Raw genomic sequence first — 114598 nt, 5'->3', positions numbered from 1 at the left:
GATTTTCGATACCAGCGGCACTCGGGAAGTCAGCTGCTTCTTGATGATGCCGTCGACGGCGCTAAAATCGTCCGCCACCGCGCGGTAGAAAGCTTGGGGTTGCATCAGCGACAGTTGCTCCAGAAGGGTTGCGCGGCATGCTAGGACCCACGTCGGCGGGTGTCAAGGCACGATGGACGGCCTCTTGCATCGCCCCGGCAGCTTGCGTACAATCGCGCACCCTGAACTTCCTGGGCAGCACCTGCCTTACGCAATTGCAAACAGGCCTTCCAGCCTTATGCAGCCATGCCAGCCAATACCTCTTCTTATAAAGAGCTGGGTGAGCAGGATTATCGGAGAAATACCATGTCGTACGCAGTAATTGTTACTGGTGGCAAGCAATACAAGGTCGCCCCAGGTGAATACCTGAAGATCGAAAAACTGGAAATCGCTACCGGCGAATCCGTTACTTTTGATCGCGTTCTGTTGGTCGCCAATGGCGATGACGTGAACATCGGCGCTCCAGTTGTTGCCGGCGCTACCGTTGTGGCTGAAGTGATCTCCCAAGGTCGTCACGATAAAGTCCGCATCATCAAGTTCCGTCGTCGTAAGCACCACATGAAGCGTATGGGCCACCGCCAGTGGTACACCGAGATCAAAATCACCGGTATTCAGGCTTAATTTCAGCCTAATTCCTCACTAGGAGAATTGACTCATGGCACACAAAAAAGCTGGTGGTAGTACCCGTAACGGTCGCGACTCAGAAGCCAAACGCCTTGGCGTGAAGATGTATGGCGGCCAGGTTATCATTCCGGGCAACATCATCGTGCGTCAGCGCGGCACCCAATTCCACGCCGGTTACGGTGTTGGCATGGGTAAAGATCACACTCTGTTCGCTAAAATCGACGGCGTGATCAAGTTCGAAGTAAAAGGCGCTTTCAACCGCCGTTACGTGAGCATTGTCCCGAAGACTGAAGTCGTCGCGGCATAATTACGTAGTTGCTGGAAAAGCCCTGTCTCGCGACGGGGCTTTTTCGTTTGTGGGGTGAGTCTCTTGCAAAGCTGTTTGTGATGGGCTCCAGCGCTGGATTTTCGGTCGTTGATTGAGGTCGCTGCGCTCATTTTTGCAAGAGTCTTATGTCTGGATTTTTTCGGCTCGTCCGTATGACGAGAGGCGTTTTGTTATGAAGTTTGTTGATGAAGTATCGATTCGAGTAAAGGCCGGCGACGGCGGCAACGGTTGCATGAGCTTCCGTCGCGAGAAATTCATTGAAAACGGCGGCCCGAACGGCGGTGATGGTGGTGATGGCGGCTCGGTCTACATGATCGCCGACGAAAACCTCAACACCCTGGTCGACTACCGTTACACCCGGCACTTCGATGCCGAGCGCGGTTCCAACGGCGGCAGCACCGACTGCACCGGCAAGAAAGGTGAAGAGCTGGTGCTGCGTGTTCCGGTGGGCACCACTGTCATCGATTCTGCCACTCAGGAAATCATCGGCGACCTGACCAAGGCCGGTCAGAAGCTGTTGGTTGCACATGGCGGCTGGCACGGTCTGGGTAATACCCGTTTCAAATCCAGTACCAACCGTGCTCCGCGTCAGACCACTCCGGGTAAGCCGGGTGAGGCGCGTGACCTGAAACTGGAAATGAAAGTGCTGGCCGACGTGGGTCTGCTGGGCTTGCCGAACGCCGGTAAAAGTACCTTCATTCGCTCGGTATCGGCCGCCAAGCCGAAAGTCGCCGACTACCCGTTCACCACGCTGGTGCCGAACCTGGGCGTGGTCAGCGTCGATCGTTGGAAGAGCTTCGTGGTCGCGGACATTCCGGGTCTGATCGAAGGCGCTTCCGATGGCGCGGGCCTGGGGATTCGCTTCCTCAAGCACTTGTCGCGTACCCGTTTGCTGCTACACCTCGTCGACATGGCGCCGTTGGATGACGCCAGCGCCCCGGATGCCGCTGAAGTGATCGTCAGCGAGCTGACCAAGTTCAGCCCGTCCCTGGCTGAGCGTGATCGCTGGTTGGTGCTGAACAAGTGCGACCAGATCCTTGAAGAAGAGCATGACGCTCGCGTCAAGGAGATCGTTGATCGCCTGGAATGGACCGGTCCGGTTTACGTGATCTCGGCCATTTCCAAGCTCGGTACCGAGCGTCTGTGCCACGACATCATGCGTTACATGGAAGATCGTGCTGACCGTCTGGCTAACGATCCGGCCTACAAAGAAGAGTTGGCCGAACTCGATCAGCGCATCGAAGACGAAGCTCGTGCCCAGTTGCAGGCCTTGGATGACCAGCGTGCCCTGCGTCGCAGCGGCGTGAAGTCGGTCCATGACATCGGCGACGATGATTGGGACGAAGAAGATGTGGATGACGAAGACGGTCCGGAAATCATTTACGTGCGTGACTGATCCGTTGCGATAAACTTGAACGCCGCTCAATCGAGCGGCGTTTTAGTATCTGGAAATCGATCGTTGGTCAGTAATAGCCACGATTAACGTCACGGGCAGCGCTGGGTCGCGCTGTCCTCAAGCTAAGGTTGAAGATGATGCGGAGCAAGGTGACAGGTGCGCAGCGTTGGGTCGTGAAGATCGGCAGCGCTTTGCTGACGGCGGACGGCAAGGGCCTGGATCGCGCGGCAATGGGTGTCTGGGTCGAGCAGATGGTGGCTTTGCATGAAGCTGGCGTCGAACTGGTGCTGGTGTCCTCCGGGGCGGTGGCGGCGGGGATGAGCCGTTTGGGCTGGACCGTACGACCCAGTGCGATGCACGAGCTGCAGGCTGCTGCCGCCATCGGTCAAATGGGTTTGGTGCAGGCCTGGGAGTCGAGCTTTGCCGAGCATGGCCGGCATACCGCGCAGATTCTCCTGACTCACGACGACTTGTCTGATCGCAAGCGCTACCTGAACGCCCGTAGCACCTTGCGTGCGCTGGTCGAGCTGAAAGTGATCCCGGTGATCAACGAAAACGACACCGTGGTCACCGACGAGATCCGTTTCGGCGACAACGACACCCTGGCGGCGCTGGTGGCCAACCTGGTCGAGGCGGATTTGCTGGTGATCCTCACCGATCGCGACGGCATGTTCGACGCTGATCCGCGCAACAACCCCAACGCAAACCTGATTTACGAAGCGCGCGCGGATGATCCGGCGCTGGATGCTGTTGCTGGCGGTACCGGTGGCGCATTGGGTCGTGGCGGTATGCAGACCAAATTGCGTGCTGCGCGCCTGGCGGCGCGCTCCGGTGCGCATACCATCATCGTCGGCGGGCGCATTGAGCGCGTGCTGGATCGTCTGAAGGCCGGTGAGCGCATCGGCACCCTGTTGTCGCCTGAGCGCGGCATGCTGGCGGCGCGCAAGCAATGGCTCGCCGGTCACCTGCAAACCCGTGGCACGCTGGTGTTGGACGCGGGCGCAGTGACGGCGCTGTCCCAGGGCAACAAAAGTTTGTTGCCGGTTGGCGTCAAGCTGGTCCAGGGCAGCTTCCGTCGCGGCGAAATGGTGGTGTGCGTGGCGCCGGACGGTCGTGAGATCGCCCGGGGCCTGGCCAACTACAGCGCGCTGGAAGCACAAAAAATCATCGGTCAGTCGTCTGAGGCGATTGTCGGTCTGTTGGGTTACATGGCGGAGCCGGAACTGGTTCACCGCGATAACCTGATTCTGGTCTGAAGGAATATTTGAATGCGTGTGGCAAAAGGATTGTTGGGTCTGCTGTTGGCAATGCCGCTGCTGGCCTCGGCCGAAGAGATTGGCCAGGTGTCGACGGTGTTTAAATTCGTCGGCCCGAACGACCGAATCGTCGTCGAGGCGTTTGATGACCCGAAGGTCGAGGGTGTGACTTGTTACCTGTCGCGAGCCAAGACGGGCGGTGTGAAAGGGGGGTTGGGATTGGCGGAAGATCGCGCAGAAGCGTCTATCGCATGCCGCCAGGTTGGTCCGATCAGCTTCAAGGGCGAGCTGAAGGATGGTGACGAGGTGTTCAAGGAGCGCACGTCGCTGGTGTTCAAGACCATGCAGGTGGTGCGCTTCCTCGACAAGAAGCGCAATACGCTGGTGTACCTGGTCTATAGCGATCGCTTGATCGAAGGCAGCCCGCAGAATGCGGTAACGGCGATTCCGATTTTGCCGTGGACACACGCTCAATAAGTTAACAAAGATCAAAACTGTGGGAGTGAGCCTGCTCGCGATAGCGGTATAACAGTCGACATTAGTGTTGAATGTTAAACAGCTATCGCGAGCAGGCTCACTCCCACATTTTTTTGTGTGTGTCTGCCAAATCACAGGCAATAAAAAACCGACCCTGGGGTCGGTTTTTTAACAAGCTTATCGCTTATGCGGCAACAGCAAGGTTCAGAGCCTTGACGTGACCGTTCAGGCGGCTCTTATGACGAGCTGCCTTGTTCTTGTGGATGATGCCTTTATCGGCCATACGGTCGATAACTGGCACAGCCAGAACGTAAGCTGCTTGAGCTTTTTCAGCGTCTTTTGCGTCGATGGCCTTAACTACATTCTTGATGTAGGTACGAACCATGGAACGCAGGCTGGCGTTGTGGCTGCGACGCTTCTCAGCCTGTTTTGCACGTTTTTTGGCGGAAGGTGTGTTGGCCACCGTCGAGCTCCTCGAAAGACTTTTTAGGAAATAGCAAACAAAATAGGCCGCGAATCATGCCGATGAGTTGATGTCTTGTCAAGGGCGGTTGAGACGTTCCGCTAAGTGGTAGGTATAAAGAGGCGGGATATTTATTTCCGGCGCTTGACCTGTAAACTCGCGAGCTTTGGCTCTGTGCTGCTGCGGCGCGGAGTATCGCATAAGTAGGCGCTTTGTTCGCCTGCTGTTTATCGACAGGCACAAACTCTTTCAATGAATCTGCTCAAATCGTTGGCCGCCGTCAGCTCTATCACGATGCTTTCCCGGGTTCTGGGGTTCGTTCGTGACACCCTTATCGCGCGCACATTTGGCGCCGGGATGGCGACTGACGCCTTCTTCATCGCCTTCAAACTGCCCAATCTGTTGCGACGAATCTTCGCCGAAGGGGCTTTTTCCCAGGCGTTCGTGCCGATTCTTGCCGAATATAAAAGCCAAAAGGGCGAAGAGGCGACGCGAACCTTCATTGCTTACGTTTCCGGCCTGCTGACGCTGGTGCTGGCCCTGGTCACCGCGCTGGGCATGCTCGCCGCGCCGTGGGTCATCTGGGCGACAGCGCCGGGTTTCACCGATACCCCGGAAAAATTTGAGCTGACCTCGAACCTGTTGCGGGTGACCTTCCCCTATATATTGCTGATCTCCCTGTCTTCGTTGGCCGGTGCGATCCTCAATACGTACAACCGCTTTTCGGTGCCGGCCTTCGTGCCGACCTTGCTCAACGTCAGCATGATCATCTTTTCGGTGTTCCTGACACCGTACTTCGATCCTCCCGTCATGGCCTTGGGCTGGGCGGTGCTGGTGGGTGGTCTGGCGCAATTGCTCTATCAGCTGCCGCACCTGAAAAAGATCGGCATGCTGGTGCTGCCACGACTTAACCTGCGTGACAGCGGCGTCTGGCGGGTCCTGAAGCAGATGTTGCCAGCGATTCTCGGCGTGTCCGTAAGCCAGATTTCCCTGATCATCAACACCATTTTCGCCTCGTTCCTGGTCGCCGGCTCTGTGTCGTGGATGTATTACGCCGACCGCCTGATGGAGTTGCCATCCGGGGTGCTGGGCGTGGCATTGGGCACGATTCTGCTGCCAACCTTGGCCAAGACCTACGCCAGCAAGGATCGCCAAGAGTACTCGCGCATCCTCGATTGGGGCCTGCGCCTGTGCTTCGTGCTGGTGTTGCCGTGTTCGCTGGCGTTGGGGATTCTCGCCGAGCCGTTGACCGTTTCACTGTTTCAGTACGGCCAGTTCAGCGCGTTTGACGCCTCCATGACTCAACGGGCGCTAATCGCTTATTCGGTCGGTTTGCTCGGGATTATCGTGATCAAAGTGCTGGCGCCAGGCTTTTATGCGCAACAAAACATCCGCACGCCGGTAAAAATCGCGATTTTCACCCTGATCGTTACCCAATTGTTCAACCTGGTATTGATCGGCCCGCTGGCCCACGCCGGTCTGGCCTTGGCCATCAGTGTCGGTGCCTGCATCAACGCCGGGCTATTGTTCTATCAACTGCGCAAGCAGCAGATGTATCAGCCGCAACCGGGTTGGGCGAAATTCGGCCTGAAGCTTGTGATTGCGGTGTTGGTGATGTCTGCTGTACTGCTGGCCGGCATGCATTTCATGCCGGCCTGGGATCAGGGGCATATGCTGGAGCGATTCCTGCGTCTGGGCGCATTGGTCGCTGCCGGTGTGGTCACTTATTTCGGCATGCTGCTGTTGATGGGCTTCCGTTTGCGCGACTTCAATCGCAAGGCGTTGAGCTGAGGCTTTGGCTTCGATAAACATGGGCGAACCGGCGGTTTTGTCGGCTCGATTACTTTGGGTTACGGTGTTGCCTGTCGTCGGCCGCCGGGTGTGGTTATAATCGACCACTTTATGAGCAAGAAGCGCGTTATGCAGCTGGTTCGAGGCCTCCACAACCTGCGCCCCCAGCATCGGGGCTGTGTCGCCACTATTGGCAACTTTGACGGTGTTCACCGTGGTCACCAGGCTATCCTGGCGAGGCTGCGTGAGCGCGCTATCGAGTTGGGCGTGCCCAGCTGCGTGGTGATTTTCGAGCCGCAGCCGCGAGAATTCTTCGCCCCGGACACGGCCCCGGCCCGTCTGGCCCGGCTGCGGGACAAACTGCAGCTGCTGGCCGACGAAGGTGTCGATCGGGTCTTGTGCCTGGCCTTCAACCAGCGTCTGAGCAAGCTCAGCGCCAGTGAGTTCGTCGATACCATCCTGGTCGACGGCCTCGGCGTCCAGCACCTGGAGGTTGGTGATGACTTCCGGTTCGGCTGTGACCGGGTAGGGGATTTCGATTTCCTGCAACAGGCCGGCATCGTTCAGGGCTTTACCGTTGAAGCGGCGCAAACCGTCGAGCTGGACGGCATTCGTGTCAGCAGCACCCAGGTCCGCAACGCCTTGGCCGCTGCCGATTTTGCCTTGGCCGAGCGGCTGCTCGGGCGTCCGTTCCAGATCACCGGGCGGGTCCTGCATGGCCAGAAGCTGGCGCGCCAACTGGGTACGCCAACCGCCAACATTCAACTCAAGCGTCGTCGCGTGCCACTGACCGGGGTTTACCTGGTCGACGTCGACATCGACGGCAAGACCTGGCCGGGCGTCGCCAACATTGGCGTGCGGCCCACGGTACAAGGTGATGGCAAAGCCCACCTCGAAGTACACCTTTTAGATTTTGCCGGCGATCTGTATGACCGGCGTTTGACGGTGGTTTTCCACCACAAGCTGCGTGAAGAGCAGCGTTTCGCCTCTCTGGAGGCGCTTAAGACGGCGATCAATGCGGATGTTGCCTCCGCCCGTGCCCTGTCGCACCTAGCGCCAATCGCTAATGAAGAGCCTTAAATGACCGACTATAAAGCCACGCTAAACCTTCCGGACACCGCCTTCCCAATGAAGGCCGGCCTGCCTCAGCGCGAACCGCAGATTCTGCAGCGCTGGGACAGCATTGGCCTGTACGGTAAGTTGCGCGAGATTGGCAAGGATCGTCCGAAGTTCGTACTTCACGACGGTCCTCCGTACGCCAACGGCACGATTCACATCGGTCATGCGCTGAACAAGATTCTCAAGGACATGATCATCCGCTCGAAAACCCTGTCGGGTTTCGACGCGCCTTATGTTCCGGGCTGGGACTGCCACGGTCTGCCGATCGAGCACAAAGTCGAAGTGACCCACGGTAAAAACCTGGGCGCGGACAAAACCCGCGAACTGTGCCGTGCCTACGCCACCGAGCAGATTGAAGGTCAGAAATCCGAATTCATCCGTCTGGGCGTGTTGGGCGACTTCGCCAACCCGTACAAGACCATGGACTTCAAGAACGAGGCCGGTGAAATCCGCGCCCTCGCCGAAATCGTCAAAAGCGGTTTCGTGTTCAAAGGCCTGAAGCCTGTGAACTGGTGCTTTGACTGCGGTTCGGCCCTGGCTGAAGCGGAAGTCGAGTACGAAAACAAAAAGTCCTCGACCATCGACGTGGCCTTCCCGATTGCCGACGAAGCCAAGCTGGCTGCCGCTTTCGGTCTGCCGTCGCTGGGCAAACCTGCTTCGATCGTGATCTGGACCACCACCCCGTGGACCATCCCGGCCAACCAGGCGCTGAACGTTCACCCGGAATTCAACTACGCCCTGGTCGACGTCGGCGACAAACTGCTGGTGCTGGCTGAAGAGCTGGTCGAGTCGTGCCTGGTCCGTTACAGCCTGGAAGGCTCGGTCATCGCGACCACCACCGGTAAAGAGCTGGAGCTGATCAACTTCCGCCACCCGTTCTACGATCGCCTGTCGCCGGTTTACCTGGCCGATTACGTTGAACTGGGCGCTGGCACCGGCGTGGTTCACTCCGCTCCGGCCTACGGCGTGGACGACTTCGTGACCTGCAAGAAATACGGCATGGTCAACGACGACATCCTCAATCCGGTACAGAGCAACGGCGTTTACGTGACGTCGCTGGAGTTCTTCGGCGGCCAGTTCATCTGGAAAGCCAACCCGGCCATCGTCGACAAGCTGACCGAAGTTGGCGCACTGCTGCACACCACCATCATCGAACACAGCTACATGCACTGCTGGCGCCACAAGACCCCGCTGATCTACCGCGCCACCGCGCAGTGGTTCATCGGCATGGACAAAGAGCCTGTCAGCGGCGACACCCTGCGCAAGCGCGCGCTCAAAGCCATCGAAGAAACTCAGTTCGTCCCGGCCTGGGGCCAGGCGCGCCTGCACTCGATGATCGCCAACCGTCCGGACTGGTGCATCTCCCGTCAGCGCAACTGGGGCGTGCCGATCCCGTTCTTCCTGAACAAGGAAAGCGGCGAGCTGCACCCGCGTACCGCCGAACTGATGGAAGAAGTCGCCAAGCGCGTCGAAGTCGAAGGTATCGAAGCCTGGTTCAAGATGGACGCCGCCGAGCTGCTCGGTGACGAAGCGCCGCTGTACGACAAGATCAGCGACACCCTGGACGTCTGGTTCGATTCGGGGACCACGCACTGGCATGTCCTGCGCGGTTCGCACGCGATGGGCCACGAGACCGGCCCGCGTGCCGACCTGTACCTGGAAGGCTCGGACCAACACCGTGGCTGGTTCCACTCGTCGCTGCTGACCGGTTGCGCCATCGACAATCACGCGCCGTACCGCGAGCTGCTGACTCACGGCTTCACCGTCGACGAGTCCGGTCGCAAGATGTCCAAATCCCTGGGCAACGTGATCGCGCCGCAAAAAGTCAACGACACCCTGGGCGCCGACATCATGCGTCTGTGGGTGGCTTCCACCGATTACTCGGGTGAAATGGCGGTTTCCGAGCAGATCCTGCAACGCAGTGCGGACGCCTACCGGCGTATCCGTAACACTGCGCGCTTCCTGCTCTCCAACCTGACCGGTTTCAACCCGGCCACCGACATCCTGCCGGCAGAAGAAATGCTCGCGCTGGACCGTTGGGCCGTGGACCGCACCCTGCTGCTGCAACGCGAGTTGCAAGAGCACTACGGCGAATACCGCTTCTGGAACGTTTACTCCAAGATCCACAACTTCTGCGTGCAGGAGCTGGGCGGTTTCTACCTCGACATCATCAAGGACCGTCAGTACACCACTGGCGCCAACAGCAAGGCCCGCCGTTCGGCGCAAACCGCGCTGTACCACATCTCCGAGGCGCTGGTGCGCTGGATCGCGCCGATCCTCGCGTTCACCGCCGACGAACTGTGGGAATACCTGCCGGGTGAGCGTAACGAATCGGTGATGCTCAACACCTGGTACGAAGGCCTGACCGAACTGCCGGACAACGTCGAACTGGGCCGCGCCTACTGGGAGCGGATCATGGCGGTGAAGGTCGCTGTGAACAAGGAAATGGAAATCCAGCGCGCGGCCAAGGCCGTCGGTGGCAACCTGCAAGCCGAAGTGACGCTGTTCGCCGAAGACGCGCTGAGCGCCGACCTGGCCAAGCTGAGCAACGAATTGCGCTTCGTTCTGATCACCTCGACAGCCAGCGTTGCGCCTTTTGTTCAGGCACCAGCGGACGCGGTAGTGACCGAAGTCAGCGGCCTGAAGCTGAAAATCGTCAAGTCGGCCTTCGCCAAGTGCGCCCGTTGCTGGCACTGCCGTGAAGACGTCGGTGTGAACCCGGAGCATCCGGAAATCTGCGGTCGTTGCGTCGACAACATCAGCGGCGCGGGCGAGGTTCGTCATTATGCCTAATGCTGCTGGCCGTTTCGGACGGCTGAGCTGGCTCTGGTTGAGCTTGCTGGTCCTGGTCATCGACCAGGCCAGCAAGTTTTACTTCGAAGGCTCGCTGAAGATGTACCAGCAAATCGTGGTGATCCCCGATTACTTCAGCTGGACCCTGGCCTACAACACCGGCGCGGCGTTCAGCTTCCTGGCCGACAGCTCCGGCTGGCAGCGCTGGTTGTTTGCCCTGATCGCTGTGGTGGTCAGTGCCGTGCTGGTGGTCTGGCTCAAGCGCCTGGGGCGCAATGAAACCTGGCTGGCCGTTGCGCTGGCCCTGGTGCTCGGCGGCGCGCTAGGCAATCTGTATGACCGCATTGCCTATGGCCATGTGATCGATTTCATTCTGGTGCATTGGCAGAACCGCTGGTATTTCCCGGCGTTCAACTTTGCTGACAGCGCAATTACTGTCGGTGCCGTGATGCTTGCGCTGGATATGTTCAAAAGTAAAAAAACCGGAGAAGCCGTTCATGACTGAACAGGTATTGGCTGAGCAACGCATCCGCCAGAACACGGAAGTCACCTTGCACTTTGCATTGCGCCTGGAGAACGGCGACACCGTCGACAGCACCTTCGACAAAGCCCCGGCGACCTTCAAGGTCGGCGACGGCAACCTGTTGCCAGGTTTCGAAGCAGCGCTGTTCGGCTTCAAGGCGGGCGACAAGCGCACGCTGACGATTCAGCCGGAAAACGCATTCGGTCAGCCGAACCCGCAGAACGTACAGATCATCCCGCGTTCGCAGTTCAAGGACATGGACCTGTCGCCGGGTTTGCTGGTGATCTTCAACGATGCGGCCAATACTGAGCTGCCTGGCGTTGTGAAGGAATTCGATGACGAGCAAGTGACCATCGACTTCAACCACCCGCTGGCCGGCAAGACATTGACCTTTGACGTCGAGATCATCAGCGTCGTGGGTCTTTAACTTGTAGGAGCGAAGCTTGCTCGCGAAGGCGTCATCACATTCAACGTTGATGTCGAATGAGATACCGCCTTCGCGAGCAAGCTTCGCTCCTACAGGGATGTAATGTTCTAACTTCTTGCGCGCAAGACACGAGGCACAGCATGCAAATCAAACTCGCCAACCCCCGTGGCTTCTGCGCCGGTGTGGACCGGGCGATCGAAATCGTCAACCGCGCCCTGGAAGTCTTCGGGCCGCCGATCTATGTGCGCCACGAAGTGGTTCACAACAAATTCGTCGTCGAAGACCTGCGTGCTCGCGGGGCGATCTTCGTCGAAGAACTGGATCAGGTGCCGGACGACGTCATCGTGATCTTCAGTGCCCACGGCGTTTCCCAGGCTGTGCGTACCGAAGCCGCTGGCCGTGGCCTGAAAGTGTTCGACGCGACCTGCCCGCTGGTGACCAAGGTGCACATCGAAGTCGCGCGCTACAGCCGCGACGGTCGTGAATGCATCCTCATTGGCCACGCCGGTCACCCGGAAGTCGAAGGCACCATGGGCCAGTACGACGGCAGCAATGGTGGCGCGATCTATCTGGTTGAAGACGAGAAAGACGTTGCCTCGTTGCAGGTGGTCAATCCAGACAAACTGGCGTTCGTGACCCAGACCACCCTGTCCATGGACGACACCAGCCGCGTGATCGACGCCCTGCGTGCACGTTTCCCGGCGATCGGTGGTCCGCGCAAGGACGACATCTGCTACGCCACGCAAAACCGTCAGGACGCCGTGAAGCAACTGGCCGACGAATGCGACGTGGTACTGGTGGTCGGCAGCCCGAACAGCTCCAACTCCAACCGCTTGCGTGAACTCGCCGAACGCATGGCCACCCCGGCTTACCTGATCGACGGCGCCGAAGACCTGCAAAAGAGCTGGTTCGACGGTGTCGAGCGTATCGGTATCACCGCTGGCGCCTCTGCTCCGGAAGTGCTGGTGCGGGGTGTGATCCAGCAGTTGCAGGCCTGGGGTGCTACCGGAGCCGATGAATTGGCCGGTCGCGAGGAGAACATCACATTCTCCATGCCTAAAGAGTTGCGCGTGCGCTCCCTGCTTTAACTTTTTTCCCTCCCGGGCACAGCGCCTGCTCAGCCTTCTCGCTGCGCAGGCTGACGCGACCGGTCGCGGCCAGCACCACCTGGAGCTGGCTGACCGGTTCGTGGGCTGCGCAAATGTGCAGCGTCCCCGCTTGAAAGGCCCGGCCAGGCATCTGTGGTTCGCCGATACGGCTGAAACGAACGTATTGCCTGACCGGCCAATTGCCGACAACGGGCACCCCGGCGCTACTCGCGTGTTCAACAAGCAGCGGATTGCTGCTGTCCTCCGGCCCTTTGCCGCTGATATCCAGAATGATTCGCCAGCCCTGACCCCAGTCGTCGTTGATGCCATGAATGACGACGGTCTGATTACGCGCGAGTGCCTCGCTTCTGGCACTGCGAATACCACTGGCAAGCGACTTCGCCGCCTCCTCGCGATGATTCGATTCTGTCAGTGATGCGAACGCCGGACTGACCAACAGCAGAACAATCCCCGCAATTGTCAGTCCCATGAGCAGTTCGATCAGGCTGAAGCCTCGCTGATGCATGTCATCTCCCTCCATGGAGTGGTGCGGCCCGCGCAATCCGTGCGCGAGTAATGGCAAATCAACCGTACGCCGCTCGGTCGAATGTTCTAGCGTGTAGAAGCAGGTATAGCCGACGGCAACGGAGGGCAACGATGGATCATCGTACAAAAGGTTTCACGCTGATCGAGCTGCTGGTCTCGCTCGCGGTATTTTTGATCCTGATCACCCTGGCCGTGCCTGCGTTTACCCGGTCGGTGCAAGGCACCAAGGCCGACACCGAAATCGGCGACCTGCAACGTGGGCTCAATTTCGCACGACTTGAGGCCATCGACCGGGGCGTCGCCACTCGGGTTCGTCCGACGGCGGGTGGCAGCGTCTGGACCGGTGAATTGGCGGTTTATGACGGTACTGGCAATCTGGCCAATGTATTGCGGGTTGTTCCAGCGATGAGCAGCGGTGCGACTCTGACGCTAACCTCAGGAGTGACCGCCATCGATTTCAACAATCTCGGCGGTTTATCGGCGCCGTCCACACCCGTGGTGATCAGCTACGTGCTGGGGGCGCAAAGCAGGACGCTGAATGTGTGTTTGAACGGACGAATTCTATTGGGTGGAAGTTGCGGATGAGGGAACGGAGTAAACATGCACAGGAGGGCATGACGCTGATCGAAGTCCTGGTCGCGTTGGTGATTCTGACCGTAGGGCTGTTGGGGGCGGCGGCGATTCAGCTCAATGCGCTGAAGTACACGGACAGCTCGCGGATGACCAGCCAGGCGAGTTTTATCGCCTACGACATGATGGACCGCATCCGCGCCAACTCCGGCGCTGACTACACCGTGACGCCACCGACGTCCGGCAATCTGAACGTCGCTCGCGATCAGGACCTCTACGATTTCACCACCAACATCGTCAATTTCGGCGGCGCGACGGCCACCGGCACCGTTACGCTGAGCCAGCGGGTTTACACCATCACCATCACCTGGGATGACTCGCGCGCCGCCAATACCGCCAATTCACGCCGCAGCTTTGTCATGACCAGCCGTGCCGCCGTCGACCCGGTGGCAACGCCATGAGGCGGTCCAACAGCGGTTTCGGGCTGATCGAATTGTTGATCGCCCTCGCGTTGAGCCTGGTTGTCGTGCTGGGCGTGGCGCAGATTTTCATCGCCGCCAAGAACACCTACGTCAGTCAGAACACCGCCGCCGCCATGCAGGAAGATGCTCGATTCGTGCTGAGCAAGATGATTCAGGAAATCCGTATGGTCGGCATGTTTGGCTGCCTGGGGACGATCACCGACTCAAGCACTGCCGGCGATTTCAACGCCAGCCAGATAACGCCCGTCAGTTGGGATAACGCCAACCTCAAATTGACGCTGGTAACCGCCGATGTCGGAGGCAGTGGCGGGGTGCCGGCCTGGACGGTGATTTCCGACTGTAGAAACACGGCGACGGCCTACACTGGCGCGCGAGTACCGGCCTCGGGCTTTTTGGCGTTTCCAATCCGGCGGCTGATCTACAGCTTCAGCAATAACAAAATCATGATGGGCTCCGGTGCCGGTACGCCGGCCCAGTTCGTACTGGTCGATAACGTCAGTGCCTTCAGCGTGAGCTTCGGCCTCGCCAGCTCCGCCACCGATGTAGCCGCTACCAGTTACAGCCCTAATCCGTCCGACCCCGCACGAATTCGCAGCGTACGCCTGAGCCTGACCCTCACCGACCCTAACAACCGGGTGCGCAATCAAACCTTCAACGTGGTTGCCGCCTTGCGCAACAGGTTGCCATGAGGAAGGCCTCCCTGACTGTTCACACCCAGCGGGGCATGGCGCTGCTGGTCAGCCTGGTGTTCCTGCTGTTGCTGACCTTGATCGGCCTTTCATCGATGCAGAACGCCACCCTGCAGGAAAAAATGGCCGGCAGCGTAAGTTTGCGCAACCAGTCGTTCCAGGGCGCCGAAGCGGCTTTGCGTGTGGGAGAAAGCGCGGTGCAGCTGGACAGCTATTCATTGCCGGTCTGCAGCCAGTGCGCACCACCGGCCGACGCGTCGACGATCACCGCCGCCGGCGCCGGCGCCAGTTCCACCTCCGGGGTGACCTGGATCGCCTCTGGCAGGGGTTTTTACGGGGTGCAGAACATCGGCACCACGGTCAATGCCGTGAATGTGCCGAGCAACACCTCGGCGACGCTTTACCGGGTGACCGCTGTCGGCATCGCGGGCAACTCACGCAGCGTCGTGGAGAGTATTTATGCGAAATACTGAAAGGCGTGTTGGCGTGTGGCAGCTGATTTGCGGCGTGATACTGGGGCTTTACCTGACGGCTCCGACCTACGCCTTCACGCCCTCCGACTCTCCGCTGTTGAGCGCCGCGGCCGTCGCCCCGAACGTTATGTTGCTGATCGATGACTCGGGGAGCATGAACAACATCATCTGGGCGCCGGATTTCGATCCGACTGTCAGCCGCGAGCAAATTGCGAACTGCAATTCAAATGGCTCATGTTTGAACGGACAGAACCTGGACATGGAAGATAACAATATCGCCTTATCGAGCCTTAAACGCGGCAACTGCTCCAACAACGGCAACTGGTACGGTTTTTATCGGGGTTTTTTGGGATTGTCATCGATATGCCTGAAGCTACCCGACCCTGTGGGTAATGAAAATACGCGTTATACGGCTAACTATCTGTCTTATCTGGTGAGCCTGGCCAATGGTTCGAACAGGGATTTCACCACGGGCACCGATGCCATCCCAAACGATTACCGCATGAGCGTAGCAAAGGATGTTTCTACGAATCTGGTCACCAGTAATCGCGAGCTGCGTATCGGGCTTGCGACATTCAACCCGCCCGCGGGCAATAATTCCGGCCCCGGCGGGTTTATCCCTCGCGCTGTCAGTGATCTATCTGCTGGCGGGAGCATCACCCAGGGTCAGGCGCAAACCAACTTCAACAACCTGATTTCATCGATCAATGGTTTGAGTGCAATCGCCAATACCCCGTTGGCGGAAACCTATTACGAGATCACGCGGTACATGCGCGGCATGGCGCCGTACTACAACTCGACGCCAACCACTTACACCAGCCCGATCCAGTATCGCTGCCAGAAAAACTATGGCGTCGTGATCACCGATGGCCTGCCGACCTATGACCGGACGTTTCCGACTACCGATCCCCTGGGCGGTACTCGCTTGCCCAACTGGGATGGCGTGAATAACGATGGTGACAACCTGAACGGTGACGGAGAAGGCGACACGCTGTATCTGGACGATATCGCCAAGTTTTCCTTCGACATCGACATGCGCTCCACAGGTAACGATCTGGCCGGAAAAAGCTGGAATGCGGCGGATTTTCCCAAGCAGAACATGAACACCTACACCGTGGGTTTTACCGCCGCGAACCAGATGTTGTCGGATGCGGCCGGCTACGGACAGGGCAAGTACTATCAGGCGACCGATAGCGCTGGACTCAACAGTGCTCTGTCCTCGGCGCTAAGCGACATCACCTCGAAGGCCGGTTCCGGTGGTAGCGGCGTCACCAGCGGCACCACCCTGGCCAGCAACTCAAGTTACTTCCAGACCAGTTATGACCCGAAGGACTGGCGCGGCACGATCAAGTCCTTTGGCTTCACCTCGGCGGGCATCGTGAACACCGCCGCAGCGCTGTGGACCACCGACACCACCATCGTTCCCGGTGCTACAGCGCCGACTTACCAGTCCTGGAACACTTTGACCAACGCCGCCGTCACTTTGGCGTATGCCAGTTTCTCCCCGGCGCAGCAGACCTCACTCAGCCAAAGCCTGCCCACCGGCATCACCGGCAGCGATCTGGTGGAGTGGAGCAAGGGCACCAACAAAACCGGGCTCAAGGTGCGCAGCGTGCTGCTTGGCGACATCATCAACTCGCCCCTCGTACTGGCTTCGCCCACGGATAAAACCGCGTCCGACTTGGTGGGTGACACCACCTACAGCACCTACCTGACCACCAAATCCACCACCATGAGTCCCAGCCTGGTGGTGAATGCCAACGACGGGTTCGTGAATGTCATCAACTCGGCCAATGGCGTCCGGCGTTATGCCTACATGCCTTCCAGCGTGTTGCCATCGCTGCGCTACATCGCCGACCCGACCTACATCAACGGTGTGAGCCACAAGTTTCTGGTCGACGGTCAGGTCGGGGTGTTCGACGCCCAGTTCAGTGGTGCCTGGAAAACCCTGGCCATTGGCGGAACCGGGGCGGGCGGCAGGACTTTTTATGCATTGCAGTTGTTCGATACGTCAGCGGGTAACGTGTTCAAGGCACTGTGGGAGATCAGCGCGCCGGCCACGGCCAGTACCGCGAACGTTTTCAATGATCTGGGTAATGCCTATGCACGACCTGAAGTGGCACGCTTGGCCGACGGTCGATGGGCCGCGTTCATTTCCAACGGTTATGGCAGCAACTCCGGGGTGGCTGCGTTGTACGTGGTAGACATTCGTGACGGCTCGTTGATCAAGAAAATCGTGGTCGACAGCACCGACACCACCAATGGCCTGTCGTCGGTGAAGCTCAGGGTCAACTCGCAGAATGTGGTGCAGGCCGCCTATGGTGGCGACTTGAAAGGGCGGTTATGGAAGTTCGATTTAAGCGCTACCGCGCCCGAAACCTGGGGCGTGGCATTTTCCGGCAAGCCGCTGTTTACCACCGCGGGTGGCGCCACCCAGCCCATTACCGTGCAGCCATTGCTGGCGGACAATTCACTGGGCGGCAAGGAAGTATTTTTCGGCACCGGCAAATTCAACGAGACTGCCGACAAGACCAACAAGGATTTGCAGGCGTTCTACGCCGTGTGGGATGCGGAAGGCGGAGCCGGTCAGATCACCGTGTCCAGTTTGCAGGCGCAAGCGGTGACCGGTGTGTTCTCGGGCAGCACCGGGCAATTCATCACCACCAGCCAGAACGACGTGAACTATCCGGCGGAGAAGGGCTGGTATTTGCCACTGGTGTACAACAACGTGCTCACGGGGGAGCGGGTGATCAATCAGGCCAATCTGGTGCTGGGGCGGATCGTCTTTACCACGGCGAGTGTGGACACCACCGACCCGTGTGCCAGCTTCGGTACCGGCAAACTGGTCGAACTGGATGCGTTCAGCGGTAAGATGCTCAACTACGCGGTGCTCGACACCAACAACGATGGGACGGTCGACAGCACGGACACGGTGTCCAGCGGAGTGATTTTCACCGGTGGCATCCCGACCCTGAACGCCATCGTCAACGGCGCGAGCCGCAAGATCGTAAACGATTCCAGTGGCGGCATCAGCACCCTGGTGGAAAAATCCGGCGGCGGCAGCCGTCGCATCATGTGGCGACAAATACAGTAAGTGAGAGTTAAGGAATGCACAGATCCAACCGAGGTTTCACCCTGATCGAAATCATGATCGTGATTGCGATCATCGGGATCGTCATGACTATTGCCGCCCCGAGCCTCACCGAGTACGTGAAAAAGGGCCGCCGCACCGAAGTGGCCGGGCTGCTTTCCGAGCAAGCGCAGATTCTTGAGCGGTTCTACTCGAAGAACAATGTCTACACCGCAGCCGCCGGACTGAGCGCCGGCAATGACTTTTACACCATCACCCCGACCCTGACCGACCAGACCTTCCTGCTGACGGCCGCGCGCAAGACCGGCGCAGCGATGGCGACCGACAAGTGCGGGGATTTCACCCTCACCAACACCGGCGTCAGAAGCATGGTCAATGCGACGTCCGGGCTTGCCACTAAAGATTGCTGGGGTCGCTGAGTTCCTTTTTCGGGCGCCTTTTTGCGCCCTCTGTCTATTTATCGGTTGGATCAGAACATGAGCAGGCAACAGCAAGTGGTGATTGTCGGCGGCGGCGTGATTGGGCTGCTGACGGCATTCAATCTCGCGTCCGAAGTGCAAAGTGTTGTGTTGCTGGATCGTTCGAGCGTCGGTCAGGAATCGTCATGGGCCGGTGGCGGGATTGTTTCGCCGCTCTATCCGTGGCGCTACAGCCCGGCAGTCACCGCGCTGGCGCATTGGTCCCAGGATTTTTATCCACAGCTTGGTGAGCGACTGTTCGCCGCGACCGGGGTTGATCCTGAAGTGCACACCACTGGCCTGTATTGGCTGGATCTGGATGACGAGGCCGAGGCGCTGGCCTGGGCCGAACGGGAACACCGTCCACTGCGGGCTGTGGATATCTCGGCGGCACACGACGCCGTCCCCGTGCTGGGTGCCGGGTTTTCTCGGGCGATCTACATGGCCGACGTGGCTAACGTGCGCAATCCGCGGCTGGTGAAGTCCCTCAAGGCTGCGTTGCTGGCGCTGCCGAACGTGACGATTCATGAGCAGTGCGAAGTCAGCGGGTTCATTCGTGAAGGCGATACGGTCGTCGGCGTGCAGACCTCGGCGGGCCCCGTTCACGCTGATCAGGTAGTCCTGACGGCTGGCGCCTGGAGTGGTGACTTGCTGAAGAGTCTGGATCTGGAACTGCCGGTTGAGCCGGTCAAAGGGCAGATGATTTTGTACAAGTGCGCGGCGGACTTCCTGCCGAGTATGGTGCTGGCCAAGGGGCGCTATGCGATTCCCCGGCGCGACGGGCACATTCTGATTGGCAGCACGCTGGAGCATGAAGGCTACGACAAGACGCCGACCGACTCGGCGCTGGAGAGTCTGAAAGCATCAGCGGTGGAGTTGATTCCTGCGCTGGCGGATGCCGAGGTGGTGGGGCATTGGGCCGGATTACGCCCGGGTTCGCCGGAGGGGATTCCCTATATTGGCCGAGTGCCGGGGTTCGACGGGCTTTGGCTCAATTGCGGGCATTACCGTAATGGGCTGGTGCTGGCGCCGGCGTCGTGTCAGTTGTTTGTGGATGTGATGCTGGGGAGGGCGCCGATTATTGATCCTGCGCCGTATGCTCCGACCGGGCGGATCTGACAGCACGATTTTTATCGCCTCCCAGATCGCCTTCGCGGGCAAGTCGGAGCGAGCGGTGCGGCGATCCGACTTGCCCGCGAAGGGGCCCTCAATCCAACCCCAATTTCTTCAGTCGATAACGCATCGACCTGAACGACAAATTCAACCGCTGAGCCGCCGCCGTGCGGTTCCATCGGGTTTCCTCCAGCGCCTGGAGGATTAGTTTGCGTTCGACGTTTTCCAGATAGTCTTCCAGATTGTCGATCTGTGTCAGGTCCGCCACGCCGTTCTCTACCGTGCAGTTACTTTCGGCCAGCCGCAGGTCGCTGGCTTCGATCTGTTTGTTCTCGCACAGGGTGTAGGCCCGTTCCAGCACGTTCTCCAGTTCCCGCACGTTGCCCGGAAAGCGGTAGCTTTTGAGCGTATCAAGGGCGAGTGGGTGGAGTTTTGCGGCGGGTTGTCCGCTACCGGCTGCCAGACGCTTGAGTACATGACTGGCCAGCGGTTCGATGTCGTCGCGCCGCTCGCGCAAAGGGGGAACGCGTAGCTCGATCACGTTCAACCGGTAGTACAAATCCTGACGAAAGCGTTCGGCGGTGACTTCGGCGTCGAGGTCTTTGTGGGTGGCGCAAAGGATGCGGACGTCGACCACCATTTCTTGCTGCCCGCCGACGCTGCGAACGGCTTTTTCCTGAATGGCCCGGAGCAGTTTGACCTGCATCGCCAAGGGTAAATCGGCCACTTCGTCGAGAAACAATGTGCCGCCATGGGCGGCCTGGAACAGCCCGGGTTTGTCTTCGATGGCGCCGCTGAAACTGCCTTTGCGATGACCGAAGAACTCGCTTTCCATCAACTCCGACGGAATCGCCCCGCAGTTGACCGGCACGAACGACTGATTGGCCCGCGGGCCCTGCTCGTGAATCAGCCGGGCGACCAATTCCTTGCCGCTACCGGATTCGCCGCTGATGTACACCGGGGCCTGGCTGCGAGCGAGTTTGTCGATTTGTTTGCGCAGGTTGCGCATGGGCAGTGAGTCGCCCAGCAACCGGCGATCAATGGCGGTACTGGCGCCGCCCGGTGCCGGCAAGCGCAGGGCGCTGGTGACCAGTTCGCGCAGGCGTGTCAGGTCGACCGGTTTGGTCAGGAAGTCGAAGGCGCCTGCCTTGAGGGCGTTGATGGCCGTTTCGAGGTTGCCGTAAGCGGTGATCATCGCCACCGGCACTTGTGGGTAACGCTGCTGGATGTACTGCACCAGCTCAAGGCCGGTGCCGTCGGGCAGGCGCATGTCGGTCAGGCACAGGTCGAATGTCTCCCGCGTCAACAAGGCCTGGGCTTCGCCGAGGTTGCGGGCACTGAAGGTATCGAGTTTCATCCGTCCCAGGGTGATTTCCAGGAGTTCGCGGATATCCGGTTCGTCGTCGACGATCAGGACTTTGGGCCGTAGGCTCGTGTTCAACTTTGTTTCCGTCCGTGAGCAAAAGTGATGCGAAAGCAGCCGCCGCCTTGGCGTGGTTTGAAGTCTAGGCGGGCCTGGTTGCTTTCGCACAGCTCACGGGACAGATAAAGCCCCAGGCCTGTGCCCTGGCTACAGGTGGTGAAGAAGGGTTCGAATAGATGCGTCTGTTGGTCAAGCGCCACGCCGGGGCCGTTGTCCAGAACTTCGAGCGTCGGCAACTGGCTGTCGGGGTCGACAAACAACTCGAGCCAGACCTGCGCCAAGTCGTGATTCAGGGCGCTATGGTGCCAGGCATTGCGCAGCAGGTTGTCGAGAATCTGGGTCAGCTGATTCGGATCCATCAGGGTTTTGAAGTCGCCCAAGCCGATGCGCAGGTGAATCAGTTGGCGCTCGGTTGCCCCTTCACGGGCTTCGGCGACGAAGTGCTCCAGCCACGGCTTCAGATCGAGCCTTTGCGGCACGGTTTGCTGACGGCGGGACAGTTGCAGGACGTTTTCGATAACCCGATTCATTCGCTGAGAGTGGTCTTGGATAATCTGGGTCAGACGCCGATCCGCGCCGTTCAGTTCCTCGGATTCCTGTAATAGCTGCGCGGCATGACTAATGGCGCCCAGTGGATTGCGGATTTCATGGGCGATACCGGCCGTCAGGCGACCGAGTGCGGCGAGTTTCAGTTGCTGCGCTTGTTGAGCGATCTGGGCCAGGTCTTCGAGAAACACCAGGGTCTGATGATTCGGGCTTTGGTCCAGCGCAATGAAGCTGGGTTGCAGTTCCAGGCCACTGCTGGCGATTTTCAGGCTTTGCGGGCGCAACGACGGATTGTTGAACCACAGTTGAAGGCGTTCGACCAATGTCGGCGAATAATCGTCGATCAACCGACCGTCGAGGTTTTTCTGCCCCAGCAAAATCAAGGCGCTGTGGTTGGCCAGTTGCACCCGCCGCTGATCGTCCAACACCAGAATGCCCGTGCGCATGCGATGCAGGATCAACGCGTTGAGCGCTTCCAGGCCAACCACTTCACTGGCCCGCAGTTCGGCGAGGCTTTCGCTGTCTTCCAGGCGCCTGATCAGCCCTTGCACCAGTAACGCCGCGGCAAAACACAGCGCGCCGAGGGTGCCGACTTGCAGGTATTCGCTGGGACTGATCGGGTGACTGAAGCTCAGGAGAAAACTGAAGCCGACGATACCAAGGGCGGCGACTGCCGCTATCAGCAGGCCGATACGCCCGCGCAATAAGGTATTAGTGATGGCCACCGACACGATCAGCAGGTTGCCGATGGCGCTGGCCAATCCGCCAGCGGCGTAGAACAGGCCGCACAGCAGCAGGACGTCGATCAATGCTAGGCTGAAAAGCTGTGCCGGCCGTCGGGTGTTCTCCCAAAAGACCACCAGCAAGATATTCAGCACCAGGTACAACCAACTGCCGCTGCGCAGCAGGTCGTCCTTGGCGAAGGCCAGCAACTGATTGTCCATGTTGCTGGAAATCAACAGCACCAGGGTGATGCCGACGCTCAAACGGTAGAGATGATAAAGGCGCAGCAGACGCAGGGCCTGTTTGCCGCCGGGACTGGACGTCTCAGCGATCACTTGAGCCTGGGCCTTGCTCAAGGTGAGCCTGGCTGCAATACCACTGTTGTTGAAGGCTCAGCGCGCGGTCGCGGGGCAGGTGAACGCCGCAATGAGCGCAGCGGACCATGGGCGCCGCATCCAGCTCGGCGGAGGATTTTGGAGCGGAAGTCGAAGCCTTGTACTTGCGCCAGAACCATACCGCAGCGGCAATCAGGGCAATCCAGAACAATAAACGAAGCATGGCGAGCGGCTTTATCAGCTAATGATCAGGCAGTTTAGCCAAGGACATGACCCGCGCACAGCGTTATAGCGCTGCGTAACCTTGTAGGAGCGAGGCTCGCCCGCGAAGAACGATTACGCGGTGATTCAGGAACACCGCATTGGCTTCTTCGCGGGCAAGCCTCGCTCCTACAGAGTCTCCGTTTATCAGTCGAACACGCCGAAGGTCATGTAGCTGAACCACGAACGGTCTTCGTTGTTAGCTTCGGATTCGTGTTCCTCTTCTTCGATCACGTCGCCATCTGCATCTTTAGGCTTGAGATCGCTTGGAATCGCGTCCTTGGCATCCTGGAACTGCTTTTGGACGTCCTGGTTGGCGCGGGTTTCGCCCGGCGGCAGCGGCGGACGGGATTCGATCAGGCCCAAAGTAGCCTTGCTCAGCCACGAACGGTTGTCGGCTTCGTCGACCGAAGGCTTGAACTGACCGTCCACCAGGGTTGGGTGGGTCGGGTAGTTGAGCTTCAGGGTTTCGAGGCTGGTGGCTGCCAGGTCGTCCAGGTGCAGACGCTGGTAGGCTTCGGTCATCACCGCCAGGCCGTCACCGACCGAAGGGGTTTCCTGGAAGTTTTCCACCACATAACGGCCACGGTTCGCGGCGGCGACATAGGCCTGACGGGTCAGGTAATAGTCGGCAACGTGAATCTCGTAGGCCGCCAGCAGGTTGCGCAGATAAATCATGCGCTGCTTGGCGTCCGGCGAGTAGCGGCTGTTCGGGAAGCGGCTGGTCAGCTGGGCGAACTCGTTATAGGAGTCGCGGGCAGCGCCCGGGTCACGCTTGGTCATGTCCAGCGGCAGGAAACGCGACAACAGGCCGACGTCCTGGTCAAAGGAAGTCAGACCTTTGAGGTAATACGCGTAATCCACGTTCGGATGCTGTGGGTGCAAACGAATGAAACGCTCTGCGGCAGACTTGGCAGCCTCAGGCTCGGCGTTCTTGTAGTTGGCGTAGATCAACTCGAGTTGAGCCTGATCGGCGTAGCGCCCGAACGGATAACGCGACTCCAGCGCCTTCAGCTTGGCTGTGGCGGCGGTGTAGCTATTGTTGTCCAGGTCGGTCTGAGCCTGCTGGTACAGCTCGACTTCGCTAAGGTTTTCGTCTACGACTTCCTTCGATGAGCAAGCAGCGGTCAATGCGAGGATGGCGATCAGCAGCAGGTGTTTCACTTGCATGGCGGCTTGCGTCCCTATGACGGCCGCTGTCTTGGGCGGGGCCGTCCTGTTATGATGAGCGCCCCGTTGAATAGCCTCGGGGCAAAAGACGCCGTATTTAACCACAAGCGCGCAGCCGAAACCAAAGGCTGTGCCGACGCCTAGTCTGAGCATGTCCGATAAAATTGAACTTCGCGCAGAGGTGCCGTCCGAATTGGGCGGCCAACGCCTCGATCAAGTCGCCGCACAATTATTCGCTGAGCACTCGCGCTCGCGCCTTTCCGCCTGGATCAAAGACGGCCGCTTGACTGTGGATGGGGCGGTTATCCGCCCGCGAGACATCGTTCATGGTGGCGCCATTCTTGAGTTGACTGCCGAGCAGGAAGCTCAGGGCGAATGGATCGCTCAAGACATCGAGCTGGACATCGTCTATGAAGACGACGACATCCTGGTGATCAACAAACCTGCGGGCCTGGTGGTGCATCCTGCCGCCGGTCACGCGGATGGCACCTTGCTCAACGCCTTGCTGCACCACGTGCCGGACATTATCAATGTGCCCCGCGCCGGTATCGTGCATCGCCTGGACAAGGACACCACCGGTCTGATGGTGGTGGCCAAGACCATTCAGGCGCAGACACAGCTTGTCACGCAATTGCAGAGCCGCAGCGTAAGCCGGATCTACGAATGCATAGTGATCGGTGTGGTGACGGCCGGCGGCAAGATCAACGCGCCGATCGGTCGTCACGGCCAGCAACGCCAGCGTATGGCTGTGATGGAAGGTGGCAAGCAAGCCGTCAGCCATTACCGCGTGCTCGAGCGTTTCCGCTCCCACACTCACGTGCGGGTGAAGCTGGAAACCGGTCGTACGCACCAGATTCGTGTGCACATGGCTCACATCAACTACCCGCTGGTCGGAGATCCTGCCTACGGCGGTCGTTTCCGCATTCCGCCGGCAGCCAGTGTGACCATGGTCGAATCGTTGAAGGCGTTCCCGCGTCAGGCGCTGCATGCGCGGTTCCTGGAGCTGGATCACCCGACCACTGGTAAGCGGATGAGCTGGGAATCGCCACTGCCGGACGATTTCGTCTGGTTGCTGACGCTGCTCAAGCAAGACCGCGAGGCGTTCATCGGATGAGTGACTGGCTGATTCCCGACTGGCCTGCGCCTGCCGGAGTGAAAGCCTGCGTGACCACCCGTGCGGGCGGCGTCAGTCTGGCGCCGTTCGACAGCCTCAACCTCGGCGATCACGTCGACGACAGCCCCGAAGCTGTTGCCGAAAACCGCCGCCGCCTCACCGATCACTTCTCTATTCAACCGGCCTGGTTAAAGCAGGTTCACGGCATTGCCGTGGCTCATGCCGACCCAAGTCTGGTCGCTACCGCTGACGCCAGCTGGACTGCAACGCCCGGGATTGCCTGCGCGGCAATGACTGCCGATTGCCTGCCTGCCTTGTTTTGCGATCGCGCCGGCACACGCGTTGCGGCGGCCCATGCCGGATGGCGCGGATTGGCGGCAGGTGTGCTGGAAGCCACCCTCGATAGTCTCGATGTGCCACCAGAAGAAGTGCTGGTATGGCTCGGCCCGGCCATTGGCCCGCAAGCCTTTGAAGTCGGCCCCGAAGTGCGCGAGACCTTCGTCCAGCAACTGCCCGAAGCGGCCAAAGCCTTCGTGCCCAGCCAAAACGCTGGCAAGTTCATGGCCGACATTTACGAGCTGGCGCGTTTGCGTCTGGCAGTTCGTGGTGTCACCGCTGTCTATGGTGGCGGTTTCTGCACCGTAACCGATCCTCGCTTCTTTTCTTACCGCCGCAGTCCACAAACGGGTCGGTTTGCCTCCCTGATCTGGCTGTAGTGCCCTGTCTCACGAATACTGTTCCTTTTTGACGGTGTCTGTTGCCGTCATGCTGCGTTGCCGCTCCTCGCCATAGCGCGCTATGACTCGTCGCGGCGCCTTGCCTGACGTCAACAGCCACTCTTCAAAAGAGGAACGTATCCGTGAGACAGGGCACGAACGCTAGACTTGCCTGACCTGCATCAACGTCACGACGCTTGAAACTCCCAGAATCGACCACATCTAATGAGGTATCTGGCAGGTTTCTTCATTCAGGATGTTTTATAGGTCCGGCCTGCTCAAAAGGAAGGTGACCCATGCGTATAGATCGTTTAACCAGCAAATTGCAGTTAGCTCTATCCGACGCCCAATCTCTGGCCGTCGGCCTTGACCACCCCGGCATTGAGCCGGCGCATTTGATGCAGGCCATGCTTGAACAGCAGGGTGGTTCGATCAAACCCCTGCTGATGCAGGTCGGTTTCGACGTCAACAGCTTGCGTAAAGAGCTGACCAAAGAGCTCGACCAACTACCGAAAATCCAGAACCCGACCGGCGACGTGAACATGTCGCAGGACTTGGCGCGCCTGCTCAACCAGGCCGATCGCCTGGCCCAGCAAAAGGGTGATCAGTTCATCTCCAGCGAATTGGTGCTGCTCGCCGCGATGGACGAGAACAGCAAACTCGGCAAGTTGCTGCTCGGCCAGGGCGTCAGCAAAAAAGCTTTGGAAAATGCGATCAACAACCTGCGCGGCGGTGAGGCTGTCAACGATGCCAACCACGAAGAATCGCGCCAGGCGCTGGATAAGTACACCGTCGACCTGACCAAGCGTGCCGAAGAAGGCAAGCTCGATCCGGTGATCGGCCGTGACGACGAAATTCGCCGGACCATTCAGGTCCTGCAACGGCGCACCAAGAACAACCCGGTGCTGATCGGCGAACCTGGCGTGGGTAAAACCGCCATCGCCGAAGGCCTGGCCCAGCGCATCATCAACGGTGAAGTGCCGGATGGTCTCAAGGGCAAGCGCCTGTTGTCCCTGGACATGGGGTCGCTGATTGCCGGCGCCAAGTACCGCGGCGAGTTCGAAGAGCGCCTCAAATCTCTGCTCAATGAGCTGTCGAAGCAGGAAGGGCAGATCATTCTGTTCATCGACGAACTGCACACCATGGTTGGCGCCGGTAAAGGCGAAGGCTCGATGGACGCGGGCAACATGCTCAAGCCTGCGTTGGCTCGCGGCGAACTGCACTGCGTCGGCGCGACCACGCTCAACGAGTACCGCCAATATATAGAGAAGGATGCGGCCCTTGAGCGGCGCTTCCAGAAAGTCTTGGTGGACGAGCCGAGCGAAGAGGACACCATCGCGATTCTGCGTGGCCTCAAAGAACGTTATGAGGTCCACCACAAAGTGGCGATCACCGACGGCGCCATCATCGCCGCGGCCAAACTCAGCCATCGCTACATCACGGACCGTCAATTGCCGGACAAGGCCATCGACCTGATCGACGAAGCCGCCAGCCGTATCCGCATGGAGATCGATTCCAAGCCTGAAGTACTGGATCGTCTGGAGCGCCGTCTGATTCAGCTGAAGGTGGAATCCCAGGCGCTGAAAAAAGAAAGTGACGAAGCGGCGATCAAGCGCCTGGAAAAACTCCAGGAGGAAATCGTTCGTCTTGAGCGTGAATATTCGGACCTCGAAGAAATCTGGAACTCGGAAAAAGCCGAAGTTCAGGGTTCTGCGCAGATCCAGCAAAAAATCGAACAGTCCCGTCAGGAACTGGAAGCCGCACGCCGTAAAGGCGACCTGAACCGCATGGCCGAGTTGCAATACGGGGTCATCCCGGACCTGGAGCGCAGCCTGCAAATGGTCGATCAGCATGGCAAAAGCGAAAACCAGTTACTGCGCAGCAAGGTGACTGAGGAAGAAATCGCAGAAGTCGTCTCGAAGTGGACCGGCATACCGGTGTCGAAAATGCTCGAAGGCGAGCGCGACAAACTGATGAAGATGGAAAGCCTGTTGCACCAGCGCGTGATCGGTCAGGACGAAGCGGTGATCGCGGTTTCCAACGCGGTGCGGCGCTCGCGAGCCGGGTTGTCCGACCCGAATCGCCCGAGCGGTTCGTTCATGTTCCTCGGCCCGACCGGGGTGGGTAAAACCGAGCTGTGCAAGGCGCTGGCCGAATTCCTCTTTGATACTGAAGAGGCGATGGTACGGATCGACATGTCCGAGTTCATGGAGAAACATTCCGTGGCCCGACTGATCGGCGCGCCACCGGGCTACGTGGGCTATGAAGAGGGCGGTTACCTGACCGAGGCGGTGCGTCGCAAGCCTTACTCGGTGATCCTCCTGGACGAGGTCGAGAAGGCCCACCCGGATGTCTTCAACATCTTGCTGCAAGTGCTCGAAGATGGCCGCCTGACCGACAGCCATGGCCGCACGGTGGATTTCAAAAACACCGTGATCGTCATGACGTCCAACCTGGGCTCGGTGCAGATTCAGGAGTTGGTCGGTGATCGCGAAGCGCAGCGTGCGGCGGTAATGGATGCGATTTCCACGCACTTCCGGCCGGAGTTCATCAACCGGGTTGACGAAGTGGTGATCTTCGAGCCATTGGCGCGGGATCAGATCGCGGGCATTACCGAGATCCAGTTGGGTCGTCTGCGCAGTCGCCTGACTGAGCGCGAGCTGAAACTGGAGCTGAGTCCAGAGGCCATGGACAAGCTGATCGCGGTGGGTTACGACCCGGTGTACGGCGCACGGCCGCTCAAGCGAGCGATTCAGCGCTGGATCGAGAACCCGTTGGCGCAGCTGATTCTGTCCGGTCGTTTCATGCCCGGCGATACAGCTATCGGTACGGTGGAAAACGACGAAATCGTATTTGCCTGACCCGCAACAGCAGTGAAATAAACAAGGCCTCGCATCGCGAGGCCTTTTTTTCGTCAGGTTGTTGAACTGAAAGGAAAAGGCTTGTAAAGTGCGCCCCGCAGTAAGTCACCCGGAAGGGTTTCTGCTCCCCAAGCAGGAATCTGAAATAAGTTGCAAATCATTAACTTGAATGCAATTTAAGGGGTTGACAGAGGTGCTTAAGATTGTAGAATAGCGCGCCTCAGACACACGAACGCAGCGATGCGAGCGGGTCGAAGAGGTGAAGCAAGCTTCACAGTTGTAAATTGAAATGTGTAGTTCCGTGATAGCTCAGTCGGTAGAGCAAATGACTGTTAATCATTGGGTCCCAGGTTCGAGTCCTGGTCACGGAGCCAATTTCAAACCGGGGTATAGCGCAGTCCGGTAGCGCGCCTGCTTTGGGAGCAGGATGTCAGGAGTTCGAATCCCCTTACCCCGACCATTTTTGGGTCGTTAGCTCAGTTGGTAGAGCAGTTGGCTTTTAACCAATTGGTCGTAGGTTCGAATCCCACACGACCCACCATTTTTGAAACCAGTTAACGCTGGGATCAGATCTTAAGATCAGAGGCCAAAAGCCCTGATCGAAGAAGGCGACTTGTGAAGGTCGCCTTTTTTTTACCGGGGTATAGCGCAGTCCGGTAGCGCGCCTGCTTTGGGAGCAGGATGTCAGGAGTTCGAATCCCCTTACCCCGACCATATTAAAAATCCTCGTATCGAAAGATACGGGGATTTTTTTTGGTGCGCCAGGCATGGCGCGTTGCGCGAAGCGCAACCAGCTTGGCTGTGGTGGCCACGCTGGTGACTTGGAGGTGAAAGTCCTCTACACACCCGGCAAGGGGAAGTGTTAGCCAGAGGCAAGGGTGTCGCGGGTGACTGCGAATCTGAAGGAAGCCCGAGGCAAAATGCTGGCCTGACGAACAGGAAGCGGATTAGGCGGTGCAGCGGGGTAAGGTAGCCAAAATTGCCAAAGCCCAATACTTGCACGCAACGCTGTGACGTAGATCCGACAGGCATAAGCAGGAAGGTCGCGCGAATTACCCTGGGAGATCTGCACGTTTGCCTGAGTGCTACCGAGCGCCGCGAGGCGACGGGATGAACGCGCAGAAGTCAGCCGAGGCCGTAGTAAGTAACGAGTAACTCCGTCACCAAGGGCCGAACAGGTTATGCCGCCAGTAGGCGTCAGAGTCTCGTTGAATACCGAAATGCAGAAATTTCTCCCAGAGAAGACTGTCACTCCGAGTCCCGGACAGAATCCGAGGATGACGGCTGACAGCGCAGAGGTATCGGCGGCATCTGTGACGTGGACGAACGCGGAGCCGGACACGCTGATGGCGCGGGTGCTCGCACCGGCCAACCTCAAGCGTGCGTATCAACGCGTGGTCAGCAACAAGGGCGCACCGGGTGCCGATGGCATGACGGTCGACGACTTGGCGGGCTACGTGAAACAGTATTGGCCGATCCTCAAGGCTCGGTTGCTGGCCGGCGAGTATCATCCGCAAGGTGTACGCGCCGTCGACATTCCCAAGCCCCAAGGTGGAACACGACAGCTGGGCATTCCCTGCGTCGTGGATCGCCTGATCCAGCAGGCTTTGCTGCAACAGCTCACGCCAATCTTCGACCCTCTGTTCTCGGACTACAGCTACGGTTTTCGTCCGAATAGAAGCGCTCATCAAGCCATCGAAACAGCCCGAGCCCATGTGGCGGCGGGCCACCGCTGGTGTGTGGCGCTCGATCTGGAGAAGTTCTTTGATCGAGTCAACCACGATGTCCTGATGGCTCACGTGGCGCGTCAAGTCGAAGATAAGCGGGTGCTCGCGCTGATCCGTCGTTATCTCGAAGCGGGAACGATGTCAGGTGGTCTTGTCAGTCGACGACAGGAAGGGGCGCCGCAAGGCGGCCCACTCTCGCCGTTGCTGTCGAATATCCTGCTCAACGAACTCGATCGCGAATTGGAACGGCGGGGCCATCGTTTCGTGCGCTATGCCGATGATGCGAACATTTATGTACGCAGCCGTCGTGCTGGCGAACGAGTGATGAACAGCGTCGAATGCTTCCTGAGCCAGCGTCTGAAACTGACGCTGAATCGGGAAAAGAGCCGCGTGGCGCGACCGTGGGCCTGTGATTATCTGGGTTATGGGATGAGCTGGCATCAACAGCCAAGACTAAAAGTGGCGAGGATGAGTCTGGGGCGTCTACGCGACCGACTCAGAGACCTGCTGCGCGGAGCGCGGGGCTGCAAGATGGCGAGCGTCATCGAGCGGATAAACCCCGTACTGCGCGGATGGGCTGGCTACTTCAAGCTCAGTCAGAGCAAGGGGCCCCTCGAGGAACTGGACGGCTGGGTGCGTCGAAAACTTCGCTGCATCCTCTGGCGCCAATGGAAGCAGTCCTCAACGAGGGCGCGTAACCTGATGGGCTTGGGGATCAACGAAGGACGTGCTCGTAGATCAGCGTCCAATGGGCAGGGCCCATGGTGGAACTCGGGAGCGTCACATATGAATCAGGCGCTGCCGAAGAAACTGTGGGATCGACTCGGTTTGGTCTCGATACTGGATACGATAAACGGCTTAATCGCATAACCTGAACCGCCGTATACGGAACCGTACGTACGGTGGTGTGAGAGGACGGCGGATGTAAATCCGCCTCCTACTCGATTCTGCCGAAAACGTGATTTTCTTCAAGTCATGAGCATCACAGCTGGCCAAAGCCTTGCATGGCATGGTGCGACGCTTTCAGCTTTAGATTTTCCAGATGCAAAAAAGCCGCGCTTTCTGAATGGAGAAGCGCGGCAGGTTCTCGGGTGCTTAGGCGCCGTCTTGATCTTTCAAGTGCTCGAACAGACCTTTTGGCATTTTCTTGCCATTGGCTTCGAAGTTGGCTTTCACGTTATCGAAAGCCTCTTGCTCGTCGATGAAGCCGTCATGGTTGGTGTCGATCTTGTCGAAATTGGATTTCGGCGCGACTTTCTGGAATTCGGCACGGGAAACTTTGCGGTCGCCATCCGTGTCGGTTTTCGCCATCGACGCATCGCCACACTTGCCTTCGCCACATTTGCCCTCCGGGGTTTTCACCACCTGTTCAGCCGAGGCCAGTAGGTAGCCCTGGGTCAAAGGCTGCGAAGCGAATACGGAACCGGACAACATCATGCCACCCGCCAGAACAGCGCCGAGCAGACCAATAGTGTTCTTAGTAGTACGGGACATTTCAATACTCCTGAGTTGCACGACACAACCGTTCGATAAAGGACGCCACGTGAGTGCGGCGATAACCGTAGCGGGCGAGTTGCCTTGCTCGGATGTGGCCATTTAACGGTCGGGGTGTATCGCTACTGTGTCGCGCAAAGGGGGAGTTTGTAAGCGAAGAGGGGAAATCGCGGGGGGAGATACAGTGAGACACAGATCTCCAAAGTCAATGGGGACCAAATGTAGGAGCGAGCCTGCTCGCGATGGCGGCTTAACAGTCAGCATAAATGTTGAATGTAATGGCCTCTTCGCGAGCAGGCTCGCTCCTCCTCCCAACGTTACCGTAGAGTCGGAACGTGTCTTGTTAATTGCACGTGATTATCTTTGTGGAAGGAAGTACCGCATTTCGGCAATTTCTTCTCCGGTTTTCGGCGCGGCTCTGCTGAATCGACCTATACGCCTGTCTTGAGTAATAACATTCCCCATCCATTCAACACCGACACCGTCCCAAACTTCTCTAAAGCCCTGTGGCCCGAATGTATTTATACGGTGAGTGGGAGCAATTACTGTTCGATTTAGGGTATTTGCGACCTCTTGTGCTGCGCCTGAAACCCCAGACTCGCAAGATAGTAACCACAGTGGAGCGTTGGCGTATTCATCTCCCAAGGCGTCCAGTCGAGGGGCTATGTCGTAGAGTGCAACCTCTGCGGCCGGACGCATTCTTCCTGTTGAACTCATCATTTTTCCGGAAGGTACTCCGTGAGCCTGATAAGCAAGTATTTTTTGACCATAAAGATCCGTGGAGAAAAATACAGGCGCTCCTTTAGATGGCTTGTAAATGATTTCTACTCCAAATTTAAAGTTTGTGGCAGGTTGTGGAGGTGCTCGAAACAAGCGGTACTTCCAGCCCCCAGGGCGCGAAAGTTTCGATATTGCTTTAACAGTTCCAGGCCCGATGCCTACTACCGCCGACGCCAATCCTGTTCCCAGTGATACCCAACCCAGCACTGAAGCGGCTTGATTGTTACCGGTAATCTCCAGTATAGGGGCGGCCAGCCCGGTACCTACCGACACCGTTTCTAGTACCAGTCCGACCACTGCTGCGACACCCGCTGCCGACGTCGCAACAGCGACCATAGCTCCAATCACAAGCCCTGAGATGACTGCTGCGGAGACTGTGCCACCGGCCACGGCAGCGCCGAGAGCGACCACAGCAACCACTCCCGCCAGTGCACCGAATGTGACAATGGTTCCTGCAACAAAAGCTGCAATGCCTAACCCTATGCCGATCCCAGTCAAAAACCACTTCCAGAAACTATGCCCGTCCGGATCGACCCGATTCACCGGATCCCCGCCACAATAGGCATAGCGGTTCAGCCCGCCATCACCCAGTGGACTGGCGCTATCGGGCGCCAGGAACAACATCAGCTCAGGATCGTAAGGGCGATAGCTGCCTGGATGGTAAAGGCCGGTTACCGTGTCGCGTAACTCCCCGGCAAACCCCACTCGACTTTGCGCGTTTTCATCGTCGGCGCCGTGGGCGGTGTAACTCACCAGGCGGTTTTCGCTGTCGCTCTCCAAACGGACGGAGCCTTGACCATCGGTGCCGGTCAACAGCACGGTGCGTATCGATTGGCTCAGCCGACTTTCGGCAAACACCGCGTCGGCGGATCGTACCAGCGTCAACATGGCGCCATCGGTTGTGCGTTCGTTCACGACCTGATTGCCTGCATAAAAACGGCGGGCGATACCGGCGCTTGTTTCTTGTTCACCCAATTGTCCGAAGGGGTCGTAGCGATAAAGACTGCTTGCGCCGTTTTCGATGATTTGGCGTAGGCGGCCATTGGTCCCCCATTCGAGTTTGCGATACAGCGCGCCGTTGCGGCGCTCTTCCACCAGCCGGCCGGCACGGTCCCAGACCAGTTCGATATCGGTGTCTTGAACACCACGATGCGTGATGGAAACGGGACGATCCGGTGCGATAGCGTCATAGCTGAACGTCATGGCGTTGTGGGTGGAGTCTGCGTAGGTAGTGTCGATCCGCTGATAACCGTCCAGTGCATTCAGGGTGAAGACCTGTTGGCTGATTTGCTTGCCCGTCCGTTTGTCCCGCGGTGCATTGGGACCTGTGGCCGTGGTTTGCAACAAGCGGCCACGGCAGTCGTAGGTATATCGCTCATCACTGAGAAGGCGGCCGGCCAGTTCCCAGCGGCGGGACAACACTTTGTCACGCCCGCTGAACGACAGCCTCTGCACGGTTTTCTGCCGGGGACCATTGCCGGTGTTTTCCCAGGTGCGGCTCAGCTCGCGGCCGAAGGCATCGTAGGCCAGCTTCTGCTGGAGGCTGCTGCCTTTGGCGGGGTCGGTGGTGGTGATTTGATCAACCCGGCCAAAGGCGTCATAGGTGGACTTCACCGTGATGGAGCCTGCCTGTTGCGCATTCGGGCGTCCGAACTCGTCATATTCAACCCGGTGCTCCGTTCCCCCCACATCGGTAAAACTCAGGGCTCGCCCTTGTAGCGATTGACTCGATGTATTGGAGTGCGTTTCGTTTCCCACCGTCCAGTGTTCTGCGAAGAGTCTTCCGGCAGCGGAATACTCTTGCTTGATCATCCCCAGCCCGCCCTTTATTTCGGTGAGGTAACCCTCAGGTGGCCGATAGGTATAGGACGTGCCGCTGCTGCCCTCCGGTATTGCTGCAATGAGCTCGTAATTGAGTGCCTGCTCATAATGCACATTGACCCGGGTGCCGTCGGCGTGAGTGGCGGAGGCGGGCGGGAGCTGGCCTTTAAGGTAGCTGAGGCTTTCGGTCTGGCCGCCTGCCCGGCGTTCGATCGGCCGGCCGAGGCCATCAAAGGATTGCTCGGCCAGCACCTGTTCGGTGTCGCCGGGTGTAGTAAGGGTGACCTTGACGGGATGGTCGCCGTCGCTGTGAGGCGCATAGATCCAGCGTACAACGCTGCCATCTTCGCGAGTGAGGCAGGTCGTTCGGCCAAACACATCACGCTCTGTTTGAGTCGAGGTTGTCAGGCCATCGGCTTCAACCCAATGGCTGATTGGCCGGTACAGACCGTCGAATGTCCAGCTTTCAACACGCAACACGGCGCCAGGACTTCCGTTGTCAGTCCGTGGTCCCCGCAGGGTGACTTTTTCGACTTCTCCTGCCAGATTGCGCGCCACCTCTGTTTCGCCACTGCGCTCGCCGCTCCGACTTTGCTGCCAGTGACGACTGATCAACGTGATGGGGTCCAAAACGGTGTGACTGCTGGTGCCATCGGCCTGGTGCTGCACGCTGACTTGCCCCCAACCGTCTAACTCGTTGGTGCTTGTCAGGCGGATGGGATCGGTTTGCCCGGGCAGCCAGTCGTGAACGGTTTCAGTACTCAAGTTGCCGTCATGGTCGTAAACGCCGGACCACACTTCGCGAAACGCCAGGCCGGTGATGTCGGCGTCCAGGCGCTCTGCACGCACCATACGACCGCTGCCGTCCAGAAACTGGCGACGTTTCTGCCCGGCAATATCGATTTCCTCCACCACCACCGTGCGTTTGTGATCACTGCCTGCGGTGGTATAGCTGCAGGTGGTGGTCACGGCATAAGGCGTTCCTGCCGACGCAGTACGGCGCACGACTCGGCCAAGACTGTCATAGGCAAACGTGGTCAACACAGCGTTTTCATTGCGCTCGGACAGCGTCAGGCCCGTCAAGGAATTGCGCATTGTGCTGGTATTGATGACCAGACCGTCATGCCCGGTCTGGGTCTGCGTTTCGGTCAGTCCCTCGGCGTCGATCGTGCGTGCGTAGTCTGTGATTGTGGCGAAACCGTTCAGGGTATTGATGCTTTGACGCGGCTGACCAAAGAACGCGCTGTGAATGTCGGTATCCCAGATCTGCTCGGTTTTCCCGATTACCTGTTCTTCAGTGTCGGTGAGTGCTAAGGCTATCTCCTGATCGGCTGTCAGATTCTGAATATCGTCGGTTTTTCGCTTGGGCAGCAGTGAGTATCGATAGCGTGTCTCGGTGGTCGGCGCGCCCCCGGTCAGTTTTGCGGGCGTCAGGGTTTTGCTCTTTACCCAGCGTATGAACTGGCTGCCATCATCCGGGCAGCCATCCCCCCCACCCAATGGGTACCAGGCCGAGGTTTCGACGCGACCATCCGGGTAGCGTTTTTGCAGCACGTTGCCGTAGTCGTCGTAGTCGATTTCTTCGCGAACTTCCCGAGGTGTTTGTTCACCGTCTTCATAGCGAGTCACTGTCGCCACGGGGAGCTGGCACCAGGCCGGTTGATCTTCCCAGCTCTTGTTCGAATCGTCGCCGTAGACAGTCTGCCGGGTAATGATTTTCTGCTGAGGAACAGCCACGCCGTTTTGCTGGCGGGTGCTGTGGCGAATCATCTGCTCATCGGTTTGCAGGTGAAAGCGATTCCACGTACGCCGGGCCGTAGCCAGGGTTTCACCTTTGGCATTCAGAACCGTTTCGATGCCGGTGTAGCCATAGCTGCTCATGCGGTAGAGGTTGTCGGTGCCGTCTTGCCAGCCGCCCGGTGGCGCGACATCACCGCCGAGGAAATTGGAGGTGCCGACATACGTGTAGTGGCGGTAGATTTCCGGTTGCCCGGCACCAGGGACATGACGGTGGCTGATGATCCTGGGCAGCCACGCCAATGGGGCGCCCGGCGGCAAGATATGACCCTGATTGCCGGTGGCGTATTGCACCGTGTCTTCGCTGCCCAGCGGTCCCAGCACCTTGTTGGGAAACAACAGGCCACTGTGCGGATCCGGCAGGTATTCAAAGGTCCAGCGGCTGTCGCCGTCAGGCAAAATCAAATGGGTCAATTGACCGTTAACCAGTTTAAGGGTGATAGTCGATTCACTGTCACTGCCGGGGAACATAGTGAAGACTACGGATTCACTGTTCATTGCGACCTGCAGAAGTGGGTGAGCCGGGCCACGCTCATCCCACACGCTTTGCAGACCAAACTGATTATTGCCCCGGGGTACCCACTTCAAGAACGCCTGCCGTCCTTTCGGCGAGCGCATTTGCACCACCATCGCCAGTCCACTGCGCTCCTGGACTTCCAGCCATTCGGTGTCACCGCTTTTGTGTTCAACGCGAAACAACCTGCCATCCATGCCAATCTGACGTATCACGAAACTGCGCAACTTCTGATCATGAAAGGCCAGTAAACCACCGTCAGAGAATTCGGATTTATGCCGGTCAAGACGAAATTGCTCGCCGGTACTGAGGCTGATGCGGTTGGCATTGAGGTCCAGGGTGGATACTCCCAATTGCCAGCCACGACCGAATCCGGCATCAGAGTGAGAGGCCAGAGGACTGAAGTGCAGTGCCGGTGAGATGACCGGGCCGGCGAGGGCGTTGGCCTGTAATCCGGGCAGTTTGGCTGCGAGGGTGAATTGGCCGGTACGGGGGTCGACACCGGTGCTGACATGACTGAGAAAATTGCCAGCCTGGGAATACAGGCCTCCGGCCGTCAAACGATCAAGTACGGTAGTTTGCATCGGTTTACTTCCTTGTGTCCGGGGCTCGTTTCTTCCCGTACGTCGCCTAACGAACTTCAACAGAAATGCAGCGATTTCTTCCAGAAACAGGTGGCAGGCTGGTCGGAGCATTTACGACTCGAACACCTACCACCACCTCTGTTCCCGGCGGGGAATTTCGCCCTATATCTATCGATGTCATTTCCGTTGGCTTGCCTGGGATCGGATCAAATATTTCATACTTTATAAATCCTTTATCACCTTGATCCTCGGCGTTCGGGTTGCAATTTTCCTGGGCGAAAAAAGTGAAGGTTATTCCTTCTCTAGGGTTTTCAATGACAAAGTTATGGTTAAAGTTTTTTTTGCAAACGTTGGTTTTTTCGAAGGGGTGAATTCCGGCGGTTAGTGGCAGTTTGCAATTAAGTTCGATTAGACCATTTTTTCCGTATGAGGAAATAGTGGGTAGATTCACGGTGTTGTTTCGGGTGGAGTTGCAGCCATATAAGAGTAATGAGATCAAGGCGCTACACGTATAAATTGTGAATTTTTTCATGCCGGTTTCTCCAGGCTGTGACTTTTTTAAGTGCGGTGGCGTGGTGCATGTGAATGTAAGGAGGCTTCTTTTTTTGAGAGGTTAGTGCCGTATTGGTGGCTGTCAAGAAACATGTTGATCGTTAGTGTTTGCCGTTCGTCGGAACTGTTATTTCTTACAGGTGTGCCCGTGCACCGTGTTGGCGTAGGGTGAGTCAGGCATAAATTTTGATTCCAAGTATTGATGAGGTGCCATGATGAGTGAACGTGATCCAGCATGTCCAAGTAACATAAGTGCTCCGTATATTTCTACTCCAGTGGAAAACCAAACAGTTCTGCAACGGTTTGTTGTTACCGGTGGGGGGCAAGCCAGATATCGTGTACGCCTCAGAAACAAGGATGAAACAAAGGACATTAGTGGACAGATGCACATGGGCGGTTGGGGACAGTTCACCTTGCACGTTAATCAGGATTTTGCGACAAACCAGTATGTAGAGTTCAGAGTATTACTTTGGGGTGACGACAAAGGTGATTTCTGTGTACATAAAACCAGACCACTGCGAAAAGTCTGGATGCATGGATTTCCGCAGCCTGTTACACCCCCTCCGGGCGCCACGATAGCAGTCGATCAGGTTTTTGAAGGAAAGGGCGGCTATCGTGGGAAGGAAATCCGGCTCACTTCGGAGGACCGCTCTGAAGTATTCGGTTTCGATATCGTATCGGAAACGGGGACCTGGTTAATAAATCCTGACATACCTTTACCTTTGGGTACGCAGCAGTTGGCGCTGGTGCAGGACGAAATATCCGAAGGTGAGGAACCCAATGTTGCGAAGTTTGGCGGGTGTGAAGTATTTGAGTTCAAAGTTGTGGGTCCTGACGTTTGATCGGTGCCACTAAATACGGAGCTTGATATGATCAGTTCAACCAGTCTTTCAAGTATCAATAGCGCTGTTACAGTGAGTTATTTGCTGATTGAAGCGCAGCCTTTTCAGGGGCAGCAAGATGCTCAGGCCAGACTTTTTGCCAATGCAGTACAAAAGTGCGTAGCGCTGATTACCCTTCAGGCTCGTAATAGTAACGGTGAAGTTGTTTCTCTTCCCGATGATTTTAATGTAAGCATTGTTCCCTACACCTCGGCACCCGATGGTTGGGTAACTAGTGATGTACCGCAGGTGGAGGGGGTTCTACCTTTTCCGGAACAGATGATCGCGTCTGCATATGAAGTCAGTCCTCCCGTTTTGTCGGCAGAACGACCTGACAGTCCTCAACAGTTTCGACGATATATCAGCTATCAGGATATTCCTGATGGTTCGGTGATTCAATTTGCAGCTCGGGTCAAGTTGTCGAATGTCGAATACATCAGTAACCAGCGCGATGTCCCCTATGGAGGGTCGGGTGAAAATGGACGTTTCAATAGCAGCTTTCGTTTGAAGTCGGTCAAGCCGCCACAGTATGCCTCTTACAATGGAGGGCTCTTGGTGACCGAACCTGCGGAAGTATTTAGCGGGGCGATCGAAGGCTTCACTACAAAAGTTCAGAACTTGTATATCAGTTTGCGCTATCCCGGGACATCTGTACCTGTCGCTATTCACTCGAGCACAAGTTCCGCTGCCGATTCCTCCTTGCACGACAACAAGGCGACCGCGTTCGGTGATCCAGGAAGTGCTGTCGCGAAAAAAAATATACCTTCCACCAATCAGTTGGGACGGTCTTTGAATCAGGCACTTTCGACGATTCGCCAGCCTCGTTCGGGTGCAATAGCGATAGCCGTCGCAATGTACGCCCGGATAACCGAATCTTTTCAGGCCCGACAACTCAGTCATTACACCAACGGCATGGATGTGTACGGCAATCCGTTTCGGTTCGCAGTCACGCTGAAATCGGTTACACCACATCGCGATCCGTGGGTTTACCAATTTGCCATTGAATGGGCAGGTACTAAGGCGCAGGGCGAGACGGATCAGTCAAACCCTTCAGGTGTTTGATCAGGACTTATCAAAAGGAGTTTGTATGAATACTGTCGAATCCAGTCCGCCGCTCGCAAGTTGGTTGACCAAACTGACTATCGCCGTCAGTTCTCCTTCGAACCGGGTGTATCCGAACGGACGTCAACAGTTGGAGGTGTCGGTGGTTGTCGAGCCACTGATGAGTCAAATCGTAAAACCTGAGGAGTTGGCCAGTGTAAAACTCATGGTGCGGGATGCCCTTGGTCGGTTTCTGCCTCTAAATGACGATAACAAGGCGCCGTGGTTCTTCAGTCTTGTACGCAACGCCTATCTCGAGTATCCAGGGGCGAAGGACACCGCTTCGTCAGAGGGTGTAACGTCGGTGTACACCCGAAAGTTTTATGTCATGGCCAGTAACACCGCTGGTAGCGGTTCAAGCATGGAAACCTTGTATGTCGGTATTACCCGACATATAGAAGGGCAAACGCATGACTACGTTACCGACGGTTCTGAGTCAGGTTTCAGTTCGACCGCCGACGTTCGCACGGCCGAGATTCCGAAATACCAGGTACCAGGCAATTACACCTTTGAGCGCACGCTGATCGCGGGTAATGGTGATTCAGATATTTACACCTGGCTGTACGCGCTGGCTGGGGCCAATGTGCAGCAACCGGTGGTGGGGTTTGAATCTGCCAGCATGGAGCGGGCAGGCATGATTCAGTGGGACGACAAGGCTCCAACTGTAACCCGGGCGTCTCATGTGGGTTACGCAGTGCCGGGTGCTACAGCCGTTCAATACAACACCGCGATTCAGTTAGGTGGCGTCTTTCGGCCGGTCACCCAGTTGGAAAATCCGAAAACTGGCTACGTCCTGCTGGTGCTGCAGGGTGACAACACCATTCCTTACAACAGTGAGAGTGCGATTAATCACAATGGCCCGTGTGTAATAATTGCTTTTGACGTCTATGGCAATGTTCACCAGTTACGAATCCGGTTCAAGGATTCATCAGCTCAGGGGCGTCATGAATTGGTGCTGTTTTGAGTCTGTACAGCCAAGAGAACTGTGGGGGCTAGACCGCTCGCGAAAGCGGTCTAACAGTCAACACTGATGTTGAATGCTATGGTCTCTTCGCGAGCAGGCTAGCTCCCACAGGGGATGGGATGTTAGTGCAGCTTCAACCGCGGCTCAGTCCCGCGCCCGATCTTGCTGCCCAGCATCAGCATCGCCGTGCGAAACGCGCCATACAGCGCCACCTGGTGCATGCGATACAGCGACACGTAAAACATCCGCGCCAGCCAGCCCTCAAGCATCACGCTACCCGTCAGGTTGCCCATCAAGTTACCCACAGCCGAAAAACGCGACAGCGAGATCAGCGAGCCGTAGTCGGTGTATTTGTACTCCGGCAAGGTCTTGCCTTCGATCCGCAGTTTCAGCGATTTGGCCAGCAATGAAGCCTGCTGATGCGCCGCCTGCGCACGCGGCGGTACGTTGCGATCGGTGCCCGGTTGCGGGCAGGCCGCGCAGTCACCGAAGGCGAAGATGTTCTCGTCGCGGGTGGTTTGCAGGGTCGGCAGCACTTGCAGCTGGTTGATGCGGTTGGTTTCCAGGCCATCGATGTCCTTGAGGAAACCCGGTGCACGAATGCCGGCGGCCCAGACTTTCAGGCTCGCGTTGATCACTTTGCCGTCGGCGGTGATCAAGCTGTCGGCGGTCACTTCGCTGACCGCTGCATTGGTCATCACATTGACCCCGAGTTTCTCCAGGGTTTTATGCACAGGCCCGCCGATGCGTTCCGGCAGGGCTGGCAGCACCCGTGGTCCGGCTTCGATCAGGGTGATGTGCATGTTCTCCGGTTTGATCCGGTCAAGACCATAGGCCGCCAGCTCGTGTGCGGCGTTGTGCAGCTCTGCGGCCAGCTCAACCCCGGTGGCACCCGCGCCAACGATGGCGACGCTGATCTGCTCGACTTTGTCGGTCTGTCCGGCATGGGCGCGCAGGTAGTGATTGAGCAGTTGCTGATGGAAACGCTCAGCCTGCTTGCGCGTGTCGAGGAACAGGCAATGCTGCGCCGCGCCTTGAGTGCCGAAATCATTGGTGGTGCTGCCGACGGCAATCACCAGCGAGTCGTAAGCCACTTCACGCGCCGGGACCAGTTCCAGTCCGGCTTCGTCGTAGGTGGCGGCCAGCTGGATTTTCTTCTGTGTGCGATCGAGCCCGCTCATGCGCCCCAGCTGGAACTCGAAGTGGTTCCATTTCGCCTGGGCAACATAATTGAGTTCGTCTTCGGAAGAGTTCAGCGACCCGGCCGCCACTTCGTGCAACAACGGCTTCCAGATATGGGTCAGGTTCGCGTCGACCAGCATCACACTGGCTGTGCCACGTTTGCCCAGAGTCTTACCCAGACGGGTAGCCAACTCCAGACCGCCGGCGCCGCCGCCAACGATGACAATACGATGAGTCATAGGGATATCTCGCAAGGCTAAAAGAAATCGGTGCAATTACCCGAGCGAGCGCGATGCAGCTCATAGCGTCAGGTAACTGATAAAGCGGCTCAACAGGCCTAAACCAATGGTCACTGCCAACACCACCACCAGGAGCATCCACGGCCGGAAAGGCCGGCGCTCGACTCGGTGCTGGGACAGGTGCAGGTACTCTTCGACATGCTTCTGGTCGTCGGGGTTCAGGCGGCTGGTCATATTGGGCCTCGTCAGGTAGACGTTGCTGAATGTGTAGAAGCTACAGGCTGATTTAACGAACGTTGAACGGAGCATAGCCGCTGGCTGGAACAGGCTCGACGCTCACCGGATCGTCCAGGCGAATGATTCCACCTTGTAACACTCGTGCAGTGATTCCGCCATGTCCGCGAACGGCCTGAAACGTCCCGGCGCCGAGGTTCTTCTGAAGGCGTGCGCACGGCTGGCACCAGCCGGTGGTTTCGAAAATCGCCTGGCCGATGCGGAAACGACGACCCTTGAGGCTGAACAGGTTGATACCGCTGATAACGAGGTTGCGCCGCAAATCATTAGGCAAGACCGGTTTGTCGTCGGCACGGCCCATCAGTGAACTGATCACCGCCAGATGCTCCCACTGAATCAACGTCACCTGCCGCGCATTACGTACACCGGGGCGGGCTCGATCGCCGGTCAGGCCGGCTTCAAGTCGCGCCTCCACGGCGTCAAGTTCGATCATCGGCACGTGAGGTTCCGGGCGCACGCCGATCCAGCGCACGCGGCCCATTTGCGGAACTTCGGCGATTAATTCTTGCAACGGGCTCACAGGCTGATCCCGACGTCGAAGACGATGCTGCGGCCGAGGTTATTGCGCAGGAAATCCGGGGCGTCCGGGTGGGCGAACAGCACACGGGCGAACGTCGGGCCGACCAGCGACAGCGAACGCCAGCCCTGGCGCAGGTATTCGGTCGGCGGTGGGAAATGGCTGTTGAGGTCCAGCACTTCGCGCTTGAGGCTGGCGAAGGCGATGATGTCCAGCTCCCCCAGGTCCATGCCGCGTTCTTTGTAGTTGTGGGCTTTTTTGCGCAAGGTCGGCGCCAGTCTCAGCAGAAACTCATTGGCCGGAATGCGCCGGGGCTTGGCCTCGCGACGCACGAGCTGGCTCAGGGAAAACGCGCTGCGCCGGCGTTGCAGCTCATCGCGCCATTCGTCGTTGAGGCGCCGGCCTTCGTCGAGGACGAAGAACACCTCGAAACTGGCGTCCCGAAACAGCACGTCCGGCGGTTCCCCGGCGGGGGCGAATTCGTCGGCGCGATAGGGAATGTTCAGGCCTTGCAGCAGGCGCTGGCAGACCCAACGCTCACGCTCCCATTTGCGGGCATTGGACAGGAACGCGTTGGCTTGCTCGGCCGCGATGGTCAGCAGGCGTAAATAATCTGAGTCATCCATAGGCCCAAGCTTAGCGTTCAAATGCGATCGCAAAGAAGTCAGTTTATCGGAGAAGGTCAGATCTGCCGGATCTGCGGCGCGTTATCACCGCGACAATCCTCATCCCTCGCCCGGTTCAGGGCAACGCACAAAACGGATAGCGATCTGCGCAAAGCGGATATTGCCCCGTGCCTGGCGCCTCTACCCTCGGCTGTACGGACGTTCGCCGCATTACCGACGTTCTAGAAAAACAACAACAAGAGATAAATGCCATGCGCAAGATTGACGTACATGAGGTTATCGACAACGCACGATTCAACCGCTTTCACTGGAGGGTGCTGTTCTGGTGTGCCCTGATCATCATCTTCGACGGTTACGATTTGGTGATCTACGGCGTGGTGTTGCCGATGCTGATGAAAGAGTGGGGGCTCAGTCCCTTGCAAGCGGGCGCACTGGGCAGTTATGCACTGTTCGGCATGATGTTCGGGGCGCTGTTTTTCGGTCCGTTGTCGGACAAGATCGGCCGCAAAAAAGCCATCACGATCTGCGTGATGCTGTTCAGCGGTTTCACCGTGCTCAATGGTTTTGCCCGTAACCCCACCGAGTTTGGCCTCTGCCGGTTCATTGCCGGTCTTGGCATTGGCGGGGTGATGCCTAATGTCGTGGCGCTGATGAACGAGTACGCACCGAAGAAAATCCGCAGCACGCTGGTGGCGATCATGTTCAGCGGCTACTCGGTGGGCGGCATGCTCTCGGCGGGGCTCGGTATCGTGCTGATCCCGAGTTTTGGCTGGCAATCGGTGTTTTATGTGGCGGTGCTGCCGTTGCTGTTGTTGCCGTTGATCATGTACTTCCTGCCCGAGTCGGTGGGTTTCATGCTGCGTCAGGGACGCAATGAAGAGGCGCGCAACATTCTGGAACGGATTGATCCGGCTTACGTCGCACACGCCAGCGATCAGTTGCACATGAGCGAAGTGAAGGGCACTGGCACCCCGGTGCTGCAACTGTTCCGCGAGGGGCGTGCGCTGCGCACGCTGATGCTGTGGCTGGCGTTCTTCTGCTGCCTGCTGATGGTCTACGCCTTGAGTTCCTGGCTGCCAAAACTGATGGCCAACGCCGGTTACAGCCTGGGCTCGAGTTTGTCGTTCCTGCTGGTGCTCAACTTCGGTGCCATTTTCGGCGCAGTCGGCGGCGGTGTGCTGGGGGACAAACTCAATCTGCCGCGGGTGTTGGCGGTGTTCTTCGCCGGTGCCGCCGTATCGATCACCTTGCTGGGGTTCAACAGCCCGATGCCGCTGTTGTACCTGCTGATCGCCATTGCCGGGGCCACCACCATCGGCTCGCAGATCCTGTTGTACGCCTGCGCCGCGCAGTTCTACTCCATGACCATTCGCTCCACCGGTTTGGGCTGGGCGTCGGGCATCGGGCGCAACGGCGCCATTGTCGGTCCGCTGCTGGGTGGTGCGTTGCTGGGGATCAGCCTGCCGCTGCAACTTAATTTCATGGCGTTTGCCTTGCCCGGTGCGGTGGCCGCGATTGCCATGACCGTGTTCGCCATCAGCAGTCGGCGCAGTGCAAAACATAAATTACCGGGCTTGCACGGATCGCCTGGCGGGGCTGTCGGCGACATTTCATGAAAACGTTATTCCAGGACTTTTCCCTGTCTGCGGCAGTCGCCGGATTTATCGCCACGGTGATTTCCTACGCAGGCCCATTGGTAATCATCTTTCAGGCCGCCGAGACCGCGCACCTCTCGCGGGAGGTGTTGTCGTCCTGGGTCTGGGCGATCTCCATCGGCAGCGCTGTGCTCGGCATCGGTCTGAGCCTGCGTTACCGCGTCCCGGTGATCATCGCGTGGTCTGCGCCGGGTTCGGCGTTGCTGGTGGCGCTGTTGCCGGGAATCTCCATGCCGGAGGCGGTGGGTGCTTATCTGGTCAGCAGCCTGATTATCTTTCTGATCGGGGTATCGGGGGCCTTTGACCGGATCATCAGCAAACTGCCCGCGGCCATTGCGGCGGCGATGCTGGCGGGAATTCTGTTCAGCTTCGGCACCGGGTTATTCGTCTCGTTGCAGGGCAAGCCGCTGCTGGTGCTGGCGATGTTCGCCACGTACCTGATCTGCAAGCGGCTGATGCCGCGTTATGCGGTGCTGATGGTGTTGCTGGTGGGCTGCTCCATCGCCTTTCTCACCGGTGATTTGCACCGCGAAGCGCTGGTGATCGGCTTGGCCACGCCGGTGTGGATCACACCCGTGTTCAGCTTGAGCGCGACACTGAACATCGCCTTGCCGCTGGTGATGGTGGCGCTGACCGGCCAGTTTGTTCCCGGCATGGCGGTGCTGCGTGCCAGCGGATATCAAACGCCGGCCAGCCCGATCATCGCCAGCAGTGCGTTGGGCACGGCGCTGTTGGCACCGTTCGGTTGTCACGGGCTGAATCTGGCGGCAATCACCGCGGCGATTTGTACCGGGCGCGAAGCCCATGAAGATCCCGCCAAACGCCATGTGGCCGGGGTGGTGGGCGGGCTGTGTTACCTGGTGCTGGGGATCTTCGGCGCCACCCTGGTTTCACTGTTTTCGGCGTTCCCCAAAGAACTGATTGCCGCCCTGGCCGGGCTGGCGCTGTTCGCTGCGATTGCCGGGTCATTGGCCGGCGCAATGGCCGTGCCGAGTGATCGCGAAGCCGCGTTGGTGACCTTTCTGACCACCGCGTCGGGCATGTCGTTGTTGGGTTTGTCCGCCGCTTTTTGGGGGCTGATTTTGGGCATGGTCACGCATGTGTTGTTAAACGCCCGTCGCCCCGTTCCTCGCAGCGAATCCGCTGTGGCTGAAGCCCTTCAACCTGTCGATCAATAAAAACAAGAGAAAAAACGATGAAACATATTTTGCCAACAACCGGATCAGCGTTGTCCATGGCTGTCGTCTCGAGTTTATCCGCCGGTGCGATGGCGGCCGAGAGTGGCTTCATCGAAGACACCACGGCGACTTTGCAAGCGCGCAATTACTACTTCGGCCGGGACTTCTCCGACATCGTCGGGGCCAACCAACAATCGAAGGCCGAAGAGTGGGCGCAGGGCTTCATCCTCAACGTCAAATCCGGTTATACCCAAGGCCCCGTCGGTTTTGGTGTGGATGTCATTGGCCTGCTCGGCCTCAAACTCGACAGCAGCCCGGACCGGGTCAATACCGGTTTGCTGCCGGTGCAGGATGACGGGCGCGCGGCGAATGATTACAGCCGACTGGAGGGCGCGTTGAAGGTGCGTTACTCCAAAACCGAGCTGAAGGTGGGTGAGCTGCAACCCAATCTGCCGGTGTTGGCCTTCAGCGATATCCGGCTGCTGCCGCCCAGCTATCAGGGCGCAAGCGTCAGCTCGAACGAGATCAATGGCCTGACGGTGCAGGGCGGTCACTTGAGTTCGACCAGCCTGCGCAACGAGGCCGGCGACGAAAAGATGCAAGCGATGCTCGGTCATGTGCCGCAGCGTCAGGTCAGCAGTGATGGCTTCAACTTTGCCGGCGCCGATTACGCGTTCAACGCTAAACGCAGCTCGGTCAGCGCCTGGTTCGGGCAACTGGAAGATATCTACAACCAACGCTTTCTCGGCCTCAAGCACAGCCAGCCGTTGGGCAACTGGACCCTGGGCGCCAACCTTGGTTATTACGATTCGCGCGAAGACGGCAAAAAATTGCTCGGCAACATCGACAATCAGGCGTTCTTCTCCTTGCTGTCGGCCAAGCGCGGCGGCCACACGTTTTATGTCGGCTATCAGGGCATGTTCGGCGACAGCGCCTTCCCGCGAGTGTTTGCCAACATCTCACCGCTGGGCAACGAAGTGCCGACCTACGAGTTCGCTTACACCGATGAGCGCTCCTGGCAGGCGCGTTACGACTACGATTTCGCGGCACTCGGCGTGCCGGGGCTGACCAGCACCGTGCGCTACATCAGCGGGAGCAATGTCGACACCGGCCAAGGGTTCGAGGGCAAGGACCGCGAGCGTGATCTCGATCTCGGCTATGTGCTGCAGAGTGGCAGCCTCAAAGGCCTCGGGATTCGCGTGCGCAACGTGATGGCGCGCTCCAACTACCGCAGCGATATCGACGAGAACCGTCTGATCCTCAGCTATACGTGGACGCTGCTATGAAGTGCAGATCACAGGCTGCTGACGCAGTTACCCATCACTTGATACGTCACGCGGTGAGTCTGGCCCTGATGATCGATGTAGACCATGGTCGCTGGCACGACGTCGCAGGCGGTGGCGGTGTCTGTCACTGAAACCACTTCGGCGATGTCCAGCGGCTGTGCCGGGTTGTAGCGGGTGGCCGCTGGCTCGTTGTCGGCGGCCATGGCCGAGGTGGCGACAACGGTCAGAAACAGGCTGATCAAGGTTCTCATTTTTGTGGGCTCGGTGTTGATTCTGATGTTTTGAAGTTTAGTCTTTGCCCGCGACCGATAAAGGGGCCAGCTCCTGATTCAGCCTTACGAAAAACGTAGCAATCGCCGCCTCTTTTTGATCGGGGGGCATATCCGTTTCAGCGGTAACGGCCGCTTAGGGTTCCGCCCTGACGGCGGGTCACTTGGAAATACGGAATGCCGCCCAACCCCAAGTAACCAAGGGCTCTTGCCCCTTTCGTTCGGCCCTGAGCCTAGGCGAGGCACCGAATGGAGGGGCAGAAGCGCTTTGGTTACTTTACCGCCAGCAGCCGTTACCGCAGAAATGGATATGTACCCAACCAGGGAGCCCCCCCCGAAGTCGAAGCGCATCCAAAGCCCGGTGTAGACTGAGAACTTGTCCTCTTTCGACCAAGACAAAGGAGTGCGCCTCACCATGATCGGCGCCGAGTTACTGTCACCTGAAACCCTCACGGCGGGCTGGTTGATCTACGTCCCGGTGCTGATCTGGGCGGTTGCGCGAGCACCGTGGGTCGAACTGTTCAGCGACAGGCGCCGCCAGCATCTGCTGTTCGGCACGGTGTTCGCGCTGTTCATGCTCTGGCTGGTGCGACGCGACTTCGATACCGGCGTGTCCTACCACTTTATCGGCATGACCGCCGTGACCCTGTTGCTCGACTGGCCGCTGGCAATTGTCGGCGGGCTGGTCGCGCAAGCGGGATTGGTAGCGCTCGGGCGCCAGGATCTGCTGGCGATGGGGGTCAACGGCGCGCTGTTCATTCTGCTGCCGGTGCTGGTCACCGAGTGCTGCGCGATCCTGGTGGAGCGAGCGCAGCCGCGTAATCCCTTCGTGTACATCTTTGTTTCCGGTTTCTTTGCCGCAGCCCTCTCGGCGTTGTTGTGCCTGGTGTTGGCGCTGACGTTGCTCTGGTTTGACGAACGTTTTGCCATGCCCTATTGGCTTGAGGATTTTGTCGGTTATCTGTGGCTGATCATTTTTCCGGAGGCTTTCATCAACGGAATGATTGTCAGCGCGCTGGTGGTGTTCAGTCCGGAATGGCTGGAGACCTTTAATCGCACACGCTACCTTTCAGCGCCCTGGAAAGACGACGATCCCAACTCTTGATCCACGTCAAATGCAAAAGCCGCTCACGAATCCATGCTCCGCAAAACCTTCAGGAGCATCGAGATGAGTGTCTACGAATGGGCAAGGCAGGAGTTGCGTCAGAGTCTGGATGGCGCGCAGGAAGTGGGGTTTGATCCGGGATTGAGCTTGCGCGCCTTGCTCAGTGCAGTGGTGCAGCAGAGCAAGGCCGTGCGCAGTGCCGAAGACCTGGCCGACGAGTTGCGTTTTCTTGCGGAAAACCTCGATGAAGGCCAGGACTACGGCTTTATGCGGCCCTGAGGGTCAGTGGCGCGGTTCGAAGTCTTCGCTGAACAGGTCGTCTTCGGCATCCGGGCTGACCGGGATCTTGTGTTCTTCCGACGCCCAGGCGCCCAGGTCAATGAGTTTGCAACGGTCCGAACAGAATGGCCGGAACGTGCTCTCGGCGCTCCATTCAACAGGGGCGCCGCAAGTTGGGCATTCGACGGTTGGGGTTTGGCTCATGACTGGCCTCCACGCAAAGTAAGGTAAAAGTGATGCAGGCGTTCGACCTCGCTGTGCAGCCAGGCGAGGTCGCGGTCGTTGACCACCACATCGTCGGCGTGGCTCACACGGTCCTGGCGGCTGGATTGCGCCTTGAGGATCGCCTGGACCTGTTGCTCGCTGGTTTGGTCACGCTGCAAGGTGCGTTCGATCTGTAGCTGTTCCGGGGCATCGATCACCAGGACCCGTTGGGTCATGGCGTACTGCCCGGACTCGATCAACAGCGGCGAAACCAGAATCGCGTAAGGCGATTGTGCCTTGGCCAGATGATCGGTGATTTCCTTGGCGATCAGCGGATGCAGCAACGCTTCGAGCCAGCGGCGTTCCTCCGGCACTTCGAAGATCAGCTTGCGTAGCGCTGCGCGATCCAGTTGCCCGTCGGCTTGCAGCACGCCGGGGCCGAAATGTTCGGCGATCGTTGCCAGTGCCGGGCGACCCGGTTCCACCACCCAGCGCGCCGCATGATCGGCGTCCACTGCGTGCACACCCAGGTCGATGAAGTGCTGGGCCGCCGCGCTTTTGCCGCTGCCGATGCCGCCGGTCAGGCCGAGAATCCAGGGTTTTTCCACAGGGGTATTCATTTCAAACCGACAAACTGCCAATAGAAGCCGGTTATTTGACCACCCCAGAGCAAGGCAATCCAGCCGGCAATCGCCAGAAAGGGTCCAAAGGGGATCGGTGTCGAGGTTTTTGCGTTGCGCAGGCGCAGCAAAATCACCCCGATGATGGCCCCCACGAGCGATGACAAGAGGAGGGTCAGCGGCAACATCTGCCAGCCGCCCCAGGCCCCGAGCATGGCCAGCAGCTTGAAATCGCCGTGGCCGATGCCGTCCTTGCCGGTGAGCAGCTTGAACAGCCAGAACACTGACCACAACGTCATGTAACCGGCCACCGCGCCCCACAGTGCGTCATGCAATGACACGAACAGCCCGAAACTGTTGACGATCAACCCCAGCCACAGCAGCGGCAGCACCAGCACATCCGGCAGCAGCTGGTGCTCGGCGTCGATCAGACTCATCGCCAGCAAACCCCAGGTCAGCACCAGCACCATGCAGGCTTGCCAGCCGAAACCGAAATGCCAGGCGATAAACGCCGAGAGCAGACCACAGGCCAGTTCGGTCAGCGGATAGCGCTTGCTGATCGGCACGGCGCAGTTCGAGCACCGACCGCGTAAAAACAGATAGCTGAGCAGCGGAATGTTTTCCCAGGCGCGGATTCGATGGTCGCAATGCGGGCACTGGGAATGAGGCAGCATCAGGTTGTAGGCCGGGCCCGGCGCTTCGGGCGGTACGCCCAATACGTCATGGGCTTGCAGCCGCCATTCGCGGTGGAGCATTTTCGGCAGGCGCCAGACCACCACGTTGAGAAAACTGCCCATCAGCAGGCCGAGCGCCAATGCGATGACCACGAAGACCAGCGGATAGAGGGTCAGGATGTCGTTCAAGGGCATGTCAGATCGCTGCGCCGAGTTGGAAGATGGGCAGGTACATCGCAACAACGAGGCCACCGACAATAACACCCAGCACCACCATGATGAACGGCTCCATCAGGCTGGTGAGGTTGTCGACCATATTGTCCACTTCATCCTCGTAGAAGCTCGCGACCTTATCGAGCATGTCGTCCAGTGCACCGGATTCTTCGCCAATGGCCGTCAGCTGGATCGCCATGCTGGGAAAGATGCCGGAGGTGCGCATTGAGAAGTTCAGCTGCATACCGGTCGACACGTCCTGCTTGATGCGCAGCACCGCACGCTTGAACACGATGTTGCCGGTTGCGCCAGCCACCGATTCCAGGGCCTCGACCAGTGGCACGCCGGCGGCGAACGTGGTCGACAGGGTACGGGCGTAACGGGCCACGGCAGACTTGTACATCAACGTGCCGATCAGCGGCAGCTTCAGCAGCCAGGTGTCCATCCGGTCCCGAAAGGCCTGGGATGTTTTGATGGCGTGGCGCATGCCGAAGATGGCGGCGATCAACACGCCAAGCATCATCCACCACCATGCCTGCATGAACTCCGACAAGCCGATGACCATCACGGTGAAGGCCGGCAATTCGGCGCCAAAGCCCTTGAACACCGACTCGAACTGCGGCACCACCTTGACCAGCAGAATCCCGGTCACAATGATCGCCACGAAGACCACTGCCAACGGGTAAGTCATGGCTTTCTTGATCTTGGCCTTGAGGCTTTCGCTCTTTTCCTTATAGGTCGCCACCCGTTCGAGCAGGGTGTCCAGAGCGCCGGCCTGCTCACCCGCGTCCACCAGGTTGCAGTACAACTCATCGAAATACTGCGGCTTTTTGCGCAAGGACGCGGCGAAGCTGTTGCCCGCCGCGACTTCCTGTTTCACCTCGTCCACCAGCTTGCGCATGGCCGGGTTATCGAAGCCTTCGCCGATGATGTCGAACGACTGTAGCAGTGGCACACCGGCTTTCATCATGGTCGCCATCTGCCGGGTAAACAGGGCAATTTCCTGAGTTTTGATGCGTTTGCCGAAGCTGAAAATCGACACGGACTTCTTGCGCACCTTGCCTGGGTTGATCCCCTGCTTGCGCAATTGAGCCTTGATCAGCGCCGGGTTGAGTCCGCTCAACTCGCCGGCCATTGCAGAGCCTTTCCTGTCCGTGCCTTCCCAGGTGTAGACGCTGATTTTTGCTGCTTTGACCGCCATGTTCAGTCCTTGGTAACCCGGTTGATTTCTTCAAGGCTGGTGACGCCTTGCATGGCCTTGATCAAGCCCGAGGTGCGCAAGTCATTAAAATTGTCTTTGCGCATCTGGATGTCGATTTCCAGTGAATTGCCTTCGGCCATGATCAGCCGCTGCAGGTCCGGCGTGTTCTTCACCACTTCATAAATCCCCAGTCGCCCTTTGTAACCGCCGTTGCACTGATCGCAACCGACCGGCTCATAGATTGTGAAAGAACCGATGCGTTCCTCGGGGAAGCCTTCCTTGATCAGCGCTTCGCGGGGAATATCGATGGGTGTCTTGCAGTGGTTGCACAGTTTGCGCGCCAGGCGCTGGGCAATGATCAAGGTGACCGACGTCGCAATGTTGAAGCCCTGAATGCCCATGTTGTGCAAGCGGGTCAGGGTTTGCGCGGCGCTGTTGGTGTGCAGGGTGGAAAGCACCATGTGCCCGGTCTGGGCAGCCTTGATGGCGATCTCGGCGGTTTCGAGGTCGCGGATTTCACCGACCATGATCACGTCCGGGTCCTGACGCAAAAACGAGCGCAACGCCTGGGCGAAATCCAGCCCTTGCTTGGGATTGACGTTAACCTGGTTGATGCCTTCCATGTTGATTTCCACCGGGTCTTCGGCGGTGGAGATGTTGATGTCCACGGTGTTGAGGATATTCAGCCCGGTGTAGAGCGACACGGTCTTGCCCGAACCGGTCGGCCCGGTGACCAGGATCATGCCCTGTGGCTGCTTCAGTGCGGCCATGTACAAGGCTTTCTGTTCAGGCTCGTAGCCGAGGGCGTCGATGCCCATTTGCGCGCTGGACGGGTCGAGGATCCGGATCACCACTTTCTCGCCCCACAGGGTCGGCAGGGTGTTGACCCGGAAGTCGATGGACTTGGTCTTGGACAGGCGCATCTTGATCCGCCCGTCCTGGGGTTTGCGCCGCTCGGAGATGTCGAGGCTGGCCATGACTTTCAGTCGCGCCGCAATGCGGTTGGCCAGTTGGCTCGGCGGCTTGGCGACTTCGCGCAGCATGCCGTCGGTGCGCATCCGCACCCGGTAGGTTTTTTCGTAAGGCTCGAAATGCAGGTCGGAGGAACCGCTCTTGATCGCATCGAGCAACATCTTGTGGACGAAGCGCACCACCGGCGCGTCATCGGCATCCTGGCCGGCAATGGCGTCCTTTTTGTTGTCATCGACCGACTCGATGTCCAGCCCATCAAGGTCAACATCAGCCATGTCTTCCAGGCCGGTGGATTGGCTGTCGAAGAATTTATCGATGGCATCGCTGAGTTTATCGTCCTCCACCAGAATGGCTTCGGTGCTCAGCCCGGTGCTGAACTGGATGTCGTTGATGGCTTGATGATTGGTCGGGTCGGAAACGCCCACGAACAGCTTGTTTCCGCGTCGCCAGAGGGGCAGGGCGTAGTGCTGACGAATCAGTTTCTCGCTGACCAGCCCTCGGGGTTGGGTTTCCTTGTCCAGGCAATTGAGGTCAAGCAGCGCCATGCCGAAATGCTCCGAGGCAATCTCGGCAACCTGTCGGCTCTTTACCAGTTTGTTCTGCACCAGGTAACTGACCAGGGAGATTTTGCTGCGTTGGGCTTGCTGATACACCTGTAGCGCGCTTTGTTCAGTGAGCAGTTCGGCCAGGACCAATTGCTTGGCCAGACCGCTAAGGGCGATGTCATTCATTGGGATACCGGACGCAGACAGTTCATGACTTATAGCCTAGTCAAGGAGCTGAGCCAAACCAGCGGCCGCCAGGTGACAAATAGTGTCAGATAGTGCGGATCCGGGGGGTAGGAAAGGTCTGTGCCTTGGCTTCGCGCCCGGCCAACAGGGGGTGGGGCGCTTGGCACGGGCTGTGCTGAAGCTCATTCAGATCATGAGATTTCGACTCATGCATGGAGCCTGTCTATGAATACTCAAAAAGGTTTTACCCTGATCGAACTGCTGATCGTCGTGGCGATCATCGGGATCCTGGCGACGTTTGCGTTGCCGATGTACTCCAAATATCAAGCGAAGGCCAAAGTCACGGCGGGACTGGCCGAGATTTCTGCGTTGAAAGTGCCATTTGAAGAACTCATGAATAACGGGACCAGCCCGGCGAATGTGGCGGCAATTGGTGGGGTTAGCCCAACGTCAAACTGCACGCTGACAGCGTCCGGTACAGCCGCTGATGGCGCAGGGACCATTGTTTGTACGATCGTTAACGCGCCTGCACCGGTTTTAGGCAAGACGATCACGCTGACACGCTCGACGACGGGCTGGGCTTGCACCAGCACTGCTCAGCAAGACTTCTTGCCTAAAGGCTGCACTGGTGCGGCATAACGCTCAACAAATCTCTTGAAAGCCAAAGCCCTGCCCTAAAAAGCGTAATGCTGTTCACTTAAGCGCGGGCACTCATTTGTGGCGAGGGGATTCAGCGAAACGTCGCACCGCCCCGTTCGGCTGCGAAGCAGTCGTAAATCCACACAACTCGGTCTGTCTGAACGGGCGCAGGGGGCCGCTTCGCAGCCGAACGGGGCGGTGCGACGTTTCGATGAATCCCCTCGCCACAGGTTCTCGCTCGACTGATGATTGTCTTAAGTGAACAGCATTAGCCCTAAAAAGCGGGGCTTTTTGTTGGAATGACACCCTCAATTTCGAAAAGCAAAAAAAACCCCGACAATTCATGGCCTTAGGCCTGCGACAAAACCTGCAAGTTGCATGTAGAGAAACTCGAAGTCTTGCATTTTGCATGATTCCGAAAATCGACATTTTTACTAAGATACTGATTTATAACGATTTATTATCTGTCTCAAAGTTGGCACAGCGTTCGCAATATCTCTGGTAACCCTGCTGACAAGACACGCAGCAGACTTTCTAGAAAAACAGGAGTTACTCGTATGAAGAAGTTCGCTATCGCTGCCGCTACTGCTACCGCGCTGACCCTGACCATGGCCAACGCTGCATTTGCCCAGACCCAGGCGACCCAGGCTCCAATGGTCCTGGCTGCCGGTGAAGTGACCCAAGCCAAAGAAGCTACCTCCGACACTTGGATCACCACCAAAGTCAAAGCAGACCTGGTCACTGAAAAAGGCATTCCTGGTACCGACATCAAGGTTGAAACCAACAAAGGGGTTGTTTCCCTGTCGTCCACTACTGCCGTGACTGATTCCCAGAAAGACGTCGCAGTAGCGATCGCCAAGAAGATCAAAGGCGTCAAAGCGGTCTCCGCTGACGGCCTGAAAGCCGAGTAAGGCAAGACTTCTCGCCTGGACTGGGAGAAGGCGCGGCAGACGGGCTGAGCAATACGCCTGCCGTCTCTGGAGAGTTCATGCGAAAGGCCACAAGGATGTGGCCATTACAGGCCTCTGACATTCGTGTCGGGGGCCTGTTCTATTGTGGGCGCCGCAAAACCAATGTGGGAGTGAGCCTGCTCGCGATGAGGGCATAACATTCAACATCTTTGTTGACTGTTACACCGCTATCGCGAGCAGGCTCACTCCCACATTGAAATGTGCCCACATAAGATTTAAGTGGGTTCAGTTACCGCGTTTGCTGGTGATCTGTTTCAGCCGGTTACCTTCAAACCGCAGGTATTGATACATCCCGCCATTGGGCCCGTAGGTCCATTCCTCGACCTGAAACTCTTCTCGCCGGTTGGCACTGCGCTTGTAGCCCAACAGATCGCGGCTGACCGGTTCACCGCATTTCTGCAGCACTTCGCTGGACCGGTCGCCAACGCTGACCAATTGACTGCCGCAGCGCAGGGTATCGGCCGCCGAGGCCTGACTGGCCGCGAGTGCCAGGGTCAGGCTTATCAGCAATCGTCTGATCATCACTCGGCATCCAGGTGCATCGGCGTTACCACCCGACCGTCACTTTGCGCCTCGCCCAGTTGGGCGTCGATGAAGTAGATGCGGTCGTCGGCCATCTGCGCCTTGTCCACCAGGTAGTCCTTGATGCTGCTGGCGCGTTCCTGGCCGAGCTGGCGCAGCAGCACATCGCTGGAACTCCAGAATTTGATCACGTCTGCGCGCATTTTTGCGGTGCGTTCTTCCTTGCCCAGGTCCTTCCATTCAGCGGGTGGCTGGTTCTTCAGGCGCGTGCGGTAGATCCCTTCCAGCAGCGGACCTTTCTCGCCGTCCGGCACTTGCAGCAATGACGCCTGGGCCGGAACCTTGTCACCGCGCCGCTGGAGCATTTTGTAGTAGTTGTACTGGTATTCGCGTTCAAGCCGTTGCTCGGCAATCAGCGGGCCGTCGCTGCTGGCGGCCACCGTGCCTTCGATTTCCAGGCGCAGGGCCGGACGTTCCTTGAGGGCCTGGGACAGTTTGACCAACGAACCCTCGGCGTCTTTGCTCAGCTCGCTTGAACCCGGTGCAAACGAGACGGTGCCCAAATCTTGCGAACTACCGCCACTGACCAGCCCGCCAATCATTTTGAACGGGGCGGCAGCGGCCTTGACGATCAGGTTGCGCAGGGTCTGCCAGACAATGGGCATGACGCTGAACTGCGGGTTGTTCAAGTCGCCGGTCACTGGCAGCTCGATGGAAATCTTGCCGTCGACGTCCTTGAGCAAGGCGATCGCCAGTTTCAGCGGCAGGCTTACCGCGTCCGGGCTGTCGACTTTTTCACCCAGTTGCAGTTGCTCGACCACCACTTTGTTTTCGGCCTTGAGCTGGCCCTTGGTGATGATGTAATGCAGGTCGAGATTGAGTCGGCCCTTGCGGATGCGGTAACCGGCGAACTTGCCGGAGTAGGGCGTCAGCGTGGTCAATTCCACGCGTTTGAAACTGGTGGCGATGTCGAGGCTGGCCATCGGGTCGAACGGGTTGACCGAACCCTTGATGGTCACTGGCGCGTAGCGGTCGACCTTGCCTTTGATGTCGACAGTGGCCGGTTTCGCCTGGCGGCTGTCGATGGTGCCGATCTGCCCGTTGAGCTGTTGCGCGGCCGTGGCGAAGTTCGGGGTCAGGCTGAAGTCGGCGAAATTCGCCGAACCGTCATTGATGGCAATGCCGCCAACGTGGATGCCCAGCGGTTTTTCCTTGCTGGCGGGTTTGGCCGCCGCCGTCGTCTTGGTGCCAGAGTCGGCCGGTTGCGGGATCAGCAGGTCATCGATGTTGGTGGTGCGGTCATCGTTGATCATGAAGCGCACGTAAGGCTGGAACAGGTTGACCTTGTCGATCGACAGGCTGTCGCCGTGTTGATAGTTCAGGCCTTCGAGCACCAATTGCTGCCACTTGAGAAAGTCACGGGTCTTGAGGGTGTCGAGGGTATGCAACTGATCAACCTGCGCTTTACCGGTGACGCTGAACGCCAATGGCTCGGTGCTTTTCAGATCGACCGCCAGATCACTGCCGAGCATGCCGCTACGCAGTTCCAGGCGAATGAACGGGCTGATGTAGGACTGGGCGACACGCAGGTCGATGTCCTTGGTCTGCACGTTCAATTTGGCGCTGACCGGTGCCAGATTGACCACGCCGTCCGCCATGAGCTTGCCCTGTTTGCCCACGCCGGTATCGAGTTTGAGGTTGAAAGGCGAGCCGTTGAGGCTGTCGAAATTCTGCAGATCGAGGTTCAGCGGGCCAATGTCCAACGCGACGGCGGGTTGCGCTTTGCGATCGGCCAGATGCACCTGGTAATCGCGCAGTTGCACATCTTTGAGCAACACTTGCCAAGGTTTACTTGGCGGCACAGGTTCAGCTTTCGGTGAGTCGGCGGCTGCCGGTGTGCTGGTCGGTTCGGCATCAGCCTTCACGGCTGCCTTGGACGGTTGGCTGGCGAACAGCTTTTGCCAGTCGAGTTGCCCATCGGCTTCGAGGGCGGCCCAGGTTTCGAGTTTCTGGCTGCGGATCTTGCCGACCACCACTTGCTGCTTGGCCAGATCCACGGTGGTTTCACTGACGTCCAGGCGCGCAAGCTTCGCCAGCGGTCGCCCGTCCGGTGCCTTGATATTGAACGGGGCAATGCTGAGGGCGACGTTGCTCAGCAGCAGTTCGGTTTCTTTGGACAGGTTCAGTTTGTAATCGGTGCTCAGATTCAGCTTGCCGTTTTCCAGGTCCAGCGGCACCGAGTCACGCACGTACGGCCACCAGACTTTCATGTTGGCATCGGTGACTTTCAACTTACCTTCAGAGGCGATCGGGATCAGGCTGAAATTGCCGGTCCAGTCGATCTGCCCGCCCGACGGGCCGACCGCCACCAGGGTCATGTCGGCGTTATCTTCCGGCAGCGTGCTGAGGTTCTTCAGCTCGAAGTCGAGTTTGTCGTAGAGAAATTCGATGGGCTCGCTGGGCCGTGCGTCCTGGAAGTGCACATAGCCGTCAGCCAGTTTGATCCGCTCGATGCGTAACGGAAACGGCTTGGCGTCCGGGTCGGCCGGGGTCGGTTCACTGGGGGGTATCTTGAACAGGCCAAGCAGGTTGAGTTTGCCGTCCTTGCCAAACAGGATTTCGGTCTTGGGTTTGTCGATTTCGATATCGGACAGGTGCAGCGCCTTGGTCCACAGGCTGTCGATCTGCAAGTTGGCGTACAGGCGTTCAAAGCCGACCTGTTCTTTACCCGGCTCGCCGATGATCAGGCCCCAGAGGGTCACTTCCAGGCTGAATGGGTTGAGTTCAATCCGCGAAATCGTGGCGGGCATCGTGGCGTAATTGGCCAATTGCTGGTTGGCGACCCGCAACGCGATGCCCGGCAAAATCAGAAACCCCAGCAGGCTGTAAAGGGCCAGAGCAGTCAACAATGCGCCAATAGCGCGAATCAATCCTTTGGGCATGTGTGGCTTCATCTGTCTGAATCGGAGTGCGTTGGAGTATGGCACGCGTTTCCGGTTCCGAAGTGATCGCACTGTTCTGCTTTTTCAGAAAACAGCACCGGAAATTTCCTGCGTGATCAGAGTTGCAGAATCAACGTTTTCAGCGGCGGCTGTTGATCCATCGACGGGAAATCGCCGCCCGGTTTCAACACGGTCCACTCACGCACCGGACGCCCGGCCTTCTCCGCGCAACGCAAAACCTGTTCGCGCCAATCGTCCATGCTGACCTTTGCCAGGTTGTTGCAGCAGATCAGCACGCCGTTGTCGGCGGTGGTCAGCAGCGCGGGTTTGAGCAGGCTCTGGTAGTCGCGCAGCAGGTCGACCGTGCCAAACGCGCTCTTGGCCCAGGCCGGCGGATCGAGCAGCACCAGGTCGTACTGACGCTGTTCAAGGCGTGGGTAACTCGGCAGTTTCTGCCCGCGCCGCTGACTGATCGGCAGCCCCGCCAGTTGGCGGATGGCCGGGAAGTAGTCGGACTGGATGAATTCCATGGCTGGCAACTGCGGGTTGAGCAGGCCGTTTTCACGGCCGACCGCCAGATTGCCCTCGGCGAAATCCAGGTTGCACACCTCGCTTGCCCCGCCGGCTGCAGCACTCAGGCCGACACCACAGGTGTAGGCGAACAGGTTGAGCACGCTTTTGTTTTTGATGTGTTCCTTGACCCAGCCGCGCGTGTTACGCAGGTCGAGGAACAGCAGCGGATCCTGACCGGCGTGACGCCCGCGAACCCTGTAGTTAAGGCCCCATTCGTGGCCAACCAGATCCTGCAGGGCCGCCTCGTCGGCGCGGTAAACGGTGTCTTCGCGATCGATGCGCGAGTTGCCCCGGGAGCGGTCGTTATAGACCAGCAGAGTTTCGAGGCCCAGGTGTTGATTGATGGTTTCGTGCAGTTGCAACAGCGCGTCACGCTCCAGCGACTGGTGGAAGCTTTGCACCAGCAGTTGCGGGCCGTAGCGGTCAATGGTCAGGCCACCGGCGCCTTCCTGGCTGCCGTGGAACAGGCGATAGCAATCGGTACCTTGCTGATGCAGCTCGGCGAGCAGGTCCTGGCGATGATCGAGGGCGGCGCGCAGCGCCTGATTCAAGGAAGACATGCTGGGCGCCTTGCAGGAGGGAATTTGGCGCGGGAGTTTAACAGCATTGCACCTGATCCCGAGCCCCTGATCGTTCCCACGCTCTGCGTGGGAATGCCTCAAATGGACGCTCCGCGTCCGCTATTGGGACGCAGAGCGTCCCGGGCTGCATTCCCACGCGGAGCGTGGGAACGATCAAAAGCGTCAGGTCAACAACCCCATCCGCCGCCTGGCCCGCTGTACCGAGCCATTACGCATTGCCCAGCGCAGCATTGGCGCACTGCGCTTGACGCTGGCGCGGATCAGTTGGCGTTGCAACGGGTTCTGATTGACGCCGAGCATGTCACTGGCCCAGTCCGGCAGCAGATCGATCCCGGCCTGCATCATCAAGCCGCCAAACGGTTTGGCCAAGCGACTGGGGGCGGGCGCATTCAACAGCAGTCGCAGCACCTCGCGACTGCGTTGGTCGCACAACAATTGCGGGCGGATTCGTTCAAGGTAATCAGCGATTTCCTTGCGGCTGCGCGGCACATCGCGGGCGCCCAGGCGTTCGGCAACCCGTGCGATTTCGCCGTAGTAACGGTCCTGATCAATCAATGAAAGGTGCGGATTGCGATAACGCAGATGCGCGGCGAGGAAGTTACTGACCTCGGCCACATGCACCCACGTCAGCAAGTCGGGATCGCTGGCGGCGTAGGGCCGGCCGTCTGGTGCAATGCCGACCACTTGCAGGTGAATAGTGCGAACCTTCTCGATCAGCCAGTCGGCGTCCTTGCTCGAACCGAATGTCGTCCCGGAGATGAACTGACTGGTGCGGCGCAATCGGCCGATCATGTCTTCGCGAAAATTCGAGTGATCCCAAACCCCGGCCAGGGCCAGTGGATGTAGCGCTTGCAGCATCAGCGCGCTAATGCCGCCGATGAGCATGCTGCTGAAATCACCATGGACTTGCCAACTCACCGAATCGGGACCGAACAGGCCGGGATCGCCCTTGGGATTTTCCAGGTCGAGCTTGCCCAATGACAGACCGGTCAGGCTCATGAGCTGGCTTTCGATGCGGGTACGGATGAATTCCATGGCAACTCAGTGGCGAAAATAAAACGCGGCCATTACTGGCCGCGCGGGGCTTATTGGTTCAGGCGTTTGTCGACCAACTCCTGGACGACACTCGGGTCGGCCAGGGTGGAAGTATCCCCCAGACTGTCCAGTTCGTTGCAGGCGATCTTGCGCAGGATACGCCGCATGATCTTGCCCGAACGGGTTTTTGGCAAGGCCGGGGCCCACTGGATCAAGTCCGGTTTGGCGAAGCTGCCGATTTCCTTGCTGACGTGGGCCAGCAGTTCTTTCTTCAGTTCGTCATTGGGCTCGGTGCCGTTCATGGGCGTGACGAAGGCGTAGATGCCTTGGCCCTTGAGGTCGTGGGGATAACCGACCACCGCCGCTTCGGCAATGCTGTCGTGCAACACCAGTGCGCTTTCTACTTCCGCAGTACCGATGCGGTGCCCGGAGACGTTGATCACGTCGTCAATGCGACCTGTGATCCAGTAATCGCCATCCTCGTCGCGCCGCGCGCCGTCACCGGTGAAGTAGTAGCCGGGGTAGGGCTTGAAGTAGGTGTCGACCATGCGTTGCGGGTCGCCATAGACGCTGCGGATCTGCGCCGGCCAGCTGGATTTGATCGCCAGCACACCACTGCCGGCGCCTGTTATTTCCTTGCCCGTTTCATCCAACAACACCGGTTGCACGCCGAACATCGGTTGTGTAGCGCAGCCGGGTTTGATCCGTTGAGCGCTGACCAGCGGGCTGAGCATGATGCCGCCGGTTTCGGTCTGCCACCAAGTATCGACGATCGGGCAACGCTGCTCGCCGACGACGTTGAAGTACCAGTCCCACGCTTCCGGGTTGATCGGCTCACCGACACTGCCGAGTAATCTGAGGCTCTGGCGAGACGTTTCCTTCAACGGTTCCGGGCCTTCACGCATCAGCGAGCGCAGCGCAGTCGGGGCGGTGTAGAAGATGTTGACGTGGTGTTTGTCGATCACCTGCCAGAAGCGCGAACTGCTCGGGTAGCTCGGCACGCCTTCGAAGATCAGCGTGGTCGCACCGTTGGCCAGCGGGCCATAGACGATGTAACTGTGGCCGGTGACCCAGCCGACGTCGGCGGTGCACCAGAAAACTTCGCCATCGCGGTAGTCGAGTACGTACTTGAAGGTCATTGCCGCTTGCAGCAGATAGCCGCCGGTGGTGTGCAGCACGCCTTTGGGTTTGCCGGTGCTGCCGGAGGTGTAGAGGATGAACAGCGGGTCTTCGGCGTCCATGGGTTCTGGCGGGCAATCGTCGCTGACGTCGCGCAGTGCCTGGTGATACCAGAGGTCGCGACCTTCAACCCAGTCCACTTCGCCCTGGGTGCGCTCGACGACGATGACGGTGCTGACGTTCGGGCAACTTTTCAGCGCCTCGTCGACTTTTTGTTTGAGCGGCACAAATTTTCCGCCACGCACACCTTCGTCGGCGGTGATTACCGTGCGGCAGTCGGCGTCGAGAATCCGGTCGCGCACAGAGTCTGGCGAGAAGCCACCGAACACCACCGAATGCACCGCGCCAATCCGCGTGCAGGCGAGCATGGCGTAGGCGGCTTCGGGAATCATCGGCATGTAGATGCACACGCGGTCGCCCTTTTTCACGCCACGGCTTTTGAGCACGTTGGCCAGGCGACAGACGTTGTGATGAAGTTTTTTGTAGGTGATCTGCGCGGATTCGGCGGGGTCGTCGCCTTCCCAGAGGATTGCGATCTGATCGCCGCGTGTTTCCAGGTGACGGTCGATGCAGTTGTAACTGACGTTCAGTTTGCCGCCGGCAAACCAGCTGGCCTCGCCGGTTTTCAGGTTATAGCGCTGGACGGTTTCCCATGGCGTGCTCCAGTCGAGAAAGCGGGAGGCCTGCTCGGCCCAGAAGGTGCTGGGATGGTCGATGGATTGGCGGTAGAGGCGGTGGTAGTCGTCTTGACTCAATTGTGCAGCCCGGCGGACGGCATCGGCTTTGGGGAACGTGCTGATATCGAACATGACGGTTCCTTATTCTTGTTTTGCGACAAGTAATAAAGATGCGCCGAGTAGCGAAAGGGTTCAAGACCCGAGGACAAACACCACCCTGTAGGAGCGAACGGTGCGGCGATCCGACTTGCTCGCGAAGAAGGCGACTCGGTGTATCAGGTACACCGAGTTATCGTTCTTCGCGAGCAAGTCGGATCGCCGCACCGTTCGCTCCTACAGGGATGGCGTTAGCCGCGGTGACGGCCGCGGAAGTAGTTGATCAGGCCTTGGGTGGAGGCATCGTCAGCCGGGGTTTCTTCGCTGCCGACCAGGCGGTTGTAGACGCCTTTGCCCAGTTCTTTACCCAGCTCCACGCCCCACTGGTCGAAGGCGTTGATGCCCCAGACCACGCTTTGCACGAAGACTTTGTGTTCGTACATCGCCACCAGCGCACCGAGACGACGCGGGCTGATGCGCTCGACCACCAAGGTGTTGCTCGGACGGTTGCCCGGGATTACCTTGTGCGGCGCGAGTTTATGCACCTCTTCTTCGCTCATGCCTTTGTCACGCAGCTCGGTTTCGGCTTCGGCAAGGGTTTTACCAAGCATCAGTGCCTGGCTTTGCGACAGGCAGTTGGCGTACAGCCACTGGTGGTGGTCGGAGACCGGGTTGAAGCTGACAATCGGCACGATGAAGTCGGCCGGAATCAGTTGGGTGCCCTGGTGCAGCAACTGGTGATACGCGTGCTGACCGTTGCAACCCACGCCGCCCCAGATCACCGGACCCGTTTCGGTGGCCACTGGTGTGCCGTCCTGACGCACGCTCTTGCCGTTGGATTCCATGTCCAGCTGTTGCAAGTGCTTGGTGATGTTGCGCAGGTAGTGGTCGTACGGCAGGATCGCGTGGCTTTGCGCGCCCCAGAAGTTGCCGTACCAGACGCCGAGCAAGGCCAGCAGCACCGGCATGTTCTGGTCGAATGGCGCGCTCTGGAAGTGCTGGTCCATGGTGTAGGCACCGGACAGCAGTTCCTTGAAGTTCGACATGCCGATGGCCAGGGCGATTGGCAAGCCGATGGCCGACCACAGCGAATACCGACCGCCAACCCAGTCCCACATCGGGAAGATGTTTTCTTCACGGATACCGAACGCCACGGCCGCCGCGTTGTTGCTGGACACGGCGATGAAGTGACGATACAGCTCGGCTTCCGAACCACCCTGAGCCAGGTACCAGGCGCGAGCGGCCTGAGCATTTTTCAGGGTTTCGAGGGTATTGAAGGATTTCGACGAAACAATGAACAGCGTGGTTTCAGCGCGCAGCTTCATGGTCAGTTCGTGGAACTCACTGCCGTCGATGTTCGCCAGGTAATGGCAACGCACGCCTTTTTGGGCGTAGGACAGCAGCGCTTCAGACACCAGCTCCGGGCCGAGAAACGAGCCACCGATGCCGATGTTCACCACGTCAGTGATCGGCTTCTCGGTGTAACCGCGCCACAAGCCGTCGTGGATGCGGCCAACGAGGTCGGTGATCTGGTTCAGCACTTTGTGCACTTCAGGCATCACGTTGACGCCATTGACCGACAGCTTGTCGCCTACCGGGCGGCGCAGAGCGGTGTGCAGGGCCGGACGACCTTCAGATGCGTTGACGATTTCGCCTTCGAACAGCGACTTGATCGCGCCCTTGAGGTCGACTTCGTTGGCCAGGCCCACCAGCAGATTGCGGGTCTCGGCGTTGATCAGGTTCTTCGAGTAATCGAGAAACAGGCCGCAGCTGCTGAGGGTGAATTGAGTAAAGCGCTGCGGATCGGCATTGAAGGCTTCGCGCATGCTGAAATCCTGCATGGCTTGGCGGTGGTCATTCAGCGCTTGCCAGGCGGGCAGAGCGGTAACGTCTTTAGGAGTGCGGTAGTACGCCATCGCTGCGGGTTTCCTTTTTACTTGAACGGCTTTTTTGAACACTGAAAATCCCGGCGCACCGTGGGCAGGCGTCCGGTCAACTGCGTCGACACGATTTCAATGACACAGGGCGAATACAGTAAACCTCGCGCTGCGATCTGTCTTGACTTTGTCTAACACGTTCCCGGTACTTTTTTATACACAAAGCAGGGAACGTTTCGACAAACGGGAAGGGCGACGGTTCGATCAGGCGACCTGAACCGGGATGGCATTGCTGGTGTGGCTCAGTTCATTGCCCGGCGCCATGTAGAGCATGCGCGGCTTGAAGTTGAGCAGCTCGGCTTCGCTGTAATGCGCGTAAGCGCAGATGATCACGCGATCACCGACCTTGGCTTTGTGCGCGGCAGCGCCGTTGACCGAAATCATGCGCGAGCCTTCTTCACCACGAATCGCGTAGGTGGTGAAGCGTTCGCCATTGTCGACGTTATAAATCTGGATCTGTTCGTATTCACGGATGCCGGACAAATCCAGCCATTCGCCGTCTATGGCGCAAGAACCTTCGTAATCGAGTACTGCGTGAGTGACTTCGGCGCGATGCAGCTTGGCTTTAAGCATGATGGCGTGCATGAGTGTTTTCCCAGGTAGGAATCGAACGGCGGGCAGTTTGCCCGAAGGCATAAAGGGCAGCAATAAGGGGGCGAAGCCACGCAGTACCCTGTAGGAGCGAAGCTTGCTCGCGAACGCGTCGTATCAGTCGATGCAAATGTTGAATGTGACTGCCTCTTCGCGAGCAAGCTTCGCTCCTACAGTTATCTGGCGGTGCTTAGGCGGTGGTGTCGAGGCTCAGGTGCAGGTTGTCGATCAACCGCGTGGTGCCCAGGAACGCCGCTACCAGAATCACCAGATCCCGATCCTCCGGGGTCGCCGGGCGCAAGGTTTGCGCATGACGAATCTCCAGGTAATCGGTGCGCAAACCCGCCGCTTCGAGCTGCTTGATCTGTGCGTCGATCAGCGCCGGGAAATCTCGCTCTCCCTGTTTGATCGCCTCGGCCATCTGGCTCAGGACGCGATACACCACTGGCGCAACGGCCCGTTGCTCTTCACTGAGGAAACCATTGCGCGACGACAGCGCCAGGCCATCGGCCGCACGCACGGTCGGTTCGCCAATGATCTGGACCGGCATGTTCAAGTCATGGACCAGGGATTTGATCACCGCCAGTTGCTGGAAGTCTTTCTGGCCGAAGATCGCCAGGTCAGGCTGGACCATGTTGAACAGCTTGCTGACCACCGTCGCCACCCCTTCGAAATGCCCGGGACGGCTGGCGCCGCACAGGCCTTCGGAGAGTTGCGGGACGCTGACGCGGGTCTGGCCGGTCATGCCGTCGGGGTACATTTCTTCAACGGCTGGCGCGAACAGCAAGTGGCAGCCGGCCTCGAGCAGTTTCTCCTGGTCAGCGGCCAGGGTGCGCGGGTATTTGTCGAGGTCTTCGCCAGCGCCGAATTGCAGCGGGTTGACGAAAATGCTCGCGACCACGAAATCCACCCGTTGGGTCGCTTTGGTAATCAGCGCGATATGGCCGCTGTGCAGGTTGCCCATGGTCGGCACGAAGCCGATGCGCTTGCCTTCGTTGCGGGCACGGGCCACGGCGGCCCGCAGTTCGCGTACGGTTTTTACGGTGTTCATGCAGAGAATCCGTGTTCGATCCCAGGGAAGGTTACTGCTTTGACTTCTGTGACGTAGGCGCTGAGTGCAGCTTGAATGCTGGTTTGGCCGTTCATGAAGTTCTTTACGAATTTTGGCACGCGGCCGGTAATGGACAGACCGAGCATGTCGTGCAGAACCAGGACCTGGCCATCGGTGTCACTGCCGGCGCCGATGCCGATCACCGGAATACCCACTGCCTGGGTGATTTCCTGGGCCAGTTCGCTCGGTACGCACTCGAGCAGCAACATGGAGGCACCGGCCTGTTCCAGGGCGATGGCGTCGGCACGCATCTGTCGTGCCTGGTTCTCGCTGCGGCCCTGGACTTTGTAGCCCCCGAGAATGTTCACCGATTGCGGCGTCAGCCCCATGTGCGCGCACACCGGGACGCCACGTTCGGCCAGCAGACGGATCGAGTCCGCGAGCCACAATGCCCCTTCAACCTTGACCATGTGTGCACCGGCCTGCATCAACAGGGCGCTGTTGGTCATGGCTTGTTCGGTGGTGGCGTAGGCCATGAACGGCAGGTCGGCGAGGATCAGCGCATCGGCGTTGCCGCGTTTGACGGCTGCCACGTGGTAAGCCATTTCGGCGGTGGTCACCGGCAGGGTGCTGTCGTGACCTTGCAAAACCATGCCGAGGGAGTCGCCCACTAGCAGCACTTCGACGCCAGCCTCATTGCAGGCGTGGGCGAAGGTCGCGTCATAGCAGGTCAGCATGGTGATTTTTTCACCTTTTTGCTTGAGACCTTGCAGAGTAGTCAGGGTGATGGCTGGCATGAAAAAGTTCCTCATTCAGGCGCTGTGGAAACTACTGCGAGTAACGCGCGTGATTCTTCGTTAAATACAGGCGCACGGTCTGTTGTCGTGCTTTTAAGGCCTGGATTGCGCCCTTCAATGCCGTGTTGGCGGCAGCGGGACGCCTATAGTCGTGAGGAGAACTCGGGAAGTCAATTGCATGTGTTACCGCATTGTTACGCGTGGGGTGTTACCGGGGTAACTGATGCGTTTCAGCAGTCGGGATCTGGCTATGCACTATTTTTGTAGGAGCGAAGCTTGCTCGCGAAAGCGGTGTGACAGTCGACATAAATATTGGATGTCAGTGCGCTTTCGCGAGCAAGCTTCGCGCCTACAGTGGAATGGCGGCGTTCAGGGGAGGCGTTCCAGGCCGACGAACGGGCAGGCGTCGAGTAACTCCTTCAGGCTGCGGCCATCAGGTAGGCGCAAACCCGCAGGCGCCAGTTCAGCCAGCGGATACAAAACGAAGGCCCGTTCCTGCATGTGGTAGTGAGGCACCTTGAGGCGCGGTTCGTCGATCAGCCGATCGCCAAACAGCACGATGTCGAGGTCCAGCGTGCGTGGGCCCCAGCGCTCAAGACGCTCGCGGCCTTGTTCGTTCTCGATGGCTTGCAGCGCATCAAGCAGGTCCAGCGGCGCGAGCGTGCTGTCGAGGGCGGCGACCGCGTTGGTGTAACGCGGTTGGCCGGGCAGGAGTGAGTCGCTTTGATAAAACCCGGACACCCCGACCAGTTCGGTCTGCGGCAACTGCGCCAGCGCCTCGACGGCGCTGCGCAATTGTTCGGCGGGGTCAGCCAGATTGCTGCCCATGCCGATGTAGATGCGTTCCATGGATTACTCGCCCGTGGCACTCGGTGCGCCAGCCGCACGTTTGCGCTTGGCGCCACCGCTGCGGCGACGTTTGCGTGGAGCGCCGGTGCCTTCATCCTTGCCGCTGAGGTCGCGGATCATGTCGCGACGTTCACTGTCGTTGGCGTCCTGATAGTCGGTCCACCATTCGCCCAGGCCATCGGTCTGCTCGCCGGCGCTTTCACGCAGCAGCAGGAAGTCGTAACCGGCGCGGAACCGCGGGTTGTCCAGCAACAGGTCCGCACGCTTGCCGCTGCGGCGCGGAAGACGCTCCTGCATGTCCCAGATCTCGCGGATCGGCATGGTGAAACGTTTCGGAATCGCAATCCGCTGGCACTGTTCGGCAATCAGCTCGTGAGCCGCTTCCTGCATCGCCGGAATCGGCGGCATGCCCCGTTCTTGCAGACGCAGTACGCGGGCCGGCAGGGCAGGCCACAGCAAGGCTGCGAACAGGAATGCCGGGGTCACCGGTTTGTTCTGTTTGATGCGCAGGTCGGTGTTGGTCAGCGCTTCGCTGATCAAGGTGTGGGTGTACGTCGGGTTGTATTCCAGCGCCTCGGCACTGGCCGGGAACAGCGGGTCGAACAACTGCAGGTCGACCAGCATCTCGAAGGTGTCCGCGGCATGGCCGGAGAGGAACAGCTTGAGCACTTCTTCGAACAGACGGGCTGAAGGAATCTCGCGCAGCATCGGCGCCAGGTCGCGGATTGGCGCGGCACTGTGCTTTTCGATGCCGAAATTCAGCTTGGCGGCGAAGCGCACGGCTCGCAGCATCCGTACCGGGTCTTCCTGGTAGCGTTGCTTCGGATCGCCGATCAGGCGGATCAGGTGATTGCGGATGTCGTGTACGCCGTTGGCGTAATCGAGGATGCGTTCGCTGACCGGATCGTAATACAAGGCGTTGATGGTGAAGTCGCGGCGTTGCGCGTCTTCTTCCAGCGTGCCGTAGACGTTGTCGCGCAGGATGCGCCCGCTCTCGTTACGGGAAGACTGGTTGGTATCTTCTTCCTCGTCGTTTTGCGGGTGATTGGCGCGGAAGGTCGCGACTTCGATGATTTCGCGGCCAAAGTGGATATGCACCAGTTTGAAGCGGCGACCGATGATCCGCGCGTTGCGGAATTCGGCTCGAACCTGTTCAGGCGTGGCGCTGGTCGCGACGTCGAAATCTTTCGGCGTGATGCCGAGGAGCATGTCACGCACGCAGCCGCCAACCAGGTAGGCCTGGTAACCAGCGTTCTGCAGGCGTTCGACGATGTTCACCGCATAACGGCTGAATTGGGCCTTTTGCAGCGAGTGTTGGCCGCTGTTTAGCACTTCAGGCGTACTGCGAATGTGTTGCGTATGACGCTTGGGAGAACGGAATGACTGGAACAACTTCTTCAGCATGGGATGCACTGTTTGAAGGAATGTTCGGCCATAACGAAGAATGACCGCATGATGGGCGGGGATTCTAGCATTTAGTCAGGGGATGGTGTAGGAAGCTGCGCAAGCGCTTGAAGGGCATATCTGGAAAGCGCGGTCCCTGTAGCACCTGCTACAAGGCTCAAACGCCAGAAACTACAAGGGGAGCCGAAGCTCCCCAAGAAAGTAGTTGCATGCTCTATTTTTATTTTTTTGATTCGGGCTTTTTGTTTTTGTTAAGTGCCCTCGCCATGAAGTTTTTCCTTCATGACCCTCCCAATCGGGAGCCAAGAGCAAACGGATTGCTTTGGTCGCTGTGCTGCAGTGATCTTGCGATCCAACCAGTTCAGGCACTGTCTTATGACAGTTTTTTATTATTCTCGGCCTGGTCGTGGGGCAAGCCCCAAATACAACGCCTCTCCAAAAGAATCAGTTAGCTGCGCCTCTCGCCGTCTTGTTTTTATTGTGCGTGAGTCGATTCGTCTTATTTTTATTGTCTTGTGCATTGCTTGTTATTGTTCTTGTACTGAACATATAGCAGGGTGCGTGCCAACTTTTGTGAGGCCTAGCAAAACAAGGGGTTAGGCCGGTTGATGAGGTTTTCAGAGGCCAAAAAAACCGGGGCTTCGTTACCGTAAGCCCCGGCTTCTGTTACGTGAAATAGGTGAGGTAACAGTTTTTTCACAAAGTCACGTGTTACCCACACATCAGACAAGCGCGGCTCAGCTCTCGCTGGCCACCCCGGTCTTGCGCCGCGGAATACCCAAGCGCTGACGACGTTCCCACAGGCATTTGCGACTCACCCCAAGTTTGCGGGCCAGTTCGGTTTCCGTCATGTGGTCCTGATGCTCAAGTACGAAGTGCTGGAAGTAGTCTTCCAGCGACAGGTCTTCGGTCGGCTCATGGCTGTTATTGCTGGCGTTGTTGCCCTGTTGCGGGGGCAGGCCGATGAAGTCGTCGTCTTCCAGATCGCTCAGTTCGATGTCGATCCCGAGCAGCTCGGCGGAAATCTCCGGGCTCTCGCACAGGATGACTGCGCGCTCTACCGCGTTTTCCAGTTCGCGCACGTTACCCGGCCAGGAGTAATGACGAATCGCCTGTTCGGCATCCGCAGCGAACTTCAGGTCGGTGCGGTTGACCCGCGCGCTCTGTCGCGCCAGGAAGGCATTGGCGATTTCATTGACGTCTGCACCGCGCTCACGCAGGGCCGGCAGTTTCAGGGCGATCACGTGGAGGCGGTAATACAAGTCTTCACGGAACTGGCCGATCTTCGCCAGGCTCTTGAGGTCCCGGTGGGTCGCGGCGATCAGGCGCACATCGACTTTCTGTGACTGGACCGAACCCACCCGGCGAATTTCACCTTCCTGCAACACGCGCAGCAAACGGGCCTGGGCTTCCAGCGGCAGTTCGCCGATTTCGTCGAGGAACAAGGTGCCGCCATCCGCCGCTTCCACCAGACCGGCACGCCCGGCGCTGGCGCCGGTGAATGCGCCTTTTTCGTGGCCGAACAATTCGGACTCGATCAGGCTTTCCGGAATGGCTGCGCAGTTCACCGAAATCATCGGCGCCTTGGCGCGTTTGGAGAGGTTGTGCAGGGCGCGGGCCACCAGTTCTTTGCCGGTACCGGATTCGCCCTGGATCAGGACATTGGAATCGGTCGGCGCGACTTTGCGGATCTTGCTGTACAGGTCCTGCATCGGCGGACATGAGCCGATGATGCCGATTTCGCCGTTGCTGTTATCGACACCCGCTTTCGCCGCGCCATTGCCGGCTTTGCCGGTGACCGGCTCGCCGCTGGCTGGCAGCGATTGGCGGTCACGCAGGATACGGGCGACAGCCTGGAGCATTTCGTCGTGGTCGAAAGGCTTGGCGATGTAATCCACCGCGCCCATCTTCATCGAGTCGACGGCCGAACGCAGGCTGGCGTAGCTGGTCATGATCAGCACCGGAGTGCCCTGGCCGAGCTTGATCAACTCGGTGCCCGGAGCGCCCGGCAGACGCAAGTCGCTGACGATCAGATCGAACGTGGGAATAGTGAAGCGTTCTTGTGCTTCCTGCACTGAACCGGCTTCGCTGACCTGGTACTGGTTACGTTCCAGCAGGCGGCGCAAGGCGGAGCGGATAATTGTTTCGTCTTCGACGATCAAAATGTGCGGCATTGATTCGATACTCTCGACGGTCTCAGTTCACAGCGGACGTCGCTTCGACATGACGCGGCAAGGTCACCCGGATACGGGTGCCGCGTTGGCTTTGTACATCAGCCGGGCTGTCGATGGTGATTTGTCCATAATGCTCTTCAACGATGGAATAGACCAGTGCAAGGCCCAGACCGGTGCCTTCGCCAGGATCCTTGGTGGTGAAGAAAGGTTCGAACAATCTGTCCATGATGTTCTTCGGAATTCCGCTGCCTTCGTCTTCCACGATCAAGTCGACCGTGTGTTCGCCGGCTTCGCTTTTGACCCGCACCGCACTGCCGGGAGGCGAGGCGTCACGGGCGTTTGAGAGCAAGTTGATCAAAACCTGGGCGAGGCGCTGCGGATCGCCTTCGACCCAGTGATCGGGGTCACATAGATTATAGAACTGCACTTCGAAATTGCGTCGGTTCAGGGCCAGCAAACCGATGGCATCCTGAGCCACTTCGGCCAGACAGACGGGCTCGTCGCTGTGCTGATGACTGCCGGCGTGAGCGAAACTCATCAGCGACTGAACGATGCGTGACACGCGTTTGGTCTGCTCAAGGATCTGCCCGCTGATTTCCTTCAGCTCGCCATCGTCTTCACGCTCTTCGCGCAGGTTCTGCGCCAGGCACGCGATGCCGGTGATCGGGTTGCCGATTTCATGGGCCACGCCGGCGGCGAGTCGGCCGATGCTGGCCAGGCGCTCGGAGTGCACCAGTTTGTCTTCGAGCATCTGGGTTTCAGTCAGGTCTTCCACCAGCAATACCAGGCCGCTATTGCCCGGCGCGAGCGGTTCATCGATCGCCGCTTTGTGCAGGTTCAGCCAGCGGGTCTGGCCATCAAGGGCCAGGTGCTGTTTGTGCAAATGCTCGTCCGGCAGATTGATGAAGCCTTGCAGCAGTTCTTTCCAGGGATCGGCGATGGTGCTCAGGCGCGAGCCGACCACGCGCTGCGCGGCAATCCCGGTGAGCTCCTCCATGGCTTTGTTCCACATGAGGATTTCCTGGTCCTTGGCCAGCGAGCAAACGCCCATCGGCAATTCCTGCAAGGTCTGGCGGTGATAACGGCGCAGGGCATCGAGTTCGGCGGCAAGGCCGGTGAGGCGCGAGTGGTAGTCCTCGAGACGACTTTCAATGAAGTGGATGTCTTCGGTGACGTAGTTTTCGCCGCCGGCCTTATACGGCAGGAAGGTCTCGACCATGTCCTGCGCCACGCTTGGCCCCATCAGGCCGGAAAGGTTGGCTTCGATCCGGTCACGCAAACGGCGCAAGGCATAAGGCCGGCGCTCGTCGAACGGCAGGTAGAGATCGCGCAGGGCTTGCTCGACTTCTTTCTGTGCGGCCTTGGCTCCCAAGGGTTTTGCAAGCTGCGTAGCGAATTCCTGGGGTGAGGCGGCGTGCAATTCCCGGCGTTGCGGCCGACGCACATTGTCCACGGCGCAGGCTTCGGCGGCGCTGGCCTCTTCGGGGCTGGCGTTGGTGAACAGCGAGATCAGGGTAAACATCAGCACGTTGGCGGCCAGGGACGCGATCGCGGCCATGTGCCAACTGGTGTCGTCCAGCACGTAGATCATGTTCAACAGTGGAATGTAGAAACCCTGCAGATTGCCGACCAGCGGCAACAGCATGGTCACCAGCCACACCAGAATTCCCGCCAGCAAACCGGCGATGAAACCGCGACGGTTGGCGGTCGGCCAATACAGGACCGACAGGACGCCCGGCAGAAATTGCAGCGTGGCAACGAACGCGACAATGCCAAGGTTGGCCAGATCCTGTTCGGCGCCCAGTAACAGGTAGAAACCGTAACCGGCCATGATGATCGCAACGATCAGCGCCCGGCGGGTCCACTTCAGCCAGCGATAGATGTTGCCTTCGGCCGGTGGTTGATAGAGCGGCAGCACCAAATGGTTCAGCGCCATCCCGGACAGCGCCAGGGTGGTGACGATGATCAGGCCGCTGGCCGCCGACAATCCGCCGATATAGGCCAATAGCGCCAGGGCCTTGCTGTTGGCGGCGATGCCGATGCCGAGTGTGAAGTATTCAGGGTTGGTGGTGGCGCCAAGTTTCAGTCCTGCCCAGAGAATCAGCGGCACCGCCAGGCTCATCAGCAGCAGGAACAACGGCAAGCCCCAGCTCGCACTGACCAGCGAACGCGGGTTGAGGTTTTCGGTAAAGGTCATGTGGTACATGTGCGGCATCACGATCGCCGAGGCGAAGAATACCAGCAGCAGCGTACGCCACGGACCTTCCTGCAATGGCGTGTGCAATGCGGCGAGGGCGGTCTGGTTTTGCAGCAGCCACAGTTCCAGCTGTTGCGGACCGTCGAACACGCCATAAAGGGCATAGAGGCCGACGCCGCCAATGGCGATCAGCTTGATCACCGACTCGAAGGCAATCGCGAACACCAGGCCTTCATGTTTCTCGCGGGTGGCGATGTGGCGCGACCCGAAGAAAATCGTGAACAGGGTAATCAGTGCGCAAAAGCTCAGGGCCACGCGATGTTGCACCGGCTCGCGGGTCAGGATGCCGATGGAGTCGGCCACCGCCTGAATCTGCAACGCCAGCAATGGCAGCACGCCGATCAGCATGAAAATAGTGGTCAGCGCCCCGGCCCATGTACTGCGGAAACGGAAGGCGAACAGGTCGGCAAGGGACGACAACTGATACGTGCGGGTGATTTTCAGGATCGGGTACAGCAACACCGGCGCCAGCAAAAACGCCCCGGAGACCCCGAGGTAACTGGACAGGAAACCGTAGCCGTACTGATAGGCCAGGCCCACCGTGCCGTAAAACGCCCAGGCACTGGCATAAACCCCCAGCGACAGGGTGTAGGTCAGCGGGTGGCGAATGATCGCCCGGGGGATCATGCCCCGTTCGCTGATCCAGGCGACGCCGAACAGCACCGCCAGGTACGCGGCGCTGATCAGGATCATCTGGGTCAGGCTAAAGCTCATCGGCATCTTTTTGGCTCTGCAGGATGAAGGTCACGACGATCAGAATCAGCCAGAGCAGATAAGGGCGATACCAGGCGCCAGTGGCGTCGATCCACCAGTCCATGATGGCCGGGGAGAACAGATAAATCCCCACTACCAGGAGCAGGACCAAGCGATAGATGTACATCCCGGCCTCTCTTTTTTATGCCCGTGCCCGAAAACGTGCGGCGATGGTAACGGATGGGCGCGCCACTGCAAGTGTGATCACTGTAGTTGCGCTTCGGGCAGGGTCAGTGTGCGCGGGATTAATAACGCATCCCAGTGGGCGATACCCCAATCCAGCACTTCCCGCGGTGTCGCATAGGCCAGTTCCTTGCCCGGGTTTTGCCCCAGTGCGCGCAACGCACGCAGTAACAAAGGCGTGGCCTGATCTTCGGTCAGCGGCGGTGAGCGGTAGGATTTACCCAGCTTGTTGCCATCGGGCTGGGTAATCAGCGGGATGTGCAGGTAGCGCGGTTGCGGCAGGCCAAGCAGTTCTTGCAGATAGAGCTGGCGCGGCGTGGAGTCCAGCAGATCAGCGCCCCGCACGATGTCTGTGATGCCTTGCCAGGCATCGTCCAGTACCACCGCCAGTTGATAGGCATAGAGCCCGTCGCGGCGGCGGATCACGAAATCGCCGACTTCCCGGCCCAGATGCTGACGGAACTCGCCTTGCACGCGGTCGATGAAGTGGTAGTCCAGCTCGGGCACACGCAGTCGAATCGCGGCGTCTTCAGTGCCGTGGCCGGCATTTCGGCACAGTCCCGGGTAAATGCCGTGGTACGGCTCCAATTGCTTGCGCGAGCAGGTGCAGGCGTAAGCGAGTCCGTGATTGAACAGGCGATTGAGGACTTCGGCGTAAGCCTCGTGCCGGTCGCTCTGGCGGACCATTTCACCGTCCCACTCGAAACCGTAGCTTTCCAGAGCTTTCAATATGGCTGCCTGAGCGCCGGGTTCTTCCCGTGGCGGATCGAGATCCTCCATGCGCATCAACCAGCGACCGCCCACCGCACGCGCGTCGAGGTACGAGGCCAGCGCTGCGACCAGCGAGCCGAAATGCAGATGGCCGCTGGGCGTGGGGGCGAAGCGTCCGATGTAGGTGGGGGAAGTCATAAAAGCGGTCTATGTTGTCCGGCGAACGCAAGTCCCTGTGGGCGAGCCTTTGTGGCGAGGGGATTTATCCCCGTTGGGTCGCGTAGCGGCCCCAAACTCTGTAATCGCGGCGCGTCAGATAGAGCGCATCAACTGGGTTTGCGACTGCTCCGCAGCCGAACGGGGTGGTGCGGCATTCCGATAAATCCCCTCAACACAAAGGCTCGCTCCCACAGGTTTTCTGCGGGGCAAATTTCAGAAACAAAAACGGAGCGTTCGCACGCTCCGTTCTTCGTTCAAGGCGACATTACTTGCCGACTTGCTTTTCCTTGATTTCCGCCAGGGTCTTGCAGTCAACGCACATGTCGGCGGTAGGGCGGGCTTCCAGTCGCTTGACGCCGATCTCGACGCCGCAGGACTCGCACCAGCCATATTCTTCGTCTTCGATCAGCTGCAGCGTCTTGTCGATCTTTTTGATCAACTTGCGCTCGCGGTCGCGGGCACGCAGTTCAAGGCTGAACTCTTCTTCCTGGCTGGCACGGTCTGCCGGGTCAGGGAAGTTGGCCGCTTCGTCTTTCATGTGATCAACCGTACGGTCGACTTCCTGCATCAAGTCCTGTTTCCACTTATTCAGGATCTTGGTGAAGTGAGCGCGCATGGGCTTGCCCATGTACTCCTCGCCCTTTACTGCCTGGTAGGGTTCGAAGCCGCTGATCGACGTATTTTGCTGCTTTGCTTGGGTGGGCATGAAATGGACCGCCTCTACTCTTGTAATCCATTGCGCAGGATTGCTCCATCACCGACACCTGCCGGCCCTGCGGCTGCAAGCGGGCGAACTTACCAGATCAAATCGGACCGCGCTACTCCCGGATGTCGAGGTAGTGGCCCGAGGGGCTTGCAAATGATTGCAAAGCCTTGTCTGGCGGCGTTGGAGACCTGATCAATTATTGATTTTAGTCAAACCTGGGGTACACGCTTGAGTCGTTTGTGGCCAGGGATATAACGGCTCTGACCGCTTTAGGTTCTCGCTCGTTCCGGCGCTTGGGTAGAATCGATTCTTTTCTCCGTTGTAAGGAAGGCTAATGGCTCAGTCCTACAGTGCCCGCAGTCGCGCGATCGAACCTTTCCATGTCATGGCGCTGCTGGCGCGGGCCAATGAATTGCAGGCCGCGGGTCACGATGTGATCCACCTGGAAATCGGCGAGCCGGACTTCACCACCGCCGAGCCGATCATCCAGGCCGGCCAGGCGGCACTGACGGCGGGGAAGACCCGTTACACCGCTGCGCGCGGCATCCCCGAGTTGCGCGAGGCGATCTCAAGGTTCTATCAGCAGCGTTACAGTTTGAACATTGACCCGCAGCGAATCCTCATCACGCCCGGCGGTTCCGGCGCGCTGTTGCTGGCCAGCGCCTTGCTGGTCGACCCGGGCAAACACTGGCTGCTGGCGGACCCGGGTTATCCCTGCAATCGACATTTCCTGCGGTTGGTCGAAGGCGCTGCGCAACTGGTGCCGGTCGGCCCGGAAGTGCGTTATCAGCTGACGCCGGACCTGGTGGCGCGCCATTGGGATCAAGACAGCGTCGGCGCCTTGGTGGCCTCGCCCGCCAATCCGACCGGGACGATTTTGACCCGCGACGAACTGGCGGGCTTGTCGGCGGCGATCAAGGAGCGCCACGGTCATCTGGTGGTGGACGAGATCTACCATGGCCTCACGTATGGCACTGATGCCGCCAGTGTTCTGGAAGTCGATGACAGCGCCTTCGTCCTCAATAGTTTTTCCAAGTATTTCGGCATGACCGGTTGGCGGTTGGGTTGGCTGGTCGCGCCTGAAGCAGCCGTCGGCGAACTGGAGAAACTCGCGCAAAACCTCTACATCAGTGCCCCGAGCATGGCCCAGCACGCCGCTTTGGCCTGCTTCGAGCCGGCCACGATCAGCATTCTGGAAGAGCGCCGCGCCGAATTCGGTCGTCGTCGGGATTTCCTGTTGCCGGCCCTGCGAGAACTGGGATTCGGTATCGCCGTCGAGCCCGAAGGCGCGTTCTACTTGTACGCCGATATCAGCAAGTTCGGCGGCGATGCCTTCGCGTTCTGCCGACATTTCCTCGAAACCGAGTACGTGGCAATTACCCCGGGACTGGACTTCGGGCGTTATCAGGCCGGGCATCACGTGCGCTTTGCGTACACCCAGAGCCTGCCGCGCCTGGAAGAAGCGGTCGAGCGGATCGCTCGTGGATTGCGGAGCTGGCAAGGCTGATGCGTTTTCATCCTCCCCTCGAAGAAGGTCGCCTGATCCGCCGCTACAAGCGTTTTCTCGCCGATATCGAAACCGTTGGCGGCGAGTTGCTGACCGTCCATTGCCCGAACACCGGCTCGATGCTCAATTGCCAGGTAGAAGGCGGGCAAGTCTGGTTCAGCCGCTCCAATGACCCGAAACGCAAATTGCCCGGCACCTGGGAAATCGGTGAAACCCCACAGGGCCGGCTGTTTTGCGTGAACACCGGGCGCGCCAACGGGTTGATTGAAGAGGCGTTGCGGGCGGGCGTGATTACCGAACTGAACGGCTTTACCGAGTTGAAACGCGAAGTAGCCTACGGGCAGGAAAGCAGCCGCATCGATTTCCGCCTCGATTACCCGAGCGGGCCGGTATATGTAGAAGTCAAAAGCGTGACCTTGGGCTTCGACGGTACATCAGTGGCGGCGTTTCCCGATGCAGTGACGCAACGGGGCGCCAAGCATTTGCGGGAGCTGGCTCATCTGGCTCGGGACGGGATTCGTGCGGTGCAGTTGTATTGCGTAAACCTCACAGGGATCGACGCCGTGCGTCCAGCAGAAGAAATCGATTCGGCCTACGCGGCGGCATTGCGTGAGGCGGTGACATGCGGGGTCGAGGTGCTGGCCTATGGCGTGCGATTGACTCACGAAGAGATGGTGGTCGATCGGCGTCTGGATGTGCTGCTGAACGGTTAAAGGCTGATCCAGATCCCTTGTTCGTCTTCGCGGCAGGCAACAGTGGTGAGGGATTGCCCAGCGCACGGGCCGGCGACGCATTCGCCATCTTCGATCAGGAACAGTGCGCCGTGAGTGGCGCACTGGATCAAACTGTTGCTGGGGTCGAGAAACTGGTCGGGTTTCCATTCCAGTCCGACACCCCGATGCGGGCAGCGATTGATGTAGACATACACCTCGCCGCCCCGGCGCACGGCGAACAGTTTCTGACCGTCGACGTCGAATCCGCGACTACTGTTGTCAGCCAATTCGGCACCTGTGCAAAGCCACTTCATGTCTATCCTCAACTCCTGCGGCTCGTGACCGGATATGTCCGAGCTTGACGTTCAAATGCAAACAATTATCAAATGGCCGCTTCGCCCGTCGGGTGCGGGTGCCGGATGTCGAGGATACTTGGCCTGTCATCTCGATGCCTGGGAAAACTTAAAAGGAAGCTGTTTATGCGCTTGAGTACCCGCGTTGCTGCGCTGTGTGCCGGACTTCTCGTCAGCCATCACGCCGCAGCGGCCGAGTTGCCACAGCGTTGGGTCAGTGCCGGCGGCGCCCTGTCCGAGTGGGTGAGCGCGCTGGGCGGTGAGTCGAAACTGGTCGGTGTCGATACCACCAGCCAGCATCCGCAATCGTTGAAGGCGTTGCCCAGCATCGGTTATCAGCGGCAACTGTCGGCGGAAGGCATCTTGAGCTTACGCCCGCAGATTCTGGTCGGCACCGAAGAAATGGGGCCACCGCCGGTGCTGTCGCAGATTCGTAGCGCGGGCGTGCAGGTCGAGTTGTTCTCGGCTCAGCCGGATCTGCCGACGTTGCAAGGCAATCTGGCGCACCTGGGTAAGTTGCTCGGTGCTGAAGACCGGGCAGCGCAATTGCTCCAGTCTTATCAGCAGCAACTCGACCAGCAGAAGGTCCGGGTCACTCGTGCGCAGTTGCAGGAACAATCGCCGGGGGTGCTGTTGCTGCTGGGTCATGCGGGCGGAAAACCGCTTATTGCCGGCAAGGACACCGCCGCCGATTGGTTAATCCAACAGGCGGGCGGGCACAATCTGGCAACGCATACCGGCTACAAACCCTTTTCTGTTGAGTCGCTGGTCAGTCTGGACCCCGACGTGCTGGTGTTTGCCGACCGAGCGCTGACCGGCGATGCCGCGCGTGCGGCGTTGTTCAAGGAGAACCCGATTCTGTCCTCGACCCGCGCAGCCAAGGATGGACGCGTTATGGAACTTGATCCGACCTTGTTGGTGGGTGGATTGGGGCCGCGGTTGCCCGATGCGTTGAAAAATCTGTCTGACAGTTTCTACCCCGGCACTGCGGTCCAATGACCATTCTGGTTAAACCCCGTGCCTTGTTCATTGGCCTGAGCCTGCTGTGTTTGCTGTCGATCTGGTTATCGTTGGCGCTGGGGCCAGTGAGCCTGCCCTTATTCGATACCTTGCGCGCTGCATTGCGCATGATCGGCCTGCCCATTGCGCCCGATGGGCTGGAACAAGCTGAGCTTATCCTCGGGCAAATCCGCCTGCCTCGAACCTTGTTGGGCCTGGCGGTGGGTGGCGTGCTGGCGCTGTCCGGCGTGGCGATGCAGGGCTTGTTTCGTAACCCGCTGGCTGATCCGGGGTTGGTGGGCGTGTCCAGCGGTGCCGCGTTGGGCGCCGCTATCGCGATTGTTGGTGGTTCGGTATTTGGCGGTCTGCCTGAATCGTTCGGCCCTTATCTATTGTCGGTGTGCGCATTTCTCGGTGGCTTGGGCGTGACGGCGTTGGTGTATCGGCTGGGTCGGCGCAATGGGCAGACTCATGTTGCAACCATGTTGCTGGCCGGTATCGCATTGACTGCGCTGGCCGGCTCGGCGGTGGGACTGTTCACCTATCTGGCCGACGACGCGACCTTGCGCACGCTGACGTTCTGGAACCTGGGCAGTCTCAACGGCGCCAGTTATTCGCGGCTCTGGCCGTTACTGCTGGTGAGCGCCAGTGTGGCGCTGTGGTTGCCGCGCCGGGCCAAGGCCTTGAATGCATTGTTGCTGGGCGAATCGGAGGCCGGTCACCTGGGCATCGACGTCGAAGGGCTCAAGCGCGAACTGGTGTTCTGCACTGCGCTGGGCGTCGGCGCGGCAGTGGCGGCAGCGGGGATGATCGGGTTTGTCGGTCTGGTGGTGCCGCATCTGGTGCGACTGCTGGCCGGTCCTGATCATCGGGTGTTGTTGCCAGCCTCGGTGCTGGCGGGTGCCAGTCTTCTGCTGTTTGCCGATCTGGTGGCGCGGCTTGCCCTGGCGCCGGCGGAATTGCCGATCGGGATTGTCACGGCCTTCATCGGCGCGCCGTTCTTTCTGTATTTGTTGCTCAGAGGGCGTGCCTGATGTTGCGAACCCGGAACCTGCAAATCCGTCGAGGCGCAAAGATCGTTCTGACGGATATCACGCTGGAGCTCAAGCCAGGCGAAGTCCTAGGTGTCTTGGGCCCCAACGGTGCCGGCAAAAGCACCTTGCTCGGCGCCTTGTGCGGTGAATTGAAGGCTGATCACGGCGGTGTCTGGCTCGATGAGCGCGAGTTAAGTCATTGGACCGGCGCGCAGCGAGCCCAGCGACTGGCGGTATTGCCGCAGGTCTCGACCCTGGACTTCGCCTTCCGTGTCGAAGAGGTCGTCGGCATGGGGCGATTACCTTACCAAAGCGGGCGGGTCCGGGATGACGAGATCGTCGCCGCCGCCTTGCATGCTGCCGATGCCGGGCACCTGAGTGGTCGCAGCTATCTGGCTCTGTCCGGCGGCGAGCGTCAGCGGGTGCATTTGGCGCGGGTGCTGGCGCAGCTCTGGCCAGGCGAAGCGGGGCAAACGCTGTTGCTCGATGAACCGACCTCGATGCTCGATCCTTTGCACCAGCACACCACCCTGCAAGCGGTGCGCGAATTCGCCGATCACGGCGCTGCGGTGCTGGTGATCCTGCATGATCTGAACCTGGCGGCACGCTATTGTGATCGCCTGTTGCTGCTCGAAGGTGGGCGGCCGGTGGCGCTTGATACGCCGGAGCAGGTATTGCGTCCGGAACCACTCAAAGCCGTGTTCGGGCTGGAAGTACTGGTGCAGCAGCACCCGGAACGTGGGCATCCGCTGATCATCGCCCGCTGAACATTTTTTCGAGGTGAGAACATGCGTTTGATTGTGCTGTTGGCGCTGCTGGTCTTGAGTGGCTGCCAGCACCTATCGAGCCCGCCGCCGGTCACCGGTGAGATTCATGACCTGCGCAGCGGTCAGGTCCTGACACCTCGGGAACTGGTCGCACGGCTGGCCGAACCGTCGCGGCTGATCGTCGGTGAGCAGCATGACAATCCTGATCACCATCAACTGCAATTGTGGTTGTTGCAGGAGCTGGGGGAGCGTCGACCACAGGGTAGCCTGCTGCTGGAAATGCTCACGCCGGATCAACAACCGCGCATTGATGAAGTTCGCCGCGCCTCGACGCTGCCCGCAGATTTGCCCGACGCGTTGAACTGGCAGTCAGGGTGGGACTGGAATCTGTACGGACCGATCGTGGGTTTTGTGCTGACTCAACCGTACCCGTTGCTGGCGGCCAATCTGGATAATCTTGAAATCCGTACCGTTTATGCCAAGCCGCTGACGTTGAGCGGTTCGCGTTCAAACGCTGCTTCGGTCAAGGATGAGTTGCTGGCACAGATAAACGACTCCCATTGCGGCCTGCTGCCCACCTCACAAATGCCCGCGATGCTGGCCGTCCAGCAGCAACGTGATCGGCGGATGGCCGAGCGCTTGCTGTTGGCACCGACGCCTTCGCTGCTGTTTGCCGGTGCCTATCACGCTCGCAAGGATGTTGGCGTGCCGATCCACGTGCTTGATCTTGGAGAGCCGCAAGCACCGACGGTTTTGATGCTGGCGGAGCAGGGCGGCGAAGTCACGCCGGCCATGGCTGATTACGTCTGGTATACGCCCGTCACGCCGGCTCAGGATTACTGCGCAGAAATGCGTAAGCAGTTCGGGAAGTAAACGGACGACTTTTCCACAGGCAAAAAAAGACCCGACAAGAGTCGGGTCAAATAACCGTGATTAGCCTGATGAGGAGATATCTGAGAGTCCGAACCAAGGGCTTTTCAAATATCGACCAGTCTCGCGACCAGTTGTGATAATCATATCGATTCTCATTACCAAGTCAACCGCTGTTTTTTGATTTCTTTGAATACCTCCGTCCTCTTGCTGATTAGCCCCGTAAACATTGCGCGTCAGGCGCTAATCCTGAGGCGAAATTTGCCTGTTCAATTCTTGTGGCGTGACGAGATGGCTTCCAGTTGTTTGTTCAAGGCTTCTTTGCGATCGGCTGGAATGTCATTCCAGTGCACGTCCATCAGTGCGCCTTCGATCGCATACAACAACACCTTGGACGCCCGGAACCCGCGCGTACGCACGGCCCGATAAGCATCCACCGCCCCGAGGCGACGCAAGTCCGAGGCGCTGTGAATGCCCACGGCATGCAGCCACTGCGCCGACGTCTTGCCAAGATTCTTCAGGTGTTGCAGTTCATCATTCATCAAGCCTCCTTGCGACGGCCGATCGGTGCGTGGGCGAGCTTCTCAGGAGTGTAGCCATCAGTAGGAAAAGCGTGATTGTTTGGTCGGTTTCGACGCAAAAGCTTCTAAGAGGAATACTCAAAGTGCCGCGTAAAGGTCTGCGGGAGCAGTGGGAGGAGGCGCGGCGGAATCGACTTTCTCGACAAAAAATCCAGCGTCCAGCGCAAGGCGGGGGGCGCTGGACTTCTCAGGCAGAACGTCGTTTTTAGCGGGTGCGATAACGCAGACGAGTACCGAAATTCATCGACATCAGGATCTCGTCAGCGCTCAGTTCTGGCGGAAAGTAGGCGCCGGAGATCTGTGCGTGAGCCAGGCTCGCACCTTCCAGGCAAGCGTTGCGAAAGTCGATGCCGCGCAAATCGGCGGAGCGGAAGTAGGCATCGGTAAAGTCGACACCCTCGGCGTTCAGTTCACGCAGGTCCAGGCCACGAAAATCGCCGCCGACCAGGTCGACGGAGGCATGACCGGCACGTTCGGCATTGAAGCCTGCGATGTCGTCTTTGTGCAGCAAGGCATAAAGCGGGGTGTCGAGAAGTTTCGGCTGGCTCATGTCGCATCACCTGATGGTTTTATGACGCCAGTATAGTGCCACTATTTGATAGCCGTGAAGCCGGCGAAGGCTTCACGGCTGAAATAGTTTTTTACAGACCTGGCATGCGCTGGCGAATCTGCGCAACGACGGTATCGAGGGTTCCGCTTTCATTGGTCTGGACGCGTTTGCTGCACAGAATCTCGGCAGGCGTCAGGGCTTCACGACTGGCTTGCTGCGCGGCGATGACAGCCAGGTTGGCGTCGGACGGATCCTTTTTGTCTGCCTGACGCAAAGCCAGCCAGCTCTCGATGACCGCTTGTGGTGCATTGCAATCGAGGATCAGGAACGGTGCACCGGTGGCCTCGGCAATTTTCGCCGCGCCGTCGCGCTGGTCGCGCTTGAGGTACGTCGCATCGATGATCACCGGGAAACCGGCGCGCAGGATCAATGCGGCAATCTCATGCAGGCGGGTGTAGGTGGCGGTGCTGGCGTCGGCACTATAAATGCCGGCCTGCGGGTCATTCGCTACGGTTTGCTCGCCGAACAGGCGCTTGCGTTCAACATCCGAACGCAGGCGAATGGCGCCCAGCGCTTCCACCAGACGCATGGCCACGTGGCTCTTGCCGACGGCAGAAACGCCGTGGGTAATCGCCATGAAACGCGAAGGAATGGTGCTGTAGCTTTCCGCCAGGTTGGCGTAGTTGCGGTACTGGCGCAGGGTGGTGGCGCGTTGCACCGGGTCGGCCTCGGCCGGCATGCTGAACAGGCTGACCTTGGCGCGAACCAGGGCGCGGTAGGCCTTATAGAAGTTCAGCAGTTCAAGGCCCTGATAGTCACCGGTCAGCTCCAGGTACTGGCTGATGAAACGACGTGCCAGGCTCTTCAGGCCGCGGTCTTCCAGGTCCATGGCCAGGAAACCGGTGTCGGCATAAACGTCGGTGAAGCGGAACGGTTCGTTGAACTCGATGCAGTCAAAGATCACGACCTTGCCGTCGATGACGGTGGCGTTGCCCAGGTGGATGTCACCATGGCATTCGCGGATGAAGCCTTCAGCCTTGCGCTGGGCAAACAGCGGCTTAAGGCGTTCGAAGCTGCTTTCGGCCCAGGCTTGCAAAGCATCAAGTTGCAGCAGATCGGCCTTGTCGCTGAGGAACGGACGGATCTGTTCGAAGTTCTGGCGTACCGGCGCCATCACGCTGTCCGGGGTGCCGGCTTCGTGTTCACCAGGCACTTTCGGTGCAGTGAGGTGGAATTGGGCGATCTGTGCGGCCATTTCGTCGATGTGCGCGGTGGTCAATTCGCCGTTGGCTTGCAGGGTGCTGAGCAACTGGCTCTGTGGGAATTGACGCATTTTCAGCGCGAAATCGACTACCGGACCTTCGCCGCCCAATTTCGGGGCTTCTTCGCTGCCAGTGATCGGCAACACTTCCAGATACAAATCGTTGGTCAGGCGCTGGTTAAGGCGCAGTTCTTCGCCGCAGAAATGCTCACGAGCGTCGAGGTTGGTGAAGTCGAGGAAGCCGAAATTCACTGGCTTCTTCACTTTATAAGCAAAGGGGCCTGTGAGAATGACCCAGGAGATATGGGTCTCGATGACCTGGAACCCGTCTACAGGATGAGGGTAGAGGGCCGGGTTTTGCAGGGCGGCGATCAGGGACTGGCTCACAGGCGATCCTTCAGAGTCTGGGGGAAATTCACGCCCGCCATTATGGCTGCAAGTCCGCCTGACGCAAACCTCGGAGGGCTCCTGTTGAGTATGAATAAAGTGCGTATAATCCGCCGCCATGACTCGTACTCGATCCCCCCGTACCCCCAAAAAACCACCTTCCAAGGGCTTGAGCCCCTGGCTGGGCTGGGCCCTTAAACTCAGTCTGGTCGGCCTCGTGGTGCTCGCCGGGTTCGCGGTTTACCTCGACGCCGTGGTCCAGGAGAAGTTCTCCGGTAAGCGCTGGACCATCCCGGCCAAGGTGTATGCGCGCCCGCTTGAGCTGTTCACGGGCCAAAAGCTGAGCAAGGATGACTTCCTTACCGAGCTCGACGCCTTGGGCTATCGCCGTGAAGCCGTGAGCAACGGCCCCGGCGCTGCGGCGGTCAACGGCAATACCGTCGACCTGAATACCCGTGGCTTCCAGTTCTATGAAGGCTTGGAGAACGCTCAGCCGGTGCGCGTGCGCTTCTCCGGCGACTATGTGGCCGAACTTTCGGCGACCAACGGTTCGAAGCTTTCTGTGGTGCGGCTGGAACCGCTGCTGATCGGCGGGATCTACCCGAAAAATCTCGAAGATCGCATTCTGATCAAAATCGATCAGGTTCCGCCATATCTGCTGGAAACCCTGGTGGCCGTGGAAGACCGGGATTTCTATAGCCACTGGGGCGTGTCGCCCAAGTCGATTGCACGCGCCGTGTGGGTCAACACCTCCGGCGGCAGGATGACCCAGGGCGGCAGTACGCTGACCCAGCAGTTGGTGAAGAACTTCTACCTGACCAGCGAACGCAGCCTGACCCGCAAACTCACCGAAGCCATGATGGCGATGCTGCTTGAGCTGCATTACGACAAACGGGAAATTCTTGAGGCGTACCTCAATGAAGTGTTCGTCGGTCAGGATGGCCAGCGCGCGGTGCACGGTTTCGGCCTGGCCAGCCAGTTCTTCTTCGGGCAGCCATTGTCCGAGCTGAAACTGCATCAAGTCGCAATGCTGGTGGGGATGGTCAAGGGGCCGTCTTATTACAACCCGCGCCGCAACCCGGAACGGGCGCTGGAGCGACGCAATCTGGTGCTCGATGTTCTTGAGCAGCAGGGCGTTGCCACCGCCGAGCAGGTCGCCGCCGCGAAGAAAATGCCACTGGGTGTGACGACGCGCGGCAAGCTGGCGGACAGTTCTTTCCCGGGCTTTCTCGACCTGGTTAAACGTCAGCTGCGCGAAGACTACCGCGACGAAGACTTGACCGAAGAAGGCCTGCGGATCTTCACCAGTTTCGACCCGATCCTGCAGATGAAGGCCGAAGCCTCGGTCAATGACACCTTTAAACGCCTGGCCGGGCGCAAGGGTTCCGATGAGGTTGAAGCGGCGATGGTCGTGACCAACCCGGAAACCGGTGAAGTCCAGGCCATGATCGGCAGCCGTCAGGCGAGTTTTGCCGGCTTCAACCGTGCGCTGGATGCGGTGCGGCCGATCGGCTCGTTGATCAAGCCCGCGGTTTATCTGACAGCCCTTGAGAAACCGAGCCAGTACACGCTGACCAGTTGGCTGTCGGACGAGTCCTTCTCGATCAAAGGCGCGGACGGTCAGGTCTGGAAACCCCAGAACTATGATCGCCGTTCCCACGGTACGGTGTTTCTGTACCAGGGCCTGGCCCATTCCTACAACCTGTCGACGGCGCGTCTCGGGTTGGCGGTAGGTGTACCGAATGTTCTGAAGACACTTGCGCGCCTGGGTGTGAGTCGCGAGTTTCCGGCGTTCCCTTCTATGTTGCTGGGGGCCGGTGGTTTGACGCCGATCGAAGTGGCGACCATGTACCAGACGCTGGCCAACGGTGGTTTCAATACGCCGATGCGCGGGATTCGTAGCGTACTGACTGCCGAAGGCGAGCCGCTCAAGCGTTATCCGTTCCAGATTGAGCAGCGTTTCGACCCAGCCTCCATTTACCTGATCCAGAGCGCCATGCAGCGGGTCATGCGTGAAGGTACCGGCAGTTCGGTTTATAACGTGCTGCCGAAAACCCTGACCCTGGCAGGTAAAACCGGTACCAGTAACGACTCGCGTGACAGCTGGTTCGCCGGTTTCAGCCAGGACTTGCTGGCGGTGGTGTGGCTGGGCCGCGATGACAACGGCAAGACGCCGTTCACCGGTGCCACCGGTGCATTGCAGGTCTGGACCAGTTTCATGCGCAAGGCCGATCCGCTGCCGCTGGACATGCCGCAGCCGGACAACATTGTTCAGGCCTGGGTCGATTCGCGTACCGGGCAAGGTTCCGAAGGCAGCTGCCCAGGTGCCGTGCAGATGCCGTATATTCGCGGCAGCGAACCGCCTCCCGGCGCTGCGTGCGGTGGCGAAAGCCCTGTATCCGGCGAAACGGTGATGGATTGGGTCAAGGGCTGGATGAATTAAGCGAAGAGGGTTTCAAGTGAACAAGTGGTTGATTCCAGCGGTTACCGCCGTGGCTTTGCTCAGCGGTTGCTCCTCCGTACAGCGCGGTTCGATCCCGGTTGTGGATTCTGGCAGCGCTGTCTCCAACAGTGAGCGAGTATCGGCAAATGGCGGTTTCCGCCAGACGACGACTAAACGTCCTGTTCAAGCCCAGACTCAGGCAATTCCACAAGGTGACACAGGAGTCGTCGTGATGGTGCCGGGTGGCGGCGCAGTGGCGTCGGCGCCGATCAGCACAGGGCCGATCACGCCAGGCCCGATTACCCCGGGGCCGATCGACACCTCGCCGGTGCAGTCGGCACCGATCAATCAGGGCAGCTACAGCATGCCGTCGACACCGAGCGGGATTCCTTCGGCCAATACAGGCGGTGGCTTGTCTGCCGACGAACAACTGGACGGTCCGGTACTGGCGTTGTTGACCACTGCTCAGCAGCAACAGGCTAGCGGTGACCTCAACGGTGCGTCCTCCAGTCTTGAGCGCGCCCAGCGTGTTGCACCGCGTGAACCGCAAGTGCTTTATCGTCTGGCTCAGGTGCGCATGGCCCAAGGCGATGCGCCACAGGCTGAACAGTTCGCTCGTCGTGGCCTGACATTCGCCAATGGTCGTTCGGCGCTTCAGGCAAGCCTGTGGGAATTGATCGCCCAGGCGCGTGAGAAGCAGGGTGATTCCTCAGGTGCTGCACTGGCCCGTCAGAAGGCCAAGGTTTCGCTGTGATGGACGCACGTTTCCCAAAGATTGCCGAACAACTGCTGTTGATCGAGCGTGAATTGCGGGCTCAGGGTTGGTGGGACGACGTTTCGCCCTCCGCTGAAGCGTTATCCAGCGTCGAACCGTTTTCGGTGGATACGCTGGATTTCGAGCAGTGGCTGCAATGGATCTTCCTGCCGCGGATGAAGCTCATCCTCGAACAGGATCTGCCGCTGCCCAACGCGTCGGGGATTCAGGAGATGGCCGAAATGGTCTTCGCTGCCCGCAATGTCCAGGGCAAGGATCGACAGCTGCAGGTCTTGCTCAAAGAGTTCGATGTGCTGATCACCGCCTCTCGCTGAGTCGGAAACTGCCAGTGATTACTGGCAGTTATCCGCAATCTGTTTCTGTGCTTCGGTTGTGCGCTCCTGACGTTGCTCGTCGGTCAGGCGGCGCAACTCACCGTCGACATCCTCCCGTAATCGCTGATTGTTCTGCAGTTGGGCCAGGTTCGTTCGCGCCTGCTCGCAAAATACCTTCAGCTGGGCTTGCTGATCGGCGACCTGCTTTTTCACTGTGTTGTCGATGGCCTGTTGATCGCCAATCGCGGTGCTGCGCGTTGGCGCAGCGGGTTTGCCGGCAGGCGGGGAGGGCGTCAGCACCGTGGTGACCTCCTGGCCTTGCGGCGGTTGCGCGTCGAAGTGGGTAACGCCTTGGGCGTCGACCCATTTGTAGATCTGACCGGCCAAACACAAAGGGCTGATCAGCAGACTGAGGATGAAGAACGTTCGCATGCCATTTCCTTGCCAGAGTTGCGCAATTGAAGCTAACACAGTTGCGGTTTAGCGGTTTTTTCTTGCTTTCTCATGTGCTTACTTCAATAAAGCACATAGACGGCTTGACTTGCAGAGGACGAAACAGAAGAATCCAAAGTCCGCTGTAGAGGGACTGCCAGAAGCAGGCCCACTCAGCAGATCATGAGGCGCACATCCGCGCCGACCTGTTACACCCGCAACGCGTTACCTCGCGCTGGGTGGGAAAGCCCCGCAACACTTGGGACGATCCCAATACTTGCTCAGTCAGTGCTGACGTAGTCGGCGACCACCGTCGCTCATGCTCTGCTGAGAAGTAAACCTATTAAGACCCGTCCCCTTTTATGTGGGCGGTATTCTGGCGTTTTAGAGGTGAACAACGTGGAGCTTTTATCTGGCGGTGAGATGCTCGTCCGCTTTTTGCGTGACGAAGGCGTTAAATATATCTATGGGTACCCTGGTGGTGCCGCATTGCATATCTATGACGCGCTGTTCAAAGAACCAGCCGTTCAACATATTCTCGTTCGTCATGAGCAGGCTGCCACTCACATGGCTGACGGCTATGCGCGTGCCACCGGCAAGGCCGGCGTCGTACTGGTGACCTCCGGTCCCGGCGCGACCAACGTCATTACCGGTATTGCTACTGCGTACATGGACTCGATCCCGATGGTGATCCTGACCGCCCAGGTGCCTAGCACCATGGTCGGTACCGATGCCTTCCAGGAAACCGACATGATCGGTATCTCCCGGCCGATCGTGAAACACAGTTTCATGATCAAGCATGCTTCGGAAATCCCGGAAGTCATGAAGAAGGCTTTCTACCTGGCGCAATCCGGTCGTCCTGGTCCTGTCGTTGTCGACATCCCGAAAGACATGACCAACCCGGCCGAGAAGTTCGAATACATCTTCCCGAAAAAAGCCAAGCTGCGTTCCTACAGCCCGGCGGTTCGTGGTCACTCGGGTCAGATCCGCAAAGCGGTGGAAATGCTGTTGGCGGCCAAGCGGCCGATCATCTATGCCGGCGGCGGCGTCATTCTGGGTAACGGCTCCGCGCCGTTGACCGAACTGGCGCAACTGCTGAACGTGCCGGTCACCAATACCTTGATGGGCCTCGGCGCCTATCCGGGCAGCGACCGTCAGTTCCTCGGCATGCTCGGTATGCACGGCAGCTATACCGCCAACCTGGCGATGCACCATGCTGACGTGATCATGGCCGTGGGCGCACGTTTCGATGACCGTGTTATCAACGGTGCATCGAAGTTCTGCCCAAGCGCCAAGATCATCCACATTGATATCGACCCGGCTTCGATCTCCAAAACCATCAAGGCCGACGTTCCTATCGTGGGTCCGGTGGAAAGCGTACTGACCGAAATGGTCGCTACCTTCAAGGAAATCGGCGAGACCCCGAACAAGGACTCGGTCGCTGCCTGGTGGAAACAGGTTGAAGAGTGGCGCGGTGATCGCGACATGTTCCCTTACAACAAGGGCGACGGCAGCATCATCAAGCCGCAGACCGTTATCGAAACCCTGCACGAAGTGACCAAGGGCGATGCCTACATTGCTTCCGACGTAGGTCAGCACCAGATGTTCGCGGCGCAGTACTACCGCTTCAACAAGCCTAATCGCTGGATCAACTCCGGCGGACTGGGCACGATGGGCTTCGGTTTTCCGGCAGCAATGGGCGTGAAACTGAGCTTCCCGGAAGCTGATGTGGCTTGCGTGACCGGTGAAGGCAGCATCCAGATGAACATCCAGGAGCTGTCCACGTGCCTGCAACATGACCTGCCGGTGAAGATCATCCTGCTCAACAACGGCGTGCTCGGCATGGTCCGACAGTGGCAGGACATGAGCTACGGCGCACGTCACTCGCACTCCTACATGGAATCGTTGCCGGACTTCGTCAAGTTGGCCGAAGCCTACGGTCACGTCGGTATGCGTATCACGGACTTGAAGGATTTGAAGCCGATGATGGAGCAGGCATTCGCGATGAAGGATCGTCTGGTGTTCATCGACATCAAGGTCGACGCCGGCGAACACGTCTACCCGATGCAGATCAAAGACGGCTCCATGCGTGATATGTGGCTGAGCAAGACGGAGCGTACTTAATCATGCGACATATTATTTCCCTGCTTCTGGAAAACGAACCCGGCGCTCTGTCTCGTGTAGTCGGCCTGTTCTCGCAGCGCAACTACAACATCGAAAGCCTGACCGTGGCCCCAACCGAAGACCCGACCTTGTCGCGTCTGACGCTGACCACTGTCGGCCACGATGAAATCATCGAGCAGATCACCAAGAACCTGAACAAGCTGATCGAAGTGGTCAAACTGGTCGACCTGTCGGAGAGTGCTCACATCGAGCGCGAACTGATGCTGGTCAAGGTCAAGGCCACCGGCGCCCAGCGCGCCGAGATCAAGCGCACCACCGATATTTACCGCGGGCAGATCGTCGATGTCAGCGCTAGCGTGTATACCGTTCAACTGACCGGTGCCAGCGACAAGCTCGACAGCTTCATTCAGTCCATTGGCACCGCCTCGATCCTGGAAACCGTCCGTAGCGGCGTCACCGGTATCGCTCGCGGCGACAAAGTACTCAGCATCTAAACCAAATTAGCGAACGGCCTGAACGGCCTGGATATATAGGGGAATTTCATGAAAGTTTATTACGAAAAAGACTGCGACCTGTCGATCATCCAGGGCAAGAAAGTTGCCATCATCGGTTACGGCTCCCAGGGTCACGCTCAAGCGTGCAACCTGAAAGACTCCGGCGTTGACGTTACTGTCGGTCTGCGCAAAGGTTCGGCCACTGTTGCCAAAGCTGAAGCTCACGGCCTGAAAGTGACCGACGTTGCTTCCGCAGTTGCGGCTGCCGACCTGGTCATGATCCTGACCCCGGACGAGTTCCAGTCTGCTCTGTACAAGAACGAAATCGAGCCGAACATCAAGAAAGGCGCCACCCTGGCCTTCTCCCACGGTTTCGCGATCCACTACAACCAGGTTGTTCCGCGCGCTGACCTCGACGTGATCATGATCGCACCGAAAGCACCGGGCCACACCGTGCGTTCCGAATTCGTCAAAGGCGGCGGTATCCCTGACCTGATCGCTATCTACCAGGATGCATCGGGCAACGCCAAGAACGTTGCGCTGTCCTACGCTGCTGGCGTTGGTGGCGGTCGTACCGGCATCATCGAAACCACTTTCAAGGACGAGACCGAAACCGACCTGTTCGGCGAACAAGCCGTTCTGTGCGGCGGTACCGTTGAACTGGTCAAAGCCGGTTTCGAAACCCTGGTTGAAGCTGGCTACGCGCCGGAAATGGCCTACTTCGAATGCCTGCACGAACTGAAGCTGATCGTTGACCTCATGTACGAAGGCGGTATCGCCAACATGAACTACTCGATCTCCAACAACGCTGAATACGGCGAGTACGTGACCGGTCCGGAAGTGATCAACGCCGAATCCCGTCAGGCCATGCGCAACGCCCTGAAACGTATTCAGGACGGTGAATACGCCAAGATGTTCATCAGCGAAGGCGCTACCGGCTATCCTTCGATGACCGCCAAGCGTCGTAACAACGCCGCTCACGGTATCGAAATCATCGGTGAGCAACTGCGCTCCATGATGCCGTGGATCGGTGCCAACAAGATCGTCGACAAAGCTAAAAACTAAGTCGCGCACTTGTACGAAAAACGCGGCTTAGGCCGCGTTTTTTCGTTTGGGTGACCGGTTCTGGTATAAAGCTGCATCGTTTGCGGCCGAACCGTCGTCCCAGACACCTGTCGAAACTTTCCACCCCGTTGCAAGGTATTGTCCATGAGCGAACGTCCCGAAGAGCCAAACAAGGCTTCTGACGCCGAAAGCCTGCTGCCCATCGATGAGCACATCGAGGAAGGGCATGATGCTGAAGGCCGTAAAGTCCGGCATCGTGGTATCTATCTTCTGCCGAATCTGTTCACCACTGCGAACCTGTTCGCAGGGTTTTATTCCATAATCAGCTCGATGAGCGCCCAGAGTGCCTTGAGTGCCGGTGATTCGATTGGCGCGAGCAAGTATTTCGCGTTTGCCGCTATCGCGATTTTCGTCGCTATGGTGCTCGACGGCCTTGATGGTCGCGTTGCCCGCATGACCAATACCCAGAGTGCTTTCGGCGCCGAGTACGACTCGTTATCGGACATGGTCGCCTTTGGCGTTGCGCCGGCATTGCTGGCTTTTGGTTGGGCCTTGGGTGACATGGGCAAGGTCGGCTGGATGGTTGCCTTCATCTATGTAGCGGGGGCGGCGCTGCGTCTGGCGCGTTTCAACACTCAAGTCGGTACTGCGGACAAACGCTACTTCATCGGTCTGGCCAGCCCGGCTGCCGCGGGTGTGGTGGCGGGGATTGTCTGGGCGTTCAGCGATTACGGCATTCAGGGGTCGAAGATGTCGTTCCTGGTTGCGCTGATGGTTGCCGCCGCCGGCATGCTGATGGTCAGCAACATCAAATACAACAGCTTCAAGGAGCTGGACTTGAAGGGGCGAGTGCCCTTTGTCGCGATCCTCGCTGTCGTGCTGGTGTTTGCCGTGGTCTTCAGTGATCCACCGCGCATTCTGCTGTTGGTTTTCCTCGCTTACGCGGCGTCTGGTCCGGTGCAATACCTGTTGCATCTTCGTCGGCACAAAAACGCCGAGTGATGTAATTTCCCTCATACTCCGCAGTCTATTGGTGCATCTGTCCTCCAATGCTGCGGAGTTGCCATGCTGATCAAAGTCCCCAAAGCGTCTGACTGCCATGAGTCGGACGTCACGCCTGAAGCCTTCTATCTTTCTCGACGCAATCTATTGGGTGCTGCCGTTGCCGGTCTGGCTGTGAGCAGTCTGCCGCGGTGGGCCAGTGCTGACGAAGCCGCTCGTTACGCCGATGTCGAGCCTGGCAAGGCACCTTCCTGGTTTGCCGAAAAGCTTCCTTCTACTAAGTGGGGGGCGGTCAACGTCAAGGATGAGGCGATCACGCCCTTCAAGGATGCGACCCACTACAACAACTTCTATGAGTTCGGCACTGATAAAGGCGACCCTGCTGCCAATGCCGGTTCGTTGAAGACTGAGCCTTGGACCGTGGTGGTGGACGGGGAGGTAGGCAAGCCGGGGCGGTATGCGCTGGAAGACTTCATGAAGCCTTATCAGTTGGAGGAGCGGATCTACCGTCTTCGCTGTGTTGAGGCTTGGTCGATGGTCATTCCCTGGATCGGTTTTCCCCTTTCGGCTTTGCTGAAGGAGGTCGAGCCGACGTCGAAGGCTAAGTTCATCCGGTTCGAAACGCTGCAGGATCCGAAAAGCATGCCGGGACAGCGATCCGGTTTTGCCTTGATCGAGTGGCCCTATGTAGAGGGTTTGCGCCTGGACGAAGCGATGAATCCGTTGGCCATTCTTGCGGTGGGCATGTATGGGCGCGAACTGCCGAATCAGAACGGAGCGCCGCTACGTTTGGTGGTGCCTTGGAAGTACGGCTTCAAGAGCGTCAAATCCATCGTGCGAATCAGTCTGGTCAGCGAACAGCCGAAAACCACCTGGCAGAGTATTGCCGCGGATGAGTATGGTTTCTACGCGAACGTGAATCCTACGGTTGATCATCCGCGCTGGACCCAGGCGCGGGAGCGTCGTTTGCCGAGCGGTCTGTTCAAGCCGAATGTTCGGGACACGCAAATGTTCAACGGCTACTCGGATGAAGTTGCCTCTCTCTATACAGGGCTCGATCTGCGGAAGAACTACTGATGCGCTATCCGTTTTGGCGAATTGGCGTCTTTATAGCTGCAGCGGTGTGGCCGCTGTTTTGGTTGTATCAGGCCTGGCAGGATGTGTTGGGTCCAGATCCGGGCAAGGTGCTGGTTGATCGGCTAGGGCTGGGGACGCTTGTCCTGCTACTAATAACGTTAAGCATGACGCCTTTGCAGAAACTCACCGGTTGGGCGGGGTGGATTGCCGTACGGCGACAGCTGGGTTTGTGGTGTTTCGCTTATGTGGTTCTGCATTTGAGCGGCTATACGGCGTTCATTCTTGGGTTTGATTGGTCGCAGCTGGGTGTCGAGTTGCGCAAGCGGCCGTACATTATTGTCGGCACGTTGGGGTTTCTTGGTCTGTTGGCATTGGCGGTGACCTCCAATCGTTATAGTCAGCGACGCCTGGGTGTTCGCTGGAAGAAGCTGCATCGTCTGGTGTACGTCATTCTCGGGCTTGGATTGCTGCATATGTTGTGGATCGTTCGTGCCGATCTGAAGGAGTGGGCTATCTATGCCTCTATCGGGGCGTTCCTATTAGTGCTGCGCATTCCCCCGGTTGCCCGTCGAATCCCGCGTTTAATAGCTAAAAAGGCACCTTCTGCAAGAAAAGCGTAATTAGGGGTTGACGGCAGATTCTGGAAGTCTATAATTCGCCCCACTTCCGGCGCAGTCGAAACGGAAAACTCCTTGGTAAACAAAGAGTTACGCAGTTTTCGACAGCGAGTTGCTTCAGGTTATCGAAGCGCAGAAGGAGTTGATCAAGCAGGTGGGTTTGGCTTGATTGACGGTTCGATCTTCTCGGTCGAAAGCGGTGTAAAAGAGGTGTTGACAGCAGCGAGTAACGCTGTAGAATTCGCCTCCCGCTAACGAGAGATCGGAAGCGCAAGTGGTTGAAGTTGCAAAGGAAACTTTGAAAACTTCTGAAAATAACCGCTTGACAGCAACAGAGGCTGCTGTAGAATGCGCGCCTCGGTTGAGACGAAAGATCTTAACCAACCGCTCTTTAACAACTGAATCAAGCAATTCGTGTGGGTGCTTGTGGAGTCAGACTGGTAGTCAACAAGATTATCAGCATCACAAGTTACTCCGCGAGAAATCAAAGATGTAACCAACGATTGCTGAGCCAAGTTTAGGGTTTCTTAAAAACCCAAAGATGTTTGAACTGAAGAGTTTGATCATGGCTCAGATTGAACGCTGGCGGCAGGCCTAACACATGCAAGTCGAGCGGCAGCACGGGTACTTGTACCTGGTGGCGAGCGGCGGACGGGTGAGTAATGCCTAGGAATCTGCCTGGTAGTGGGGGATAACGCTCGGAAACGGACGCTAATACCGCATACGTCCTACGGGAGAAAGCAGGGGACCTTCGGGCCTTGCGCTATCAGATGAGCCTAGGTCGGATTAGCTAGTTGGTGAGGTAATGGCTCACCAAGGCGACGATCCGTAACTGGTCTGAGAGGATGATCAGTCACACTGGAACTGAGACACGGTCCAGACTCCTACGGGAGGCAGCAGTGGGGAATATTGGACAATGGGCGAAAGCCTGATCCAGCCATGCCGCGTGTGTGAAGAAGGTCTTCGGATTGTAAAGCACTTTAAGTTGGGAGGAAGGGCATTAACCTAATACGTTAGTGTTTTGACGTTACCGACAGAATAAGCACCGGCTAACTCTGTGCCAGCAGCCGCGGTAATACAGAGGGTGCAAGCGTTAATCGGAATTACTGGGCGTAAAGCGCGCGTAGGTGGTTTGTTAAGTTGGATGTGAAATCCCCGGGCTCAACCTGGGAACTGCATTCAAAACTGACAAGCTAGAGTATGGTAGAGGGTGGTGGAATTTCCTGTGTAGCGGTGAAATGCGTAGATATAGGAAGGAACACCAGTGGCGAAGGCGACCACCTGGACTGATACTGACACTGAGGTGCGAAAGCGTGGGGAGCAAACAGGATTAGATACCCTGGTAGTCCACGCCGTAAACGATGTCAACTAGCCGTTGGGAGCCTTGAGCTCTTAGTGGCGCAGCTAACGCATTAAGTTGACCGCCTGGGGAGTACGGCCGCAAGGTTAAAACTCAAATGAATTGACGGGGGCCCGCACAAGCGGTGGAGCATGTGGTTTAATTCGAAGCAACGCGAAGAACCTTACCAGGCCTTGACATCCAATGAACTTTCCAGAGATGGATTGGTGCCTTCGGGAACATTGAGACAGGTGCTGCATGGCTGTCGTCAGCTCGTGTCGTGAGATGTTGGGTTAAGTCCCGTAACGAGCGCAACCCTTGTCCTTAGTTACCAGCACGTAATGGTGGGCACTCTAAGGAGACTGCCGGTGACAAACCGGAGGAAGGTGGGGATGACGTCAAGTCATCATGGCCCTTACGGCCTGGGCTACACACGTGCTACAATGGTCGGTACAGAGGGTTGCCAAGCCGCGAGGTGGAGCTAATCCCAGAAAACCGATCGTAGTCCGGATCGCAGTCTGCAACTCGACTGCGTGAAGTCGGAATCGCTAGTAATCGCGAATCAGAATGTCGCGGTGAATACGTTCCCGGGCCTTGTACACACCGCCCGTCACACCATGGGAGTGGGTTGCACCAGAAGTAGCTAGTCTAACCTTCGGGAGGACGGTTACCACGGTGTGATTCATGACTGGGGTGAAGTCGTAACAAGGTAGCCGTAGGGGAACCTGCGGCTGGATCACCTCCTTAATCGACGACATCAGCTGCTCCATAAGTTCCCACACGAATTGCTTGATTCATTGAAGAAGACGATAAGAAGCAGCCCGAAATTGGGTCTGTAGCTCAGTTGGTTAGAGCGCACCCCTGATAAGGGTGAGGTCGGCAGTTCGAATCTGCCCAGACCCACCAATTTTGTGTGGGAAACGCCTGTAGAAATACGGGGCCATAGCTCAGCTGGGAGAGCGCCTGCCTTGCACGCAGGAGGTCAACGGTTCGATCCCGTTTGGCTCCACCACTAACTGCTTCTGTTTGTTGAAAGCTTAGAAATGAGCATTCCACCAAGACGGTGATGAATGTTGATTTCTAGTCTTTGATTAGATCGTTCTTTAAAAATTTGGGTATGTGATAGAAAGATAGACTGGACAACACTTTCACTGGTGTTGTTACAGGCTAAGGTAAAATTTGTGAGTTGCTCTTAATTGAGTATTATCGAATTTTCGGCGAATGTCGTCTTCACAGTATAACCAGATTGCTTGGGGTTATATGGTCAAGTGAAGAAGCGCATACGGTGGATGCCTTGGCAGTCAGAGGCGATGAAAGACGTGGTAGCCTGCGAAAAGCTTCGGGGAGTCGGCAAACAGACTTTGATCCGGAGATGTCTGAATGGGGGAACCCAGCCATCATAAGATGGTTATCTTAAGCTGAATACATAGGCTTAAGAGGCGAACCAGGGGAACTGAAACATCTAAGTACCCTGAGGAAAAGAAATCAACCGAGATTCCCTTAGTAGTGGCGAGCGAACGGGGACTAGCCCTTAAGTGGCTTTGAGATTAGCGGAACGCTCTGGAAAGTGCGGCCATAGTGGGTGATAGCCCTGTACGCGAAAATCTCTTAGTCATGAAATCGAGTAGGACGGAGCACGAGAAACTTTGTCTGAATATGGGGGGACCATCCTCCAAGGCTAAATACTACTGACTGACCGATAGTGAACTAGTACCGTGAGGGAAAGGCGAAAAGAACCCCGGAGAGGGGAGTGAAATAGATCCTGAAACCGTATGCGTACAAGCAGTGGGAGCCCACTTTGTTGGGTGACTGCGTACCTTTTGTATAATGGGTCAGCGACTTATTTTCAGTGGCGAGCTTAACCGAATAGGGGAGGCGTAGCGAAAGCGAGTCTTAATAGGGCGTCTAGTCGCTGGGAATAGACCCGAAACCGGGCGATCTATCCATGGGCAGGTTGAAGGTTGGGTAACACTAACTGGAGGACCGAACCGACTACCGTTGAAAAGTTAGCGGATGACCTGTGGATCGGAGTGAAAGGCTAATCAAGCTCGGAGATAGCTGGTTCTCCTCGAAAGCTATTTAGGTAGCGCCTCATGTATCACTGTAGGGGGTAGAGCACTGTTTCGGCTAGGGGGTCATCCCGACTTACCAAACCGATGCAAACTCCGAATACCTACAAGTGCCGAGCATGGGAGACACACGGCGGGTGCTAACGTCCGTCGTGAAAAGGGAAACAACCCAGACCGTCAGCTAAGGTCCCAAAGTTATGGTTAAGTGGGAAACGATGTGGGAAGGCTTAGACAGCTAGGAGGTTGGCTTAGAAGCAGCCACCCTTTAAAGAAAGCGTAATAGCTCACTAGTCGAGTCGGCCTGCGCGGAAGATGTAACGGGGCTCAAACCATACACCGAAGCTACGGGTATCACTTAGGTGATGCGGTAGAGGAGCGTTCTGTAAGCCTGTGAAGGTGAGTTGAGAAGCTTGCTGGAGGTATCAGAAGTGCGAATGCTGACATGAGTAACGACAATGGGTGTGAAAAACACCCACGCCGAAAGACCAAGGTTTCCTGCGCAACGTTAATCGACGCAGGGTTAGTCGGTCCCTAAGGCGAGGCTGAAAAGCGTAGTCGATGGAAAACAGGTTAATATTCCTGTACTTCTGGTTATTGCGATGGAGGGACGGAGAAGGCTAGGCCAGCTTGGCGTTGGTTGTCCAAGTTTAAGGTGGTAGGCTGGAATCTTAGGTAAATCCGGGATTCTAAGGCCGAGAGCTGATGACGAGTGTTCTTTTAGAACACGAAGTGGTTGATGCCATGCTTCCAAGAAAAGCTTCTAAGCTTCAGGTAACCAGGAACCGTACCCCAAACCGACACAGGTGGTTGGGTAGAGAATACCAAGGCGCTTGAGAGAACTCGGGTGAAGGAACTAGGCAAAATGGCACCGTAACTTCGGGAGAAGGTGCGCCGGTGAGGGTGAAGCATTTACTGCGTAAGCCCATGCCGGTCGAAGATACCAGGCCGCTGCGACTGTTTATTAAAAACACAGCACTCTGCAAACACGAAAGTGGACGTATAGGGTGTGACGCCTGCCCGGTGCCGGAAGGTTAATTGATGGGGTTAGCTAACGCGAAGCTCTTGATCGAAGCCCCGGTAAACGGCGGCCGTAACTATAACGGTCCTAAGGTAGCGAAATTCCTTGTCGGGTAAGTTCCGACCTGCACGAATGGCGTAACGATGGCGGCGCTGTCTCCACCCGAGACTCAGTGAAATTGAAATCGCTGTGAAGATGCAGTGTATCCGCGGCTAGACGGAAAGACCCCGTGAACCTTTACTATAGCTTTGCACTGGACTTTGAATTTGCTTGTGTAGGATAGGTGGGAGGCTTTGAAGCGTGGACGCCAGTTCGCGTGGAGCCAACCTTGAAATACCACCCTGGCAACTTTGAGGTTCTAACTCAGGTCCGTTATCCGGATCGAGGACAGTGTATGGTGGGTAGTTTGACTGGGGCGGTCTCCTCCTAAAGAGTAACGGAGGAGTACGAAGGTGCGCTCAGACCGGTCGGAAATCGGTCGTAGAGTATAAAGGCAAAAGCGCGCTTGACTGCGAGACAGACACGTCGAGCAGGTACGAAAGTAGGTCTTAGTGATCCGGTGGTTCTGTATGGAAGGGCCATCGCTCAACGGATAAAAGGTACTCCGGGGATAACAGGCTGATACCGCCCAAGAGTTCATATCGACGGCGGTGTTTGGCACCTCGATGTCGGCTCATCACATCCTGGGGCTGAAGCCGGTCCCAAGGGTATGGCTGTTCGCCATTTAAAGTGGTACGCGAGCTGGGTTTAGAACGTCGTGAGACAGTTCGGTCCCTATCTGCCGTGGACGTTTGAGATTTGAGAGGGGCTGCTCCTAGTACGAGAGGACCGGAGTGGACGAACCTCTGGTGTTCCGGTTGTCACGCCAGTGGCATTGCCGGGTAGCTATGTTCGGAATAGATAACCGCTGAAAGCATCTAAGCGGGAAACTAGCCTCAAGATGAGATCTCACTGGGACCTTGAGTCCCCTGAAGGGCCGTCGAAGACTACGACGTTGATAGGTTGGGTGTGTAAGCGCTGTGAGGCGTTGAGCTAACCAATACTAATTGCCCGTGAGGCTTGACCATATAACACCCAAGCAATTTGAGCGTAAAAGCCAGATTGCGGTGTGTGAAGACGAAACGAACCGAAAGTTCGAGATACTCACAAAACACCAAACTATCGCATACCCATTCGCTGGAGCGTGAACCTGAAAAGGCCCACGACCTGGCTACCGAATTTCTTGACGACCATAGAGCATTGGAACCACCTGATCCCATCCCGAACTCAGCAGTGAAACGATGCATCGCCGATGGTAGTGTGGGGTTTCCCCATGTGAGAGTAGGTCATCGTCAAGATTAAATTCCGAAACCCCAATTGCGAAAGCAGTTGGGGTTTTGTTTTTCCCGCAAGAAAGTGTTCCTACAGTTACAACACAAATTTGCACAGTTATTTTCGACTCATGACACTAAAATAGGTCCAACTTTTTCGGAGCCAGAGCCCTTATGCCAGATCCGGTTGACGCCCCTGGGCTGTCAGAATTACCGCTGGACGATTTGGTGGCGTGCCATGAGTGTGACTTGCTGATGCGCAAGCCCGAACTCGCCCATGGCGAGAAAGCCCTGTGTCCGCGCTGCGGTTACGAGCTCTATGCCCATCGGCACAACGTGGTGCAGCGCAGTCTCGCATTGGTCATCGCCGCTCTGTTGTTGTATATCCCGGCGAACTTTTTACCCATCATGCAGCTCAATCTACTCGGGCAATCGTCGCGAGACACTGTCTGGACCGGCGTTGTCGGTCTGTTCGATACCGGCATGCAAGGCGTCTCGGTGATTGTGTTCCTGTGCAGCATGGGAATTCCGCTGCTCAAGCTGCTCTGCCAGTTGGCCGTGCTGTTGAGCATCCGCTTTGATATCGGACGTAGCTATGGCTTGCTGCTCTACCGTATTTATCACCATCTACGCGACTGGGGAATGCTCGAGGTTTACCTCATGGGCGTACTGGTGGCGATCGTAAAACTGGCAGATATGGCAGCCATTACCGTAGGTCTTGGTTTGGCATGCTTTATCAGTTTGTTGTTGGTCCAGGTCTGGTTGGAGGTTGTGATGTCACCTCATCAGATCTGGCAGGCTTTGTCAGGAGAGGATGCCCATGCGGGCGATTGATGCAGGCATTCTGATTTGTACCGAATGTCATGAATTGAACAAGCAGGAAGCTGACACTGACGAGCAGACCTGCACCCGTTGCGGTGCGCTGGTGCACGCCCGTCGCCCAAACAGTCTGGTGCGTACCTGGGCGTTGCTGGTCACCGCAGCGATTCTGTACATCCCGGCCAACGTACTGCCGATCATGACCGTCAGCTCACTGGGGCAAGGCGATCCGAGCACCATCATGTCCGGTGTTATCCAACTGGTTCAGCACGGCATGATACCCATCGCTGCCGTGGTTTTTATCGCCAGTATCGTGGTACCAACGTTCAAGCTCGTGGGCATCGCGCTGCTGCTGTTTTCAGTACAACGCCGCCAGCCACTCTCTGCACGCCAACGAATCTGGATGTACCGCTTTATCGAGTTCATCGGCCGCTGGTCGATGCTGGACATCTTTGTGATCGCCATCCTGGTGGCGGTCGTGAATTTCGGACGGCTTGCCAGCGTCGAAGCCAATCTTGGCGCCATCGCTTTCGCCAGTGTGGTGATTCTGACGATGCTTGCCGCAGTTACTTTCGATCCCCGACTGATTTGGGATAACACGGAGTCGGACGACGACCATGACTGATTTGCCTACAGCTAAGACCCGACCGGCCTCGAACTGGTCTGCCATCTGGGTGTTGCCCCTGATTGCCCTGATCATCGGTGGCTGGCTCGGCTGGCGTGCCTACAGCGAAACCGGCATCGAGATTCAGGTGCGTTTCGAAAGCGGTGAAGGCATTCAGGCCAACAAGACTGAAGTGGTCTACAAAGGCATGTCTGTCGGCAAGGTGAAAACCCTCAAGCTCGATGACGAAGGCAGCTCAAAAGGCGTGATCGCCACCATTGAGATGAACAAGGACGTTGAGCAATACCTCAAGACCAGCACGCGCTTCTGGCTGGTCAAACCGAGCGTGACTCTGGCCGGTATCACCGGGCTGGAAACCCTCGTGTCGGGTAACTATGTAGCCGTCAGCCCTGGCGAAGGCGAACCCACTCGCAAGTTCAAGGCACTGGCCGAAGAGCCCCCACTGTCGGACGCTCAACCCGGTCTGCACCTGACGATAAAGGCTGATCGACTCGGGTCGCTGAATCGCGGTAGCCCGGTGTTCTATAAGCAGATCAAAGTCGGCCAGGTCAAAAGCTACTTGCTGTCGCAAGACCAAAGCACTGTCGAACTCAAAGTCTTCATCGAGCCGACCTACGCCAATCTGGTGCGCAAACACACACGTTTCTGGAACGCCAGCGGCATCAGCATCGACGCCAACCTGTCCGGTGTGAAAGTACGCAGCGAATCCCTTGCCAGCATCGTCGCTGGTGGTATCGCGTTCGCCACGCCGGAGAACCGCAAGGACAGTCCGCCCACTGATCCGAGCCTGCCGTTCCGTCTGTACGAGGACTTCGACGCAGCCGCTGCCGGAATCCGGATCAAGGTCAAACTGAGCGATTTCGAAGGCCTGCAGGCCGGCCGCACGCCAGTTATGTACAAAGGCATTCAGGTCGGCAACCTGAAAGCGCTGAAGGTTGATGCGGACCTGAATGCCGCCACAGCCGAATTGACCCTTGATCCACTGGCCGAAGATTATCTGGTCGAAGGCACGCAGTTCTGGGTGGTCAAACCGTCGATTTCGCTCGCCGGCATCACCGGACTGGAAGCGTTGGTTAAAGGTAACTACATCGCCGTGCGACCGGGCGACAAAGGGGCCGCGCCGCAACGTGAATTTGTGGCCAGGCCCAAGGCGCCGCCGCTGGATCTGCGTTCGCCCGGTCTGCACCTGGTGTTGTTCACCGAAAACCTGGGTTCACTGGAAGTCGGCAGCCCGATTCTCTACAAGCAGGTCAAGGTCGGTTCGGTCCAGAGCTATCAGTTCTCCAAGACCAAGAAGCAACTGGTGATCGGTGTCCACATCGAGAAGGAATACGAAGGTCTGGTCAATGCGTCGACACGCTTCTGGAATGCCAGCGGCATTACGCTCACGGGCGGACTGACCGGCGGAATACAGGTCAAAAGCGAGTCGCTGCAAAGCCTGATGGCCGGTGGTATCGCCTTTGAAACCCCGCAAGCCAAAGCGTCGCTGCAGAAGCGCATCCCACGTTTCCGCCTGTTCGCCAACCATGAGGAGGCCAATCAGAAAGGCACCGTGGTTACGATCAAGGTTGACCGTGCCGATGGCTTGCGCAGCGGCACCCCCGTGAGATTCAAAGGCCTGGATGTCGGCAAGATCGAAGACGTCGACCTCAGTGATGACCTGCAATCGGTAATGCTCACCGCACGAATCACCGAAGTTCCGGAGCGTATTGCCCGGGTCGGCAGTCAGTTCTGGGTGGTCAAACCCGAGCTGGGTCTGATCAAGACCTCGAACCTCGAAACGCTGGTCACCGGCCAATACATCGAAGTGCAGCCGGCACCGAAGAACCTTGGTCCGCAGAAGAACTTCGTCGCCCTGGCCACCCCTCCGGAGTCGGCCAAGCAAGAAGCCGGTTTGAGTCTGGTCCTGAGCGCTGCTCGTCGTGGTTCGCTGAAGACCGGAGTGCCGGTGACGTATCGCGAGGTCACCGTGGGCAAAGTGACGGGTTATGAATTGGGCCAGACCGCTGATCGTGTGCTGGTCCACATTCTGATCGAGCCGAAGTACGCGCCATTGGTGCGCAGCGGCACGCGTTTCTGGAACACCAGCGGTTTTGGTTTCGACTACGGCTTGTTCAAAGGCGCGACGGTACGCACTGAATCCCTGGAAACACTGATACAGGGCGGCATCGCCTTCGCTACGCCGGACGGTGATCGCATGGGCAGCCCGGCGCGGCCTGAGCAAACCTTCCCGCTGTTCGACAAGTTTGAGGATGAGTGGCTGACTTGGGCGCCGAAGATATCGCTCGGTAAATAGCGGGAAGTTGATTGGGCGTCTGTGATGACGCCTTCGCGAGCAAGCCCGCTCCCACACTGGATTTGTGCACGGCGCAGAACCTATGTGGGAGCGGGCTTGCTCGCGAAGAGGCCCTCAAACTCAATGCAAACTTCAAAAAAAAACACCCAATAAAAAGGCCGCGATCCATTTGGATCGCGGCCTTTTTTATTGCCCTGGATTAAGTCAAATCAAACCGCATCCAGCTCCGGCTCATCCGCTTCAATGTTAACCACAGCCTTCACCTCATCGTGACGACGGATGTACTTCCAGTCCGCCTCGTCGATGTAGATACCGTTCGGCCCGCTGCCACCTTCCAGGTCAATCGCCACACTGGCGCAGACCTGCGGCTTCACACTCGCCAGGATCGGCACGAAGCCCAGTTGCAGGCTGGTTTCCAGCAACGCAGCCTGGTTCTTCTCGTCGATGTCCGCCGCCTCGTCGAGGTAGTACGGCAGGCGCACGCGACCGGCCTGGTCGCGGTCCATCAAGTGCAGCAACAAGTACATGTTGGTCAGCGCCTTGATCGTCATCGTCGTGCCGTTGGAGGCTGCGCCGTCGATGTCGGTGTGGATCACCGGTTGACCGTTGACCTTAGTGATCTCGAACGCCAGTTCGAACAAGTCCTTGAGGCCGAGCTGGTTGTGGTTCGCCGCTACCAGCCGCGCCAGGTATTCCTTGGCTTCTTCGTTCTTGTTGTCCTGATCGGCGCTTTGGCTCAGGTCGAACACGGAGAGGGTTTCGCCTTCTTCGTACTGGCCGGCGCTGTGGATGATCTGGTCGATGTGCTTAAGCGCTTCCTTGTTCGGTGCGAGCACGATGCGGAAACTTTGCAGGTTGGAGACCTGACGCTTGTTGATCTCACGGTTGAACAGCGCCAATTGATGCTCAAGGCTGTCGTAGTCGCTGCGGATGTTACGCAGGGTCCGGGCGATGTCGGTGACCGCCGCACGACGCGCCTTGCCAAGGGTCAGGGCTTCGTCGGTGCGGTGCGCATACGCGTTGATCAGCAGTTGCAGGCGACGCTCCATATCGTCTTCGCTGTCGAACTTGGCCACGCCCTTGAGGCGGACCTGAGCATACAGCGCCTCGATCTGGCCATCGCTGCGCTGCAAACCCTGCCAGCTGTCCTGATAGTCGTTGAGCAGCGGCAGGAGGTTGTCCATGGAATCGTCGATCGGGTCCATGAATGGCGTGCCGAACGGCATGTCAGCCGGCAGCAACTGGCGACGGCGCAGGGCGTCGTCGAGGGTGCGTTGCTTGGCTTCCATGTCGCCGATCTGCCGGCCAACCAGTTGCAGCTTGGCCGACAGTTGCTGGACGCGTTCGGTGAAGGCGTCGCTGGAACGCTTCAACTCTTCCTGAGCCGCCTCCATCTGCGCCAATTGCTCAAGCTTGTCGTCTTCCTCGGCGCTCAGGGTTTGCGCGCGACGGAAATCTTCCAGGGCTTTCTGCGCGTCCAGTACTTGCTGATACAGCGCTTCGGTCTGGGTCTTGCTCGCGGCGCGGTCGGCGACCACGGCCGCTTGGGTTTTCAGTTGCTTGAGTTCTTTTTCCAGACGCTCTTTCTGATCGCGCAATGCGGCGCGGTCAGCCAGGGCTTGCAGCGCTGGAGGCTCGATGTGCGAGATGTCGATGGACAGACCCGGCACGTCGAAACGCTCACCTTTGAAGCCATCGAGGATCAGCTCCAAAGATTTGACCCACTTGCCTTCTTCGTCCAGCGTAATGCCGTGCTCACCCAGCGGCAGGCTGAACAGCGCGCTGTTGAACAGGCGCATCAGGCGCTCGACGTCCTGTTGCGAGAACTCTTCGCGCAGACGGGCGTAGCTGTTGTTGTCGGCGTGATCGAGTTGCTGCTTCACCGACTTCAGGCGTTTTTCCAGATCCCGCAGACGTTCTTCCAGGTCTTCGGCACTGAACTGCCGCGACTGGGCCAGCGCACCGGCCAGTTCATCGTGCGCGTCCTTGGCCGCCAGCAGTTGCTGCTCCAGCACTTTGACGTCAGTGACCAAAGCGAAACGATGCTTGAGCACCGACAACTCGCCGAGCCAGCGCTGGATGCCGGTGATTTCCCGCTCCAGACGCATCAGCTCCTGAGTGCCGCCGCGCTGATCGTTTTGCAGCGCGTCTTGCTCGTTGCGGTAGTGCTCGGCCTGAATCGTCAACTCTTCCTTGCGCGCACTGGCGTAGTCCGACCAGGTGCCGAGCAACGAATCGAGCAGCGGCGAGATCCGGTGCAGTTTGCCGCGCAGAATATTGCGCTGGGTCACGCCTGCCGCGAGGGCTTCAACCAACGGGCCGGCGGTGACCAGCGAGTTGTAGTCCTGCTCCATGCGTCGTACATCACGGAATGCTTCTTCGCACGCGGCGATGTAATCGACACTGCCGGAACGCAGGCTGTGTTCGAAGGCGTCGAGAAACAGCTGCTTGAGCTTGGCCGCGGTGATTTCACGCATGTGCAGCAGATTGATGAACAGTGCGCGGAAGGTCTTCAGGCTCTGCTCGCTGGTGGAGCGCAACGGGATCAGCGTCAGGTCCAGCGGGATCGAGGTGTGACCGCCGACCAGCAAACGACGCAGTTCATCCGGCTTCAGTTCGTAGGCTTTCAGGCCTTCGCGCTCAAGGTTGGTGAACAGCTCTTTCTGGCGCAGGCAGGTGTCGTTCTTCTGGTAATGCGCCAGATCCAGCTTGCCGGCATAGGCAAAGAACTGGTGACCGAAACCACCGCCCGGGCCGCGACCGACCACGCCGATCACGTGCGGACCGTGGGGCAGCGAGACTTCGACCAAGATGTAACTGGTGTCCGAAGCGAAGTAGAAGCGTCGGGATTGTTCCAGGCTGTACTTGCCGAAACTCATGTCCGACATGCGCGCCAGAATCGGGAACTGCAAGGCGTTGATCGACGCGGATTTACCGAGGTTGTTCGCGCCGTAAACCGACAGCGGTTCTTCCAGCGGAAACAGGCCAAGGCTGTAACCGGCGGTGTTCAAAAGGGCAAAGCGGCGAATGCCGTAGCGTTCCTTGCTCATGCGTCGGTCTCCTGTTCTTCGGCAATGGCGCGGGCCATGGCGTCTTCTTCGCTTTCTTCTTCGAAGTCGCTTAGATCCAGCGGGTCATCGGTTTGCAGCAGTTTTTCATCGCTGTCGTCATCAATCAGCACCGGAACCGGCAGCGGCAAGACGCTGTGCAGGCTGGCCGCCAGATCGCGGTCCTGCTGAACCGACAGGCAGACATCAAGGAAGCGGTGCATCGGCGGTAGGAAACGGTAGATGCCGTTTTCTTCGCCGGCAAAACCGAGCTGAGTCATGCGGCGCATGATTTTTTCTTCGAGTTCTTCGACGGTCTGCACTTCGGCCTGGATGAACAGGTCGCGGTACTTTTCCAGCAACGACGGCAATTCATCGCGACCGAGGCTGCCGCCGTCAAGCACGGCGACCGGGTCGCGGCCCTGGTCGGCCAGATGCTCGACGAGGATAAAGGTGAACAGCGCCAGGCGTTGCGCAGTCTTGTTCACCGCCGCCGCAGCGAGGTCCGGCACAAAGTAGTAGAAACCACGGGTGTCGCAGACCAACTCATAGCCCAGCGCCCTGAACAGCGTGCGGTACTGGTCCTGAAAGTTCGACAGTTGCGCGTACAGCTCCGGATCGCGGCGGCTGACGTGGTAACCCTTGAACAGCTCGCGAAAGATCGGTGCCAACTGGGACAGTTCGGATAGATCAAGATGCATGGGGGATGCTCGCAGAATCCTCGGCGGCGGTGTCGCGGGCCGAGAGCAGGGCGAAGGAGCGCAGGCTGACCTGGTGCTCGTGAGTGTGGTAATCGCGGCGTTCCAGACGCTCGCGTTTGAAGCGTTTTTCCCGCGACAGGCGCGAGAACCAGTAAAGCAATTCGTCGGTCGCGCCGTCCGGTTCCTGCTCCAGCAACCAGGTCATCAGGTCCGGCATCGGTAGGGCGTCTTCGCAGCGTTCGAGCATTTCGCGAACGGTGCGTGGCGCGCGCGGTGCTTCGCCTTTCTGCGTCTTGTGGGCCTTGGGGAAGCGCGCCGGTTTCGGCTCGAAACGAGCCAGTGCGTACACGTAGGCTTCGACCTGACTGGCGCTGCCGAGGAAGGTGCTTTGCGGCCGGGTGAACATCGGCATCGCGGCTTGCGGCACCGCATCGATGCCTTTGCGACGGATGGCCGACAAGGCCAGCGCCGCGCCACGGGTCACGGCGTTATGGCGTCGGGCTTCTTCACGCAACGGCAGCAGCAGTTCGCGGGCATGACGTAGGGTCAGCTGGGCGCTGGTCTGCATTTCGAGGATGCGCGCGTGAGTGCGCAGCAGCATGTCGTCGTCGACCAGATGGCCGAGGCGCTGTTGTTCGGTGAGCATTTTCAGCAAAACGTTTTCGACCTTGCGCACGCCTTGCTCGAAGGCGCCGTCGGCGTTCACCAGCTGAATCATCGGCTCGACGTATTCGTCCCAGGTCGCCAGTACTTCAGCGTAACGCTGCCGCAGCGGGATCTGCCGGTCGCTGGTCTTGGCGCGTTCGGCGACGGCCACCAGGGCCTGTTCGTCGTTGGCGAGTTTCTTCAGAACATCGCGCACGCGCATGTCGAGCAGGCGCAATTGACGCGCAAGATCGTGGCCGTCGCGGATGTCGAAGGCGTCCTGGATGTAACCGGCCAGACGTTCGAGGTGGCGCAAATAAGCTTCGATCTCCAGGCACAGGCCCAGACGGTGCTCACGGCGCAGGTAAGCGAGGAAGTCGTGAATCTGCGCGTTGAGCTCGAAACGGTTCGGGCTTTTCGCCACGGGAACCAGAATGTCGAGGCGGATCCACACGTCCAGCAGGCTGGTGATGTCCTGCGGCGTACTGTCGAGTTGCTGGGCGGCCAACTGTGAACGCAGTTCGTTGAGGCTCAAGGTGCCCTGGTCGAAGTGCTCGCACAGTGGCTCCAGAAGTGCCCAGTGTTCAGCGAGGGCGCGCAAGACGCGCTTGGGTTCGATCATCGGAATGGCCGGCTGGTTGGCGATTAAAAGCCGCGATTGTACTGCATCGGGGCCGATGCGATTCACTCTCGGGACGGGCTGTAGCTGTTTCTAAGGGAAAGAGTATCGATCAAGCGCGGGCGATCTTGAGCGAAGGGCGGTAGAATCAGCGCACTTTAGTTATCCACAAGTGGCCGACCTTTGCTAATCGAGTCCCGTCGCCGCGCCTATTTGACCGCCATGCAGGTGGTCAACTGGCTGCCGCGCACCGAATTGCCCTTTGCCGCGCCCTCGCGGCCCGAGCTGCTGGAAATACCGGAGCCGCTGGTCGTCGCGCCGGTGGTGCCGGCCTCTACGCCTGAGCCTGCCGCCAAAGCTGCCGCTGCGCCGGTTGTAGCGCCGATGGAGCGGGTCAAGATCGAGGTGCCGCGCCCCTCGTTGGCCAGCACGCGCACGAACGCCAAGGTCGAAGAAGAGGCCGCGCCGGTCGTGGCCAAGGCGCCGGTTGTGCCGCCGCCGCGTTTCTCCCTGCAATTGCTGCGCGCCGGTCGTTGCCTGCTGTTGGTCGAGTTACCCACAGGCGAAGCGTTCCAGACCCGAGATCCGGCCTATCTGCTGCTCAAGGACATGCTGCGCGCCGCCGGTCTGCCGGACAGCCCGCAGATCATCGGCGAGCCGGTGCGCTGGCCGCTGTTGGTCCGGGGCAACATGGATCAAGGCCCGGAAGCCGCTCGGGACTTCGTGCAAGGGTTCCTTTCGGCCCGACTGGAAGACGCCCCGTGCGTCTGCGTGTGGCTGATCGGCTTGCCGGCGGTGCGTTTCGCCGGTGAGGCGAATGCCGAATCCTTCAACCGTGAACTCCAGGTCGAAGGCCTGGGCCCGGTCTGGGCCCTGCCGGGTCTGGAATTATTAATGGAAGAGCCACAGCGTAAGGCTGATGTCTGGCAAGCCATGCGTCGGCTGATGGCGCGCTGGAATGAATCGAATGAGTGACGCTTTATCGTTCCGCCCGATGACCGAGGCGGACCTCGACGCTGTACTGAAAATCGAATACGCGGCGTACAGCCATCCCTGGACCCGCGGGATTTTTCTGGATGGGCTGGGCAAGTACCAGATCTGGCTGATGTTCGAAGGTTCGCAACAGGTCGGTCATGGTGTGGTGCAGATCATTCTTGATGAGGCGCATCTGCTGAACATCACCGTCAAACCGGAGAATCAGGGCCGTGGCCTAGGTTTGACGCTGCTGGAGCATCTGATGTCCCGGGCGTATGGCAGCAAGGCGCGGGAGTGTTTCCTGGAAGTGCGCGACAGTAACCGTGGCGCGTTTCGGTTGTATGAGCGGTATGGGTTTAACGAGATCGGGCGGCGTCGGGATTACTACCCGGCGGTGGGTGGGCGGGAAGATGCTGTGGTCATGGCCTGCACGTTGGTCGACTGAGCCTTTTTAAAAGCTTCGCGGGCAAGTCGGATCGCCGCACCGCTCGCTCCTACAGGATTAGTGGGCACGTCACCAATCCTGTAGGAGCGAGCGGTGCGGCGATCCGACTTGCCCGCGAAGGCTTCCTGACTGACATCAACGATTAACGATTACCATCCATCGGGTCCCGCCGCGCCAGTTCCTCTTCATCCAGGCCATTGCCCCCGCCAATATCGTCTTCGTCGACAATACTCAAATCCCAATCCGCCTGATTGCCTTCACCCGCCTCGTGAGCGTCCCGCGCGCCATCTTCACGGATCAATGTTTCCGGGCTCATGTCATCGTCGGTAGACTCATGGTCATCGGTCGAGGCGCCCGTCATGCCTGCTTCACGCACGCGATCCCGAGGCATCAGCCGTTCGCGCTCGTTTTGCGGCAGTTCGTCGCCGATTTTCGCGGGTTCTTCCTCGTCGAAATCCAGCTCATTTATAGATCCCATACGGTCTTCGTTGTCGTCGATGGGCTCGGGTTGAACCGCATCGTACGGACGTCGTGAATCAGTCATGGCAATTCCTCATACTGTGGGCCTTACTAGGGTGGACCCACTGGGCTCCCGAGAATTCCACCGGCCATATTTGCATCAAACGCGTGACCCCGACCGGCGGTTGTCTGTCAAACCAGCGCATCATTCTTGAGGCTTTACAGCATGAACGAATTACAAGATCTGATTGATAACAACGAACGCTGGGCTGAAGCGATCAAACAGGAAGATCCGGACTTCTTCTCCAAGCTGGCCCGCCAACAGACGCCGGAATACTTGTGGATAGGCTGTTCCGACGCCCGGGTGCCGGCCAACGAGATCGTTGGCATGCTGCCCGGCGACCTGTTCGTCCACCGCAATGTGGCCAACGTGGTGCTGCACACTGACCTCAATTGCCTGTCGGTGATTCAGTACGCAGTCGACGTGCTCAAGGTCAAACACATCCTCGTCACTGGCCACTACGGCTGCGGCGGCGTGCGCGCTTCGATGCAGGATCGCCAGTTGGGCCTGATCGACGGATGGCTGCGCTCGATCCGTGACCTGTACTACGAAAAACGCGAAGAACTGGCCGAGTTGCCGACCGAAGAAGAACGGGTGGACCGTCTCTGCGAGCTCAACGTGATCCAGCAAGTGGCCAACGTCGGCCACACCAGCATTGTGCAAAACGCCTGGCATCGCGGGCAGAACCTGTCGATCCACGGTTGCATCTACGGCATCAAGGACGGCCGCTGGAAAAGCCTGAACACGACCATCAGCGGTTTTGAGCAATTGCCGCCGCAGTACCGACTGCGTCCGGTCGAAACGCTGTAAGGCCGTTCAACAGAGACTGCGCCGACGCCAGTGGTGGTAATACAACTGGCCGTCGGCGTTCGGCTGTTCATCGTAGCCGGTGATCCAGCCTCGGCACTCCGGTGACCCGCACTGACAGGCGAACTGGCGCAGCAGTTTGTCTTCGGTCGCGGCGTAATCCATCGTCAGGTTGTCGCCTTTCTTAATGTCCTTCAGTGCCCACAATGACAGTTCGCTCATGTCGAAAAAGACATTGGGGTCGCAGGAGTGCCTCAGCAGCCCGCTGAAGTGTGGGTCATAGACGTGGATGCCAGGCGCCAGTTGCCGGGTATGTCGATGGCGATAAGGCAGGAGATGCCCCGACACGCGGCAGATTCGACTGATCCGGGGGAAATCGCGCAGGGCCGCAACGGCCACCGCCGCCCCATCGGCGTTGTTGACAATTTCGAAGTCGGCCCGGGAGGGAAATCCAAGGTTCAGCGCAAGCTCTGTGTAGGGATAGATTTCTTCGGGAGGTTTCGCAACGGTCCCGTGCAGGGGGTGAGGTTTCATAACGATCCTTGTCGGCAGCGCGTTGCGACTTCCAAAACTGACGATCCTGTCAGCCCTGCAACACAGGGTATGCCTCAAGATTCTCGCAATTGAAACGACGGGTCTACTGTCAGAACTGACAGGAGCAAAGTGCGCTTTTGCGCGTCAGCCTACGCTCACGCGCAAAAGTGCAAGGGCGATTACAGCGCAGGCGCAGGGATCACCGCCGCAGGCGCCGGGGCTTGCAGCTGTTTGAGCTGGGACTGGATCGGCGTTGTCGCAC

At 58.4% G+C, this 114598-nt stretch carries 100 protein-coding genes, 6 tRNA genes and 3 rRNA genes (2 of these 109 cut by a window edge); 62 read left to right on the top strand and 47 right to left on the bottom strand.

Features of this window, described 5'->3' with window-relative positions:
- On the bottom strand, positions 1-105 hold the 5' end (the start) of the coding sequence (locus tag ACYZTM_RS10955; protein WP_131061734.1) for a polyprenyl synthetase family protein. 864 nt of this gene lie to the left of the window's left edge; the window shows 105 of its 969 coding nt (coding positions 1-105); the start codon lies at positions 103-105; its stop codon lies beyond the left edge, outside the window.
- Between the two features lie 240 nt (positions 106-345).
- Here ACYZTM_RS10955 and rplU point away from each other — a divergent pair, with 240 nt between their 5' ends.
- The 5 genes from rplU (at position 346) to ACYZTM_RS10930 (ending at position 4120) form a co-directional block, all read left to right on the top strand.
- Positions 346-660 (top strand): 50S ribosomal protein L21, encoded by a 315-nt coding sequence (rplU, locus tag ACYZTM_RS10950; RefSeq protein ID WP_003176051.1) that lies wholly within the window; start codon positions 346-348, stop codon positions 658-660.
- Between the two features lie 34 nt (positions 661-694).
- A complete protein-coding gene (gene rpmA, locus ACYZTM_RS10945; RefSeq protein ID WP_003215862.1) occupies positions 695-970 on the top strand; it encodes a 50S ribosomal protein L27 in 276 nt (91 codons plus the stop codon).
- A 193-nt stretch (positions 971-1163) separates the two neighbouring features.
- Positions 1164-2387, top strand: a complete 1224-nt coding sequence (gene cgtA, locus ACYZTM_RS10940) for an Obg family GTPase CgtA (RefSeq protein WP_461988601.1) — start codon at positions 1164-1166, stop codon at positions 2385-2387.
- Positions 2388-2524: 137 nt separating this feature from the next.
- Positions 2525-3643, top strand: coding sequence for a glutamate 5-kinase (gene proB, locus ACYZTM_RS10935; protein WP_131061798.1), 1119 nt, complete (start codon positions 2525-2527; stop codon positions 3641-3643).
- Positions 3644-3655: 12 nt separating this feature from the next.
- Positions 3656-4120, top strand: coding sequence for a CreA family protein (locus ACYZTM_RS10930; RefSeq protein WP_010467533.1), 465 nt, complete (start codon positions 3656-3658; stop codon positions 4118-4120).
- 184 nt (positions 4121-4304) lie between these two features.
- Here ACYZTM_RS10930 and rpsT read toward each other — a convergent pair whose 3' ends face one another.
- On the bottom strand, positions 4305-4583 hold the full coding sequence (gene rpsT / locus ACYZTM_RS10925; RefSeq protein WP_008154937.1) for a 30S ribosomal protein S20: 279 nt from the start codon (positions 4581-4583) through the stop codon (positions 4305-4307).
- Between the two features lie 252 nt (positions 4584-4835).
- Here rpsT and murJ point away from each other — a divergent pair, with 252 nt between their 5' ends.
- The 6 genes from murJ (at position 4836) to ispH (ending at position 12324) form a co-directional block, all read left to right on the top strand.
- Positions 4836-6374: a murein biosynthesis integral membrane protein MurJ gene (gene murJ, locus ACYZTM_RS10920; protein ID WP_131061736.1), complete on the top strand. Its 1539-nt coding sequence runs from the start codon at positions 4836-4838 to the stop codon at positions 6372-6374.
- A gap of 129 nt (positions 6375-6503) precedes the next feature.
- Positions 6504-7454, top strand: a complete 951-nt coding sequence (ribF, locus tag ACYZTM_RS10915; RefSeq protein ID WP_131061737.1) for a bifunctional riboflavin kinase/FAD synthetase — start codon at positions 6504-6506, stop codon at positions 7452-7454.
- Positions 7455-10286 (top strand): isoleucine--tRNA ligase, encoded by a 2832-nt coding sequence (gene ileS, locus ACYZTM_RS10910; RefSeq protein ID WP_461988598.1) that lies wholly within the window; start codon positions 7455-7457, stop codon positions 10284-10286.
- Positions 10279-10791 carry a signal peptidase II gene (gene lspA, locus ACYZTM_RS10905; protein ID WP_131061739.1) on the top strand — a complete coding sequence of 171 codons (513 nt, stop codon included), beginning with the start codon at positions 10279-10281 and terminating at the stop codon, positions 10789-10791. The genes ileS and lspA overlap by 8 nt, the downstream gene beginning before the upstream one ends.
- A gap of 7 nt (positions 10792-10798) precedes the next feature.
- On the top strand, positions 10799-11236 hold the full coding sequence (gene fkpB, locus ACYZTM_RS10900; protein WP_178083844.1) for an FKBP-type peptidyl-prolyl cis-trans isomerase: 438 nt from the start codon (positions 10799-10801) through the stop codon (positions 11234-11236).
- Positions 11237-11376: 140 nt separating this feature from the next.
- A complete protein-coding gene (gene ispH / locus ACYZTM_RS10895; protein WP_109634961.1) occupies positions 11377-12324 on the top strand; it encodes a 4-hydroxy-3-methylbut-2-enyl diphosphate reductase in 948 nt (315 codons plus the stop codon).
- On the opposite strand, the gene ACYZTM_RS10890 is transcribed toward ispH, so the two are convergent.
- Positions 12293-12850: a GspH/FimT family pseudopilin gene (locus ACYZTM_RS10890; protein WP_131061799.1), complete on the bottom strand. Its 558-nt coding sequence runs from the start codon at positions 12848-12850 to the stop codon at positions 12293-12295. The genes ispH and ACYZTM_RS10890 overlap by 32 nt on opposite strands.
- Positions 12851-12981: 131 nt before the next feature.
- Here ACYZTM_RS10890 and ACYZTM_RS10885 point away from each other — a divergent pair, with 131 nt between their 5' ends.
- The 7 genes from ACYZTM_RS10885 to thiO are packed head-to-tail and all read left to right on the top strand — an operon-like array spanning position 12982 to position 19752.
- Positions 12982-13455: a GspH/FimT family pseudopilin gene (locus tag ACYZTM_RS10885; RefSeq protein ID WP_461988595.1), complete on the top strand. Its 474-nt coding sequence runs from the start codon at positions 12982-12984 to the stop codon at positions 13453-13455.
- Positions 13452-13901 (top strand): type IV pilus modification protein PilV, encoded by a 450-nt coding sequence (gene pilV, locus ACYZTM_RS10880; protein WP_131061742.1) that lies wholly within the window; start codon positions 13452-13454, stop codon positions 13899-13901. The genes ACYZTM_RS10885 and pilV overlap by 4 nt, the downstream gene beginning before the upstream one ends.
- Entirely contained in the window at positions 13898-14611 is a 714-nt protein-coding gene (locus tag ACYZTM_RS10875; RefSeq protein ID WP_131061743.1) for a PilW family protein, read from the top strand. Before pilV ends, ACYZTM_RS10875 begins: the two co-directional genes overlap by 4 nt.
- Positions 14608-15084, top strand: coding sequence for a pilus assembly PilX family protein (locus tag ACYZTM_RS10870; protein ID WP_131061744.1), 477 nt, complete (start codon positions 14608-14610; stop codon positions 15082-15084). Before ACYZTM_RS10875 ends, ACYZTM_RS10870 begins: the two co-directional genes overlap by 4 nt.
- On the top strand, positions 15071-18178 hold the full coding sequence (locus tag ACYZTM_RS10865) for a pilus assembly protein (RefSeq protein WP_461988592.1): 3108 nt from the start codon (positions 15071-15073) through the stop codon (positions 18176-18178). The genes ACYZTM_RS10870 and ACYZTM_RS10865 overlap by 14 nt, the downstream gene beginning before the upstream one ends.
- A 14-nt stretch (positions 18179-18192) precedes the next feature.
- Positions 18193-18594: a type IV pilin protein gene (locus ACYZTM_RS10860; protein WP_461988590.1), complete on the top strand. Its 402-nt coding sequence runs from the start codon at positions 18193-18195 to the stop codon at positions 18592-18594.
- Between the two features lie 57 nt (positions 18595-18651).
- Positions 18652-19752, top strand: a complete 1101-nt coding sequence (gene thiO / locus ACYZTM_RS10855; protein ID WP_461988588.1) for a glycine oxidase ThiO — start codon at positions 18652-18654, stop codon at positions 19750-19752.
- A gap of 88 nt (positions 19753-19840) precedes the next feature.
- Here the strand turns inward: thiO and ACYZTM_RS10850 are convergent, their stop codons facing one another.
- From ACYZTM_RS10850 to ACYZTM_RS10835, 4 genes are all read right to left on the bottom strand, one after another.
- Positions 19841-21187, bottom strand: coding sequence for a sigma-54-dependent transcriptional regulator (locus tag ACYZTM_RS10850; protein ID WP_131061748.1), 1347 nt, complete (start codon positions 21185-21187; stop codon positions 19841-19843).
- Positions 21184-22773, bottom strand: a complete 1590-nt coding sequence (locus ACYZTM_RS10845; RefSeq protein WP_461989127.1) for a sensor histidine kinase — start codon at positions 22771-22773, stop codon at positions 21184-21186. The genes ACYZTM_RS10850 and ACYZTM_RS10845 overlap by 4 nt, the downstream gene beginning before the upstream one ends.
- Complete coding sequence (locus ACYZTM_RS10840) at positions 22763-22996, bottom strand: PP0621 family protein (RefSeq protein WP_131061749.1); 234 nt, start codon at positions 22994-22996, stop codon at positions 22763-22765. Before ACYZTM_RS10840 ends, ACYZTM_RS10845 begins: the two co-directional genes overlap by 11 nt.
- Positions 22997-23181: 185 nt before the next feature.
- A complete protein-coding gene (locus tag ACYZTM_RS10835; protein WP_461988586.1) occupies positions 23182-24204 on the bottom strand; it encodes an outer membrane protein assembly factor BamD in 1023 nt (340 codons plus the stop codon).
- 151 nt (positions 24205-24355) lie between these two features.
- Between ACYZTM_RS10835 and rluD the strand changes: the two genes are divergently transcribed.
- The 8 genes from rluD (at position 24356) to ltrA (ending at position 31492) form a co-directional block, all read left to right on the top strand.
- Positions 24356-25318 carry a 23S rRNA pseudouridine(1911/1915/1917) synthase RluD gene (gene rluD, locus ACYZTM_RS10830; RefSeq protein WP_007942311.1) on the top strand — a complete coding sequence of 321 codons (963 nt, stop codon included), beginning with the start codon at positions 24356-24358 and terminating at the stop codon, positions 25316-25318.
- Entirely contained in the window at positions 25315-26034 is a 720-nt protein-coding gene (gene pgeF, locus ACYZTM_RS10825; protein WP_131061752.1) for a peptidoglycan editing factor PgeF, read from the top strand. The genes rluD and pgeF overlap by 4 nt, the downstream gene beginning before the upstream one ends.
- A gap of 296 nt (positions 26035-26330) precedes the next feature.
- Entirely contained in the window at positions 26331-28895 is a 2565-nt protein-coding gene (clpB, locus tag ACYZTM_RS10820) for an ATP-dependent chaperone ClpB (RefSeq protein ID WP_461988584.1), read from the top strand.
- Positions 28896-29193: 298 nt separating this feature from the next.
- A tRNA-Asn gene (locus ACYZTM_RS10815) sits at positions 29194-29269 on the top strand.
- 9 nt (positions 29270-29278) lie between these two features.
- Positions 29279-29355, top strand: a tRNA-Pro gene (locus tag ACYZTM_RS10810).
- 5 nt (positions 29356-29360) lie between these two features.
- Positions 29361-29436: transfer RNA gene (locus tag ACYZTM_RS10805), tRNA-Lys, on the top strand.
- 96 nt (positions 29437-29532) lie between these two features.
- Positions 29533-29609: transfer RNA gene (locus tag ACYZTM_RS10800), tRNA-Pro, on the top strand.
- Between the two features lie 467 nt (positions 29610-30076).
- Positions 30077-31492 (top strand): group II intron reverse transcriptase/maturase, encoded by a 1416-nt coding sequence (gene ltrA / locus ACYZTM_RS10795; RefSeq protein ID WP_461985512.1) that lies wholly within the window; start codon positions 30077-30079, stop codon positions 31490-31492.
- A gap of 225 nt (positions 31493-31717) precedes the next feature.
- Here ltrA and ACYZTM_RS10790 read toward each other — a convergent pair whose 3' ends face one another.
- From ACYZTM_RS10790 to ACYZTM_RS10780, 3 genes are all read right to left on the bottom strand, one after another.
- Positions 31718-32116 carry an HvfA family oxazolone/thioamide-modified RiPP metallophore gene (locus tag ACYZTM_RS10790; protein ID WP_461988581.1) on the bottom strand — a complete coding sequence of 133 codons (399 nt, stop codon included), beginning with the start codon at positions 32114-32116 and terminating at the stop codon, positions 31718-31720.
- 357 nt (positions 32117-32473) lie between these two features.
- Complete coding sequence (locus tag ACYZTM_RS10785; protein ID WP_461988579.1) at positions 32474-37612, bottom strand: RHS repeat domain-containing protein; 5139 nt, start codon at positions 37610-37612, stop codon at positions 32474-32476.
- A gap of 46 nt (positions 37613-37658) precedes the next feature.
- Positions 37659-38144, bottom strand: coding sequence for a hypothetical protein (locus ACYZTM_RS10780; RefSeq protein WP_461988577.1), 486 nt, complete (start codon positions 38142-38144; stop codon positions 37659-37661).
- 232 nt (positions 38145-38376) lie between these two features.
- On the opposite strand from ACYZTM_RS10780, the gene ACYZTM_RS10775 reads away from it, so the two are divergent.
- The 3 genes from ACYZTM_RS10775 to ACYZTM_RS10765 are packed head-to-tail and all read left to right on the top strand — an operon-like array spanning position 38377 to position 41110.
- Positions 38377-39006 (top strand): hypothetical protein, encoded by a 630-nt coding sequence (locus tag ACYZTM_RS10775; protein ID WP_461988575.1) that lies wholly within the window; start codon positions 38377-38379, stop codon positions 39004-39006.
- 27 nt (positions 39007-39033) lie between these two features.
- Entirely contained in the window at positions 39034-40107 is a 1074-nt protein-coding gene (locus ACYZTM_RS10770) for a hypothetical protein (RefSeq protein ID WP_461988573.1), read from the top strand.
- A gap of 25 nt (positions 40108-40132) precedes the next feature.
- Positions 40133-41110 carry a hypothetical protein gene (locus ACYZTM_RS10765; protein WP_461988571.1) on the top strand — a complete coding sequence of 326 codons (978 nt, stop codon included), beginning with the start codon at positions 40133-40135 and terminating at the stop codon, positions 41108-41110.
- A gap of 122 nt (positions 41111-41232) precedes the next feature.
- On the opposite strand, the gene ACYZTM_RS10760 is transcribed toward ACYZTM_RS10765, so the two are convergent.
- The 4 genes from ACYZTM_RS10760 to ACYZTM_RS10745 are packed head-to-tail and all read right to left on the bottom strand — an operon-like array spanning position 41233 to position 43968.
- Positions 41233-42531 (bottom strand): NAD(P)/FAD-dependent oxidoreductase, encoded by a 1299-nt coding sequence (locus ACYZTM_RS10760; protein WP_461988569.1) that lies wholly within the window; start codon positions 42529-42531, stop codon positions 41233-41235.
- A 60-nt stretch (positions 42532-42591) separates the two neighbouring features.
- On the bottom strand, positions 42592-42765 hold the full coding sequence (locus ACYZTM_RS10755) for a DUF3094 domain-containing protein (RefSeq protein WP_008028730.1): 174 nt from the start codon (positions 42763-42765) through the stop codon (positions 42592-42594).
- Between the two features lie 52 nt (positions 42766-42817).
- Positions 42818-43345, bottom strand: a complete 528-nt coding sequence (locus ACYZTM_RS10750) for an MOSC domain-containing protein (protein ID WP_131061755.1) — start codon at positions 43343-43345, stop codon at positions 42818-42820.
- The gene (locus ACYZTM_RS10745) at positions 43342-43968 is read right to left on the bottom strand and encodes a DUF1780 domain-containing protein (RefSeq protein ID WP_109634930.1); all 627 of its coding nucleotides are present in this window, start codon (positions 43966-43968) and stop codon (positions 43342-43344) included. Before ACYZTM_RS10745 ends, ACYZTM_RS10750 begins: the two co-directional genes overlap by 4 nt.
- Positions 43969-44219: 251 nt before the next feature.
- Between ACYZTM_RS10745 and ACYZTM_RS10740 the strand changes: the two genes are divergently transcribed.
- From ACYZTM_RS10740 to ACYZTM_RS10730, 3 genes are read left to right on the top strand one after another with little or no spacing between them, the layout of a single operon-like run.
- A complete protein-coding gene (locus ACYZTM_RS10740) occupies positions 44220-45584 on the top strand; it encodes an aromatic acid/H+ symport family MFS transporter (RefSeq protein ID WP_131061756.1) in 1365 nt (454 codons plus the stop codon).
- Positions 45581-46801, top strand: a complete 1221-nt coding sequence (locus ACYZTM_RS10735) for a benzoate/H(+) symporter BenE family transporter (protein WP_461988566.1) — start codon at positions 45581-45583, stop codon at positions 46799-46801. Before ACYZTM_RS10740 ends, ACYZTM_RS10735 begins: the two co-directional genes overlap by 4 nt.
- A 17-nt stretch (positions 46802-46818) precedes the next feature.
- Positions 46819-48087, top strand: a complete 1269-nt coding sequence (locus ACYZTM_RS10730; protein WP_461988564.1) for an OprD family porin — start codon at positions 46819-46821, stop codon at positions 48085-48087.
- 8 nt (positions 48088-48095) lie between these two features.
- On the opposite strand, the gene ACYZTM_RS10725 is transcribed toward ACYZTM_RS10730, so the two are convergent.
- The gene (locus ACYZTM_RS10725) at positions 48096-48338 is read right to left on the bottom strand and encodes a DUF2790 domain-containing protein (RefSeq protein WP_131061759.1); all 243 of its coding nucleotides are present in this window, start codon (positions 48336-48338) and stop codon (positions 48096-48098) included.
- Positions 48339-48771: 433 nt separating this feature from the next.
- On the opposite strand from ACYZTM_RS10725, the gene ACYZTM_RS10720 reads away from it, so the two are divergent.
- Positions 48772-49461, top strand: coding sequence for an energy-coupling factor ABC transporter permease (locus ACYZTM_RS10720; RefSeq protein WP_461989126.1), 690 nt, complete (start codon positions 48772-48774; stop codon positions 49459-49461).
- Positions 49462-49524: 63 nt separating this feature from the next.
- Positions 49525-49740 carry a hypothetical protein gene (locus ACYZTM_RS10715; RefSeq protein WP_131061760.1) on the top strand — a complete coding sequence of 72 codons (216 nt, stop codon included), beginning with the start codon at positions 49525-49527 and terminating at the stop codon, positions 49738-49740.
- Between the two features lie 3 nt (positions 49741-49743).
- Here the strand turns inward: ACYZTM_RS10715 and yacG are convergent, their stop codons facing one another.
- Genes yacG through pilB form a run of 5 tightly spaced genes read right to left on the bottom strand, consistent with a single transcriptional unit; the run spans position 49744 to position 54355 of the window.
- Entirely contained in the window at positions 49744-49944 is a 201-nt protein-coding gene (gene yacG, locus ACYZTM_RS10710) for a DNA gyrase inhibitor YacG (protein ID WP_131061761.1), read from the bottom strand.
- On the bottom strand, positions 49941-50564 hold the full coding sequence (gene coaE, locus ACYZTM_RS10705; RefSeq protein ID WP_131061762.1) for a dephospho-CoA kinase: 624 nt from the start codon (positions 50562-50564) through the stop codon (positions 49941-49943). Before coaE ends, yacG begins: the two co-directional genes overlap by 4 nt.
- Entirely contained in the window at positions 50561-51433 is an 873-nt protein-coding gene (locus ACYZTM_RS10700) for a prepilin peptidase (RefSeq protein WP_461988561.1), read from the bottom strand. Before ACYZTM_RS10700 ends, coaE begins: the two co-directional genes overlap by 4 nt.
- 1 nt (position 51434) lies before the next feature.
- A complete protein-coding gene (locus ACYZTM_RS10695) occupies positions 51435-52652 on the bottom strand; it encodes a type II secretion system F family protein (RefSeq protein WP_131061764.1) in 1218 nt (405 codons plus the stop codon).
- Between the two features lie 2 nt (positions 52653-52654).
- Positions 52655-54355: a type IV-A pilus assembly ATPase PilB gene (gene pilB, locus ACYZTM_RS10690; protein WP_461988559.1), complete on the bottom strand. Its 1701-nt coding sequence runs from the start codon at positions 54353-54355 to the stop codon at positions 52655-52657.
- A 225-nt stretch (positions 54356-54580) separates the two neighbouring features.
- Between pilB and ACYZTM_RS10685 the strand changes: the two genes are divergently transcribed.
- On the top strand, positions 54581-54994 hold the full coding sequence (locus ACYZTM_RS10685) for a pilin (RefSeq protein ID WP_131061766.1): 414 nt from the start codon (positions 54581-54583) through the stop codon (positions 54992-54994).
- A 557-nt stretch (positions 54995-55551) separates the two neighbouring features.
- The gene (locus ACYZTM_RS10680) at positions 55552-55905 is read left to right on the top strand and encodes a BON domain-containing protein (protein WP_131061767.1); all 354 of its coding nucleotides are present in this window, start codon (positions 55552-55554) and stop codon (positions 55903-55905) included.
- Positions 55906-56190: 285 nt separating this feature from the next.
- Here ACYZTM_RS10680 and ACYZTM_RS10675 read toward each other — a convergent pair whose 3' ends face one another.
- From ACYZTM_RS10675 to dksA, 16 genes are all read right to left on the bottom strand, one after another.
- Positions 56191-56487, bottom strand: a complete 297-nt coding sequence (locus ACYZTM_RS10675; RefSeq protein ID WP_131061769.1) for a DUF2845 domain-containing protein — start codon at positions 56485-56487, stop codon at positions 56191-56193.
- Positions 56487-59429 carry a DUF748 domain-containing protein gene (locus ACYZTM_RS10670; protein ID WP_131061770.1) on the bottom strand — a complete coding sequence of 981 codons (2943 nt, stop codon included), beginning with the start codon at positions 59427-59429 and terminating at the stop codon, positions 56487-56489. Before ACYZTM_RS10670 ends, ACYZTM_RS10675 begins: the two co-directional genes overlap by 1 nt.
- A 116-nt stretch (positions 59430-59545) precedes the next feature.
- A complete protein-coding gene (locus ACYZTM_RS10665) occupies positions 59546-60562 on the bottom strand; it encodes a class I SAM-dependent rRNA methyltransferase (protein WP_461988555.1) in 1017 nt (338 codons plus the stop codon).
- Positions 60563-60745: 183 nt separating this feature from the next.
- Positions 60746-61618 carry an oxygenase MpaB family protein gene (locus ACYZTM_RS10660; RefSeq protein WP_131061772.1) on the bottom strand — a complete coding sequence of 291 codons (873 nt, stop codon included), beginning with the start codon at positions 61616-61618 and terminating at the stop codon, positions 60746-60748.
- A gap of 50 nt (positions 61619-61668) precedes the next feature.
- A complete protein-coding gene (acs, locus tag ACYZTM_RS10655; protein WP_461988552.1) occupies positions 61669-63606 on the bottom strand; it encodes an acetate--CoA ligase in 1938 nt (645 codons plus the stop codon).
- Positions 63607-63821: 215 nt separating this feature from the next.
- The gene (gene pgi / locus ACYZTM_RS10650) at positions 63822-65486 is read right to left on the bottom strand and encodes a glucose-6-phosphate isomerase (RefSeq protein ID WP_131061774.1); all 1665 of its coding nucleotides are present in this window, start codon (positions 65484-65486) and stop codon (positions 63822-63824) included.
- A 225-nt stretch (positions 65487-65711) separates the two neighbouring features.
- Complete coding sequence (gene panD, locus ACYZTM_RS10645; RefSeq protein ID WP_003228271.1) at positions 65712-66092, bottom strand: aspartate 1-decarboxylase; 381 nt, start codon at positions 66090-66092, stop codon at positions 65712-65714.
- 196 nt (positions 66093-66288) lie between these two features.
- The gene (panC, locus tag ACYZTM_RS10640; protein WP_461988550.1) at positions 66289-67149 is read right to left on the bottom strand and encodes a pantoate--beta-alanine ligase; all 861 of its coding nucleotides are present in this window, start codon (positions 67147-67149) and stop codon (positions 66289-66291) included.
- On the bottom strand, positions 67146-67946 hold the full coding sequence (gene panB / locus ACYZTM_RS10635) for a 3-methyl-2-oxobutanoate hydroxymethyltransferase (RefSeq protein ID WP_131061776.1): 801 nt from the start codon (positions 67944-67946) through the stop codon (positions 67146-67148). The genes panC and panB overlap by 4 nt, the downstream gene beginning before the upstream one ends.
- A gap of 369 nt (positions 67947-68315) precedes the next feature.
- Entirely contained in the window at positions 68316-68795 is a 480-nt protein-coding gene (folK, locus tag ACYZTM_RS10630) for a 2-amino-4-hydroxy-6-hydroxymethyldihydropteridine diphosphokinase (protein ID WP_461988547.1), read from the bottom strand.
- 3 nt (positions 68796-68798) lie between these two features.
- The gene (locus tag ACYZTM_RS10625; RefSeq protein ID WP_131061778.1) at positions 68799-70199 is read right to left on the bottom strand and encodes a polynucleotide adenylyltransferase PcnB; all 1401 of its coding nucleotides are present in this window, start codon (positions 70197-70199) and stop codon (positions 68799-68801) included.
- Between the two features lie 737 nt (positions 70200-70936).
- Positions 70937-72373 (bottom strand): sigma-54-dependent transcriptional regulator, encoded by a 1437-nt coding sequence (locus ACYZTM_RS10620; protein ID WP_461988545.1) that lies wholly within the window; start codon positions 72371-72373, stop codon positions 70937-70939.
- Positions 72374-72395: 22 nt separating this feature from the next.
- Positions 72396-75350 carry a sensor histidine kinase gene (locus ACYZTM_RS10615; protein WP_162556248.1) on the bottom strand — a complete coding sequence of 985 codons (2955 nt, stop codon included), beginning with the start codon at positions 75348-75350 and terminating at the stop codon, positions 72396-72398.
- Positions 75334-75510: a hypothetical protein gene (locus tag ACYZTM_RS10610; RefSeq protein WP_003176118.1), complete on the bottom strand. Its 177-nt coding sequence runs from the start codon at positions 75508-75510 to the stop codon at positions 75334-75336. The genes ACYZTM_RS10615 and ACYZTM_RS10610 overlap by 17 nt, the downstream gene beginning before the upstream one ends.
- Positions 75511-75587: 77 nt before the next feature.
- Positions 75588-76475 (bottom strand): tRNA glutamyl-Q(34) synthetase GluQRS, encoded by an 888-nt coding sequence (gluQRS, locus tag ACYZTM_RS10605; protein ID WP_461988542.1) that lies wholly within the window; start codon positions 76473-76475, stop codon positions 75588-75590.
- A 286-nt stretch (positions 76476-76761) separates the two neighbouring features.
- Entirely contained in the window at positions 76762-77202 is a 441-nt protein-coding gene (gene dksA / locus ACYZTM_RS10600) for an RNA polymerase-binding protein DksA (protein ID WP_131061781.1), read from the bottom strand.
- 334 nt (positions 77203-77536) lie between these two features.
- Between dksA and ACYZTM_RS10595 the strand changes: the two genes are divergently transcribed.
- Positions 77537-78709 (top strand): pyridoxal phosphate-dependent aminotransferase, encoded by a 1173-nt coding sequence (locus tag ACYZTM_RS10595; RefSeq protein ID WP_131061782.1) that lies wholly within the window; start codon positions 77537-77539, stop codon positions 78707-78709.
- A complete protein-coding gene (sfsA, locus tag ACYZTM_RS10590) occupies positions 78709-79422 on the top strand; it encodes a DNA/RNA nuclease SfsA (protein ID WP_131061783.1) in 714 nt (237 codons plus the stop codon). The genes ACYZTM_RS10595 and sfsA overlap by 1 nt, the downstream gene beginning before the upstream one ends.
- Here sfsA and ACYZTM_RS10585 read toward each other — a convergent pair.
- The gene (locus ACYZTM_RS10585) at positions 79419-79736 is read right to left on the bottom strand and encodes a Rieske (2Fe-2S) protein (protein ID WP_131061784.1); all 318 of its coding nucleotides are present in this window, start codon (positions 79734-79736) and stop codon (positions 79419-79421) included. The two genes, sfsA and ACYZTM_RS10585, sit on opposite strands and share 4 nt — an antisense overlap.
- Positions 79737-79901: 165 nt before the next feature.
- On the opposite strand from ACYZTM_RS10585, the gene ACYZTM_RS10580 reads away from it, so the two are divergent.
- Genes ACYZTM_RS10580 through ACYZTM_RS10565 form a run of 4 tightly spaced genes read left to right on the top strand, consistent with a single transcriptional unit; the run spans position 79902 to position 83448 of the window.
- Positions 79902-80774 carry a heme/hemin ABC transporter substrate-binding protein gene (locus tag ACYZTM_RS10580; protein WP_131061785.1) on the top strand — a complete coding sequence of 291 codons (873 nt, stop codon included), beginning with the start codon at positions 79902-79904 and terminating at the stop codon, positions 80772-80774.
- A 50-nt stretch (positions 80775-80824) separates the two neighbouring features.
- Positions 80825-81808, top strand: coding sequence for a FecCD family ABC transporter permease (locus ACYZTM_RS10575; RefSeq protein ID WP_178083845.1), 984 nt, complete (start codon positions 80825-80827; stop codon positions 81806-81808).
- Positions 81808-82575 (top strand): heme ABC transporter ATP-binding protein, encoded by a 768-nt coding sequence (locus ACYZTM_RS10570; RefSeq protein ID WP_131061787.1) that lies wholly within the window; start codon positions 81808-81810, stop codon positions 82573-82575. Before ACYZTM_RS10575 ends, ACYZTM_RS10570 begins: the two co-directional genes overlap by 1 nt.
- A gap of 21 nt (positions 82576-82596) precedes the next feature.
- Positions 82597-83448: a ChaN family lipoprotein gene (locus tag ACYZTM_RS10565; RefSeq protein WP_131061788.1), complete on the top strand. Its 852-nt coding sequence runs from the start codon at positions 82597-82599 to the stop codon at positions 83446-83448.
- Positions 83449-83714: 266 nt separating this feature from the next.
- Here ACYZTM_RS10565 and ACYZTM_RS10560 read toward each other — a convergent pair whose 3' ends face one another.
- The 3 genes from ACYZTM_RS10560 to ACYZTM_RS10550 form a co-directional block, all read right to left on the bottom strand.
- Positions 83715-83987, bottom strand: coding sequence for a TfoX/Sxy family protein (locus ACYZTM_RS10560; protein ID WP_010467623.1), 273 nt, complete (start codon positions 83985-83987; stop codon positions 83715-83717).
- 244 nt (positions 83988-84231) lie between these two features.
- Entirely contained in the window at positions 84232-84576 is a 345-nt protein-coding gene (locus ACYZTM_RS10555) for a pentapeptide repeat-containing protein (protein ID WP_131061789.1), read from the bottom strand.
- Between the two features lie 91 nt (positions 84577-84667).
- Positions 84668-86224 carry a bifunctional aminoglycoside phosphotransferase/ATP-binding protein gene (locus tag ACYZTM_RS10550; RefSeq protein WP_131061790.1) on the bottom strand — a complete coding sequence of 519 codons (1557 nt, stop codon included), beginning with the start codon at positions 86222-86224 and terminating at the stop codon, positions 84668-84670.
- A 118-nt stretch (positions 86225-86342) separates the two neighbouring features.
- On the opposite strand from ACYZTM_RS10550, the gene mrcB reads away from it, so the two are divergent.
- The 3 genes from mrcB to ACYZTM_RS10535 are packed head-to-tail and all read left to right on the top strand — an operon-like array spanning position 86343 to position 89756.
- On the top strand, positions 86343-88667 hold the full coding sequence (gene mrcB, locus ACYZTM_RS10545) for a penicillin-binding protein 1B (protein ID WP_131061791.1): 2325 nt from the start codon (positions 86343-86345) through the stop codon (positions 88665-88667).
- Between the two features lie 16 nt (positions 88668-88683).
- The gene (locus tag ACYZTM_RS10540; RefSeq protein ID WP_131061792.1) at positions 88684-89421 is read left to right on the top strand and encodes a tetratricopeptide repeat protein; all 738 of its coding nucleotides are present in this window, start codon (positions 88684-88686) and stop codon (positions 89419-89421) included.
- A complete protein-coding gene (locus ACYZTM_RS10535; RefSeq protein WP_131061793.1) occupies positions 89421-89756 on the top strand; it encodes a YqcC family protein in 336 nt (111 codons plus the stop codon). Before ACYZTM_RS10540 ends, ACYZTM_RS10535 begins: the two co-directional genes overlap by 1 nt.
- A gap of 18 nt (positions 89757-89774) precedes the next feature.
- Here the strand turns inward: ACYZTM_RS10535 and ACYZTM_RS10530 are convergent, their stop codons facing one another.
- Complete coding sequence (locus tag ACYZTM_RS10530) at positions 89775-90188, bottom strand: DUF4124 domain-containing protein (protein WP_461988536.1); 414 nt, start codon at positions 90186-90188, stop codon at positions 89775-89777.
- A 399-nt stretch (positions 90189-90587) separates the two neighbouring features.
- On the opposite strand from ACYZTM_RS10530, the gene ACYZTM_RS10525 reads away from it, so the two are divergent.
- The 14 genes from ACYZTM_RS10525 (at position 90588) to ACYZTM_RS10460 (ending at position 106043) form a co-directional block, all read left to right on the top strand.
- Positions 90588-92312 carry an acetolactate synthase 3 large subunit gene (locus tag ACYZTM_RS10525; protein ID WP_131061795.1) on the top strand — a complete coding sequence of 575 codons (1725 nt, stop codon included), beginning with the start codon at positions 90588-90590 and terminating at the stop codon, positions 92310-92312.
- Between the two features lie 2 nt (positions 92313-92314).
- Positions 92315-92806, top strand: coding sequence for an acetolactate synthase small subunit (gene ilvN, locus ACYZTM_RS10520; protein WP_461988534.1), 492 nt, complete (start codon positions 92315-92317; stop codon positions 92804-92806).
- Between the two features lie 48 nt (positions 92807-92854).
- Positions 92855-93871, top strand: a complete 1017-nt coding sequence (gene ilvC / locus ACYZTM_RS10515; RefSeq protein ID WP_007948647.1) for a ketol-acid reductoisomerase — start codon at positions 92855-92857, stop codon at positions 93869-93871.
- Positions 93872-94015: 144 nt separating this feature from the next.
- Positions 94016-94873: a CDP-diacylglycerol--serine O-phosphatidyltransferase gene (gene pssA / locus ACYZTM_RS10510; RefSeq protein ID WP_010467638.1), complete on the top strand. Its 858-nt coding sequence runs from the start codon at positions 94016-94018 to the stop codon at positions 94871-94873.
- A 63-nt stretch (positions 94874-94936) separates the two neighbouring features.
- Positions 94937-95950, top strand: a complete 1014-nt coding sequence (msrP, locus tag ACYZTM_RS10505; RefSeq protein WP_461988532.1) for a protein-methionine-sulfoxide reductase catalytic subunit MsrP — start codon at positions 94937-94939, stop codon at positions 95948-95950.
- Positions 95950-96570: a protein-methionine-sulfoxide reductase heme-binding subunit MsrQ gene (gene msrQ, locus ACYZTM_RS10500; protein ID WP_131061797.1), complete on the top strand. Its 621-nt coding sequence runs from the start codon at positions 95950-95952 to the stop codon at positions 96568-96570. Before msrP ends, msrQ begins: the two co-directional genes overlap by 1 nt.
- Before the next feature lie 544 nt (positions 96571-97114).
- Positions 97115-98653: ribosomal RNA gene (locus ACYZTM_RS10495) — 16S ribosomal RNA — on the top strand.
- 82 nt (positions 98654-98735) lie between these two features.
- Positions 98736-98812: transfer RNA gene (locus tag ACYZTM_RS10490), tRNA-Ile, on the top strand.
- A 30-nt stretch (positions 98813-98842) separates the two neighbouring features.
- Positions 98843-98918 (top strand) — tRNA-Ala (locus ACYZTM_RS10485).
- 250 nt (positions 98919-99168) lie between these two features.
- A 23S ribosomal RNA gene (locus ACYZTM_RS10480) occupies positions 99169-102060 on the top strand.
- Positions 102061-102214: 154 nt separating this feature from the next.
- Positions 102215-102330: ribosomal RNA gene (gene rrf / locus ACYZTM_RS10475) — 5S ribosomal RNA — on the top strand.
- The 16S, 23S and 5S rRNA genes sit together here with 2 tRNA genes alongside, the layout of an rRNA operon.
- A gap of 147 nt (positions 102331-102477) precedes the next feature.
- Positions 102478-103137 (top strand): paraquat-inducible protein A, encoded by a 660-nt coding sequence (locus tag ACYZTM_RS10470; protein WP_131063244.1) that lies wholly within the window; start codon positions 102478-102480, stop codon positions 103135-103137.
- A complete protein-coding gene (locus ACYZTM_RS10465) occupies positions 103124-103747 on the top strand; it encodes a paraquat-inducible protein A (RefSeq protein WP_131063243.1) in 624 nt (207 codons plus the stop codon). The genes ACYZTM_RS10470 and ACYZTM_RS10465 overlap by 14 nt, the downstream gene beginning before the upstream one ends.
- Positions 103740-106043 (top strand): PqiB family protein, encoded by a 2304-nt coding sequence (locus ACYZTM_RS10460; protein ID WP_461988529.1) that lies wholly within the window; start codon positions 103740-103742, stop codon positions 106041-106043. The genes ACYZTM_RS10465 and ACYZTM_RS10460 overlap by 8 nt, the downstream gene beginning before the upstream one ends.
- Positions 106044-106252: 209 nt before the next feature.
- Here ACYZTM_RS10460 and mksF read toward each other — a convergent pair whose 3' ends face one another.
- From mksF to mksB, 3 genes are read right to left on the bottom strand one after another with little or no spacing between them, the layout of a single operon-like run.
- On the bottom strand, positions 106253-109093 hold the full coding sequence (gene mksF / locus ACYZTM_RS10455) for an Mks condensin complex protein MksF (RefSeq protein WP_461988527.1): 2841 nt from the start codon (positions 109091-109093) through the stop codon (positions 106253-106255).
- Positions 109090-109791, bottom strand: a complete 702-nt coding sequence (mksE, locus tag ACYZTM_RS10450) for an Mks condensin complex protein MksE (protein ID WP_077749032.1) — start codon at positions 109789-109791, stop codon at positions 109090-109092. The genes mksF and mksE overlap by 4 nt, the downstream gene beginning before the upstream one ends.
- A complete protein-coding gene (mksB, locus tag ACYZTM_RS10445) occupies positions 109781-111058 on the bottom strand; it encodes an Mks condensin complex protein MksB (protein ID WP_461988525.1) in 1278 nt (425 codons plus the stop codon). Before mksB ends, mksE begins: the two co-directional genes overlap by 11 nt.
- A 219-nt stretch (positions 111059-111277) precedes the next feature.
- Between mksB and ACYZTM_RS10440 the strand changes: the two genes are divergently transcribed.
- Positions 111278-112030, top strand: coding sequence for an energy transducer TonB (locus tag ACYZTM_RS10440; protein ID WP_461989125.1), 753 nt, complete (start codon positions 111278-111280; stop codon positions 112028-112030).
- Positions 112023-112475: a ribosomal protein S18-alanine N-acetyltransferase gene (gene rimI / locus ACYZTM_RS10435; RefSeq protein ID WP_131063238.1), complete on the top strand. Its 453-nt coding sequence runs from the start codon at positions 112023-112025 to the stop codon at positions 112473-112475. Before ACYZTM_RS10440 ends, rimI begins: the two co-directional genes overlap by 8 nt.
- 142 nt (positions 112476-112617) lie before the next feature.
- Here rimI and ACYZTM_RS10430 read toward each other — a convergent pair whose 3' ends face one another.
- Positions 112618-113019, bottom strand: a complete 402-nt coding sequence (locus tag ACYZTM_RS10430) for a serine kinase/phosphatase (RefSeq protein ID WP_131063237.1) — start codon at positions 113017-113019, stop codon at positions 112618-112620.
- Positions 113020-113160: 141 nt separating this feature from the next.
- Here ACYZTM_RS10430 and can point away from each other — a divergent pair, with 141 nt between their 5' ends.
- Positions 113161-113805, top strand: a complete 645-nt coding sequence (can, locus tag ACYZTM_RS10425; RefSeq protein ID WP_131063236.1) for a carbonate dehydratase — start codon at positions 113161-113163, stop codon at positions 113803-113805.
- A gap of 6 nt (positions 113806-113811) precedes the next feature.
- On the opposite strand, the gene ACYZTM_RS10420 is transcribed toward can, so the two are convergent.
- Entirely contained in the window at positions 113812-114336 is a 525-nt protein-coding gene (locus ACYZTM_RS10420; protein WP_131063235.1) for an SET domain-containing protein-lysine N-methyltransferase, read from the bottom strand.
- 179 nt (positions 114337-114515) lie between these two features.
- On the bottom strand, positions 114516-114598 hold the end of the coding sequence (locus tag ACYZTM_RS10415; protein ID WP_461988521.1) for a hypothetical protein. 1090 nt of this gene lie beyond the right edge of the window; 83 of the gene's 1173 nt are visible here — the last part of the coding sequence; its start codon lies beyond the right edge, outside the window — the gene reads right to left on this strand; its stop codon occupies positions 114516-114518.

This window comes from Pseudomonas sp. MDT2-39-1 (genome assembly GCF_054898085.1).
The sequence above is the reverse complement of the archived record's forward strand: the minus strand, read 5'-3'. Positions and strand labels throughout refer to the sequence as shown.

Bases quoted from the DNA above. Each gene is read 5' to 3' on its own strand.
- pilV (WP_131061742.1), top strand. From the start codon at position 13,452: ATGAGGGAACGGAGTAAACATGCACAGGAGGGCATGACGCTGATCGAA.
- cgtA (WP_461988601.1), top strand. From the start codon at position 1,164: ATGAAGTTTGTTGATGAAGTATCGATTCGAGTAAAGGCCGGCGACGGC.
- ACYZTM_RS10470 (WP_131063244.1), top strand. From the start codon at position 102,478: ATGCCAGATCCGGTTGACGCCCCTGGGCTGTCAGAATTACCGCTGGAC.
- ACYZTM_RS10670 (WP_131061770.1), bottom strand. From the start codon at position 59,429: ATGCCCAAAGGATTGATTCGCGCTATTGGCGCATTGTTGACTGCTCTG.
- ileS (WP_461988598.1), top strand. From the start codon at position 7,455: ATGACCGACTATAAAGCCACGCTAAACCTTCCGGACACCGCCTTCCCA.
- ltrA (WP_461985512.1), top strand. From the start codon at position 30,077: ATGCCGCCAGTAGGCGTCAGAGTCTCGTTGAATACCGAAATGCAGAAA.
- folK (WP_461988547.1), bottom strand. From the start codon at position 68,795: ATGGAACGCATCTACATCGGCATGGGCAGCAATCTGGCTGACCCCGCC.
- ACYZTM_RS10775 (WP_461988575.1), top strand. From the start codon at position 38,377: ATGATGAGTGAACGTGATCCAGCATGTCCAAGTAACATAAGTGCTCCG.
- ACYZTM_RS10460 (WP_461988529.1), top strand. From the start codon at position 103,740: ATGACTGATTTGCCTACAGCTAAGACCCGACCGGCCTCGAACTGGTCT.
- gluQRS (WP_461988542.1), bottom strand. From the start codon at position 76,475: ATGACTTCCCCCACCTACATCGGACGCTTCGCCCCCACGCCCAGCGGC.
- ACYZTM_RS10675 (WP_131061769.1), bottom strand. From the start codon at position 56,487: ATGATCAGACGATTGCTGATAAGCCTGACCCTGGCACTCGCGGCCAGT.
- ACYZTM_RS10740 (WP_131061756.1), top strand. From the start codon at position 44,220: ATGCGCAAGATTGACGTACATGAGGTTATCGACAACGCACGATTCAAC.
- mksB (WP_461988525.1), bottom strand. From the start codon at position 111,058: ATGATCGAACCCAAGCGCGTCTTGCGCGCCCTCGCTGAACACTGGGCA.
- ACYZTM_RS10725 (WP_131061759.1), bottom strand. From the start codon at position 48,338: ATGAGAACCTTGATCAGCCTGTTTCTGACCGTTGTCGCCACCTCGGCC.
- ACYZTM_RS10700 (WP_461988561.1), bottom strand. From the start codon at position 51,433: ATGCCCTTGAACGACATCCTGACCCTCTATCCGCTGGTCTTCGTGGTC.
- ACYZTM_RS10865 (WP_461988592.1), top strand. From the start codon at position 15,071: ATGCGAAATACTGAAAGGCGTGTTGGCGTGTGGCAGCTGATTTGCGGC.
- ACYZTM_RS10685 (WP_131061766.1), top strand. From the start codon at position 54,581: ATGAATACTCAAAAAGGTTTTACCCTGATCGAACTGCTGATCGTCGTG.
- ACYZTM_RS10885 (WP_461988595.1), top strand. From the start codon at position 12,982: ATGGATCATCGTACAAAAGGTTTCACGCTGATCGAGCTGCTGGTCTCG.
- ACYZTM_RS10565 (WP_131061788.1), top strand. From the start codon at position 82,597: ATGCGTTTGATTGTGCTGTTGGCGCTGCTGGTCTTGAGTGGCTGCCAG.
- mksE (WP_077749032.1), bottom strand. From the start codon at position 109,791: ATGCATCTTGATCTATCCGAACTGTCCCAGTTGGCACCGATCTTTCGC.
- lspA (WP_131061739.1), top strand. From the start codon at position 10,279: ATGCCTAATGCTGCTGGCCGTTTCGGACGGCTGAGCTGGCTCTGGTTG.
- ribF (WP_131061737.1), top strand. From the start codon at position 6,504: ATGCAGCTGGTTCGAGGCCTCCACAACCTGCGCCCCCAGCATCGGGGC.
- ACYZTM_RS10765 (WP_461988571.1), top strand. From the start codon at position 40,133: ATGAATACTGTCGAATCCAGTCCGCCGCTCGCAAGTTGGTTGACCAAA.
- ACYZTM_RS10715 (WP_131061760.1), top strand. From the start codon at position 49,525: ATGAGTGTCTACGAATGGGCAAGGCAGGAGTTGCGTCAGAGTCTGGAT.
- ACYZTM_RS10720 (WP_461989126.1), top strand. From the start codon at position 48,772: ATGATCGGCGCCGAGTTACTGTCACCTGAAACCCTCACGGCGGGCTGG.
- pgeF (WP_131061752.1), top strand. From the start codon at position 25,315: ATGAGTGACTGGCTGATTCCCGACTGGCCTGCGCCTGCCGGAGTGAAA.
- ispH (WP_109634961.1), top strand. From the start codon at position 11,377: ATGCAAATCAAACTCGCCAACCCCCGTGGCTTCTGCGCCGGTGTGGAC.
- ACYZTM_RS10535 (WP_131061793.1), top strand. From the start codon at position 89,421: ATGGACGCACGTTTCCCAAAGATTGCCGAACAACTGCTGTTGATCGAG.
- ACYZTM_RS10530 (WP_461988536.1), bottom strand. From the start codon at position 90,188: ATGCGAACGTTCTTCATCCTCAGTCTGCTGATCAGCCCTTTGTGTTTG.
- ACYZTM_RS10585 (WP_131061784.1), bottom strand. From the start codon at position 79,736: ATGAAGTGGCTTTGCACAGGTGCCGAATTGGCTGACAACAGTAGTCGC.
- ACYZTM_RS10555 (WP_131061789.1), bottom strand. From the start codon at position 84,576: ATGAGCCAGCCGAAACTTCTCGACACCCCGCTTTATGCCTTGCTGCAC.
- panD (WP_003228271.1), bottom strand. From the start codon at position 66,092: ATGCACGCCATCATGCTTAAAGCCAAGCTGCATCGCGCCGAAGTCACT.
- clpB (WP_461988584.1), top strand. From the start codon at position 26,331: ATGCGTATAGATCGTTTAACCAGCAAATTGCAGTTAGCTCTATCCGAC.
- ACYZTM_RS10870 (WP_131061744.1), top strand. From the start codon at position 14,608: ATGAGGAAGGCCTCCCTGACTGTTCACACCCAGCGGGGCATGGCGCTG.
- rimI (WP_131063238.1), top strand. From the start codon at position 112,023: ATGAGTGACGCTTTATCGTTCCGCCCGATGACCGAGGCGGACCTCGAC.
- ACYZTM_RS10785 (WP_461988579.1), bottom strand. From the start codon at position 37,612: ATGCAAACTACCGTACTTGATCGTTTGACGGCCGGAGGCCTGTATTCC.
- sfsA (WP_131061783.1), top strand. From the start codon at position 78,709: ATGCGTTTTCATCCTCCCCTCGAAGAAGGTCGCCTGATCCGCCGCTAC.
- ACYZTM_RS10440 (WP_461989125.1), top strand. From the start codon at position 111,278: ATGCAGGTGGTCAACTGGCTGCCGCGCACCGAATTGCCCTTTGCCGCG.
- ACYZTM_RS10875 (WP_131061743.1), top strand. From the start codon at position 13,898: ATGAGGCGGTCCAACAGCGGTTTCGGGCTGATCGAATTGTTGATCGCC.
- mrcB (WP_131061791.1), top strand. From the start codon at position 86,343: ATGACTCGTACTCGATCCCCCCGTACCCCCAAAAAACCACCTTCCAAG.
- thiO (WP_461988588.1), top strand. From the start codon at position 18,652: ATGAGCAGGCAACAGCAAGTGGTGATTGTCGGCGGCGGCGTGATTGGG.
- msrQ (WP_131061797.1), top strand. From the start codon at position 95,950: ATGCGCTATCCGTTTTGGCGAATTGGCGTCTTTATAGCTGCAGCGGTG.
- ACYZTM_RS10430 (WP_131063237.1), bottom strand. From the start codon at position 113,019: ATGACTGATTCACGACGTCCGTACGATGCGGTTCAACCCGAGCCCATC.
- ACYZTM_RS10570 (WP_131061787.1), top strand. From the start codon at position 81,808: ATGTTGCGAACCCGGAACCTGCAAATCCGTCGAGGCGCAAAGATCGTT.
- pssA (WP_010467638.1), top strand. From the start codon at position 94,016: ATGAGCGAACGTCCCGAAGAGCCAAACAAGGCTTCTGACGCCGAAAGC.
- ACYZTM_RS10615 (WP_162556248.1), bottom strand. From the start codon at position 75,350: ATGCCGATGAGCTTTAGCCTGACCCAGATGATCCTGATCAGCGCCGCG.
- ACYZTM_RS10790 (WP_461988581.1), bottom strand. From the start codon at position 32,116: ATGTCCCGTACTACTAAGAACACTATTGGTCTGCTCGGCGCTGTTCTG.
- ilvN (WP_461988534.1), top strand. From the start codon at position 92,315: ATGCGACATATTATTTCCCTGCTTCTGGAAAACGAACCCGGCGCTCTG.
- ACYZTM_RS10465 (WP_131063243.1), top strand. From the start codon at position 103,124: ATGCGGGCGATTGATGCAGGCATTCTGATTTGTACCGAATGTCATGAA.
- ACYZTM_RS10620 (WP_461988545.1), bottom strand. From the start codon at position 72,373: ATGCCGCACATTTTGATCGTCGAAGACGAAACAATTATCCGCTCCGCC.
- ACYZTM_RS10730 (WP_461988564.1), top strand. From the start codon at position 46,819: ATGAAACATATTTTGCCAACAACCGGATCAGCGTTGTCCATGGCTGTC.
- ACYZTM_RS10560 (WP_010467623.1), bottom strand. From the start codon at position 83,987: ATGAATGATGAACTGCAACACCTGAAGAATCTTGGCAAGACGTCGGCG.
- ACYZTM_RS10770 (WP_461988573.1), top strand. From the start codon at position 39,034: ATGATCAGTTCAACCAGTCTTTCAAGTATCAATAGCGCTGTTACAGTG.
- ACYZTM_RS10835 (WP_461988586.1), bottom strand. From the start codon at position 24,204: ATGCAAGTGAAACACCTGCTGCTGATCGCCATCCTCGCATTGACCGCT.
- ACYZTM_RS10420 (WP_131063235.1), bottom strand. From the start codon at position 114,336: ATGAAACCTCACCCCCTGCACGGGACCGTTGCGAAACCTCCCGAAGAA.
- rplU (WP_003176051.1), top strand. From the start codon at position 346: ATGTCGTACGCAGTAATTGTTACTGGTGGCAAGCAATACAAGGTCGCC.
- ilvC (WP_007948647.1), top strand. From the start codon at position 92,855: ATGAAAGTTTATTACGAAAAAGACTGCGACCTGTCGATCATCCAGGGC.
- msrP (WP_461988532.1), top strand. From the start codon at position 94,937: ATGCTGATCAAAGTCCCCAAAGCGTCTGACTGCCATGAGTCGGACGTC.
- ACYZTM_RS10760 (WP_461988569.1), bottom strand. From the start codon at position 42,531: ATGACTCATCGTATTGTCATCGTTGGCGGCGGCGCCGGCGGTCTGGAG.
- ACYZTM_RS10860 (WP_461988590.1), top strand. From the start codon at position 18,193: ATGCACAGATCCAACCGAGGTTTCACCCTGATCGAAATCATGATCGTG.
- pgi (WP_131061774.1), bottom strand. From the start codon at position 65,486: ATGGCGTACTACCGCACTCCTAAAGACGTTACCGCTCTGCCCGCCTGG.
- can (WP_131063236.1), top strand. From the start codon at position 113,161: ATGAACGAATTACAAGATCTGATTGATAACAACGAACGCTGGGCTGAA.
- coaE (WP_131061762.1), bottom strand. From the start codon at position 50,564: ATGAATACCCCTGTGGAAAAACCCTGGATTCTCGGCCTGACCGGCGGC.
- ACYZTM_RS10735 (WP_461988566.1), top strand. From the start codon at position 45,581: ATGAAAACGTTATTCCAGGACTTTTCCCTGTCTGCGGCAGTCGCCGGA.
- ACYZTM_RS10745 (WP_109634930.1), bottom strand. From the start codon at position 43,968: ATGGATGACTCAGATTATTTACGCCTGCTGACCATCGCGGCCGAGCAA.
- proB (WP_131061798.1), top strand. From the start codon at position 2,525: ATGCGGAGCAAGGTGACAGGTGCGCAGCGTTGGGTCGTGAAGATCGGC.
- ACYZTM_RS10665 (WP_461988555.1), bottom strand. From the start codon at position 60,562: ATGTCTTCCTTGAATCAGGCGCTGCGCGCCGCCCTCGATCATCGCCAG.
- rpmA (WP_003215862.1), top strand. From the start codon at position 695: ATGGCACACAAAAAAGCTGGTGGTAGTACCCGTAACGGTCGCGACTCA.
- ACYZTM_RS10580 (WP_131061785.1), top strand. From the start codon at position 79,902: ATGCGCTTGAGTACCCGCGTTGCTGCGCTGTGTGCCGGACTTCTCGTC.
- ACYZTM_RS10660 (WP_131061772.1), bottom strand. From the start codon at position 61,618: ATGGAATTCATCCGTACCCGCATCGAAAGCCAGCTCATGAGCCTGACC.
- murJ (WP_131061736.1), top strand. From the start codon at position 4,836: ATGAATCTGCTCAAATCGTTGGCCGCCGTCAGCTCTATCACGATGCTT.
- ACYZTM_RS10840 (WP_131061749.1), bottom strand. From the start codon at position 22,996: ATGCTTCGTTTATTGTTCTGGATTGCCCTGATTGCCGCTGCGGTATGG.
- panC (WP_461988550.1), bottom strand. From the start codon at position 67,149: ATGAACACCGTAAAAACCGTACGCGAACTGCGGGCCGCCGTGGCCCGT.
- ACYZTM_RS10930 (WP_010467533.1), top strand. From the start codon at position 3,656: ATGCGTGTGGCAAAAGGATTGTTGGGTCTGCTGTTGGCAATGCCGCTG.
- pilB (WP_461988559.1), bottom strand. From the start codon at position 54,355: ATGAATGACATCGCCCTTAGCGGTCTGGCCAAGCAATTGGTCCTGGCC.
- ACYZTM_RS10755 (WP_008028730.1), bottom strand. From the start codon at position 42,765: ATGACCAGCCGCCTGAACCCCGACGACCAGAAGCATGTCGAAGAGTAC.
- ACYZTM_RS10610 (WP_003176118.1), bottom strand. From the start codon at position 75,510: ATGTACATCTATCGCTTGGTCCTGCTCCTGGTAGTGGGGATTTATCTG.
- ACYZTM_RS10595 (WP_131061782.1), top strand. From the start codon at position 77,537: ATGGCTCAGTCCTACAGTGCCCGCAGTCGCGCGATCGAACCTTTCCAT.
- ACYZTM_RS10890 (WP_131061799.1), bottom strand. From the start codon at position 12,850: ATGCATCAGCGAGGCTTCAGCCTGATCGAACTGCTCATGGGACTGACA.
- acs (WP_461988552.1), bottom strand. From the start codon at position 63,606: ATGTTCGATATCAGCACGTTCCCCAAAGCCGATGCCGTCCGCCGGGCT.
- rluD (WP_007942311.1), top strand. From the start codon at position 24,356: ATGTCCGATAAAATTGAACTTCGCGCAGAGGTGCCGTCCGAATTGGGC.
- ACYZTM_RS10780 (WP_461988577.1), bottom strand. From the start codon at position 38,144: ATGAAAAAATTCACAATTTATACGTGTAGCGCCTTGATCTCATTACTC.
- mksF (WP_461988527.1), bottom strand. From the start codon at position 109,093: ATGAGCAAGGAACGCTACGGCATTCGCCGCTTTGCCCTTTTGAACACC.
- ACYZTM_RS10625 (WP_131061778.1), bottom strand. From the start codon at position 70,199: ATGCTGAAGAAGTTGTTCCAGTCATTCCGTTCTCCCAAGCGTCATACG.
- panB (WP_131061776.1), bottom strand. From the start codon at position 67,946: ATGCCAGCCATCACCCTGACTACTCTGCAAGGTCTCAAGCAAAAAGGT.
- ACYZTM_RS10695 (WP_131061764.1), bottom strand. From the start codon at position 52,652: ATGGCGGTCAAAGCAGCAAAAATCAGCGTCTACACCTGGGAAGGCACG.
- dksA (WP_131061781.1), bottom strand. From the start codon at position 77,202: ATGCCCACCCAAGCAAAGCAGCAAAATACGTCGATCAGCGGCTTCGAA.
- ACYZTM_RS10680 (WP_131061767.1), top strand. From the start codon at position 55,552: ATGAAGAAGTTCGCTATCGCTGCCGCTACTGCTACCGCGCTGACCCTG.
- yacG (WP_131061761.1), bottom strand. From the start codon at position 49,944: ATGAGCCAAACCCCAACCGTCGAATGCCCAACTTGCGGCGCCCCTGTT.